This is a genomic window from Empedobacter sp. UBA6305, assembly GCF_002440405.1.
Classification (GTDB): domain Bacteria; phylum Bacteroidota; class Bacteroidia; order Flavobacteriales; family Weeksellaceae; genus Empedobacter; species Empedobacter falsenii_B.
In genome coordinates this window covers 1-108212 of sequence record NZ_DJTP01000006.1, presented here as the reverse complement: position 1 = coordinate 108212, position 108212 = coordinate 1, and the positions used below count along the sequence as shown (strand labels likewise).

The following is a 108212-nucleotide window of genomic DNA, read 5'->3' as shown; positions in this document are numbered from 1 at the left end:
GTCAATTCTTACTTTCACTCCAAAAACCCCTTTCGGAATCGGATGGCAAAGATAATACTTATTTAGATTCTCGCAAATTTATTTTTAAATAATTTTTGTCGCTACTAAGTCCTTATGTCAACTACAATACTACTCGTCTTTCGTATTGCGGTTGCAAATATACGGCTGGATTATTCGTTTTTCCAAACATACTTTACTTTTATTTTACATTCTAATCTTAAGTCGCTGGTACAATGGAAAATATTTTTTGTTTTTTTTAGATATGAGAAGTGAGATACAAGGTTTTAAAAGATAAAAGCCCGTTTTTACCGCAGAAAATGATTAGACGTTTTGCTTTTCTTGAACAAAAGAAAAGCAAAATGGATACTTTTGAAGGAACTACTCGGGAGAAATTCTACGAAGTAGAATCTATTTATAAATAAAAAAAGCTCGAATAAATCGAGCTTCATATAATTATTCATTCCATAATATTATACGAGATGTTCCAAAATTGTATTTAATTCTTGTAATTCGACCAAGAAACCATCGTGTCCAAAAATAGAATCAATTTCGATGAATTTTGCATTTGAAATATGATTCGCTATAAATTTTTGCTCACTTGGCGGAAATAATATATCCGAAGATATACCTATAACTATTGTATTGGATGAAATTTGAGCCAATGATTTCTCTAAAGACTCTCTCTTTCGAGCCAAATTTTGTGAATCCATCGCTTTCGAAAGTGTCCAATATGAATGTGCATTAAATCGATTTGCTAATTTTTCACCTTGATATTTTTGATAAGAAGACGCTTTGAAATCGTTGTAAACAGAATCCTTGTCTTTTTGCTTCTGTTCATATATAATATAGGTACGATAAGACAACATCGCAATTGTACGCGCCGCAATCAATCCATTTCTTCCTCCATCCTCAATTTTATCGTTAAAAGTTGAATCGGCTTCGATAGCCAAACGCTGCGATTCGTTGAACGCAATTCCCCATGGAGAATGTACCGCATTTGTCGCCAACAAAACCAAATTATCCACTTTAACTTGATCAAGTAACGTAAATTCTAACGCTTGTTGACCACCGAGTGAACCACCTATTAATAAATGAATAGTTGAAATTCCTAAATGATCTGCCAACAATTGGTGCGCATTTGCCATATCTTTTATCGTAATTGTAGGAAAATCTCGATAATAAGGCGAATTTGTTTCAGGATTTGTAGACAACGGATTTGTCGTTCCATAATTAGAACCAATCACATTGGCGCAAATAATAAAATGATCTTTTGGATTGAATAATTCATTTTCTCCAAAAAGACCAGCCCACCAATCAAAAACATCCGAGTTTGCCGTTAAAGCATGACAAACCCAGATGATATTATTTTTTTCGGGATTCAACGTTCCCGCTGTATGATAAGCAATGGTTAAATTTTCGAGAATTTGACCATTTTCTAATTGAAATGGCTTTGTATAATTATATTGATAAAAATTCACTGAATTAATTTATAGCTAATAATACTTTGTTTACTTAATTTTATCAAAAGCTCGCTGAAGATCATTTTTGATATCATCAATATATTCAATTCCGACAGAAAGACGCAATAAACCAGGAAAAACTCCAGCAGATTTTTGTTCATCATCGCTCAGTTGTTGATGAGTTGTTGCAGAAGGATGAATAATTAACGATTTTGCATCGCCAACATTTGCCAAATGACTAATCAATTCTAAACTATCAATAAATTGATTCGCTTTGTCTGCATCACCTTTAATTTGGAATGATAAAACAGCTCCGAAACCATTTTTCAAATATTTTTTTGCCAAATGATGACTTGGAGAAGTAATTAATCCAGGATAATTCACTTTTTCAACTTGCGGATGAAGTTCTAACCAACGCGCAATTTCTAACGTATTGTCCAAATGTTTCTGAACTCTTAACGACAACGTCTCTAAACCTTGTAACAATAAAAAAGAATTGAACGGTGAAATTGCTGGACCAAAATCGCGCAAACCTTCGACGCGGGCACGAATAATAAACTGAATATTACCAAAAGGACCATTCACTCCAAAAACATCGGAAAAAACTAAACCATGATAACCTTCTGATGGTTCAGAAAATTGTGGAAATCTACCATTACCCCAATTATAATTTCCACCATCCACGATAACTCCACCGATAGAAGTTCCGTGTCCACCGATCCATTTTGTTGCAGATTCTACGACAACGTTTGCTCCATGCTCTAAAGGTTTGAAAATATAACCGCCCACACCAAACGTATTATCCACAATAAATGGAATGTTATATTTTTGTGCAATTGCAGCGATTGCTTCAAAATCTGGAACATTAAAACTCGGATTTCCTATCGTTTCTGCATAAATCGCTTTTGTATTTTCATCAATTAATGATTCAATTTTTGCTGGATCTGCATCTTCAGCAAAGCGAACATCAACACCTAAACGCTTAAAACCAACTTTGAATTGATTATATGTTCCGCCATAAAGATTAGAAGCCGAAACAAAATTATCTCCTGATTCTAAAATATTATTTAAAGCAATAAATTGTGCCGCTTGTCCCGATGAAACAGCTAATGCCGCAACACCACCTTCCAGCGCAGCAATACGTTTTTCGAAAACGTCAGTTGTTGGATTCTGAATTCTTGTGTAAATATTACCAAATTCTTTCAAAGCAAATAAATTTGCTCCGTGTTCGGCATCATTAAATACATAAGAAGATGTTTGATAAATTGGAACAGCGCGAGAGCCTGTTGATGGGTCTACTTCTTGACCTGCGTGTACTTGTAAAGTATCGAAATGTAATTGTTTTTCTGTTGACATAATAAAATTGTTTTGAATGTGACTACGATTAATAAATAGTAGGGTAGGTTAGTTAGCTAAAATTAGCAGCTGCACATTCGAATTTTACTATTGATACAATTATAGATGCTCTGAAGCAGGACGCCGTGTCCAAAAGAATGTTTTTTAGAATTGTACTTCATCTTTAAAAAAATTATTCATTTCTAACTACACTTTGTAGTTTTATATTTTATGTGAAATTAGAATAATTTTCTAAATAATAAAATTTATAATTAGTTTTTAGAAAATAAATCTATTAAATTGATTTAAAAAGAATATTCATGCCAAAAAGTTAAAAATATTTCTTTCGAAATCTATAAAAAGGATTTAAACAGAATAAAATTTGAAGTAAAAAAGAGAATATTAAGTAGAAAACATAAAAAAAGGAGATCAAAATTGATCTCCTTTTAAGTTTTATGATAAAAAAGTAATTAGTTTGCTAAAACGATTACTTTATTATTGCTCATTTCAATTGTTCCTCCTTTGATATCTAACAATAATGTAGATTCGTTTGATGGAGAAGTGTAAACTTTGCCAGATTGATTATCGAAATCTTCGAAAGTTTTTGTGTGAACTTTAATTTTAATTGTTCCTTCACCTAAAGTTGCAACGATAGGAGCGTGGTTATTTAATAACTGAAATTCACCATCTTTACCTGGTAAAGTAACAGCATCTACTTCTGCATCGAAAACTACGAATTCTGGCGTAATAATTTGTAAGTGCATAATCCTATTGTTTTTAAAAAAAAGAGTACTTAGCAACTTTCAAAAAGAAAAGAAACGTAAGCACTCTTTATATGGTTAAATTATATTATTTAGCTTCTGCTAACATTTTTTCTCCAGCTTCAATCGCTTCTTCGATTGTACCACGTAAGTTGAATGCAGCCTCAGGATATTGGTCAACTTCACCATCTAAGATCATGTTGAATCCTTTGATTGTATCTTTGATATCTACTAAAACACCTGGGATACCTGTAAACTGTTCTGCAACGTGGAATGGTTGAGATAAGAAACGTTGGATACGACGTGCACGGTGTACAACTAACTTATCCTCTTCTGATAACTCTTCCATACCTAAAATCGCGATGATATCTTGTAAAGCATTGTAACGTTGTAAGATTTCTTTTACACGTTGTGCTGTTTCGTAATGTTCTTTACCAATAATTGCTGGTGATAAGATACGAGATGTAGAGTTCAATGGATCTACCGCTGGGTAAATACCTAATGAAGCAATTTTACGATCTAATACCGTTGTAGCATCTAAGTGCGCGAAAGTCGTAGCTGGCGCAGGGTCAGTTAAATCATCGGCAGGTACATATACCGCTTGTACAGAAGTAATAGATCCGTTTTTAGTAGATGTAATACGCTCTTGCATAGCACCCATTTCAGTTGCTAATGTTGGCTGATAACCTACGGCTGATGGCATACGTCCTAATAAGGCAGAAACCTCAGAACCTGCTTGTGTAAAACGGAAGATATTATCTACGAAGAATAATACGTCACGTCCTTGACCTTGTCCATCTCCATCACGGAAATATTCAGCTAATGTTAAACCTGTTAAAGCAACACGAGCACGTGCACCTGGAGGTTCATTCATTTGTCCGAAAACGAAAGCTGCTTTAGACTCTTTCATGTTTTCACTGTTTACTTTAGATAAATCCCAAGATCCACCTTCCATAGAGTGCATGAAATCTTCACCGTAATTAATTAATCCAGCTTCAATCATCTCACGCATTAAGTCATTACCTTCACGAGTACGCTCACCAACACCAGCGAATACAGATAAACCTCCGTGTCCTTTTGCGATGTTGTTCATCAACTCCTGAATTAATACTGTTTTACCTACTCCGGCACCACCAAATAAACCAATTTTACCACCTTTTACGTATGGCTCTACTAAGTCAATTACTTTAATACCTGTAAATAAAACTTCTGCAGATGTTGATAATTCTTCGAATTTTGGAGCTGGACGGTGAATAGGTAAACCATTTTCTTTGTCTAAATTCCCTAAACCATCAATAGCATCTCCAACTACATTAAATACACGTCCTTTGATGTTTTCTCCGATAGGAACCATAATTGGTTTTCCTAAAGCGATAACTTCTTGACCTCTTTGTAAACCATCAGAACTATCCATTGCGATACAACGTACAGTATCTTCACCGATGTGTTGCTCAACTTCAAGAATTAATGTTTCTTTTCCTTGACGAGGAACCTCTAATGCATCATAAATATTTGGAAGGCCTTCTGCGTTATCAAAAATAACGTCAATTACAGGTCCAATAACCTGTGCAATCTTACCTTTCTTTTGATTTGCCATTATATGAAATGATTTAGTTTATTTTATTTGGGTGCAAAGGTAAGTTAAAAACATTGTATAATTTATATACTTTTTAAGATTTTTGTCATAATATTTTGATTAGTAATCAGAATATTACAATCAAAGGAAATTAAAAATAGATTTGAAGTTCGATTTGAAAGCCTTAATTTTGTGCAAAATCATTTTTAGTGAACGTTTATCAATCCTTAGAAGAAATCAAACCAATCAAACGTCCTGTCCTTACTTTGGGCATGTTTGATGGTGTGCACATTGGACACCAATCTATTCTAAAACAACTCAATACAATTGCAAAAGAAATTGATGGAAAAAGTGTTTTGATTACTTTTAATCCACATCCTCGAATGGTTTTACAACCAAATTGTGATCTTAAATTTTTGAACACTTTAGAGGAAAAAGAAAATGTTTTGCGTCAATTTGGGTTAGAACATTTGATTATTCAAGCGTTTACAACAGATTTTTCGCAAGTAACTTCTGTCGAATTTGTCAAGAATTTATTGGTTGATAAAATTAATATTGATACGCTAGTGATTGGCTACGATCATCATTTCGGGAAAAATAGAGAAGGAAATTTTGAACAATTACAAGTTCTTTCGAAAAAATATGGTTTCAATTTGATTCAATTGCAAGCTGTCGAAGAAAATGATGTGGCGGTGAGTTCTACAAAAATTAGAAATGCACTTATCGAAGGAAATATCGCGTATGCGAATAAAGCGTTGAACTATCAATATCCGCTTTCTGGAGAAGTTGTTCATGGTGACAAAATTGGTCGTACACTTGGTTTTCCTACCGCTAATTTACAAGTTGATCCCAATAAATTAATTCCAAAAGATGGCGTTTATGCGGTTGATGTTTTTGTGGATGATCAGAAATATTTAGGTTTATTAAGCATCGGATTTAGAGAAACGGTTACCAATTCTCGTGAACATCGAGTAGAAGTGAATATTTTGGATTTTGATCGAGATATTTATGGAGAAACAATTCGCCTTGAATTTTTAGGACATTTGCGAGATGAAAAGAAATTTGATTCGTTAGATGATTTAATCATCGCGATGAATCAAGACAAAGAAAATGCAATAAATTTATATGGAAATAATTAAAAAAAGGTTCGCTAAAAGCGAACCTTTTTTTAATCTCTATTTATTATAATATTTAAATATTTCTTTTTTATTTTTTTCCAAAACTCCCAAAAGCGTCGCATCAACCTTTGGTTCGTTTGTTATTAAAACAATCTTATCATTTACTTTCTCAAATGTAATGACAAGATTATTCGTTGTACTTTCAAACGAAATTTTATCTTTTAATTTCTTTTGTAATTTAAAATTAGTACGTAAAATATCCGATTTTACTGTAAACTTTAAAGGTTTATAAACAATTGCAGATTTGTCAATTACAGATTTTTTTGGCGAAACTTCCATCACCGAAGCTGTTTCTAACGAAGCATTTGCAGCACGTGTTTCTGCAACAACCGTCATTTTCATCACATCAGAAGTATCTTTTAGCTTAGCATTTTGTCTGCTTACACCATTTGCAACTACAATACCAGAAGCTTTTCCAGCTAACTTATCCGAAATAACTGAATCTTTTATAGAACCCAAATTCTGATTACTTGTTTTAGCATATTGTCTTTCTTTTTCTATTGAATCTAAAACCTTAGAACGAGCTTCCATCGCTTGCGGTGCTGATAAAGTAACTGGAGCATTCGATGCAGAAGCATTAGATAATTGAGGAAAATATCCTTCGTCAGCAATTACACTAGCAGAATGTCCTTCAATTACTTTATAAACAGGCTGTTTTGTAACTTTATCATTCTTTACTATTTCTAGAGGTTTTTCCAAATCTTTATCTTTCGATTCCAAAACCACTATTTCTTCTTGTTCAGCAGGCGATTGCTCGATAACTGGGACATTTGTTTTGACAATTTCAAGTGAATTTTCTCTATTTTCAGTATTAATATTCTCGATAAAAAGCACAAAGTAAGGAATCGCAATCAACGCGAAAACGGCAGCAGAAAACCATACACTCGAAACAAATTCGCGAATAGGTTTCTTCTTCTTTTCCTCCTTCTGCAAACCAGATTCAATACGTTTCCACACCAAATCACTCGGCTTTTCGCCGACTGTTTCGCTACTTCTTGATCGAAATAAATCTTCTATTGGATCGTTTGTGTTCACGATAAATTTGATTTTATATTTTCATTCTTACTTAACATATCCTTCAATTTCGTCTTCGCTAAATTAAGTTGCGATTTAGATGTTCCTTCTGTAATGCCCAAACTTTCGGCAATTTCTTTGTGCTTATATCCCTCAATAACGTAAAGGGTAAACACGAGACGACAGCCTTCGGGTAGATAATCGAGGAGTTTCATCACATCATCTTCTTCGATTTGTTGCGAAGCTTCTTGATTAGATGAAATAGAAGAGGAGTAATCGTCTACATTAAGGTGAAAAATTTTATTTTTCCGCAACTCCATCAAACATTCATTAATCATAATTCTTCGCATCCATCCTTCAAAACTTCCTTCGAACGAATAATTTTCAAGATTCTGAAAAATCTTCAAAAAACCTTTTACCAACGCATCTTCCGCTTGTTGTATATCGGTAAAATAACGTTTACAAACCGCAAAAAATCGCGCATCATATTTTTCGTAAAGCAGCCGCTGTGCTTTCGAATCATTGTTGATACAAGCTTTTATGAGTTGTTTTTCGTCCAAAATACTTTTTCTTTCTCAGTGTTTAGATGCGAAAATTACGCTTATGGTTGCTTTGATAGCGTAAAATATTTGTTAAAGTTCTGAAAACTTATTCATTAAACATAAAAAAGTCGCTACAAGAGCGACTTTATATAAGTTTTTAATTGAAAATATTATCCAACTAAATTGTGTTTTACTAGATATTCTGCAATTTGAACCGCATTTGTAGCTGCTCCTTTGCGTAAATTATCCGCAACAATCCAACAATTTAATGCATTTGGTTGAGATAAATCACGACGAATACGACCTACAAAAACATCGTCTTTCCCTTCTGAATAGAAAGCCATTGGATAAGTATTTGTGTCTGGATTATCTTGTACTGTTACACCTTCCTGTTCTGCTAATAATTTGCGAACTTCGGCTAAATCAAAATCATTCTCAAATTCAATATTCACCGACTCCGAATGTCCTCCTTGCACAGGAACACGAACCGCAGTAGCTGTAATATTCATTTCATCCACACGCATAATTTTACGAGGCTCACGAGTCAATTTCAATTCTTCTTTTGTATAACCTGTTTCTTCATCAAACACATCACAATGAGGCAATGCATTTTTGAAAATTTGGTATGGATAAACTTTCGCTACATCACGTCCTTCAATTTCTCCATTCAATTGCTCCACAGCATCTTTACCTGTTCCCGTAACTGATTGATAAGTAGAAACAACTACACGTTTAATTCCGTATTTTTTGTGTAAAGGATTAAGAACCATTACCAATTGAATCGTTGAACAGTTAGGATTTGCGATAATTTTATCATTTGTTGTTAAAATATCTGCATTGATTTCTGGTACAATCAACGGACGATCTGGATCCATTCTCCAAGCCGATGAATTGTCAATTACAGTTGTTCCGACTTCTGCAAACTTAGGCGCCCACTGTTTGGAAGTTTCTCCACCTGCTGAAAAGATTGCGATATCAGCTCGCATTTCTACAGCATCCTGCATTGATACAATTTTGTATTCTTTTCCTTTGTATTCAATAGTTTTTCCTATTGATCTTTCTGATGCTACTGGTATAATTTCAGTGATTGGAAAATTTCTTTCTTCCAAAACTTGGAGCATAACTCTGCCGACCATTCCGGTAGCGCCTACGACTGCTATTCTCATTTGTTTATTAAATAATATATTAAAAAATTTCGAATTGCTAATTTACAGATTATTTTGATACATTTTTCTCTATTTCATAGGTTTAGCAATCAATTTGATATGATATATTTTATGTTATGATGTTAATTCAGGTTTTTAAACTTTTCCTCGAATTAAAATTTATAAAACTCTTTTTTATAAGAATTTTGAACACAAAAAAAGTGGAACAAATTGCTCCACTTTTTAAAATATTTTTGAAATAACCTTCAAATTTAGTCTTAAGCAAACTCGTTGTAAGCTGCTTTTAAATTTTCTGCGATAGCTGCTGCAGAGTGTCCTTCGATGTGGTGACGCTCTAACATATGTACTAATTCACCATCTTTGAATAAAGCAACAGCTGGAGAACTTGGAGGAAATGGAGCAAAAAACTCACGTGCTTTTGCTACAGCATCTTTATCAAATCCTGCGAAAACTGTTGTTAAATGTGTAGGAACTTTATCATTATCTAATGACATTACAACTCCTGGTCTTGCAGCACCTGCAGCACAACCACAAACACTATTTACCATTACCAAAGTTGTTCCTTCTTGTTTGATTGCTGCTTCTACTTGTTCTGGAGTAGTTAAATCTTCAAAACCATTAGAAGTCAACTGAGCCTTCATCGGCATTACTATTTCTGCTGGATACATATTGTTCTTTTTTTGTTTTAAATAAAAATAAATTATTTTCAAAGTTACATAATTCTAAAACTTTTTAGAATACTTACTTTTGCAGTTACAAATTTACGTAGAATTTAGCAATATGAAATTGACTTTTGGTAAGAATGAGAAACTTAAAAGCAGAAAAGCATTCGATGAATTGTTTTCTGATGGAAAAACATTTGTTTCTCATCCGATTAGATTTGTCTACAAAATCAAACCGAAAGCGGATTACAATATAAGAGTAGGAGTAAGTGTTGGAAAGAAAAAATTCAAACACGCGGTTGATCGAAATTTATTGAAACGTCGTGCTAAAGAAGCTTACAGATTGAATAAATTGTTACTTGAACCTAATGAAAATTATTCGGTTGATTTGGTGATGATTTATACTTCTACAAAACATCAACCTTTTGAGGTGATAGAACAATCTGTCAAAACTTTATTAGAAAAATTAAACGAAGCGATACAAACAAAAAAAGATTAATCCTAGGATTAATCTTTTTCATTTATTATAAGTTGTAAAACTGTTTATTTCTTAAGATTTGCTTGCAATCTGAAAAAACTAAAGTATACAGATACTAAAATTAATCCACAAACTGATGCTCCAATTCCTAAAACGCTACGAAAGTTTTCTTCAGCCATAAAACCAGCTTTATAATCCATCTCATATAGGTTGTAACCTAAACCTATCAACAAAACGATTGTCGCGATATAAATATATGTTTTCATTAGATAATGAATTTTTAAATTTTAATTTCATTCATAAACAATGCACCGATATTTGACGTAAATAATTTGATTGCGATTGACAATAAAATTACTCCAAATACTTTTTTCAGTACCGATAAAACGCCAGGTCCCATCCATTTTTCGAGTTTTCCTGCGAATTTCAGCACCAAATATACGATTAACATATTTAATATAATCGCTATCACAATGTTAATATCTGCAAACTGCGAACGAAGCGAAAGTACAGTTGTCAACGATCCCGCACCCGCAACTAACGGAAACGCAATAGGAACGATGGATGCAGAGTTAGATTCGACTCCTTTCTGGATCTCAATTCCTAAAATCATTTCAATAGCGATGATAAAAATCACAAATGCACCAGCCACAGCAAATGACTGAACATCAACACCAACTAATTTCAAAATTTTTGTTCCGAAAAACAAAAACGAAATCATCATAATTCCTGCTGCAATCGAGGCTTTTTCGGACTGAATATGTCCAACTTTGCTCCGAATTCCTACAATAATTGGAATACTTCCTAAAATATCGATAACTGCAAAAAGTACGGCGAAAGTTGTTCCGATTTGATTGAAAGAGAATTTCTGAAAAAATGATATTATATTTTCCATTCGTATTTAGTTATAATTAATTGGTTGATGCAAAAATAGAAGTTTTTATGAACAATTTTTCATAAAAAAGCAATAAATCAATTCTTAATCCAACCAATTCTTAAAATCTGCCACTTTTTCGCGACTCACAATCATATCTTGTTCATTGTAAGTATTCAAAATTATTTTTAATCTTGAATTAGAATACATTGTAATTTCTTTAATCGAATCGATTTGGATGATTTGACTACGATTAATTCTAAAAAACTTTTTCGGGTCGATTTGTTCTTCCACTTTATCCAACGAAAAATCTACCAAATAATTTCGGTTTTCTTTTGTATGAATATACGTTGCTTTGTTTTCGCTAAAAAAACATTCGATATTATCGATTTCTATAATTTTGATTGATGTTCCTATTTTAATCGAAAAACGTTCTTTAAATTTTTCTGTTTGATTATTCGAAAAAAGACTTTTCAATTCATTTAGATTGAAACTTGAAGATGCTTGCTGAAATTGTCTTTCAAATTTTTCAATAGCAAACTTCAATTCCTCTTCATCAACAGGTTTCAACAAATAATCAACCGAGTTTAGTTTAAACGCTTTCAATACATATTCGTCATAAGCAGTCGTAAAAATAATCGCAGACGAAACATCTACTTGATTAAAAATCTCAAATGATAACCCATCTGATAACTGAATATCCAGAAAAATTAAATCAGGATTTGGATTCGTTTTCAACCACGCTACACTTTCTTCTACAGAGTGCAACATTTCGTGTATTTGATAACCCAATTTTTCTACACGTCGCTTTAATAAACGCGCTGCAGGCTTTTCATCTTCTATAATTAGTATTTTCATAGTTTTTTTTAAGTTAATTCACGAATCGGTTTTCTTTCAAAAATTTTGTTCCAAACAAATAATAAAGCAAGTATAATGACAAAAATGATCAATGTTGCAAGATTTGTCTTAGCCATTAAAGCGTGAATTGTAGCTGGAACGATAATCGATTTTGTTCGAATTGTTGAAAAAGTTAATACAAAAGAAAAAACAATGCACAATAACATAAAAATTCCAAAACCTCCAAACTGATCGAAATCTTTAAAAATAAATAAGTGCCAAACTGCCCAAAATATTCCCGTTATAATGCTTTTTATTATCCAAAATATATTGCCTAAAGCATCATTCAAATAACCTCGCCACGTATATTCTTCCATAATATCATAAAGCAACGTAACAGAAATAAAAATCGCTGCCCACAAATGTTTATTAATTCCGTAATCGTTATTTATCCCATAAATTGAATAACCAACGAGTAATATAAATGGAAAAATCAATGTTTTGAAACCTTCTTTTCCTAGAAGAGAGACTTCTTTTTTAACTTTAGAGAATTTATAGAAAAGTAAACTAATTAGAAAAATAATCAACCCATGATTCATATTCCAAGGCAGTTGAAAATCGACTAAACCTCCAAAAATCAATTGTAAAAAATTAGGACATTTACGAATCAGAAAAGTTCCGATTAATATCAATCCATAAAAAATAATTATTCTAACCCAATTTGTTTGCTTTATTTGATTTATAAAATTCATTTATTGCCACTTTTTATTTTGCTCTTTTTCCAAGATTTCTTTGGCTTTATTCTCTTCCCAACCAGAACCATACGCAAAAACTTTTACAGCATTTAGTGCAACGCCCAATCCCCAACCTAAAACTGGCCAATAAAACCACCAATGTCCATTATTTGTAACTAAATTCAGAATAAAAAAGAATAAACTCATTACAACATAAGTTCCTAAATGCGCATAAAACTTTTTCAATTCTTTTGCACGCTCTATTGCACGTAAATAAGCTTGTTGTTCGTCAAAATTTTGTGTATTCATAGTTGTATTTTTTTGTGTTAATATGGGAAGTTCTACACGAAATAGTTGTTCATTTTTTTCGATGTTCACTTCTCGGTTAGAAATTAATTGATAACGATTAATAATATTTTTCAGCCCAATTCCTGTCGAATCTTTAATGGTTTCTTTTGGTTGGAAAGAATTTTCAATTATCAAATAATTATCTTTTTTATAAATTTTAATTTTCAAAGGTTTTTGATCAGATACAATATTGTGTTTGATTGTATTTTCTAATAAAATCTGCAAAGAAAGTGGCACAATAAATTCGGTTTCAGAGAAAGTTATTTGTTCAATTTCGAAATCGATGCTATTTTCAAATCTTAATTTTAGAAGGTTGACATAGGTTTTTGCAAAATTTATTTCTTCTTGAATCGACACAACTTCTTTGTCTTTTTGTTCTAAAACATATCGATAAATCTTAGAAAGCGATGTTGTAAAATCTATCGCATTATCTGGATTTTCTTCAATCAAACCAGTTAAAACATTCAAACTATTGAATAAAAAATGTGGGTCTAATTGACTTTTTAAGGTTTCGAATTGTGCAGTTGCTGTTTCTGCTTTTGTTGATTCGATAACAATTTTACGTTCTAATTTATTTTTCTTTCGATCGATAATAAAGAATAAAAACAAAAAGAAAACCGTGATAACTGCAACTAAAAGATAATTGATCGATTGATCGTAAAAAATATATTTCTGCAAAAGGAGATTCGCAAACTCCACGAATACATAATACAATACCAACGTATAAATAATAGAACGTAAAAAATACTTTCTTAAAACTTTTTCTGGTTTAGGCGAATCTGGTACATCTATTCTATATTCATTAAAAATGCTTGTATTCACAAAAGATGCTGCAACACTGAACGAAAAATATCCGATAAAATATTTGATAGCTTCTGGATGAAAAAATTGATTGAATGATACATTTGGAGATGTAAAAAATATCACGCTATAAATCAAAACATTGATTACAAATAGAATCAAAATATTACGAACAATTAACTTTTTGTCAGAAACAATAATTCCTTCTAAGAATTTTAAAAAGACCAACCCTAAAGCAACAAATTTTAGAAAGTTTCCTGTTAACAAGCCTACTTCTACACCTAAATCAAAATTTGAATTATTTTGAAAATTAATTGTACTAAAATCAAATACATATACTAAAATTGCAAATGAAAATACAAATGAAAATAATCTCAAATATCCTTTATAATACTTATCCATATCAAGCAATCAAATTAATTAACCAAAAAATAATTTCGTGAATAAATTGTGCAACTAAAGCTATCATTATAGTACGTTTTTACATTCGTTATTCAACAAGGCTTCGGCACGATTTTTTCCCCATATCGGTTCATTATTTTTTGGCTTTTCAGCATTAAATAAAGCTAAAGATTTTTTTACATTTTTACAATCTTGTGTAATATCCATTCCTCTATATTTTGCAGCATTGATATTAAACTCAGCCAAACCTAAAACAGAACGCGGATTAGTTGGATTTAACATCAACGATTTTTGATAGATTTGTACTACTTCTGGATAATAAATTGCTCCATTTTGCATTGGATTCTGCACAATTTCTGCTGTTAAATACAAGGCTTTCAAATTGAGAATTTCTACATTTAATGGATTATTTCTGACTAAATCATCGATTTGAGTTTTTACATTCAAAAGAATTTTTTCATTTTTAGTAATATCTTTTGATTCGAACGTTTTCAAAACTTCAGAAAAAGTCAAGTAATATTTTGGTAACCATTCATTTGGATAATCATTTATTAATTGCTTAAAATTAGCTTCAGAAGAATGATTTCCTTTGTTCCATTCCGTTAAAGTTTTATTCATATCTGATTCAAAATTCTTTTGTGCAAAAGTTGATACAGTGAATAAAATTGCGATTGTTAAGAAAATTGTTTTCATCATTTGTGTTTTTTTATTTGTTGAGTCAAAGTTCTTACAAACACTTTTCGTTTGAAATTATATGTTACCGAATTGTCAATTTTTGAGGATGAGTTGTAAGAGCAAAAATAAAAGGGACAACTCAAAACTGAGATTGTCCCTTTTACTATCTAAAAAACTTGAAATTTATTTTCGTAATAATTCTTCGGAAATATTTTGCGTAGCTTCGAAAACTTCTTCTAAATTTTGATGCAAACCACCAAAGGCATATTTAGCTTGTCGTGCGTTGTTCAGCAACAATTTCCATTGTTCTACGGCTAATTCACTCACACCATTTTCAATCAATTTATTTGCAATCACCTCGTCAGAAAAATGAGCTAAATCTGTATTCGTTTTTAATAGCGCGGCATTACACAAAATATTTTCTTGTAATTGATAAAAATCTTTTTGGTCTTCAACGTTTATTTTTTGCTTCAATTCATCTAATTCAGCAGAAATTTGACTCGAATTTATCGTTGGTTTTTCAACCAAAGTAAACTTTTGGGTTTCTGTTTTTGGTTGGTATGATTCAAAATTATTTTGCTCGTTAAGAGGTTTTATTTTTGGTTCAATTTTTTGTTTTTGTGTCGGGTTATTTTTCTTTCTCATCAAAAATAAACTTCCAGCACTCAATGCAATTACACCACCAGTTAACCACAACCAACCGCTTTTTCCTTCTTTCACATCGTTCGTCATTTCTTCTATTTTATCAGAAATTGTCGAATCTGGTGAATTAGAAGCCACAGCCGTTGCAGAAGAAGTTTTAGAACCTGAAACAGACAAATTAATCGAATCTGATTTCAAGGTTACATATTTCTCTTTAACAGGATCGAAATAACAAAATTCTACAGGCGAAATCGTATATTCTCCTCCAAAATTTGGGACAAGAACTGTTTGCTCAGCAACTTTTCCTTTCATTCCTGTATCATAGGTTTTATATGCATCGCGTTTTTTCGGTGCGAATTTTTCTAAATTTTTTGGCGTCGTAATTTCAGGTAAATTAATCGTATTAAAGTTTCCTGTTCCAATAATTTCAACATCAAAATTTACACTTTCATTGGTTGCAACTTCTTTTTTATCAACCGAAGCGTTCATTTTAAATTGACCAACTGCACCGCTAAAATTCTTTGGCTTTCCTTCTTCTGGAAGTGCTTTTGCATTAATCACAACTGGATTACTACGCACTTCTACAGGCTCCGCTCCATACGTTGTTGGCAACACCACATCTACCGAAAACGGATCGATTTCTATCTTTCCTGGTTTTTGAGGAAAAACATAATAACGTGCAATTTCTTCGGAGAAATATTGTTTTCCTCCAACAATTTCTTGCTTGATATTTTCGGGAGAGCTTTTTACAATTTTTGGGCTTAATCCGTCTAAATTTCCTTGACGAAAGTTTTGTTTACGATTAAGATAAGATAAATCTTTTACGTATAATTTTACTGATAAACCAACTTGTTCGTTCACATAAGGATTCGTTTTCGAAACTTTACTTTGTAGAAAAACAGGCTGCGAAGTATTACTTCTAAAATTGTTGTGCGTCAACCCCGTTCCTTTCACTACAACATCGACAGGTTTCGATGTATAGGTTTTTCCATTAATCACAATTTTAGCAGCTCCAATTCGATATTTACCTTCTTTTTCAGCAACAAAAGCAAGGATAATTCCTTCTTCTATCACTCCTTTTCCATTCACATAAGAAACATTTTGCGAGCGTTGTTCACCTACAATTTGTAATCCATTATGTGGAGGATATTTCATTGGTTGATCAATCGAATAACTATCTGTATTAGATTCGATAAAAAAGCCCACGCTAAATGCTTCTCCTAAACTGACCTGTGTTTTATCTGCATCAGATTTAAAAGAAATTTGTTGTGCTAACGCTGTGATAGACGTTAAGGCAAACACTAAAAAGCTATTTAAAACGCTTGTCGTTGTCATTACCAATCCTTAGATGTTGTTGTTCGTTGTTTTTCTGCTTTTTGTTGAATAATTTTTCGTTGGGTTTTGGCTTCCTGATTTTGCAATGCTTTTAGCAAACCGTCTCCCAAATTATTCTTTGCATTATCTTGTTCTTTTCCGTCTCCATTATTTCCTTGTTTGATTTCTGGAGATTGATTATTTCCTTGTCCTTTATTGTTTCCATTTTCACCACCAGCTTTCGGGTTTCCTCCTTGATTTTGCTGTTTCTGCTGATCAGATTGTTGTTGTTGAGATTGATTCTGATTCTGATTTTGCTTTTGGTTATTTTGGTTTTGTTGATTCTGTTTATTTTGCTGCTGTTGTTGTTTTTGCTGATTATTTTGATCTTGTTTGTTTTGATCTTTATTATCCTTATTATTTTGATCTTTTTGTTTCTCACGTTCTTTTTCTAACATTTTTTTTGCTAATGCATAGTTGTAACGTGTTGCATCATCTTTTGGATCATTTCGTAAGGCTTGTTTGTAATTATCAACAGCATTTTGATAATCTTTTTCCTGCATAAAAGCATTTCCTAAATTGTGATAAGCCAAATGTTTATCATTATTCGTTTTAGATACTTCAGCAGAACGTTTGTAATGCGCTATACTTTCTTTGTAACGTTTTTGTTGAAATAAAGCATTTCCTAAATTGTAATTTGCTTTGACAGAAGTTGGATCTTCCATGGTAGCTTTCTTGTAGGCAACTTCTGCATTATCAAATTTTCCTTTTTGATAATACTCGTTTCCTTCAATAATGTAGCTTTTCGCTTTCGATTGACTATAACCAAAAACGGATAAAAGCATTATTCCTAAAAATCCTATTTGTTTTAAAAAGTACATCATTTTACCATACAAACTTACTATTTCTTTTTGTTAAAAATCTTATATTCAGATGTTAATAATTCCACAAAAAGTAAACAAACCGCAACCGCTAAAAACCACTGATAAATATGATTCATATCTCTTGTTGTAGAGTTAGCAATTTCGTTTTTATCTAATCGGGCTTTATACATTGATAATGCGGATAATGCATCTTGCGTATTATCCAAATGAATGTAAGTTCCGTTTGTATCTTGTGCCAATTTGCGAAGATTTTTATCTTCTAATTTTGTAATAACTATAGAACCTGTTTCGTCCTTTTTATAGTCTTCGGCGTAGCCATTGTAATACATCGGAATTGGAGCTCCTTTATCTGTTCCAACACCAACTGATACAATATGAATTCCGTTATCTTTTGCTATTTTAGAAGCTTGATTAACTGTATTTTCGTTGTCTTCTCCATCCGAAATTAGTACAATTAATTTACTTGTATTCGCCGATCCTTTGAATGTTTTTGCAGCTTCCTGAATCGCATTTAAGTAATTTGTCCCTTGGCTCGAAATTAACTCAGTATTAACATTTTGCAAATAACTTTCGATTGCAGCATAATCATTTGTCAATGGAGAAATCGTGTAAGCATTCGCTGCAAACGCAACCAAAGAAGCTCTATCTCCTCCTAATTGATGTAATGTTTCTGTAATTAATTTTGTTGCTTTTTCTAATCGCGAAGGAGCAACATCTTGTGCATTCATCGAACTTGATAAATCTAACAAGAAAACCATATCAATTCCTTCGCGCTTTACTTGCACATCTCGTTCACCATAAAGTGGATCCATCAATGCAATTACCATTAAAAATAAAGCCACACAAAATGCAATGATTTTGAAACCATAACGCTTTGAAGAAGTGATTGGAAAAACAAATGGAAACAGTTCTTTATCTGCAAATGTTTTCTTTACACGTTCGCGCCATTGAAATACTGTTATCGATAGAAAAATAACGACAAACAATAAAATCATCAACCAAATATTATGTAATTCTCCCCACTGCATTAGATTAATTCTTTAAAAACGGTTCTTCGTAAAATGGCTTCTAATACCAAAATAATGAATGCAGGCAATAAGAATCGTGCAAACAATTCGGTATAATTATAATATTTGACTTCGTTAATCTCTGTTTTTTCAAGTTTATCAATTTCGTTATAAATGTTTTTCAAACTTTCATTGTTTGTTGCACGGAAATATAAACCTCCAGTTTTATCTGCAACTTCTTCTAACAGTTTTTCGTCAATTTGTACAGGACGCATCTCAAAAACGTAATCACCTAACATATCGTAACCAACAGGCATAGGCGCCATTCCGTTTGTTCCAATACCAATTGTATATACTTTTATCCCTTTCTCTGCTGCAATATCAGCGGCTTGTCTCGGTGAAACATACATCAAATCTCCAGAAGGATTTACACTTTCAACACCATCTGTAATCAAAATAACTACTTTAGATTTTGCTTTACTATTTTTAAGATGATTAACAGCTGTTGCCAAACCAACTCCAATTGCTGTTCCATCAGCTAAACTACCAGAATGTAACATTTCGATTTCTTGTATCAAAACATCACGATCTGTTGTTAATGGAACACGTGTCAAAGCTTCTCCAGAATATTCGACCAAACCAACTCTGTCCGTTTTTCTTCCAAGTGAAAAGTCTTTTGCAACTTCTTTTAACGCTGTTAAACGATCTGGTTTCAAATCGCGCGCTAACATACTCAATGACGTATCTACAGTCAATAAAATATCAACTCCTTCGTCCGATTTTACTTTTGTCGTAACATCTACATAACGTGGACGAGCTAAAGCAACAATGCACAAAACCATTGCGATAATTCGCATCAAAAATAAAAGTGGTTTGTACGTCGCTAACGAACTTTTTGCACCTCCAAATGCTTTGAGCGAAGGTAATTTTAAGGATGCTTTTTTCTGGCTCGTTTTGCGAATTTCTCTGAAAATAAAGAAAGGCAAAGCAAGCAATAAGAGTAAGATCCAAGGATTTTGAAACTCAAAATTTAGCATTCCTAATTGTTATTAAACTGTTTATATTTTTCTCCCGTCACTTGATCTTTTTTCAAATCTTCGTTCTCCGGAATTTCTAATGGTTTTACACGATCTACAAATTCATCTACCCAATTTCGGTGCGAAATATTTGTTGGTTCATCAAATTCTTGTTTTGCGAATTTTACCAAATCAGCATCGAACAAAAATTGTTTAAATTTCTGCACATCTTCTGGTAAAACATCTGGTTTTGTCGCAACATATTTTACCAAATCATCCGACAAAATTTCTAATGCCGAAAAGTTATAAATACGTCCTAAATATCGTCTTACAATAAATGATAATTGCGTGTAATATTCTTTTTGTTCACCACGTTTCAAATATTTCTTAGCATCCAAGGCTTTCAGACTTGCTTTCGCTTCGTCATAAGGCGTTTTGTACGAATCTTTGCCAGATAATTTCGATTTTGCGCGAACATATAATACAACCAAAACAATTCCGATAATAAATAAAATCAACGCAATAATGCCGTACAACCAATATTTATTCCAATAATCTCCAATAGAATATTCTTCTTCCATTACAGGTTTTATCGGGAAAATTGCATTTTTCGTTGTATCAACTGCAATATCTTGAATATCAATTTCAAGTTGTTTTGTTGTTAAATCTTTTCCATTTTTCTGAATGATAAATGACGGAATATTAAATTTACCTGCATCATATCCAGTCAATTCTAAATGTTGAACAATTTCAGATTTTCCATCCGTTTTTACAGTGTCAATTTTTTGACCTAAAACTTCGATGTGATGATTAATTGAATCTGAAATCGTAGGAAAAACAACTTTATCTCCTTCTTTGTAATCAATTTTCACTTCATATTGGATTGGCTCGCCAATTTTGATTGTCGTGCGATCTAATTTTGGCGTAATTTCTTGCGCAAACGAAAATTGAAGGATAAAAAAACTTACTAAAAGCAATAAATTCTTCATTAGGCTTTATGACTTTTAAAGTAGTTTAACAATGGGCGAACATAATCTTCGTCGGTACGAATACTGATTGCGCCTGAATGATTTTTTTTGAAAATAGATTGATAACGTTGATCTAAATCGCGATAATATTGCGCATATTGTTGACGCAATTTCTTCGATGAAGTATCAATCAAGCGGATTTCACCTGTTTCGTTATCTTGCACATGAACCAAACCTACATCTGGAAAAGATTGTTCTTTTTCATCATAAACTCTAATTCCAGTCACATCATGTTTTTTTGCCACGATTCGCAATGCTTTTTCATAATCAGACGAATCAATAAAATCTGAAAGAATAAAAACATTTGATTTTCGGCGAACCAAATTCATAAATGTTTCCAAAGTCTCTGCTAAATCAGTTTTCTTACTTTTTGGCTCATACGAAACAATTTCTCTCACCAAACGCAACACATGTTGTTTTCCTTTTTTGGGTGGAATAAATTTCTCCACTTGATCCGAATATAATATCAAACCAACTTTATCATTATAGGTAATTGCCGAAAAAGCCAATGTAGCGCTCAATTCAGCAATCGTTTCCATTTTAATTTGTTTTCGTGTTCCAAAGTTTTCAGAATTCGAAACATCAACCAATAAAAACATGGTTAATTCTCGTTCTTCTTCAAAAACTTTTACATAAGGTTCGCTATATCGAGCCGTTTTATTCCAATCGATATTACGAACGTCATCACCGTATTGATAAGGACGAATTTCACTAAAAATCATACCTCTTCCTTTGAATGAACTGTGATATTCACCCATAAAAAGGTTGCTCGCTTTACGCTTGCTTTTTAGCTCAATACGTTTTACACGTTTGATGATTTCTTTTGCATCCAAAGTTTAAATGATTTTGAATAGTGGTTTAAGGAACTGGAACAACATTAAGAATATTGTCTATAATTTCTTCTGGCGTAACATTTTCTGCTTCTGCTTCGTAGCTAATTCCGATACGGTGACGCAACACATCTTTTGCCATTGCACGTACATCGTCTGGAATAACATAAGCGCGTTTGCGTAAAAATGCATACACTTTTGAAGCTTGTGCCAAATTGATCGATCCACGAGGCGAAGAACCAAACGAAATCATTGGAACCAATTTTTCTAATCCAACTTTTTCTGGAAAACGAGTCGCGAAAATAATATCCAAAATATATTTTTCAATTTTTTCGTCCATATAAACTTGTTTCACCATTTCGCGCGCATCCAACAATTCTTGAATAGAGATTACTTTCTCAATTTTTGGAAAAGATTGATTAATCGAATTTCTTAAAATCAAACGTTCTGCTTCAAATTCTGGATAAGTAATGACCGTTTTCAACATAAAACGGTCAACTTGTGCTTCTGGCAAAGGATAAGTTCCTTCTTGTTCCACCGGATTTTGAGTCGCCAAAACCAAGAAAGGTTTTTGTAACAGATACGTTTCGTCACCAATTGTTACTTGACGCTCTTGCATTGCTTCTAACAAGGCAGATTGTACTTTTGCAGGCGAACGGTTAATCTCATCAGCTAAAACAAAATTGGCGAATATTGGTCCTTTTTTGATTCTAAAATCGTTTTCTTTTACATTATAAATAAGTGTCCCCACAACATCGGCAGGTAACAAATCTGGTGTAAATTGTATACGAGAAAAAGATCCATCAACAGCATCAGATAATGTTTTAATAGCTAATGTTTTTGCTAATCCAGGAACACCTTCTAATAAAACGTGTCCATTTCCAAGTAATCCGATTAATAGACTTTCAATCATTTTTTCTTGTCCAATAATCGCTTTATTTATTTCCGATGTCAACCTTGCAATGCTTTCGCTTTTTGCTTCTATTTGTTGGTTTAGTTGTTGTATATCCAAAATTTCGTTGAAATTAATGTTTATATTATTGATTCAAATTTCCTCTAAAATTAACAAATACAATTGATTTAGAAATTAAAACTTTCATACAATATTGTTAAACTTTGTTAAGACAAAAGTAGTGTACCAAACGTTTTGATTATTATTTTCAGTAAAATTTTTCCAAGACTTACAAACTATTTATAAACAATAAACGTTTCTAAATAATATTTCTTTAAATGATTATACAATAACTATTTAAAGAATATTTATATTTTGCTGAAATTTATTAAAACTATTATGAAAAACTATTTATTATTAATCATTATTGTACTCGGTTCAAACATTTATGCTCAAAAAGAGAAAGTAAAATCTGGTACTGTCGATTTCTTAAAAGGACAATCTAAAATGAAAGTTATTTTTGACTATTCAAATCTAAAAATTAATGCAGATAGCATTACAGAAGCAGAATATGTTCAAAAAAAGATTGTTGATCTAAATGGCAAAAATGCTGGAAATGGAGATATTTGGAATGATAAATGGACTGGTGCAAAAGAGTCTATCTGGGAACCAAAATTTATGGAGTTATTAACTAAATATGGTGCAAAATCTACTGGAATTTCATTCTCTGAAAACGCTACAGATGCTCCTTACACAATGATTGTTAAAGTTGATTGGATTTATCCAGGTTGGGATGCATTTGTAATGAAACAAGCTGCAAAAGTATCTACAACTATTACTATTGTTGATTCTAATAATTTTGAAGATAAAAAATTTGTTGTCAATTATAAAGAAGCTCCAGGAACTCAATTCGGTAATAATTATAGTGATGAATCGAGAATTGGAGAAGGGTTTGCAAAAACTGCTAAAACTTTTTCTAAAATGTTAGAGAAAAAAATAAAATAATCTTTCAAAAAAAATACATCAAAATCCATTCTTTATCGAATGGATTTTTTTATTCAATAAATTTGACAACTTTGTTAAAAAATTTAATAAATCCTTGATTTCACCGATACTTAACACTCGTTTACCTCAATATTTTTGACGTCTTTTTTTTGTGTTGCAACTTTGTTTCAAGAAAAATGAAAAGAAAATAATTCTAACATTTAGTTGTAAACAAAAACATAGATTATGAAAAAAGCATTTTTATTAGCAAGTATAATGATGGTTATGGCAGTTTCTGCTCAACAAAGACCACAACAAGGTGAACGATCTGGAAATAGAAAAGAGCAAAGAGAACGCCCATCTGTAGATCAACAATTAAAAAAATTTGATCAATATAATTTGAGTTCTACTCAAAAGAAAAAAGTAAAATCGTTGTTAGAAAGTAGAGATTCTGACATGAAAAAAGAATTTGCGAACAGAGACAAAAATTCTACTCAAAAAGGAAAAAGAGGTTCTCGACCAGAAAAAGGTACAAACGATTTTGATATTAAATTAGAGAAAATTTTAGACAAAAATCAGTTCAATCAATACAAACAAGATCGTGAAAAACGTATGAAATCTGATAAATTTAGTATGCACAAAAAACGTGATGCAAAAGGAAATAGACATTCTTCTAAATGTGCATAAAATCATAAAAAATAGGGTTAACCTACAAATTTTGATGGTTAACCTCTATTAATTTAAATTTTGAAAGAATATTTTAAAATTTGTATGAGTTTTAAAATTATTATTGAATAGCACAATGTGTTATTTTATTTCATAAGTAAGTTTTTTTAAAGTAGTTTTTAAAATTCATTTTCATTCAATTATCAAGTGAAAAGCGAGCCGATTTAGCTCGCTTTTCTTTTTTTATTCTTCTGGCATTGCTTGCCATTTTTTATAAAGATTAATGATGAAATAAAAACTTATTAAATATAAAATTGGATTGATGTAAAGAAAAATTTCTGCAAATTCTTGTAACAGCAATAATTCTTTATTTGTTTGTCTAAACTCATAAATATTCATATGTTTATTTGCTTCATATAACATTTCTTCACGCAAATCTGTGTAAAAACTAAGCATCACAATTCCAATAAAAATATTGGTCGCAACAAACCAATTAAGATTAACACCTGTCAAAACTTTATATTTTTTGGAACGTAAGCCAATTAGTGTAGTCACTATAAATGCAATGTAAAAAACAAATAAAATAATATAAGGTGTGAATTGTGTATAACCAATACTTGCATCGATAGAAATTCCGAAAACGCTTCCTAAAATTGCCAAAATTCCTGCGCCAATCAATGAAATTAACCAAACTTTGAACGAACTAAATCTGAATGTAATAATAAGAACGGTAATAACTAAAGCGATTAGTAAATAGTACTGAATATGTTCTAACCAAGTGGAACTATATTTCGAAAACTCAATATTTTCATACACTTTGTTTAAACTATCTTGGTGGATATAATCATTCAGTTTTTTATCTACAGTTTGATAAGGATCAATATAATTCAATTTATGATCAATGAAATAATACGGATATTGAGGCAAATAATCAATCCACTTTTTATGTTTGAACTGATACCCAATTTCTTGCTTTTTTAATAAATCGGTATAATTATTCAATAAATTTTCAATTACTTTTCGATCATTTTTTTGCAACAAAGCAATCCATTGTCCATCATAAAATTGATGATTTAAAGTAGAATCTTTCGGATTGTTAAAAGCCAAAACACTATAATTATACAAACTTGCTAAGTTGTAATAAACATCTGGTTTTCCACCAGAATTTAATGTTACTGCAGCAGAATCGACAACAGCATAAGTTGAATCTACAGCTACTGTAGTAGGATAGTCCATTTCTTCTTGAAATGAATCTGTAGATGAATTATTCTTTTTAAGAGGTTGATACGTTTGATTAAAATTAATTTTAGAATAACTAAATCGATCCGGAAAATAATCTCTTAATAAGGTTTCAAATTCAGGATTTCTGAAATACGGATCCAAAAAAGCATCATATGAGTATGTTGGATTTTTTCTTAAATATTCTCTCTTATTTTTTTCATATAATTCTCTTGTTTCTTTTTCCGAAACCAACGAATCAAAAGCTGGAACAGGCAAATTTCTCGAATAATTATCGTACCCAAAATTTGGTTGCAACGTAAAACCTTGCGCTCTATTGATAATATCGATATCTTTCAAATATTGCTCTTCAGTTATATAATTTGAAACACGAAATTTAAGACCAGTTTTGAACGAATTTGGTACATAAAACATCAAAAATATAATGAAGAAAACGGCCAAAAATTCTTTGAATAAATAATTTCTTGAGGTTGGATAATTTGATTTGAAACGATTATTTTTTATATAGAAATACAACCAAATAACGCCGATAATGTCACCAATTAATAGGTAATAAATTGCAATTCCTGAGTTGAAAAACACTTCATAAAGTCCAGTTACTTGCAGTTGAGATTTTTTAGTAAAAAACAAAAAACCATTGATAAATGCAATCAAGTTGAAAACTAAAACCGTCAACAAAATCCAAATAAATTTCAGATTCCAAATCAATGGATATTTGGTAATTAAAGTTTGATTTATTTTTTTGAACATAGTTGGTTGGTTTTAATTGACAAAAAAGCGACGACTTGATTTCGAAATATCTCGAATATATTTTACTTTCAATAATGATTTTCCGATTTCAGACAAAATCATATTCATTGAAATTTCATCATCAAAATATGCGATATATGATCCTCCATTGAATTTTATCTGTTTAATTTCGATGTTAGATAAAGCTGTTAATAACTCTTCTTTGGTATTTTCAACATCAATTTCAACAATCGTAAAATCACCTTCCAAATCATTTGTATCTCCTTGTATTTTAAGCTTTCCTTGCTCTAAAAAGAGAACTTCTGTCGATACTTTTTCAACTTCGTACAATTGTTGAGAACTCAAAATAACACCAAAAGGATTTCGGATTGATTGTGATAAAAATTTCAAATCTTCAAGAATAATTTGTTGTGCCAAAATATCTAAATTAGCCAAAGGCTCATCTAACAACAATACTTTTGGACGACGCAATAACGTTCGCGCGAGCTCGAATCGCATTTTATAACCAGACGACAATTGTCGCCATTGCAAATCCTTGTAAGGCCAAAGCCCCAAACGCGCCAACATAACATTCGCTAATAACCTATTTTCTTCGTTGTAAATATCATAACATGTCAAGGTAAATTGCAGATTTTCCATCAACGTACCATATAAAACTTCGATTCGTTGCGGCACATAAACTAATTTTGTTTTCAGCTCAAAACTAAACGGTTTTGCTTTAGAAAAATGATAAATTATTTCGCCAGAAGTTGGTTTCAATTCACCACAAATTAAACGTAATAAAGTCGTTTTTCCATTTCCATTCTCTCCAACTAATCCAACAACTTCTCGTGATTTCAAATCAAAAGTAATGGGATGGAGTTTAAAATTTCGACGATGATAAGCTTTTTCAACATTGTTGGTTGATATCAATGTTTCTTCTTTCTGAAAGGGAGGAGGAGAAGCTTGTTTTAACTTTTCCACCAATTGTAAAGCCTGCGTTATTTTATTTTCGTTCGTAGAATTTTCGGTGTAATAAAGATCCGAATAGGAGATAATCTCTTTGTAAAAAGATTTCTCACCCAAATCCAACACGCAATCAATTAATCGGCGATAGCCCAAATCAAGATCATTGTGCTGCAAATGATTTTCTACTTCGTTTAGTCGTTGGTTAAATTCATTCATAGATTGATTATTAAATCATTACGAATATAACAATCCTTTTCTATAAATAAAATGGCTAATTGTAGGGAGATTTCAGTTTCAACAATTTTTGATAAACTTTCTTAATTACTTTTTAATTCATTATTTATCAAGTTTTTATAATTAACAATTTTAACTTTATTAAATCAATTTAGTTCTAAAATCATCATTATTCACAAGTTTTAATAAAGTCTATTCATAACTTTTTAATTCATTTATATTTAATAGTTTACTATTAACAATTTGAGTAATTAATCAAGCTATAAACATTCTTTTTATAACTCAGTTGAAAAGTAGTTAATTTATTAAATAACAAGTGATTACTATTAACAATTTTAGAATCATTGAGATTCCTCCTAACGTTGGAATGGCAGAAAATTTGATGCTAAAAAAAAATGTCATTCTGAACGAAACGACAGCAAAGTGAAGAACCTAATCATTAAGATGAGAAGTTGAAATAAATTCAGCTTAACAATTAAGACAAAAAAAGTCGAGCAAATGCTCGACTTAATTTTTTACTATTTTAAGTATTTTTTTCCTTTTCTTATTTTAAAATCGCAGCAACTCCTGGTAATTCTTTACCTTCCAACGATTCTAACATTGCGCCACCTCCTGTAGAAACGTAGCTTACTTTGTCGTCGTAACCAAATTGTTTTACGAAAGCAACAGAATCTCCACCACCAACAAGCGAGAAAGCGCCGTTTGCCGTAGCTTCAGCAATTGCATTACCTAAAGCAATAGTTCCTTTTGCAAAATTTGACATTTCAAAAACACCTAAAGGACCATTCCAAAGAATTGTTTTCGAATTGTTAATTACATCTGCAAAAACTTTTGACGATTCTTCACCAACATCCATTCCCATCCATCCATCAGGAATTTGATCCGAAGGAACTGTTTGTGTATTTGCATCATTACTGAAATTATCAGCAATTACATTGTCAACCGGTAAATAAACTTTTACATTATGTTTTTCACATTCAGCCAAAATTTCTTTCGCTAAATCTAATTTATCATCTTCTACCAACGAATTTCCAATTTTTCCTCCATTTGCTTTCACAAATGTATACGTCATTCCACCACCAATAATCAAGTTATCAATAACTGGTAAAATATTGTTGATAATCGTAATTTTAGAAGACACTTTAGCTCCTCCAAGTACCGCTGTTACAGGTTTTTCACCATCATCTAACACTTTGTTAATAGCTGTTAATTCTTGTTCCATTAACAAACCAAAACATTTATTTCCCGGGAAAAATTCAGCAATAATTGCAGTCGAAGCATGTGCGCGGTGTGCTGTTCCGAAAGCGTCATTCACATAAATATCTCCAAATTGAGCCAATGATTTTGCAAAGTCTTTATCTCCAGCTTCTTCCTCATTATGGAAACGAACATTCTCCAATAATAAAACTTGGCCTGGTTTTAGATTACTTACTTTTTGTTTCGCATCATCGCCAATAACATCATTCGCAACGATCACATCAACGCCAAGAATTTCTGAAACTTTTGATGCAATATGTTTTAATGAATATTTATCATTGAATTCGCCTTTAGGACGTCCCAAATGACTCATTAATACAACAGCGCCACCATCTTTCAATATTTTGTCGATCGTTGGTTTTGCAGCTCTAATACGTGTATCATCTGTCACATTTAAATTTTCGTCTTGCGGAACATTGAAGTCAACACGAATCAATGCTTTCTTGTTTTCGAAATTGTAGTCGTTGATTGTTTTCATATTTTGATTTGAAATTTTGAACTACACAAAAGTAATCAAACTTTCATTTTGAGACTTAAAATCATTCAATACAATTTTCAACTATTAACAATTCATAATAATATATATAGTTTAATTAATTTTTAAATTTTAAAAAAAGAAAAAAATGTTACTATTATTAGCACTGTTAATATGTGGATAACTAAAGTGAGATAAATTTTATTTAATAGCAATTAACAAGCTATTATTTGTAATTTTGTTTTGTAATGAAAGAGTTAGATATTCTATCAACAATTTATCATTTTGGTTGATAAACAACTTTTGTTAGCAAGATGTTTTGTGAAAACTATTCATAACGATGTGTAAATCTTTTATGCCAAAATGAAAAGTTTTACTTGACTTGTATTGATTTATTTCTAATTGATTTTTTGAATCAGATTTCCAAATTTTTCTCTCGAAAAGTTATTAGTTTTATTCAATCATCTTTTAACAAGTTGTTACTTTTACTTAACATTTGATTTACAATTATTTAAACAAAAACAACAAAAACACCTGTTAATTAAATGAAAATTGCAATCGGAGCGGACCATGCTGGGTTCGATTATAAGGAAAAATTAGTACCCTTTTTAACAAGTCAAGGATATGAGGTTGAGGATTTTGGAACGTTCTCAACAGCGAGTGTTGATTACCCTGATTTTGCACACCCAACGGCACAAGCTGTAGAAGATGGAAAAGCAGATTTCGGAATTTTGATTTGTGGTAGTGCGCAAGGCGTTACAATGACTGCAAATAAACACCAAGGAATTCGTGCTGCATTATGTTGGATGATGGATATTGCCAAGTTAGCTCGTCAACACAATAATGCAAATGTGTTAACTTTACCTGCACGCTTTATTGCGTATGAATATGCAGAAGAAATTGTGAATACATTTTTAGCAACAGAATTTGAAGGTGGTCGTCACCAAGGACGCGTAGATAAAATTGCTTGTTCATACAACGGATAATTTTATACATCTATTATAAGATATAAAATCGGTCAATTCGTTAGAGTTTACCGATTTTTATTTTAAAAATTAAATTTAAAACTATTATAAAGTTTAAATAGTTAACTATAAACAATATTTTATATTTAAAATTAAATATTTTTAAACCAATTTAAGTCAATAGTATATTTATTGATTTTAGCTGTTCTACTTTTACATCAGTTAAAAAAACAAATCATTTAAAGATTAAAAAGATGAGCAGAGCATTATTACGTAGAGAACAAGCAATCTCTTTTGTAAAAGAAGAATTTTCGAAAGGATTACAAAAAGAATTAAACATTATTCCAGTTTCTGGACCATTGGTAGTTTTGGATGGAACAGGTATTAATGATGATTTGAATAGTATCGAAAGACCTGTAAAATTCCCTATAAAATCTTTGAATGATAAAAATGCGGTAGTTGTACATTCTTTGGCAAAATGGAAACGTATTCGTTTGAAAGAATTAGAAATTGAGCCAGGCGAAGGAATTATAACAGATATGCGCGCTTTGCGTCCAGACGAAGATTATTCGCCAATTCACTCTATTTATGTGGATCAATGGGATTGGGAAAAAGTAATTGTGCCGCAAGATCGCCAATTGGATTATCTTTTTTCGACAGTAAAATCGATTTATGAAGTTATTAAAAAAACGGAGCAAAATGTAGAAGCAAAATATCCACAATTGAAAGCTGTTTTACCAGAACAAATTACATTTATTTCGTCTGAAGATTTATTACAGAAATATCCAACTCTTACGCCGAAAGAAAGAGAAAATGCAATTTGTAAAGAATTTGGAGCTGTTTTTATTTACGGAATTGGAGGAGAATTGAGTAATGGAGAATTACACGATGCACGTGCTGCTGATTATGACGATTGGAGTACAGAAAACAGTGCTGGTTTTAGAGGTCTTAATGGTGATATTTTAGTTTGGAACCCTGTTTTAGAATCTGCTTTCGAGTTATCCTCGATGGGAATTCGTGTAGATAAAGAAGCTTTGACCAAACAATTAGAAATTAGAGATTTTTCGGATCGTAAAAATTTATTATTTCACTCGATGTTGTTAGATGATCAGTTAACAGAATCAATTGGAGGTGGAATTGGACAATCTCGTATGTGTATGTTTATGTTGAAATCTCGACATATTGGCGAAGTACAAGCGAGTATTTGGGACGGAAAAGTAAAAGAAAAATTAAAAGAAGAAAGCATCGAATTATTATAAATGAAAAAGCAGTTTCAAAGTCTTGAAACTGCTATTTTTGTATTTTATATAGAAATTAACAATGTTTATAACTGTTGATAAAGGTTGTTAATTTATTTTAATTCAGTAACTTAATAAGTGTAATAATTGTTGATTAAGAAATTCTTTCATTTTTCTTCACAATAAAACTATCATAGAATTTTTTGAAACCATGATGATTAATCAAATAGAAATATTTAGGAAATAATCTATTCAATTCGTATTGAATTTGTCTTGGAAATTTAGACTTTCTTAAACTGCGATCAATCTGAATTTGCGTTTCTACTGGAGCTGGTTTAACAAGCGATGGAAGAAGATTATATATTCTTAAGTCAAATTCCCAAGCATGCTGTAAATCACAATCAATAGGACGTTGAATTGTAGGAAGTGGCGTTTTAATTTTATTCAAAAATTTTTCGGCGGCCTTTCTTGTCCAAATGGCTGAAATTGTTGTGATTGGAATACTCGTTCCACAAGCACCAATAATGTATTTATTATTCACATCAGCAATTTTTATATGTTTTCTTTTTCCGTTAAATAGCTTCAAAACATCCCATTTATGCTTGTTAGAAAGTTCTTCATAATTAGAAAGAGCATGTTCTACAGCAGATTTAAAATCATCAACCAAAATTGCATCATCTTCTATAACCAAAGCAAAATCATTTTCAGAAGCCAAAAAAGTTTTTAGCGTTTTCACATGACTCAAATAACAACCAATTTCTCCAGGAACTAAATCGCGGTCATATTTATTTTTTATTTTATAGGTTGACGAATCCAAAGTTTTGGCATCCACAGCAGAAATTCTTTCGTAAGTAATCTCACATTTTTCGAATTCTTTTTGCATCAATTCAAGCCGATCCGTAGCTCTATCAAGGTTAATCAAGTAAGTTTGATATAATGGTTTAGTTTTCATTCAATTAATTATCAATGCAAAAATAGCTTTTTTGGCTCAATTTTCGCAATAAATCAAAACGTTACAAGTAATCTTATCCTTTCCGTAACATAGAATTGGCTGTAAATTGTTATTTTAGAAAAAGGATATATTACCTTTGCAGTGGTTATGTTGTTTATTAACATCTTATCAATAGTTATTAAAAATAATTTGATAATCAAATAAATAAGATGTTTATTTATTAACTATTTTAAAATAAATCTCGAAAAAAAGAAAGAAGAGATTTGACAGAAAACAAATTATGCCAAGAAGAAATTTTAAAAATACAAAGGCGAAAAAAGACAAAAACATAACAAAGTTTACGAAGTCTATCATCGAAGTTTTATTTCAAAATCCGAATAAACCTTTAAATTATAAACAAATTGCAGCAGCTTTAAACCTAACAAATCGAATTGATACAGAATTATTGATTAAGAATTTGAATGTTTTATTAGCTGACAAAAAGATTTCTGAAGTAGAAAGAGGAAAATATAAAATCAATGCAACCAATGATTATATGGTTGGGATTGCGGATTTGACTTCTTCGGGAAGCGCTTATATTATGATTGATGGTCTTGAACAAGATGTCTTTGTACAAAAAGGGAAAACGCGAAATGCTTTAATGGGCGATACGGTTCGCGTATATGTTTATCCAAAAAAACATGCCAATCAATCGAGAGCAGAAGGAGAAATTGTAGAAATTATCGAGCGTAATAAAACTGAATTTACAGGAATTTTCGAGTTAGGAAAGAATGGAAATTTTGGTTTTGTAACGATGCAAAATGGTAACCACGATTTCTTTATTCCGAAAGAGAAAATTAAAAATGCTCAACCAGGAGAAAAAGTTGTGGTTCGATTAACAAACTGGCCAGAAGGATCTAATTCACCATTTGGTGAAATCACGCAAGTTTTGGGTAGTCCAGACGATACGGATGTAGAAATTCATGCAATTTTGTTAGAATACGATTTGCCAGCTCAATTTCCAGAGGAAGTTGAAGAAGAAGCAAATCAGTTGGATACTTCGATAGATGAAGCCGAGGCAGCTCGTCGTAGAGATATGCGAAATGTAACGACATTTACAATCGACCCGAAAGATGCAAAAGATTTTGATGATGCTTTATCAATACGAAAATTGGAGAACGGAAACTGGGAAATTGGTGTTCACATTGCCGATGTTACGCATTATGTTCGTCCAGGTTCGTTGATCGAGCAAGAAGCATACAAGCGTGCAACTTCTGTTTATTTGGTGGATAGAGTAGTGCCAATGTTGCCAGAAGTATTGTCGAATGTTGCATGTTCTTTGCGTCCAAACGAAGATAAATATACGTTTTCGGGTGTATTCGAAATGGATGATAATGCGAAGATTGTAAAAACATGGTTTGGTCGTACAGTAACGCATTCTGACAGACGTTTTACATACGAGGAAGCACAAGAAATTATTGAAGGGAAAGATGGCGATTTTAAAGATGAAATCCTGACTTTAGATCGCTTAGCAAAAACAATGCGTGGAAAACGTATGAAATATGGAGCGGTTAATTTTGATAAAGTTGAAGTAAAATTCGATTTAGATCAAGCGCATAATCCACAAGGAATTTTCTTCAAAATTTCGAAAGATTCGAATAAATTGATTGAAGAATTCATGTTGTTATGTAACAAAAAAGTTTCAGAATTCATCAGTTTAGATAAACATGGAAAAGAGAATGCGAACACTTATATTTATCGTGTTCACGATGATCCGAATCCAGATAAATTATTAGACTTAAAGAATTTTATTCGCCAATTTGGGTATGAATTAGAGATTGGAGATCGTAAAACAACTATCAATTCTATGAATAAGTTGTTAGCAGAAGTGAAAGGAAAACCAGAAGAAAATATGGTTGAAACTTTGGCAATGCGAACAATGGCGAAAGCAAAATATACAACAGAGAATATAGGACATTACGGTTTAGCGTTCGATTATTACACGCATTTTACATCGCCGATTCGTCGTTATCCAGATATGATTGCGCACCGTTTGTTGCAAGATTATTTAGATGGTAAAAAATCTCCTGCAGCGGCTGTTTACGAAGATAAAGCAAAACATTGTTCATCTCGCGAAAAAATTGCTGCAGAAGCAGAGCGAGAGTCAATAAAATATATGCAAGTAAAATACATGGAGCAATTTGTTGGCGAAACTTTTGATGCTTTTATTACAGGTGTACAAGATTATGGAATCTTTGTTGAAATTCCAGAAACGCGTTGCGAAGGTTTGATTCGTTCTCGTGCTATGAAAGGTGATCATTTTGTTTTTGACGAAAAAAATCATGCTTTAATAGGTAAACGCACACGTGTTAAATATCAGTTAGGAAGTCCGGTTAGAATCAAAGTTTTAAATGCTGATTTAATCAAGAAGCAATTAGATTTTGAATTAGTTGATGCTTAAGTTTCATATTTTAGACTTATCTTGCAGACCTTAATTATGTTATGGAAATAATATTTTCGGCCATACTAATAGGTTTTTTATTAAGTACAATTCTTATTGGACCTGTATTTTTCTTACTTATTGAAACCAGTTTGCGTAGAAGTTGGAAAACAGCTGTAGTCCTAGATTTAGGGGTTATTGCAGCTGATATTTTGTGTATTGCAGCAGCCTATTATGGAAGTAAAGATTTTACAGATTATGTGACCAATCATCCAAAGTTTTACCGCATTTATATCATTGCAGGTTTCTTTGTATTGATTTACGGAATTTTCATGTATTTCTCTAAACCAAAGCTACATATAGAAGGCGAAGCGGGATTTGTAAGCAACAATTATTTGAGAACGTTTATCAATGGATTTATTATGAATTTGTTGAATATAGGTGTCATTGTTTTTTGGTTTGTAATTGTCTCTTCAATTATGATTCAATATCCAAATCCAAGCGATTTTATGCTGTATATGGGCGTTGTTTTGACGACCTATTTTGTAATAGATTTGGGTAAAATATTTTTGGCAGGGAAGCTACAGAAACGTTTTACCGATCAAAAAGTATTTATGGTGCGAAAAGGAGTTGGTATTTGTCTTTTAGTCTTTGGATTAATCATTATCTTAAAAGGTTTCGGATTCTTTAAAGAAATCGATCAAAAAATAGAGAATCAGCTCATTAATCAAGAACAAACAAGTTAGAAATATAAACTCCCATCAAATTTTTTGATGGGAGTTTTTTTATTTCTACTTTATAAAAATAATCTAATTGATTATTGATATCATGAAAAATAAAATAAATAATTAAGTACAAAATAAGGTTGATAATGATGTAATAAAATATGTATTTTAGCATTAATTACAATTCATAAAACCTGTTTTTTTTATTTCTTCTATCAATTTATCAGGATTAGAAACTCTGAAAATTATTTTTGAATCATATTTAGGATTTTTATGAAGAATTTTAATTCCTTTTTCAAAAAAATCGTTAGATGGAATTATATCTATAATATCTTTTTTTAAAAGGATTATTTTAAAGAAAAACAAATAATTTATTATTAACTTATCTTCATAAATATTTATTTGAGCAAGTAAACTTGACATTCTAATAGAGCCTATTATAAGACCTCCCGATTTTGTATAAAGATTGTTCATATTTTTTTAGGTTAAATTATTGATATTGTGAGAGTGAAGTTTTGAATAAATAATTTTACAGTTAGGAATGCTCTGAAAGGCATATTTTATCGTTTTAAACTGCATATCCAAAGCAGACAAATCTTACTTCAATAACGACTTCCCAGAATCCTTATAATTCCATGTTTTTACTTTCATCAAATCAGCAATTGTAGAGGCAATTTGATTGAGATAAGTTTGTTTCTGTTTGAATTTTTTAGGATTAATCCCATTTCCAATCATCAAAATAAAACCTTCGTCTGATCCAGGAATTTCATCATAATGTTCTGGCCATTGTCTTCCATTTCCACGTCCGTGATCAGTTGTTACAATAATAGTTGTTTGATCTTTATAGAATGGATCGCTTTGTACATAATTCCATAATTCCTCAATCATTCTATCATTGCGATTTATTGAAGTAATATATTGATCGTAATCTTCATCATGTCCGTAATCATCAGCTTCTCCATAACCAATAAAAAGTAATTTTGGCTTTTGATTTTTCATCGCTTCTAACGCAAATTCGTGCGTAAAAATATCAAATCTAGTTGCCCACCATTGTTTTGGTGTTTCTAATTGAAAACGTTCGATAAGCAATTCTCGTTCAGATTTGTTTTGATTAAAACTATCTTGATATCCAGCATTTACAAACAATTTAGAACGTTCTTGATTGAAAATATTTGTATACATTCTCCAGCTTCCAAAAGCCATTACCTTATTGTTTAAATTCTTTTGTTGATTTGCAATTTCAAAAACTGAAACATTAGGATTCGGAATATCTTTGTTATTTTTAATTCGCTCATCATCAGCTTTTCCTGTAATAATTTCGTTGTATCCAGGATAAGACCATAATCTTTTGTTGGTCAAATTAACAAAGTTTTGTTCATCACGATTTCCTAAAATAACTCCTTTGTCTTTAATCGTTTTCCACGTAAATGGCATCAATAATTCGCGACGTTTTATAGAATCTTCTGTCCAATATTTTTCATTAGTTTGAACAATAAGTGAGTTGTATTTTTTATCATTTAAAATTGATTTTTCAACTCCTCGGAAAACTTCTTTCCAACGAACACCATCCAGCGTAACCAAAATAACTTTCGGTTCTTGAGCAAATAAAAAATTTGAGAATAAGGCAAGAATAAGAAATGTATACTTCATGTGATTATAATTTCTTATAAAAATAGGAAAAGCATCGATATGATGCTTTTAAAAGTATTATTTTTCTAATTTATCGACGATTTGTTCATAAATATCTTCGGCACTCAAATTTTGAAAATAATCATAATTTTGAAACTTTTTTGGATCTTTTCCAAAGATAGAAGTTGGACGAATTTTCATCGTTTCGTCTTGTATCACATCATTCATAGATTGACCATAACCTAAAAATCCAGCAAATGGATGCGTTCCACCCCAAATAGAAATTGTGCGTGTTCCCATCAACGAAGCTAAATGCATGTTTGCGCTATCCATAGAAATCATTACTTCTAATTTAGCAATTGCTTGTAATTCTTCTTCAAAAGAGATTGTTCCAGCTAAAGATTTGATGTTAGGATTAAAACTTTCCCACGTTTTTAATTCATCAATTTCAATTTTTCCACCGCCAAATAAATAAATTTTGTACCCATTTTCAGCTAATTTCTTCGCAACGATTTTCATCTTTTCGATGGGATACATTTTACTTGTAAAGGCTGCAAAAGGCGCAATTCCAATTGATTTAGATTCTTTAATCGATTTTGGTTCGATTTTATGCTTTAAATTGACGTTAAAACTAAATTGACGCAAAACATCAGCATAGCGCTCAGTTGTTAATTTTAATTGCTTAAAAACGCGATTTTTTTGATTGACTAAAGCTTTTTTCTCCTCACGACCTTTATCTAAAGTAGCCGTTTCTGTTCCGTTAAGTTTGAATAGAGTTGTAATGACTTTTGATCGGATTACGTTGTGAAAATCAGCTACATAATCAAAATTATATTGTTTTAATTCTTTGTATAATTTGAACAAGCTAAAAAAGCTTTTGTAGTCTTTGTTCAAATCAACCGAAATAAATTTGATTTGAGGAAATTGCTTGAAAATATTTCCCATAAAAGGGCGCGAAGCAACATAAACTTCGATGTTAGGATTTTGTTCAATAAACTCTTGTAAAACAGGAGCAATCATTGTAACATCCCCCAAAGCAGAAAAACGTAAAACTAATAGTTTTTTATGATTCGTTTTCTCCATTATTCCTATTGTTAATTTCTTTTGCAACCATTTTCATTTGCTTTTCAAATTCTTGCTTAGATGCTTCAAAATATTGATCAGAATTTTCGGCATGTTTTGCAATTTTACGCAACGATTTTCGGTCACTTTTTATGAAAATTTCTCCAATTTTAGACGCTTCTTCAGGTGAAAAACCATATTTTATAAGGATTTGTCTACCAACGTAAACAGATGAGAAAAAGTTTTCTCGATAAACTTCGTCTATACCATCTTTCAAATAATTATACGCATAACTACGATTTTTTGCACGAACAATAATTTCTAAATTCGGAAAGTTTTTACGAACAATATAAACTAATTTTTGATTAATTTCTGGCGGATCCAAAGCAGCTACAAAATATTTTGCATGTTCAGCACCAGCCGATTTTAGTAAGTTAACATTTGTTGCATCGCCATAAAAAACATTAAAACCCTGCTTGCGCATTTTCTCTACACGCTCACTATCATTATCCAAAACAATCGATTTTATTCCAGTGCTTTTCAAGACACGACTAATTGTGTTTCCAAAATCACCAAAACCAGCAATAATTATTTCACCTTCTGCTGAATGTGGATTTATTTTATCGTTTTCAATGATTGTTTTTACTTTTGTTTTTACACCAAAATATTTTAGAATTAATTTTTCATTTAAGACTAAAAGTAATGGTGTTATTACCATTGTTATCGCAGTTGTAGCTAACATCAAATCGTACCATTCTTTGTTTAGAATATCTAAATTTCGAGTCAAAGATAAGATAACGAAAGCAAACTCTCCGACTTGTGATAAAAGCAAAATGAACAACCATTTCTGATCAAAATCAAATTTATGTTTGATTCCAATAAACCATAAAACCAATGATTTTATTAACATTATTCCAAATGTTAATCCAAGAATCATAAAAGGTTTATCTGCAATTAATTTGAAGTTAATGGTTGATCCAACAGCAATAAAAAAGATTCCTAATAATAATGATTTGAATGGCTCAATGTCACTTTCTAATTGATGTTTATATTCGTTATTCGCCAAAACAACACCAGCAATAAATGCTCCCAAGGCAGGAGAAATTCCAACTTTTTGCATCAAAATTGAAACTCCAATGACTAAAAGTAGGGCAGAAGCGGTGTAAATTTCTCGAACTTGTAATTGTCCAACATACTTAAAATAAGGTGTAATAATGTATTTTGCAATCACATAAATAAATGTAATTGCACCAACAATAACCAAGGTTTTCATGAACGCTGGTCCACCAACTAACAAACTTTTAGAATCATCTCCAATGGACTGAATCAAAGAATCTCCAACTAAAAGTGGAATAATTGCTAAGATTGGAATCACCATAATATCTTGAAACAATAAAACTGAAAAAGTTGATTTACCTATGTTTGTTTTGGTCAACCCTTTTTCGCTAAGTGTTTGCATAATAATGGCTGTTGAAGACATGGTTATTGCAAAAGCTATAGAAACAGCCAAAGAAAAATCCATTTTCAAGGCAAACATTCCGACTAAAGTTGTAATAATTATCGTCCCCAAAACTTGCATTCCACCAAGGTTGATGATTTTATTTTTCATCTTCCAGAATTCCTTTGGATCAAGTTCTAATCCGACCAAAAAAAGCATCATAACTACACCAAATTCTGTGGCGTGCATAATGTCTGTTCCGTCATTGCCAACAAATTTTAGCACATAAGGTCCAATTAAAACTCCGGCAATTAAATATCCCAAAACCGAACCCATTCCTAATTTTTTGGAAATAGGAACGCAGATTACAGCGGAAAATAGAAAAATAAATGCTTGGCCTAAAAAGTCGTTCATTATTTTATAAGGTTGATTAGATGATGTGTCTAACTATTATTTTGTTTTGATTGAAATGCAATCGCATAAAATTTGAATTGTTTTATCATCGCTAATAATCCGTTTGCACGAGTTGGTGATAAAAATTCTGATAAACCAATTTCGTTGATAAAATCTGTATCCGATTCTAAAATATCTTTTGGCGTTTGATGATTATACATTCTCACCAATAATGCGGCAATTCCTTTTGGTAAAATAGCATTAGAATCAGCTTTAAATTCGATTGTATTACCATCCAATTCTGCATCTAACCAAACAGAAGATTGACAACCTTTTATGATTTTATCATCTGTTTTTGCTTCTTCAGGCAAAGTATTTAAGCTTTTTCCTAACTCGATCAAATATTCGTAGCGTTGTTCCCAATCGTCAAAAAATGAGAATTCATCTACTATTTCGTTTTGAATTTCTTTAATTTTCATATGACAAAGTTAGAAAGTTTTTGATAGTTTTTCCTCAAAAAAAGACGTTAAATAGCTTGATTCTTTTAGATTTCTTATTTTTGTGTTTTGATAAATTTCAATTCCCAAAAAATGAAGTACACTTTCATTGTTAATCCTAATTCTGGAAACGCAAAACACGATATTTCGCTCGATTTTTTACAATCAAAATTTGATTCTTCAGACGAAATCGTTTTGAAAGAAACCGTTTATCAATTTCATGCAAAAGAATTGGTGAAGGAGGCGATTGCAGAAAATTCAGATGTTATTGTTGCGTGCGGTGGTGATGGGACAATCAATGAAGTGGCGAGTGCTTTGGTGAAAAAAAATATTCCGTTGGGAATAATTCCTGCCGGATCTGGAAATGGTTTGGCTACAAATCTTAATATTCCGAAAGATATTAACAAGGCAATCGAAATTATCAAAAACCATATTGTTCATACGATTGATGTTGGTAGAGTAGAGGATAACTATTTTTTTAGCAATTTAGGTTTTGGGATTGACGCAGAAGTTATCAAAACATATGAAGAAAATCAAAAACGTACGATTACTGGTTATGTTGATGCATCTGTGAAAACGTTGTTGAATTATAAATCTAAATTGTTTCGCCTTTATATTGATGATGTAATTATTGAAAAAAATTTTTATTATCTATTCTGCTCTAATTCTAACATTGCTGGTTATGGAATCTCTTTTACACCGAAAGCTGATTTGTCTGATGGAGAATTGGATTTATTGATGATTGAAGATTTAGATGTTTTCGAACAATTTTATTTTTCGGTATTGGTTTTAGCCAAGAAAATTGATTTATTAGACAAAGCAAAGTATCGAAAAGTGAAAAAATTCAAGATTGAAAGTTTAGATAATAATCCGATTACGTATCAACTTGATGGAGAGATTCATAATACCGATTCACTTCAAGTAAAAGTTAAGGTCATACCAAATGGTTTAAAAATCATTTTTTAAACTTCAATTATTATTTAATTAACAATATAAATCATACATTTTCAATAAATTAAAATGTTATTAACTGAGTTGTAAACGATTTGTTTGTAACCATTTTTATCTTCAATTTTATAATAATACTTGCATTCGTTGTAACTTTGAATAAAATTTTTGCAATGAATAAGCCTTATAAAATTTTAGCAATCGATTCTAATCATGAATGTTTGAATAATGGACTTCGCGAAGCTGGTTTTATTGTTGATGAAGATTACAATTCACCCAAAGAGATCATCGAACAAAAGATTAATGAATATGATGGAATGATTGTAAGGAGTAGATTTCCAATTGATAAAGATTTTTTAGCAAAAGCAACGAATTTAAAGTTTATCGGTAGAGTAGGGGCAGGCTTGGAGAATATTGACGAAGAGTTTGCAGCTGATCATAACATTGTTTTATTCAATTCTCCCGAAGGAAACCGAGATTCTGTTGGTGAACATGCGATTGGTATGTTGTTGATGTTGATGCATCATTTGCGCAGAGCTGATAACGAAGTTCGTAATGGAATTTGGAAACGTGAAGAAAATCGTGGTGATGAATTGAAGGGAAAAACGGTTGGAATTATTGGTTATGGAAATATGGGAAATGCTTTTGCGAGACGTTTGCAGGGTTTTGAAGTTAATGTGATTTGTTATGATATTTTGCCAAATAAAGGAAATGAATTTGCGAAGCAAGTTTCGTTAGAAGAAATTTTTGAACAAGCTGATGTTGTAAGTTTACATACGCCGCAAACACCAGAAACGATGCAAATGATTAATGCAGAATTTATTTCTAACTTTAAAAAAACATTTTATTTTGTGAATACAGCGCGTGGTAAATCTGTTGTGACAAAAGATTTGGTTGAAGCAATGAAAACAGGAAAAATTTTAGGAGTAGCTTTAGATGTTTTAGAATTTGAAAAATCGAGTTTTGAGAAATTAGTTGCATCTGATTTACCAGAAGAATTTCAGTATTTAATCCAAGCGGATAATGTTGTTTTGGCGCCACATATTGCAGGTTGGACGCATCAAAGTAAAGTGAAATTAGCAGAGTTTATTCGTGATAAAATAATTGATTGGAAGAATAATCAGTAATGATTAATTGATATAAACTAAAAAGGTTCCGAAACTTCGGAACCTTTTTTCATTTTGTAAGTTTTTTGTAAACTTTATACAAAATAACTGCTACTATAATAACAAGAACGATTTGGAGTAGAATCCAAAGTATAACATTAAATGTTGATTCGCCTGAAATTGATAGCATATATATGTCTCATGTGTTAACTGAATGCTAAAATATAAATTATTTTTAACATTTTGTTAATAATTTAAAAAAAGTTTTATTCATCTTCTAGGTGTGTTAATTGATAACTTATCACATGTCAATAGATAAGTTTTTTTTGCACCCTAAATTTGTATAAAAATAAATTACTATGAATTACCAAATATTTAAATCAGAATCAAGAGGTGGAGGAAATCATGGGTGGTTAGACTCTAAACATTCTTACAGTTTTGCAAATTATTACGATCCAGCTCGTATTCATTTTGGAGCTTTGCGTGTCGTAAATGATGATATAATTACCGGAGGAATGGGATTTGGAAAACATCCTCATGATAATATGGAGATTATTACAATTCCTACAAAAGGAGGAATTTCTCACGAAGATTCAATGGGAACTGGTTCTGTAATTGAGTCTGGGGATGTACAAGTAATGAGCGCTGGTACGGGAGTTTTTCATAGTGAAATGAATGCTTATGAAAACCAAGAAGGACATTTTTTTCAGATTTGGATTATTCCAAATAAAATGAATGTTGAGCCTCGTTATCAACAAATTTCTGTTCGTGAAGTAGCAAAAGAAAATGAATTATATCAAGTTCTTTCTCCAAATGCAGATGATCAAGGAGTTTGGATTCATCAAGATGCATGGATTTTTTTAGGAAATTATACAGAAGATAAACAAGAAACATACAAAGTACAAAAAGAAGGAAATGGTGTTTTCTTTATGGTTGTGGAAGGAGAAGTTGAATTTGATGGAAACAAATTAGGACGAAGAGATGTCATCGAGATTAAAGATACAAACGAGTTTTCGTTTAATGTAGCAAAAGATTCTCGCTTGATGTTAATCGAAGTTCCTATGGATATTTAGAATTTTTTTCAAGTTTTAGTTGTTTTATATATAGAGCAGATTTCAGAAATGGAATTTGCTTTTTTTTTGTTAAAAAAATACCATTATCAACACAAGTATTTAGTATATTTACTGCTTATAAAACTTTAACTCAAAACGTATTAATCTATACTATATGAAACGTTTATTCATCATTGCTTCTTTCGCTTTAATGATTATCAGTTGTAAAAATGATAACATTGAAATTGATTCTACATCTGCGCAAACTTTTAGTGAAACGGTAGACAAAATTTCGAAGGCTTTGCCTGTTATGCAACAAGATAAATTTAAGGAAGCTTTACAGATTATTTTCGAGTATAACACAAGTCAATCAATGGATAATGAATCGCGTTGGGGAATTGTGCGTACGTTGTTAGATGGAAAAACAGTAGATGAGGTTTTTGATATTGCTGAAAAAGTCGCGTTACAAAATAAATTTACATGGAATAGAAATCAAGTTCCTTTGGTGAATGGAATTCCAAAATCAGGTGCAATTGAAACTGTAGAAACGCCTGCTGAACCGACTTCTAATGTACAACGTTTCGATTTTAGTTTAAAACAAGATGATAGTGGAATCTCAATTTCTCCTTTTTTCTACAATGCGCAAGGAGAGGAAATTCAGTTGGATAAAGCTGTAACGGCAACGATAGAAGTGTTTAATTCAGGTAGTATTGTGTACACATTTCGTTCTACAATTGATCCAAATTCAATGGATGATTTGTACAGAAAAAATACAATTAATATTAAATATTCGTCATTAGATGCTTCTAAAATTAAGAGTGATCGATTAGATATTTTGGTTCGAATTCCGAATTCTGAACGATATTTAACGAATCGTAAAGCGGTAAAAGTTCCGTTGAATTTAGTTGGTGCTGCTGAGGTTGTAGATTCTCTTTTGGTTGAAAGTACGCCTGCACATGTAAGTAAAGAAGCTGGAATGGTAAAATCTCTTTCGAATCGTTTTATGACAAATTTATCAAAGAAAAATTATTCTGGTGCTTTTGCGTTGACAAGAAGTGGTGAATGGAATACTTTCCAAAAATTTTCTTCTGATGAATCAATTAAGAATTTAGAGCAAGCAACAATTAATGATGCAAAAGTGTTAGATGCAGACGAAAAAGTTGCATTAGTTGAAGTGAATGCAAATTTAAAAGACCAATATTCTAAGACATATCAAGTGACTTTAGAAAAGATTAATAATAAATGGTTTGTGGTTAATTTTAAATAATCGTAAACGTATTAAACATAAAAAAAGCGTTCAAAATCTGAACGCTTTTCTTGTTTTATATTGAAATGAATTATTGTCCGTTTGCTTCTTTAGCAGCGTCCGCTTTCATTTTTGCGTTTGCAGTAATTGCAATCTCTACACGACGGTTTTGAGCACGTCCTTCTGCAGTTGTATTATCAGCAATTGGTTCCTCTAAACCTTTTCCTTTCGATGTTAAACGAGAAGAAGCAATACCTTTAGAAACTAAATAATCTTTTACAGACTGTGCGCGTTTTTGAGATAATGGTAAGTTATAATTTTGAGAACCTACGTTATCAGTATGGCCAACAATTAATAAATCTGTATCAGGATATTCGTTGAAAACTTCTACTAATTTATCTAAGTTAGATTTAGCAACAGCAGTTAAAGAAGCTTTGTTATAATCAAAAGTAACTTTAGAGTTTTCATCTAAAATTAAGTTAATCCCTTCTTCAGTTCTTACGACTTCTGCACCTGGTAAAACTTGCTCAATTTTTTGCGCTTGTTTATCCATATTGTTACCAATAACACCACCAGCAGCTCCACCTACAGCAGCTCCAATTACAGCACCTAAAGCAGTGTTACCACCTTTACCGATATTATTACCTAAGATTCCTCCAATAACACCACCAGCAACAGCACCAATACCAGCACCTTTTTGTGTATTGTTTGCATTTTGTACAGCTGTACAAGAAGACATAATAAATGATCCTCCTAATACAATTGCAGCTATTTTAGTATTTATTTTTTTCATAATTTCTAAGTTTTTTAAATTGTTGATTAACGTACGAAGTTATAAATCACTTGTGCAATTTTTCCATTTGCATTGATATCTTGTACCAATTTCATCGAATTTGCATCAACATAATCTACACGCATTTTATATCCTGCTGTATTTTGTTTCGCTTTGATTCCTGTAACATCTTTGAAGATAAAGTAAGTTGTAGAACCATCTTGTTGTAAATCCCAAATAATATTTGTTGTTCCTGAAGGGCAATCTCCGCCAGCGTTATTAAATGTATATGTTCCTTTTTTGTTGTTTTGAACTAAGTTCCATGTAGAACCTTCATAACATTCTGGGTTTGCTGTGTCAAAAACTTTCGCAACTGCATCAGTAACTTTTACATTACCTTGTACCTCGTTTGTTGTTAAACCTTGGTAGTCTACATTTGTCAAAGTCCATGCACCTCTCACTTCTTTACCTGTTTGTATTTCTTGTTTTGCAACGGTTGTAGATGCACAAGAAGTTAAAAATGCTGAAGCGCATATCCCAAATAATAAAATACTTTTTTTCATAGCTATTTATTTTATCTATTATTAATCTTAAAAAACGGCTTCTATAAATTAGATTTAATAAAGTTTTAGAAAAAAAACGACTTCTAATACATCTGATTAGATAATCATTCTTTAAAAACGCTTATTTTAATTTTCAGCTTTAATAATATAGATTAAAGAAGAATATTGACCTGTTTTTTTAGCTTGAGTATTAGACTTCAAACCAATTCTAAGTGCATTGATAAAACCTAACTTATTACCTTTATATTTTTCAGATAGTAGACTCACATAAAATGAATCTAATTTCATCGGGTGGATAGATTCAATTTTCATACCAAAGTTGCTAAATAACTTTCGCATGCTGGTTTCTGTGAAATGCCATAAATGACGAGGTACATCATAAGCTGCCCAATGTTCACCATAATATTTAGCATCATACGATTGGTGGTTTGGAACAGCTATTACTAAGATACCACTTTTTGTTAAATGTTTCTTTAGTTCTGTAATTATTTCTTTAAGATTAGGAATGTGTTCTAAAACATGCCACAAGGTAATCACATCATACTTTTCTGTATTCTGTTCTAATTCTGTAGAAGTAACTTTTTCGATTCCTACTTTTGATTGAGCAATTCGTCTTGCCGAATCATTTGGCTCCATTCCCAAAACATCGTAACCATTTTTTTGTAGATGCTCTAAAAAATCTCCAACGCCGCAACCATAATCTAGAATCTTTTTACCATTGCCAATTTTATTAATCAATTCTAATTTATTATTTAGATTGATTGATTTTGCCATTTGATAAAAACGTTCGAAAATAGATTTCTTTCCATCGGTATGGGAAATGTAATTTTTACTTTCGTAATACTTTCCCAAATTTTCGATAGGTTGGGGGAGAGTATACAAAACTTCAGTTTCTGAATCTTCGTAAATTTCGAACTTTTCTTTTGTTAAAAAATAATCTTTTAAATCTAATTTCTTAATACCAGAAAATCCTTCTTTTGAAGGATTTTCTTGAGATGTTTCACGTGGAACATTTTCCATATTATCTTCCCATGTAAATTAATAATACACTAATATCTGCTGGTGATACACCACTAATTCTTGATGCTTGTGCTACCGTTGCAGGTTTTATTTTTGTTAATTTTTGACGAGCTTCTATCGACATCGAACCAAAGACATGATAATCGATGTCAGCCGGAATTTTTAGATTTTCCAAACGATGCAATTTATCTGCATTCTGTTGTTCTTTCTTAATATAACCTTTGTATTTGATCTGAATTTCTGTTTGTTCTAATTCTTCTTGATCGTATTCATTTGTTTCAATAAATTCTTTTACACGATCTAATTTCGTAAAATCAGAAAGTTTTAACTCAGGACGAGAAATAACCGAAATCATTTTGTTTGGTTGTTTCAAAGGTGTTCCTTCGCGCTCTTCAATTACATCATTTATTTCTTGTGGCTTGATGGAATTTTCTTCGAAATAATTAACAAGTTTTTCAGCTTTGTCAAATTTTTCTTCCATTCTTCTCAAACGATCTTCTGAAGCTAAACCAAGTTCAAAACTTTTTCTTGTCAAACGTTCATCCGCATTATCTTGTCTCAATAAGATACGATATTCTGCACGAGACGTAAACATACGATAAGGTTCTTCTGTACCTTTTGTAATCAAATCGTCGATTAAAACTCCTATATAAGCTTCGTTACGATTTAAGATAAATGGATCTTTTCCTTGAATTTTTAACACAGCATTTATACCCGCCATCAAACCTTGAGAAGCAGCTTCTTCATAACCTGTTGTTCCGTTAATTTGACCAGCGCAATATAAGTTATCAATTAACTTAGTTTCTAGCGTATGTTTTAACTGTGTTGGTGGAAAATAATCGTATTCGATGGCGTAACCTGGACGTAAAATTTTTGCATTTTCAAAACCAGGAACAGAACGTAAAGCTCTTGCTTGAATATCATCTGGCAAAGATGTTGAGAATCCATTTATGTAGAATTCCATCGTGTGCCAACCTTCCGGTTCAGCAAAAATCTGATGACGATCTTTGTCTGCAAAACGATTAATTTTATCTTCGATAGATGGACAATATCTTGGTCCTGTCGATTTAATTGTTCCGTTAAACATTGGAGAACGATCAAAGCCTTCACGCAATAAATCATGAACTTCTTGATTGGTATAAGTAATCCAACAAGAACGTTGTTTCGTTAATTTTTGTGTATTTGTATATGAGAATTTTGAAGGATTTTCATCACCTGGTTGCTCAACCATTTTCGTATAATCGATAGAACGACCATCTACACGTGGAGGAGTTCCTGTTTTCATTCGTCCAGCTTCGAAACCTAAATCAACTAATTGTTCCGTAATTCCGAAAGCAGCAGATTCTCCCATGCGTCCACCTCCAAATTGTTTTTCTCCAATATGAATTAAACCATTCAAAAAAGTACCATTTGTAAGTACAACAGACTTAGAACGAATTTTCATTCCCATGGCTGTAATTACTCCGCAAACTTTACCATTTTCGATGATTAAATTTTTTACCATATCTTGAAAGAAGTCAACATTCTCTGTTCTCTCTAAAGATAAACGCCATTCTTCTGCAAAACGCATACGGTCTGATTGCGCACGTGGCGACCACATCGCTGGACCTTTTGATTGATTCAACATTTTGAATTGAATCGCAGTTTTGTCGGTAATAATACCTGAGTATCCGCCTAAAGCGTCAATCTCGCGAACAATTTGCCCTTTCGCAATTCCACCCATAGCAGGATTACAAGACATTTGTCCGATTGTTTGTAAGTTCATTGTAACAAGAAGCGTTTTTGCTCCTAAATTGGCTGCTGCCGCTGTTGCTTCTGCACCTGCGTGACCACCACCAACTACAATTACATCATATTCTGATTGAAATATCATTTGATTTGTAAACTTATTTTTCTTGTTAAAATAATAAATGTTCCACGTGGAACATTATTGATTTAGATAGCTACTAAACGTTTCTAAATATTGATTTTCTTTAGCAGTCATTAATTCTTTGTCATCTGGTTCTTTGTCCATATAACCAGCAAAATGTAATATCCCATGGATAACAACGCGAGCTAATTCGTTTTCAAAAGAAATATTATTTTGCTCAGCATTATCTTTGATTCGTTCGACGCTAATAAAAATATCACCCATCAATTTATCTTCAATAGAATTATCGAAACCAATAACATCTGTGTAATAATCGTGTTCTAAATATTGTCGATTAATTTGAAGTAAGTATTCATCATCACAGAAAATATAGTTTAAATCTTCTATTGTTTTCCTTTCATTCTTCATACTCTCTACGATCCAATCTATCCAAGTTTGAGCATCTTTTAGCTCAAAATCTGTTTCGTAAAATAATTCTATCATTGTTCTAAAACCAGTAACCTAAACTTAAATTAAATAATCCTTTTTTTGTGTAAGGCGAATAACTCCAAATAAAATTTAAAGGACCTAATGGACTATCGTAGCCATAGGTAATGCCGTACCCAAGATATTTGTAATCTGTTAAACTCAATTGCTCAAATCTATCTGTGATATTTGCTATATTCATAAATAGACTTGTGTAATGATTTTTCAAAATTCGAGCTTGAATATGAGAGCCAAAAAGCAATTGATTGTCGCCAATTGCAGAGCCAAAGGGAAGCCCATAAAACTTAGTGTAATTGAAAAAATCTTGTTCAACATAACCTCCGATATAAAACTTCTGAGGCATTGTTACATTATCGTTGAAAAAGGTTCCAAAGTTAGCAGTAAATCTGTAACTTAGGAAATTATTTAACGGAAAATTTGCCTCTAAACTTGATTCTAACAAATAGTTATTTTCAAACCCAGTTACATTAGAATCAAATAAATACTTGAAACTTCCATCAAATTTTAAACCACTACGCGCAAAATTTGCATTATTTCGATTATCTGCTTTGATATATCCATACGCTTTCCAATAATAACCTTCGGATTTTGCTGGAAATTCCTCATTAGAAGCAATAAAATTATTCGTGAAAACTTTTGTGTATTGATGCTCTAATCCAACGCCAATAGCAAATTTTTCTTTGATAGTCGATTGAATGTAGATTTGATTGATGTATTCTCTAAAGTTATAATTTACTTTTTTGTAGATATTATCCTGGCCAAAGAAGTTTCTTAGATCAATTTCTTTATCAAAATAATGTGAAAAAGAGTTGAAGCCGATACTTGGAAGATATCCATTATCAATGAAAAAATTGATGTTATATCGCGCATAATCACCAACCACAACATCAGCAGAAAGCACCGAGTTTTTGACAAATAAATTCTTTGAAGTGAAGTTTAAAATTAATCCTGTTTTGAATAAATCATCGTAATGTAATCCAAATCGGATTGATTGTTTGGTCTTATTTTCTTGAACTTTTAACGTCAATAAATTCTCTTCATCGTTAAGTTCTGAGATTTTATACGTGATATTATTAAAGTTTCCGGAAGCATACAATTTCGAAATTCCAGCTTTTAAATCATCATATTTTATAATTTCAGGTGTACGAATGCCTAGCTTACCTTCGATATAATTTGTGTTGAAATTCTTCAATCCTTCAACTTCAATTTCTTTCACCAAAACATAATCATCAAGTTTAATTTCGTTTCGAGTTTTGTTTGAAGCATGCTGTTTTTTTGCAATTTCTTTGAGTTGATCATATACTTTTTCAGAAGCAATAAGTCCACGATTGTAAATAGAATCTACTTCGTCAAAACTTGTAACTGCATATTCTTTTAACTCTGGTTTAATCAATAAATCGACTAATTTCTTTTGTTCATCCGTTTTTTTAACGATACTCATCGTCATAATTTGACTCAAAATATCAATAGCAGAATTTAGATCATCACGTTTTTGTAAACCATCACCTAATTCTACACCGATAATAATATCAGCACCCATATCTTTCACTTCTTTCACGGGGAAATTGTTGACAACACCGCCATCAACATATATTTTACCATCAATTGTGACAGGATCTAACATGGTTGGATAAGCGCCCGAAGCCAAAATAACGCGAGGTAAAAATCCTGAACGAAAGACTTTTTCTTCTCCAGTTTCGAGATCAGTTCCAATACAAACAAAAGGCGTTGGAAGTTTATTGAAATCATCAATATCATGAACTGGACGCAATAAATAGGTCAATAAATCAAGCGGACCTTGACCTTTTGAAATGGCATTTGGAATCGTTAATTTGAACTTATCAAAAGGTAATTCTAAGATGTATTTTTCTTTGTATGCTTTCTCGAAAAAAGGAATCTCTGCACGATCTTTATTTTGCGTAATCAATGAAGAAATATCCAATTGATGCATGATTTTCTCGAGTTCGTCAGGTGTATATCCAGCGGCATATAATCCACCGATAATCGCGCCCATACTTGTTCCTCCGATGTAATCAATTTTGATTCCCGCTTCTTCAATCTTCTTCAAAGCGCCAACATGTGCATAGCCTTTTGCGCCACCACCACTCAATACAACACCCACTTTTAGACGCGTTGAATCATTCTTTGTTTCTTGTGCAAAGGTCATGGTTGAAATAATGAAAATGAAAGCAAAAAGACTGCGCATAAATTGATCTAAATTGAGGAATAAAGATAGCAATTTTGAATCTAAGTTGTAGAATTGTTTAACTATTCTACATTATTTTCATAACAACTTAAATAATATGAAAACTTTGAAAAGTTGGGAGAAAAAGCTTTATTTAGTTTTAGAAAAGGCTTTAGTTTTTCTATTTGTGAAACAGAAAGTGGATATGAATCATAAATTTCTGTTGGATAATCATCCTCATTTAAGATAAAATCATTTAAATAAAAAAGAATCTGTTCAGATGTTATTTCTAATTCGAATTCATTGTTCAGAGAATCGTCAGAATTATTATACTCTTCAATTAATCTAATTATTTTATCCATTTATTTTTTTTAAAATTACAAAAAAAGAGCTACTATTCAGTAACTCTTTTCAATAAATTATTCTTTGTAATAAACGCGTTTTATACGTTGGGAAACCGAAGTTAAGACTTCATAAGGAATTGTTCCTAACCATTCGGTAACGTTAGCTAAAGTTGGCGAGTTTCCAAAAATAGTCACTTCGTCACCTTCTTTACATGGAATATCGGTAACATCAACCATCATCATATCCATACAAATGGTTCCGGTAATTGTAGCCAAATGCCCGTTGATACCTACTTTTCCTTTTCCATAACCAAGTGAACGACGAATTCCGTCTGCATAACCAACAGGCAAGGTTGCAATTTTGGTATGACGCTCCGCTGTAAAACGACGACCATAGCTTACAGTTTCGCCTTTTTCAATCTCTGAAATCTGAGAAATTACCGTTTTGAAACGCACAACAGGTTTCAAATATTTCTCCATAAAATCGGTATATTCAGAGTAGCCATACATTCCGATTCCTAAACGAACCATGTCATATTGATGTTCTCCATACGCTACAATTCCAGGAGAATTTAACGCATGTTTGATTGGTTTTATGTTTAAAGCAGTTGTAATTGCCGCATAACTATTATCAAAACGTTCTAATTGATATTTCGCATATTCTTCTTCCTCTGGCATATCTGCAGTTGCTAAATGCGTGAAAATTGAGCGAACATAAACATGTGAATTATCTTTTAGAATTGCAATTAATTCTTCGAAATCATCTTCGTGAAAACCAAGACGATTCATACCTGTTTCCATTTTTAGGTGAATTGGATAAGGTGAAGAAATTTGTTTTTCTTGTAGTTTCTGAATGAATAATTTCAAAACACGTAAACTATAGATCTCTGGTTCCAATTGATAATCGATAACAGTAGAGTAACTACTTTGTTCCGGGTTCATGACGATAATTGGAATGGTAATTCCAGCTTCGCGCAATTCTTTTCCTTCATCTGCAATCGCAACGCCTAAGAAATCGACACCGTTATTTTGTAAGGTATTTGCTACCTCAAAACTTCCTGTTCCATAACTATTCGCTTTTACCATGCACATCAATTTTGTGGTAGGTTTTAGCAATGAGCGGTACACATTTATATTTTCGATCAGGTGTTGCAAATTAATTTCAAGAACAGAATCGTTGGAACGTGTTTCTAATTCACTCGAAATTTTTTCTAATTTGAACGGACGAGCGCCTTTTAATAAAATAGCTTCGTTGTCGACGTTTTGATGACGGAACTGCTCTAAGAATTCTTCAGTCGAATTGAATGAACGAACATAGGATTCAAATAAATGTTTGAACTGAGAAATTTTTTCTCCAATTAAAACTATCTCATCAAAATGATAAGGGTTGACTAAATTGGCTGCTTGTTGATATAAATCGTGGTCAGATAAGTTACTTTGTAAAATATCCGTCAACACCAACGATTTTTTGTCGCGTGGTTGTTGATTTAACACATTTAGACCAATTTTTAATGAATTTAGATCAGAATTGAATGTATCATTAATTAAAATTGAATGATTAATCGCTTCTTTAATTTCCAAACGCATTTCGATTGGTAGAAGTTGACTAAATTCGTTTTTAAGTTGTTTATAATCAATATTTAAACTGATTAAAGTCGTTAAGCAAATTAAACTATTTTTAATCGAAGCATCATCGATAAAAGGAATCGAATAGGTGAATTCTTCTTGATTATGTAAAATAGAAATTTGTGTATTAGTCTGATTACTTTGTATTTGCTTGATTTGTACAGTGGCAGAATTGGAGTAACCATAAGTGTATTTATCTATTTGTGCTAAATGAGCGTTTTCAAGAATAGCTTGATGTACTTTTTCATTCTCGATATTGAAAACTAATTTATCAACATGAGAAAATAGTTTCAGTTTTTCCTGAATCAATTCATCTTGATTTTTGAAATTCTCTAAATGCGCTTCTCCGATTTTTGTCAACACACCAATTGTAGGTTGAATAATTTCTTCGAGATTTTGCATTTCATTTGGCATCGAAATTCCAGCTTCGAAAATACCCAAATCGTTTTTCTCTTCCATTTGCAAAACAGAAAGTGCTGCTCCGAATTGAGAATTGTAACTTTTTGGACTACGAACAATCGAGAATTTTTTCCATAACAATTGATTCAACCACTCTTTGACAATCGTTTTTCCATTGGAACCGGTAATTCCGATCACAGGAAAATGAAATTGTTTGCGATGAATTTTTGCCCAATTTTGCAAAGCAAGTAGCGGATTTTCAACCTCGATAAAATTTGTATGAGGCAAATTTGTCAACGCTTTTTCTACGACAAAATTTCGAATTCCTCTTTGATAAGCATCTTGCAAAAACAAATGTCCGTCTTTTTGGTTTCCGTGAAAAGCAAAGAAAATTCCGTGAATTGGATTGACAATCATGCGCGAATCAAAGAAAATTTGACTGATGATTTCGTCTCCATTTCCAATCAAAGTACCGTTGATGATACTTGCAATTTGATTTAGATTATAAGTTTTCAACTTTATGTTTGTTATGTTCTTCCCAGAAAGCAACTCGGCTTAATGGTTCATATTCTAGTACTTCGCCAAGTTCTACAAGACGATCACTGTCAATTTTTCGGTGCGAATAATTGGCTAAATTTCCTGTACGAACGCAGATTGCATGCACTTTTGTTACATACTCGGCAGTCGCCATTAAATTGGGCATTGGACCAAAAGGACGACCTTTGAAATCCATGTCCAAACCAGCTACAATAACGCGTTTGCCTTCGTTTGCCAATTGATTGGCTACGTCTACAATTCCTTCATCAAAAAATTGTGCTTCATCAATCCCTACCACATCGCAATCATCAGCCAATAATAAAATTGCTGAAGAATACTCAACTGGCGTTGATGTAATAGAATTTTGATTGTGTGAAACGACTTCGCGGTCCGCATAACGCGTATCTATCGTAGGTTTGAAGATTTCGACACGTTGTTTGGCAAATTCGGCACGTTTTAGACGGCGTATAAGTTCTTCGGTTTTACCAGAAAACATTGAGCCACAGATGACTTCTATCCATCCACTTTTTTTGTTATGATTAAAGGTATTTTCGAGGAACATAGTTCAAATAATTTAGATTAAAATATGAGAACAAATTTACGGAATAAATTAGTTGAATGAAGTAAAAAATTAAATGAAGATAGAGATATAAGAAAAGTTAAATAAATGCGTTCTAAACTTTAATGTTATAACAACAACACTTATTTATTTTATGGAAACTCAACAAGAAAATAATAATCAAGAAATTGATTTGGTTTTTTTAGCGAAGAAAATTAAAGGTTTTTTTCTATCAATAGGTTTTTTAATCCTACGATTAATCAACTTTATTATTCGAAACAAAATAATAGTAATTATCTTGTTCATTTTAGGTATATCTCTTGGGGTTTATTTTGATAAAAAATCAAAAAATAATTTTAAAACAGAAGTTGTTGTTGTTCCAAATTTTGATAGCGTCGATTTACTTTATTCAGAAGTAGAAAATTTTAAATCGAACTTAAATTCGAACAAATCTAAATATGACTTTTTGAATGATGTTGTAGATTTAAGAATAGAATCTATAGAAAATATAAATAGTATTCTTACAGATAAGGATAATTTGGAAATTTTTAAAGTATTAACATCAAATGGACAAGATTTATCTAAAATTTTGAAAAATGAAGAGTTTAAAAAGAATTATAAATATCATTTAATCACGTTGAAAACAAATTCATCGGTGAATTCTCAAAAAATCATTGATTTTTTATTAAATATTATTAATTCTAAACCATATTATAAACAAAGGTCTGCTTTCGCAATTAAAAATCAAACTAATGCTAAACAACAAGCAGAAAAGAGTATTGAACAAATTAATAAGATTCTAGAAAATTTAGGAAATGGAAGTGTTTCTGTTGTTGGTAAAGATTTGAATATTAATAGTTATGATCAATTATCTAATGTAATTGAGATGAAAGATTATTATATGAAAAAATTAGTTGATATTAATACTAAGTTAATTGAGTATAAATCTACTATTTATCCTGTTAATACATCTTTTAACAATAAAATACACCAAAAGATATATGAAAAAATGGTAGTTATTTTACCACTTTTTTTGATTGGTTTCTACTTGTTTTTGTCTTATATCAAATATTTGTATGCGAAGTACAATAATCTATACCAAAAGACAAAAATTACAAATGCTTGAAAAGAGCAAAAATATTATCAAAAACAAGGAAATTAAACAAGGTTTAATCACACTTTTTTTAAGAGGAATTGGTGTATTGACGTTATTTGGTTTTACTATTTTTTTTAATCGAAATTTTGATTCTTCTGTGGTGGGCGATTACGAGTTTACTCGTATGTTTTTACTCGTATCAGGAAGTATTTGTTTGTTCGGCACAGATATCTCTATTTTATATTTCGCAGGAAGATTGAAAAGCGAAGAAAGATTTTATGAACTAAAAAAATTGTATTATAAAATATCAATTCTAAGTTTTCTTTTTTGTTTAATAATAGGACTTATTTTTTTTATTTTTTTTGATTCAACTTTTATTAATTCTTTTTTTGGTTCGGAAAACTCATATAAAATAACATCTTATAGTATATTGTTTTTATTTTTTAATGTTTGGACTCTTTTTAATACGGAGGTTTTGAGAGCTCTTGACCAAATTGTTTGGTCTGAATTATTTCGAAATACATTCAAGTTCTTTCCTGTTATCTTTGGCGCAATCATTTTATATGGAAGTGAAAAAGAGGAAAGTATTGTCTTTTATTATATTTTAGGTTTTGTAATTCTAGGTCTTATTACTTCAGTTTTTGTATTAGTCCTTTTGAGTAAAATTCCGAAATCAAAACATAATTATTCATCAATAACTTATCGCGAAATAATAGATTATTCTTTGCCAATGGGAATAAGTAGCTTTGCAGTTTATTTATTTTCTACAATTGATATTATTATTTTGAGAAACTATTTTTCGAGTTCAGATGTGGCTTTATACGCTTTGGGAATAAAAATAATGGCAATTTTGAGTATGGTAATTTTAAGCATCAATGTTAATCTTTCGCCACAGATAGCTGAACTTTATTTGAAGAATGAGTTAGACGAGTTAAAGAAGGTTTTAAGACATTCGAGTCGATTTATTTTTCTGTTAAGTGTAACAATAGGCTTAATAATTATTTTATTTTCTGATTACATTTTACCAATATTTGGAGCAGAATATATTGCAGCGAAAACAGCTTTATTAATTCTTGTTATTGGACAAATTTTAATTTCAAGTTTAGGAAGTTCGGCTGCTTACTTGAATATGACAGGAAGACCAAAAGTTTTTCGTAGTTTTCTATTGATTGCTTTGCTAATTAATCTTTCCTTGAATTTAATTTTGATTCCTAAATTTGGAATAATAGGAGCGTCTATAACGTATGTTTTAACAATTCTTTTTTGGAACTTATGTGCTGTTATATATATTTACCAAAAGGATAAAATAAAAATTTATATCAATTGAAATGAGAGTTACTCTACAAAAAAATAAGTTAACATTTATACTTCTTTTTTTATTGTCAATTCTTATCGCATTGATAGGAGAGAAAGTATTGCCACAGAAGTTCTTTATAGATGCTAATACAATTGTTTTTGATTATTATAATGAAGCAGGTTTCAAAGGAAGTTATCCGCTTACAATGTCTTTTTATAAATATACTCAGTTAGGTAAATTACCTTTTAATGTAGTAGGTGTTTTTCAGTTGTTTTTTTATTATATTATTTTATTCAAAATAGGTGTACCAAAGGATTTTCATATCCTTACTATAAAAAATATAATTGTTTACTTAGCTTTTTTGATGATAGGAATTTTTATCTCAATGCCTTCAAAAGAGTTTATTACATTTCTATTTATTTCACAAATTGTTTTCTTATTTCAATCTAAAAAAATAGGGTTTGATTTATCACTTTTATATTCTTTTTTAATATTAATAATATTTGGAATATTCTTCAGGTCTTATTTTGCATTAATACCTGTTATATCTATTTTATTATACTTTATTTCGAAAATAAAGTATACAAACAGGACATTCGGAATAATAATAATAAGTGTATTAGTAATAATTCTATTTTCAGCGTTACATTATTTAGCAAAGGGAGAATTTTTTTCTGATTTAGCAAGAAATTCTGTAAATGAAGTTAGACAAGGCTCTGAAGATGCAAACTCTATGATAATTCCTCCATTAGAACCTACAGGATTATTAGCAGAGTTAGTGAATACTTTTTATAGTTTTTTATCAGTTAATTTCCCAATTGTAGAATATAAGCATTTATTATCACCTCGAATTTTTCTATTTATTATTTGGCAGATTTTATTTACAATAATTTTTATAGTTCGTTTTTCGTGGGCCATAAAAGATCCGATAAAGAATAATAGAATATTATGGATATTTTATTTTCTGTTTTCTTATCTAGCAATCCAAAGTGTTTTTGAGCCAGATTTAGGTTCAGCAGTTAGACACAAAATTGGAATTTTACCATTGTTTTATTACGTTTTCTACTATGATAGTTTCTCTAAAAAAGTATAATCAAATTAATCAGTTATTGATCATACTAATTGCATGTACAATTGTTTTTAGGAGTATTTGTACACCTATTATTATACTTTTTTTAGTGTTTAATTTACTTCATTATAAGTTTATCATTATTGAAAAAAAACATTTTAAAGATATTCTAATCATAAGTTCTCCGTTATTAATTAGTTTACTGTTTTTTTTCAATAATGATACAATTTCAGGAGGATTCAAATCTGTAGAAAAATTATTGACATTAATTATTTTTCCAATTTTTGTTTTAACGAATAAAAACTTGAATATCAATTTTATTCTAAATCAATATAGGATCTGGTTTCTCGTTATATTATTAGGGTTTTTAGTCAGATTTGTTTTAATTTTTCCTGAGAAAATAACGAAATATATTAATGGAATTGATTTGATAGAAATTGGTTATCAATTTGCAATTTCATTAGGCTCGCATGCACCATTACTTAATTTACAGGTTGGATTTTTGAGTGTAGTTCATTTTTATTTTTTGATTCAATCAATTGTAAATAAACAATTTTATAGAATGTTTTTTAACATCATTCTATTTTTCCTTTCCTTTTGTTTAGTCCTAATTGTCAATACTCGTGTCACGTTATTAGCTGTTATTATTTGCGTTGTTATTATTTTGGTAAGAGAACTTATTTCTATATTTTCATTAAAGAAAACAATGATTGGTTTATTCGCAGGGTTAATGATAACTACCACAATAATAGGAGGTTTTGTTAAACTTAATCCTTATATGTACGAGAAATACTCTTCGGTTACTTTTATACATATGGATAAAGTTGGAAAGCTAGATGAAATTAAAAATCCAGAAATTGTAGTGTTTAATGCTTTGGTGACAAGAGTCTCTATTTGGAAAGCATCTGTAGAAGTCGCAAAAGAAAATTTACCTTTTGGAACAGGAGCAGAGATGGGTAAAAAAGAACTTTTTGATTATTATAAAAAGACAAATCAACATTTCTTAGCTAAGTACGAATTTCCAGTTCATAATCAATTCTTAGATTTCTCAATAAAATTTGGAGTTATAGGCTTTATAGTTTGTTGTATTTATATATTTTTTCCGTTTTATAAAAGCATAGATTTACTTAATTTCAAATCACTATTTATTTGTTTTGGAACGTTGTTCTTTATTTCGAATTTAACGGATGATTTTTTAATTCGATTTGATGGAATTGTTTTTAGCGGATTATTTTATTCATTGTTTAGTAGTATTTCAACCTTTAAAAAATAATAAATGAAAAAAGCTATAATTATTGATTGGCTTGATAAATACGGAGGTGCAGAAAGAGTAATCGCAAAGCTTAATCAAATTTTTCTTTTTGACGAAGTGTATACTTTGACTAATATTATGAAAAAGGAGGAGTTTTTGGAAATTTTTCCTCAAAAAAACATACAGGTTCACGATACTTTTCTTAGAATTTTAAAAAATAAATTTAGATTTCTTTACTTCATTTTCTTTTGGGTAATAAACCGAATGAAAGTTTCTCCAGAAGTTGATTATTTTATTTCTTCTTCTCATTCTATAGCGAAAGGCGTTACAAAATCTCGAAAAGACCAAATTCATATAAGTTATTTTCAGGCGAGAAATTCAAATTATATCTGGGACGAAATAGACCTATACTTTGGTAAAAGTAAATATCTATTCTATCCATTATTATTAATTCTTAGAAAAATTGATATTAAACAAGCTCAGAAACCTGATTATATAATTTCTAACTCTAAGTTTGTTCAACAATGGGTAAAAAAAACATATAATAGAGAGTCTATTGTAATTTATCCACCCGTTAATTTCGAAAATTTTGAACTTGTAAAACATAAGTCAGATTATTACGTTATTGTAGGTAGAATGGCTTCAATAAAAAGATTTGATGTTGTTATAAAAGCATTTAATCAAAACAAAAAGAAGTTAATAGTTATTGGAGATGGAGAAAAGTTAGATGACCTAGTAAGGCTATCGACCTCAGATAATATCCATTTTTTTGGTTTTTTAGAGTCGAAGTTAGTAGGCGAATATATCTGTAAGGCAAAAGCTTTTATACAAGTTGGTATAGAGGGGTTTGGAATAGCTCCATTAGAAGCGCAAGCTTGTGGTACACCAGTTATTGCTTTTGCGAAAGGAGGTGTTGTGGAAACTGTAATAGATAAACAAACAGGTGTTTTTTTTGATGAACAAACTGAAGAAAGTTTAAATTTTGCAATAAATGAGTTCGAAGAACTTCAATTTGATCAGACTTTAATAAGGAATCATGCATTAAGTTTTTCTCATGAAGTTTTCGAGAAAAAAATGAGAGATTTCGTAGAATCAAAAATAAAAAAAGTATAACGTAAATTTTATAATGGGTAATCTTAATAAATTTAATTTTTCAATAAAAATAGGATTCTATATTTTAGATGCATTGATTATTTTTTTTGGTTTACTTCTTTTTATTTGTAATCAATATCAATATTTTTATCATACTAAGTTAGCTAGACGTCCTTATTTTTCTGAATTACTCGACGCTCATTACAAAGCAATTTTACTATTATTACTCGCTTGGTTTGTTATTTCAGATTATGTAAAACTTTATTCTATAAAAAGAGTCAATTTTCTTAGAGAAATTCTTCGAAAAATAGTGTTGCAAACATTTTTCTTTTCTTTGATTATTTTTACAATTTCTGGAATAAAAAAAGAGGAACTATTAGCGAATCAGTTAATTGTTTCTTTTGTTGTCATTTTATTTGTTTATCTAATCTTTACTCGATTACTAGTATTTTTTGTTAGTCGCTATAATTTTCAAAAGGGGAATGATGTAAAGAATGTTATTGTTTTGGGAGATAATAGTAATACACCACGTTTTAAATCGATTATAGAGAATAGAAAACATTATGGCTATAGAATTATCAAAACAAATAATATTATTGATAATGATTCACTAGAAGCAGTTTTATTATCAAATAAAGTTAAAGAAATATTTATATCTCAATTAGGATTACCTATATCATTACAGGAGCAAAGTATTGTTAACTTTTGCGAAGATCATCATGTAAAAGTGAGTTATATACCTTACTCGTTGAACACAGAATTAGTAAGTTTAGATGTTGTATACATTGATACTTTACCAATTTTTAGATTTAAAAAATTTCCTTTAGAAAAAACGGAAAATAAATTAATCAAATCATTATTTGATGTTATCATTTCTTTTTTTGTTTTAATTTTTATTATGAGTTGGTTGTTTCCGATAATTGCAATTTTAATTAGGTTAGATTCGAAAGGGCCAATATTTTTTAAACAAAAGAGAAGAGGAATCAATGGAGTAGAGTTTGACTGTTATAAATTTAGAACAATGCGTAATGATGGAACAAATTCCATTAAAGCTACAGTAGTTAACGATAATAGAATTACAAAAATTGGAAAGTTTCTTCGTAAAGCAAGTTTAGATGAATTGCCGCAATTTTTTAATGTACTGAACGGAGATATGTCTATTGTAGGTCCACGGCCACACATGATATCACAAGATATACATTACAGTGAAATTATAAGAAAATATAATCTTAGAAATTATGTCAAACCAGGTATTACAGGTTTAGCACAAGTAAAAGGTTATCGTGGAGCTATAGATTGTGATAAAGATATGGAAGATCGTATACGAACGGATATCTTTTACGTACGTAATTGGTCACTTCTTTTAGATTTACAGATTATTTATCAAACGATAGGTTTAATAATAAAAGGAGATAAAAATGCTATATAAAAGATAAAAAAACCTCTTATAAAATTTATAAGAGGTTTCTCGAATTAATTCGAAAATATATTTTATACAATATAAGATAAATTATCTTTCGTATCTTTTTTCATTTTCGGTTCCAAAGCTAGCGATTTTATATAACCACCATCCCATCAATGCGCATCCGATGAATGTAAATAACCATCCAAAGATAACACCAATTGGAGATAATAAGTTTTCAAAAGTCCATTTGAAAATATCACCAATCGCAAAAAATAAATCAGTTATAACTCCCATATTCTAGTTTATTGCTTAATTTGCATCAAAGTTAATAAAATGTTGGTTAATCTACTTGACAAAAGGAATTTTTTTATACAGATTTTTATCATTGTGTTGTTTACGTTACTTGGAGTTACTAATTTTAACAGTATTGATCTGAGTAATTTAGAAAAATTAGGCGTAATCCTAACGTTTTTAACTATAGCTTTAGTTGGATATACTGATAATACAAATGATTTAATTAGCAGATCTTCTTATCCGACTTTCATTTATATTTTATGGATAATGCCTTTTGTAACTGGTTTATCCGATTATCGCATTGCTGGTAGTTTGTTACTTGTTACTTATGTTACGATTAAATTACTCTATTTTGAGTCCGAAAAAAATGATACATATAACGCTTTTGATATTGGCGTTTTTATAAGTTTTGCAATTTTATTAAGTCCACCACTTATTTTTTTAGGAATTGTAGTTTTTACTTACTTCTTGACTTTAAGAGTGGTAGAGCCAAAAATTCCTATTCTTGGTTTTTTAGGATTTCTTTTGCCAATATTAATCGTTGCTCAAGTTAGTTTTCTGCTCGATTATTACTTTATGTTCGATTTTTATAAAGAACAATTAATGTTTACAATGGTACATTTCGAATGGAAACAATTGTTTTTAGTTCCAATTGCAATTATTCTAATTTATTCAATTATCAATCATTTCAAGAATGTGAATAAATTGACAGCACAAAAGAAACGTATCTTTTTGTTGATGCATTTTATGTTTGGAACAATGCTGATTACGTATATTCTTTACGGAGGAAATAACGATGCTTATCTTGCCTTCTTAGGTTTTAGCATTATGTTAATGTTAACAAGATATTTTAGCGAAAGCAAACCCAAAATAGAATGGCTAAAAGAGGCATTTCTTTGGGTTTTTATGATTTGCTTGCTAATTTATAATTTTTATGATAGAATCCCGAGATTCTTCTCCTTGATTACGGAGGTAAGTTTTTAATTCGAATTCTTTTCCATCAAAAACACCATAAGTAAAGTAGTTAATCCAATCGCCAAGATTGATGTGACGTGCTTTGCCTATAGCAATTTCCATTGGTAAATGTCGATGTCCGTAAACTAGATAATCGAAGTATTTTCGATGCAATTGCTTGCGGCTATACATGATTAACCATTCGTTGTCAACGCCTAAGAAATTAACATCTTCGTCACCCGAAATCATTTTGTTTTTTCGTGAAGCTGTAATTCCTAACCACATTGCCAAATCGGGATGAAGTAGATAAAAAAGAAATTGACAAACTTTGTTCGTAAAGACCTTTTTCATGCGTTTGTAGCCTTTATCTCCAGGACCTTTTCCATCGCCATGAACGATAAAAAATTCTTTTCCATTGATGATAAAATCCTGCTTATCTCGGAAAACAATCGCATTGATTTGTTCTTCCAAATAATCTTTCATCCATAAATCATGGTTTCCAACAAAGAAATAAATAGGAATTCCACGATCAGAAATTTCGGCTAATTTTCCTAAAACACGTACAAATCCTTTCGGAACAACGTGTTTATATTCGAACCAAAAATCGAACAAATCGCCAATCAAAAATAAAACACCACAATCGTCTTTTATTTCGTCAAGCCATTTTACAAACAATTTTTCGCGCACCAAACTATCTTTTTCATTCGGAGCACCAAAGTGATGATCCGAAGAAAAATAGGCTTTTTTACCAGCTTCTAACTGAATGTTTATTGGTTGTCCTCCGCTAACCATTCTGCATAAGAATTTTCAGTTTCGTGTAATTTCAAAGCAACCAAATCGATATTCGTTGGTAAAAGAGGTTTGATTTTATCCACAATCCACAAAATCATGTTTTCAGCAGATGGTTGATAATCAGTAAAAACAACATTGTGTCCTTCTGCTAATAATTTTTCTCCTAATGTTTTGTGAGGAGAATTTTCGTTCAATAAAATGGCGTGATCAAAAAGATTAACAATTTCTTTGTTCACAATTTTTTTCAAATCTCCAAAATCCATCACCATTCCAAGTTTCACATCGTTGGTGTCCTCAGAAGGCGTTCCTTTCACAGTTACAAATAATTTGTACGAATGTCCATGTATATTTTTACACTTTCCGTCATAACCATGCAAAGCATGTGCAGTTTCGAACGTAAAAGCTTTTGTAAGTCGAATGATTTTCATTAAATTTAGTACTAAACTTTAATTTGCAAAGGTAATGGAAATCAAAACAATCGTAAATTCTTTGGTTGATTTATTTTTTCCGATGCGTTGTTTGGATTGCCAAGACGTCATTCAAGCTTCGCAATTTCTGTGTGTTTCGTGTTCAACAAAACTCGTTTTCACACATTTTAATTTCGATCAAAATAATCGAGCTTATGATAAATTGAGAAATTTTTGCGAAGTTGAAAACGCTTTTTCTTTGTTAGAATTTAAACATCATAACACCACGCAAGCTATTTTACATGAAATGAAATATAGAAATCGCCCAGAAATTGGAATTGATTTAGCGCAGATGATTAAGTTTGATTTGAGTCATTATGACGGAATTATTCCGATTCCATTGCATTCAAAACGATTGAAAACAAGAGGCTACAATCAAGTAGAAAATTTTGCACGAACGTTGGCAGAAATCAACCAGATAAATTATTTTTCGGATGGATTAATCCGAACTAAATACAATTCATCTCAAGTAAATGAAGACAAAAAACACCGATTGGATAACTTGAAAGATGCGTTTGAAATCAATCCAAATCTTAAACCTGGACATTATATTTTGATTGATGATGTCTTAACAACTGGTGCAACAATTGCATCGGCAATAAAAAAGTTTAATCTTTCAGAAAATTTTAAGATAAGTGTAATTACCATTGCTTGTGCTTAATAACAAGCTTTTTCTTAACTTGCGCCCATGAATAAGACGACACGTTTTTCGCTTTTGATGTTAACCATTTTGACGGTTATTTCTTGTGCAAGACAAGGTTCACCAACGGGAGGACCTAAAGATGAAACTCCGCCAGTTTTCCTAAAAGCTGATCCAGATACATTGGCTACGAATGTAGATCTTAATTTGCAAGAGGCTACAATCAACTTTGATGAGTACATTCTTCTGAAAGAATACAGCAAAAATGTGGTTGTTTCGCCATCGTTTCAGATTCCCCCAATTGTGACGCCGCAAGCTTTAGCGAAGAAATATATTTCGATTAAATTTCAAGAACCCTTGTTACCAAATACGACGTATAGTTTCAATTTTGGAGATGCGATTCAAGATTTTAACGAAAATAATAAGTTATCAAACTTTCAATATGTTTTTTCGACAGGTAGTTTTATCGATTCGTTGAAGGTAACAGGTCGTGTAAATTCGTCTTATGATTTCAAATTACCAGAAAAGATATTGGTCGGGCTATATAAAGTAGATAGTACATACAAAGACAGTATCATTCTGCAAAAGAAACCATATTACATTGCGAGAGCCAATGATAAAGGAGAATATCAATTAAATTATTTGGCTTCGGGTAAGTATAAATTAATTGCTTTCGAGGATAAGGTAGAAAATGTGATGTACGATTATGGGAAAGAGCGTTTGGCTTTTCATAACGAACCAATTGAGTTGAATGCAAATCAACAAATCAACTTGAATTTATTCAATCAAAAACCAGCTTATCGTAAACCTGAAGCGAGTTTTAAACAAGAAGGTTTAATTGTTTTTAAAACGACAGGAGCAACGGATGATGTTACGATAACACCGGTAGGAAAAGAATTTAAAACGGCTTATATTCAGAAGTTTCCAAAACAAGATTCGATTAATTTTTGGTTCAATCCAAAGGTGGATACAATTGTAGGAAGAAGTGCAAAATTGAATTTCAAGGTTCAACATAAAGATCAAATAGATGAAATAAGTGCATTATATTCAAAATCGAATACAGAACGAAAATTAGAATTTAAAGCATTAAATGATCAAAAATTAGCACCAAATAAACCATTTAAAATTCAGGCAAATGCACCAATAAAATCATTGGATTTATCTAAAATTTATGTATTTAAGGATACAATTTCAATTCCATTTAAAGTTTCGATTGATACAGTGAATGCTCAGAATTTGAATTTTGCTTTTGATAAAAATTTAGATGAAAAATTTGAAGTTAATATCTATCCAAATGCGTTGACAGATGTGTTAGGAGAGAAGAATGATACGCTTGCTTATCCTATAAAAATGGGAACGCGTGGCGATTTCGGACATTTAAAATTAACGCTTCAAAATACTCCAAGCAAACCATTTATCCTACAATTTCTAAAAACAGATAAAGATTATACAGTTTTGGAAGAGTTATATAATCCAGCAAATAAAAACTATTTCGAATTCAATTTTATTGAACCAGGAGAATATTTGTTCCGTTTATTGGTTGATGAAAACGAAAATGGAAAATGGGATACAGGTGATTATTTATCAGGTAAACAGCCCGAACCAATTTATTTGTATCCAGAGCCAATCAAAATTAGAGCGATGTGGGATGCGACCGAAACATGGGTTTTAGGTGAGGCAAATCAACCGGTTTCTTTACCAAATGATGACAAAGATTCGGACAAAAATAGAATACGTCGAGGAGAGTTGAAAGAAGGCGAGGAGCGCCAAAATCCACGAACAACAAATAAGAAATCAGAGGAATAGTTCTCTGATTTTTTTTTAATTCTAACTTTCTGGTGCTAAATATATAAAAGGAGAAATAGGAATATTTCTTAAAATAGAATAAACCAAAAGGAAGATTAAGAAATTTCGCGCAAAACTTGCAGGGAGATGTAATTTGCCTGACATTGATTTGCCTAAAAAAATATTTCCAACAATAGCATAATAGAATTGTACACAAATATAAAGTGCAAAAGGCAAAATAAGATTGTAACGTAAGGATTGTAAAAGATGTCCGTGAACAAGCAAGGAAAAAGCGCGCTGACCACCACAGCCAGGACACCATAATCCTGTTATTTCATGAAACATACATTTGATAGAAAACGGACTTTGGTTGCTGTAATAACTATAAAAATAGACAATTACCAAAATGGGTAAAAGCGTTGCTAGTCCATAAACCAAAATCCGTTTTATCATATGATTAATTTCCGTTAGAGCTTTCTAAAATACTTTTATATTGCTCCATATAAGCATCCATACCTCCTGTAATTAACATCACAACATTAATAATAACACCGATTACGCCTAAACCAATTGCAACGTAAGCTAATAATTTAGAATTTTTTGCTGCTTGTTCAGCACCTGTATAATCACCAATATTGTGTTTTGTATTCACTTGATTTGCAAAAACAATTGCAATAATACCCACAATAGTACCGATGCAACAAGGAGAACAAAGCCCTAAAACAGTACCGATGATGGCCAAGACAAGGTTGTTTTCTGGTTTCGGTTTGATTTCTTCAAAAGAAGATTGTTGTGGTTGATTAAAATCTTGAGTAGATTGGTTAGAATAATCCATAATAATGTTTTTTAGTTTCGAATAAAAATAGAAAAAATAATGTATAAATCAAGTGTTTATAAAATATTTAATATTCTATTGAAATAACATACGATACAAATCTTCAACTTTAGAAATTCTAACGATTCGAATTCCAAAATCTGTATCTTTTATTTTATTGTATTTTGAAACAAAAATTGCATCAAAACCTAATTTTTCAGCTTCGGTAATACGTTGTTCAACACGATTTACAGCTCTTATTTCTCCACTCAAACCAACTTCTCCTGCAAAACAACAATTATCTGGAACAGCAGAATCTTCGCTTGATGAAAGAATTGCTGCAATAACAGCCAAATCAATTGCAGGATCATCCACTCGAATTCCGCCTGTAATATTCAAGAAAACATCTTTCATATTCAATCGGAAACCTGCACGTTTTTCTAAAACTGCCAACAACATATTCAATCGTTTGGCATCAAAACCAGTCGCCGTACGTTGTGGAGTTCCATAAACTGCCGTTGAAACCAAAGCTTGAATTTCAATCAACATCGGGCGAACACCTTCCAAAGTCGCTGCTATTGCATTTCCGCTCAATAATTCATCTTTCTTTGTAATTAACACTTCAGATGGATTTGTGACCTCTCTCAAACCAGCGCCTTGCATTTCGTAAATTCCAATTTCGGCAGTTGAGCCAAAACGGTTTTTATTTGCGCGTAAAATTCGGTAAATATGGTTGCGATCGCCTTCAAATTGTAATACAACATCTACCATATGTTCCAAAATTTTTGGTCCAGCAATTACACCTTCTTTCGTAATATGACCAATTAAAATAATCGGTGTATTAGTTTCTTTCGCATATTGAATCAACTCAAAAGTTGTTTCTCGAATTTGAGAAATACTTCCTGGAGACGATTCTACATAAGTGGTTTGAAGAGTTTGAACAGAATCAACAACAATCAGTTGAGGTTGAATTTCTTTTGCGTGCGCAAATATTTTTTGAGTATTGGTTTCAGGTAAAATAAAACATTGATCCGATTCAATTCCAATTCGTTCAGCACGAAGTTTTACTTGCGAAACTGATTCTTCTCCAGATACATATAAGATTTTAATCGTATCTAACTTTAAGGCAACTTGCAACATCAATGTCGATTTTCCAACACCAGGTTCTCCACCAACTAAAATCACTGATCCAGGAACAATTCCACCACCTAAAACTCGGTCTAATTCTTGGTTTTTTGTCGAAATTCTTATTTCTCCTAATGGATTTATTTCTCGGATATTCAGTGCAAAAGTTTTCTCTTTTTTATCCGATTTATCTTTCCACGATTTTTTTTCGTCGCCTTTGTCTACAATTTCTTCAACAATGGTATTCCATTCGCCACAACTTTTGCATTGTCCCATCCATTGCGAGGTTTGCGTGCCACAGTTTTGGCAGAAATATGTAGTTTTTGTTTTAGCCATAGCTTCAAATTTAGACAAAAATAATCTTTTATCGCGACAAGATATGGAGTTATAAGTGTGAAAAATTTTAATACAATAATCAAAAAACGTTAACAATAATTTACTTTTTTAACAAATTATCAACTTTAGATAAAGTTGAGTTAAATATTGATTTTCAATCATTTTCTCGATTATTTTTAATCATGTTTTAAAATGCCAATGAAAATAACTTTACTTCTTAGCTTTTTTTATATTTTTTGTATTTCTGCCTATGCACAATCGACTTTAATTTCGGGAAAAATTATGTTAGATAATGCGGATGAAATCGTTAATCTAGATGATTTTGTAATCGAAAATTTAACATCAAATGCACGAACAAAATCAAATGAAAAAGGTCTTTTTTCGATTCTAGTTCAGCCAAATGATGTTTTACTTTTCAAACAAATTGGAATTGAAGAACGTCAACTTAAAATTTCCGAATCAATGATTAGAAAAGGTTTTATAGAAGTTCATCTAAATGTTGAAGTGATAGAACTATCTGAAACGAAAATTAAACCACTAAAAAAGAATTGGAAAGAAAATATTAGCAAAGACGAAACGCAAAGTGAAAAAATCAACAAAAGTTTAGGCATTAATGAAGAGTTTAGAAATGATATGATAAAATACGCTAAGACAGTTGATTATCTTCGGGTATTTGGTGTCGCGATTCGGTACGAGAATGTTATGGCTTTATTAGATCAAGTCTCAGATAAGGATGTACAACGATATAAATATTTCCTGAAAAAGAAAAACCTTGATAAATACGATCAAATCATTCAACTTAAAGATTATTTTACCGAATATTATTTTGAGCATGATTTGAAAATTCCGAAAGGAAATATTCTTGATTTTATTCATTATTGCTTTGTTGAGTTTAAGTTAGAACCACTTTTAAAAGCAAATAATTACGATCAAATTACTTTGATTTTCGAAGAACAAGCACCAAATTATCTTTCTACTATCAACCAAAAAACAATCGAACATGAGTAAATTTTTATTCTTTTTATTAATCATTTCATCAAGTTGCCTTCAAGCACAAAGCACTTTAATCACAGGAAAAATTATTGTGGATGATGCAGAAGAAGTTATTGATTTGGAAGGAACTTCGATTGAAAATTTAACGACTAAAGTTAGAACCAAAGCAAATAATGTTGGCTTATTTTCGATAAATGTGAATTTGAATGATGAATTGTTAATAAAACATACGGGAATCGAAGAAAGAAAATTGAAAGTTTCGGAAACTATGATTACGAAAGGTTTTGTGACGATTCATGTTAATATTGAAGTGATAGAATTGAAAGAAGCGAATATCTCGAAATTGGATAAAAATTCGCTCAAAAATTTGGGAAAAGAAAAATCATTTCAAGAAAAATTGAATGATGAAGCAGGTTTTACTTCTCTAGAATTTAAAGCGGAACTGAATCTTAAACATGATGAGGAAAGAGTAAATAGAATAATAAAACAAGTTGGAGGAGTTAATTTGCTTGGGTTGATAAATGTGTTTAAAAGTCCAAAAAAGCGAATGAAAAATCCAGTTCCGATAAAAGTTGTGAAAGAAGATCAATTGTCGGCGTTGCATAAATTTTTTACGACCTATTATTTTGTGAATGATTTGAAAATTCCTGAAGGAAAAATAAATGAGTTTTTGGATTATTGTTATTCAAATTTTGATTTTCCGAAATTGTTGCGAGATAATAATTTTGATGAAATTCTTTTTATAATTGAGGAACAAGCGCCAATTTATTTAGCAAAAATGAAGAAAGATGAGTAGAATAAAATACATTATATTATTGAATTTGTTGAGCGTTTTTACATTTGCGCAGACGACTTTGATTACCGGAAAAGTGGTGATTGATGATGGAATTGCTGGGCAAGATGTGGTGGACAATATTTTGGTGACAAATGAATCGACGAATGCGAAAGCGTTTACAAATGCGAGTGGAATGTTTTCGATTAAGGCGTCTGTTGGAGATGAATTGATTTTTACGCACGATTTTTATATCGAACGAAAAATCAAAATTACATCGGATATTTTAGCAAAAGGAATGCTGACGATTCACTTGAATATTGAAACAATTGAACTTGCTGAAGCGAGAATTAATACGTTAGACAAAAACTTTAAGAACAATATCAAGCTCAAATATGACCAAGTTGATGAAATGTACAAACAGTTGAATTTGGGAATTGATCCTAATTTGCGTTTTAGAAAAATTGATCCTAATGCTACATCAAATATTGGAGGCTTTGGATTATTGAATCCTGCGGCATGGATTACTGCAATTTCAGGTCAACGGAAGCGAGAAAAAAGACAGTATGAATATTTCAAAAAAGAAGATAGAATAAAAGATTTAGAGAATTATTTCACCTCAAATTATTTCATCGAAACATTGAATATTCCCGAAAATAAAGTCACTGATTATGTGCGTTATTGCTATGCGAATTTTGAATTAGAGAAACTCGTAAAAGAAAATAAATACGATAAGATTACAGAAATTTTAGAAGAACAAGCGCCTAAATATTTGGAAATGATAAAGAAATAAAATGTATATTTAATGAAACTTATTAGCTATGGAATTACTTTTTGTATTGTTTGTCAATCTTATTTTCTTTTTTGTTATGAAAATAAGTTATAAAATAAATCCTTGGGAAATCAATAAAATGGTAAAGCTTTGGAATCGTAGTTTTGGAGGTATGAGATTATTGTGTAGAATCTCGTCGAATTCGTGCGATTTTGTAAATAGCAATCAATCCAAAACTAATCATCGATACAACTTGAGCTATATAAAGAATTAACCCAAAATAATCGCCAATTGCTCGTCCTTCGTGCTGATCTCCGCCTTTTGCTAAATAAACGGCCGAAAATGCAATCGACATAATATACGGATAAGCCAAACCGCCTGAAACAGGCAAAATCATTCCCAAAGATCCTGCAATCAATAGAAATAAACCTTCTGGTATACTAAAATTTTTGGTGTCTGGAAAAGCAAAGAAAACAAGGAAAGTCATTAGGAAATAACAAATCCAAAGTGCGAAAGAATAAAAAATGAATAAGCCTCTTTTTTCTAATTTCGAGATTGATTTTATACCTTCCCAAAGTCCAAATAGAAAGGTTTTGATTTTTTCAAAAAACTTTAATTGACTAATTTTTTTCCAGAAAATAGCGATTAATCCAATTCCTAAAACAAGAACTCCAATTGTGATGTAGTATTTTAAGAAAGAAGGTTCAGCTGTTGGTTGATGTACTTTTTCTTTGTTTCCTAATTCTACAAATTTGATGAATGTTTCATAATTGAAAATAAGTGTTAAACCGAAAAATAATCCCAAAAATAAAACGTCAATTACACGCTCTAAAACTACTGTTCCGAAAGATTTCTCAAACGGCACTTTTTCCATTTTATAGAAACTTGTTGCACGAGCCACTTCACCACTTCGAGGAATGGTCAAATTCATAAAATATGCAAATGCAATAGCCCAAAAACCAGATGAGGTTTGTGTGTTGTAGCCCATTGGCTTTAGAAGAAGATTCCAACGAGCGGCGCGTATCCAATATGTGAGAATACTGATTGCCATAGATGCAAAAATCCAAAAATAATTGGTTTGTTTTAAAACTTTTGCAACTCGTTCGAAATCAATTTGCTTCACTGTTACCACGACAAAAAAAACGGCTAACAATGAAGCAATGATTAAGAAGAGCGATTGTTTGATCTTACTCTTCATATAAATTATTGAAAATTAATTTCTTAATCTAAACGATTGTTCTCGTTAGGGAAAACAATTGTTGGTTCGTATGTTTTGGCTTCCTCAAACTCCATCATCGCATACGTAATGATGATAACTGTGTCACCAACTTGTACTTTACGCGCTGCAGGTCCATTCAGACAGATTTCGCCACTTCCACGTTTACCTTTTATAATATAAGTTTCAAATCGTTCGCCATTCTCTTGTACCACGATTTGTACTTTCTGACCCACAACCATATTGGCAGCATCTATCAAATCTTCGTCGATTGTAATACTTCCGATGTAGTTTAATTTTGCGTCTGTTACCTTAACTCTATGTATCTTAGAGTGAAAAACTTCTACCATCATAATCTTGCAAAGTTACACTGAACTTATAAATTTCAAAACCTGTTTCAATATTTTTCTATTGATTTGAGAAATTTATTATATTTAATTAAAACTGAATATTATCGATTAAACGTACATCACCTGCATAGGCAACGACAAATCCACGAATATTATAGGCCTCAGAAAAATGTTCGATAGACAACAAGGTTTCTTCATCTGTGATTTCAAAATATTCTAATTCGAAAGGTGAATTTTTGAATTCATTTTCGACGAAAGCTTTTACTTCAGCAACATCTTTTCCTTCATTTTTTAGCGTTACAGCTTGCGATAAAATTGAATAAATTTGAGGGGCATCCGAAGTTTGTTGCGTTGATAAACGTGCATTTCTTGAACTAAATGCTAAACCAGAATCTGCTCTATGAATTGGCATTGGAACAATTTCGACATCTAAATTTTCTTGTTTTACCATTTCTTGAATGATACGAATTTGCTGAAAATCTTTCTCTCCAAAATATGCTCTTGTTGGTTGAACTGCTTTGAATAATTTGCAAACAATTGTGGCAACTCCATCAAAATGTCCAGGGCGAGAAGCGCCTTCCATCACTTGGTCTATTGTGCCAAAATCGTAATGTTTTGCACCTTCATTTGCATCATATAAATCCTCAACAGTAGGCATATAGACAAAATCACATCCATTTTTCATTAACAATTCTTTATCATTTTCCTCAGTTCGAGGATATTTTGCTAAATCTTCTGGATTATTAAATTGTGTCGGATTGACAAAAATGCTGACGATTGTGTAGTCGTTTTGAGCTTTAGAAGCTTTGACTAAAGACATGTGACCTTCGTGTAAAGCGCCCATTGTAGGGATAAAGCCAATGGTTTTGTTTTGGTTTTTTAACTCGACGATTGCGGGAGTTAATTTTTCCTTTTCGTTAAATATAACCATAACATTGATTTGTTAAAAAAAAACTAATATCTCGCAAAGCTACTATAAGCAAACAATATATCAACATTTTTTTGTAAATTTGTGCCTTATTATTCATTAGGAAAAGAGAGTAGAAATTATGGAAGGAAAGCGCATATTGTATGTAACAACAGAAATGGTACCTTACTTTCCTGAAAATCCGATGTCTTCACAAGCATTAGATTTGCCAAAAATCATGCAAAGTAGTGGCGCAGATGTAAGAATCTTTATGCCAAGATTTGGAGCAATTAACGAAAGAAGACACCAATTACACGAAGTAATACGACTTTCAGGTATGAACATGATTATTAATGATTTGGATCAACCATTAATCATTAAAGTCGCTTCTGTTCCAGGAGAAAGACTACAAGTGTATTTTATCGATAACGAGGAATATTTCAAACGTAAAGAAGTTTATGGAGAAGATAATGGATTATTTTCTGATAACGACGAGCGTTCTATTTTCTTCGCAAAAGGAGTTTTAGAGACAGTAAAAAAATTGAACTGGAAACCAGATGTTGTTCACGTAATGGGTTGGATGTCTAGTTTAGTACCATTGTATCTAAAAAAATATTATTCTGACGATCCTTTCTTTCAAGATGCGAAAGTTGTTGTTTCTTTATTTGACAACGGATTTGAAGGAGAATTAGATAACGAATTAGTTAAAAAATTAGCTTTTGATAAGGTAGAAGCTGATGTACAAACATATTTAGAAAAACCTACACATTTGGGTATGATTCAAGCTTCTTTACAATATGCTGATGCAGTTGCGAAAGGAGAAGAGATGATTCCAGAAGATGTGAAAAACTATATCAACCAACAAAATATTCCTCTATTAGACTATTGTTCTAAAGAGCAAGCAAAAGAAGTTTACAACAACTTCTATCTTGAGGAAGTAATGAACTCTAATTAAAATCTGTTTAGATTAATGAAAAAATTTTTGAATGTCCTTTCTGTGTCTGTTGCAATGATGATTGGAATGGGAGCAATTGTTTCGTGTGAGAATGAAACACTAGGATTAGATAACAATGTGATTGGAGGTGAGGCAGAAGGAAATGTAAAATCCTTGGATGTTATTGCTTTTAATGCCAATTTTGACACGCTTCGTACAGATAAGTTTGTACTTCAAAATGGAGCTTTTGGTGTGTACAATGAGCCAATTTTTGGTTCTACATCTTCTAAGTTTTATACACAAATTAGACCTTCGTCTATTGGAGATCAAGATTTTGGAACAGAACCTAAAGTAGATTCTGTGAATTTGGTAATTCCAGTTTATTACAGCACTACTAAAGATCCAATTTCTAAAGATACGATCAATCTTTCTAAACCAGGAGAGAAACCAAAAGATACAGATACAATCCAAATTACAACAAAGTATGCAGTAGACTCTTTGTATGGGAATAAGGATTTAACAATGACGTTGAAAATTAAAGATATTAATACAGTTTTATATAAAGACACAAAATATTTTTCAACATTAAGTGGACTTGAATCTCCAATTTCTGTTAATTCAAGAGTAATCGGAAAAGCAACAATTGGAAAAACAGTAACAGGAAAAGTTGTTAAACAAAAAACGGGAACTTCTAATATTTCTGAGGTTGTTCCTGGTTACAAAGTTTCTTTAGATCCAGATTATTTTGACGAAAAAATTATTAAAAATGCTAAAACAGGATTACTTTCTGATCACGCAACATTTATTCGTGAAAATATCAAAGGTTTAGAGTTTTCTGTAGAAGAATCAAATGGATTTATTGTCAATTTTAATCCAAATAAAATTGACTTGAATATGTATTATTCTAAAAAGAATCCAACTGAAAAAAAAGATACTGATACTGATTATAAAGAACGTGTAAGTGTTACTTATGCTTTTGATATGACAAATCAGTGGAATTCTGGTACTGCAAATAATGCTAATATTATTGCTTCTCAAATCGTAAATAATACAATAGGTTCTACTTATTCTACAATCAAGCCTGATGAAGTGAATGGTGATGCAAGATTGTATTTAAGCGGAATGAGTGGGAATTATGCAAAATTAAGAATCAATCAAACGCAATTAGATGAATTAAAATCTGAGATGACAAAAAGTAATATTGTGATTCTTGGAGCAAAATTAAAATTCTATATTGATGGTTCAACTAGTTTTCCAAAACCGCCTTATTTAGTAGCTTGGAATAACTACAAAAAAGATGATAAAGTTATAAATGAATTGTATGCAGACGTTTTAGAATTCTATAATTCATACCCTACATCAGTTCACTTTAATCCTATTGTAAAAGGAGATACGGATTATTATACAATTGATATCACGAAACATCTAAAAAGCATGTTAGAGAAAGGAAATGAGTTTAAAGATCAAACGATGTTTATTACAATAGGTAATTTTATAACATCTGTTAGCGATGCAACTACGATTAATAGTACAAATCCTTATCAAAATGATAGAGCTTATAATCCATACAGAATTGTTTTACATGGAAATAATTCGGAAGTAGCGGATAAAAAGCTGAAATTATTGGTATATTACTCTCAAAAATAGGGCGTATTATATTTAACGAATTTAACTAAAATACTATAAAATATTATGTGTGGAATTGTAGGATATATTGGACATCGCGAAGCGTACCCAATTATTATTAATGGACTAAAAAGACTAGAATATCGTGGATATGATAGTGCAGGTTTAGTTCTTTCTACTGGTACCGATTTTGAATTGGTAAAAACAAAAGGAAAAGTTTCAGATTTAGAAGATAAATCAGCAAATTTAGATAAAACACCTCATTTAGGAATTGGGCATACACGTTGGGCAACACATGGTGTTCCAAATGATGTAAACTCTCATCCTCATATGTCTAATAATGGACGTTTGGTATTGGTTCATAACGGAATTATCGAAAATTATGAATCAATCAAACAATTACTAAAAGACAAAGGGTACGTTTTTCATAGTGATACGGATACAGAAGTTTTAGTAAACTTTATTCAATTATTTCAAGAAGAACAGAACTTAAATTTAACTGATGCAGTTCGTTTAGCTTTGAATGAAGTGATTGGAGCATATGCGATTGCAGTTTTAGACAAAGAAGAAGCAAATACAATTGTCGTAGGACGTTTAGGTTCTCCATTGGCAATTGGTATTGGAGAAAACGAATTTTTTGTAGCTTCTGATGCTTCTCCGTTTATTGAGTTTACAAAAGATGCGGTTTATTTAGAAGATGGTGATATGGCAACAATTACTTTAGACAAAGAAGTAGATGTACGTACAATCCAAAATAACGAAGCAGTTTCTTTAGATGTTCAAGAGTTACAATTAAATATTGAAGCGATTGAAAAAGGTGGTTACGAGCATTTCATGTTAAAAGAAATCAACGAACAACCTCGTTCTATTCGTGATACAATGCGTGGACGTTTATTAGTAGACGAAGGCATTATTAAAATGGCTGGTATTTGGGATCATCAAGAAAAATTCTTGAATGCAAAACGTATCATCATTGTTGCTTGTGGAACTTCTTACCATGCAGGTTTGGTTGCAGAATACATGATCGAAGATTTCGCTCGTATTCCTGTAGAAGTAGAATATGCATCTGAGTTCCGTTACCGCAATCCAATCATCAATAAACACGATGTCGTGATTGCAATTTCTCAATCTGGAGAAACAGCAGATACATTGGCAGCACTTAAATTAGCAAAAGAAAATGGTGCATTTATCTTTGGAATCAACAATGTTGTAGGTTCTTCTATTGCTCGTATTACAGATGCTGGTGCTTATACACATGCAGGACCAGAAATTGGTGTTGCATCAACAAAAGCATTTACAGCTCAGTTAACAATTTTAGCGTTGATTGCTTTAAAATTAGGTAAACAAAATGGTGAATTATCAACAGAGAAATTCAACTTATTAACACGCGAGTTAGAACGTATCCCAGAATTAGTTCAACAAATTTTAGACAACTGTGAAGGTGTAATTGATCAAATTGCTGATAAATACAAAGATAACAGAAATGCAATTTATTTAGGACGTGGATACAACTATCCATCAGCTTTAGAAGGTGCATTAAAATTAAAAGAGATTTCATATATCCACGCAGAGGGTTATCCAGCGGCAGAAATGAAGCACGGACCAATTGCATTATTGGACGAAAATATGCCTGTTATTGTTATTGCAACGAAAAAAGGTTATTACGAAAAAGTAGTTTCTAACATTCAAGAAATTAAATCTCGTAGCGCTAAAGTAATTGCAATTGTTAATGATGGTGATGAGCAAGTAACTGCTATGGCAGATGATTACGTAGTAATCCCAGAAACAGCAGAAGAATTCTCTCCAATCTTAACAGCTATTCCATTACAATTATTATCGTACTGGATTGCCGTTAAATTAGGTAAGAATGTAGATCAGCCTCGTAACTTGGCAAAATCTGTTACTGTAGAGTAAAAATTATTACAGAGATAATATATTTAAGGGATGATGTTTTAAAATCATCCCTTTTTCATTTTATAAGTTTAAATTAATTATTAATTTCACCAAAAATAACATCATGTTTACAGGAATCGTAGAAGGAGTAGGAAAGCTTATAAAAGCAGAGAAAGAGCAATCTAATTTACATTTATGGATTGAAGCTGATTTTTGTGATGAATTAAAAATTGATCAAAGTGTTGCTCACAATGGAGTGTGTTTAACAGTTGTTGATTTCAAATATGGTCTTTACAAAGTCACTGCTATAGAGGAAACCTTACAAAAAACAAATTTTAACACTTTAAAAGAAGGTGATTTGATCAATTTAGAACGATGTTTGCAGTTCAATGGTCGTATCGATGGTCATATTGTTCAAGGACATGTTGATCAAACTGGAAAAATTGTTTCGATAGAAAACCAAAATGGTAGCTTTTTTGTTACAGTAGAATATGATGAAGCATCGTCTGGAAATGTTACAGTAGAAAAAGGTTCGATTTGTCTTAACGGAATTAGTTTAACAGTTGTTGACAGTAAAGTAGGGCAGTTTTCGGTTGCAATTATTCCATATACTTGGGAGTTTACAAACCTTAATCAAGTGAAAGTTGGCGATACAATGAATTTAGAATTTGATATCTTAGGAAAATACGTCAAAAGATTATTCCAAAAATAAAAATGATTAGAAAAAAAAATAACCTATCGCTACCCGTTCGTATTATCATTTATATGGTAACGATTTTGTTATTTACAGCAGGTGCTATCTTGCTGATTACTGCCAATCATTTCAATCAACAAACTAAACAATATCACGAAGATATTCTCAAACGAAAAGTTAGAGCGGTAGAGTCTGCGATAGATTACGAAATGGATAATTATCCTGGAATTGCAACCAAAGATAATATTCATGACATTTTAGAAGATGGTTTTCTTCGCATCGGTGATATCAATAAAACCGATATTGTAATTTATGATTTGCGTGGTAATAAAATTTTAACCACACAGCCAGTTTCAACGACTTATGATGTTTTACCTCAGAAAATATTAGACCAACTACAAAAATCAAATGATTTTATTGTAACGAATAAAGATACAGCCGACGACAATAATGTTTATTCGTCTTATAGTAATATCAAAAATTATTACAACGAAAATATTGCTGTTCTCTGTCTACCTTATCAATCTAACCAAGATTTTTTACAACAAGACATGTTTACATTAATTGGTAGTTATGGATTGGCTTTTGGAGTTATTCTTTTGTTTGGAACATTTGCGGTCTATTTTGTTACTAAACGTACGCTTAATAAACTTTGGTCGTTTGCAGATCGGATTCGAGAAACAGAAGTTATTGTAAACAATATGCCTATTCGTTATGATGGTAACGATGAAATAAAGGTTCTGGTAGATTCTTATAATGATATGTTGAACCGATTGCGGGAACAATCAGATTTATTAGCTAAGCAAGAGCGTGAAGAAGCATGGCGAGATTTTGCGAAACAAGTTGCGCATGAAGTCAAGAATCCATTAACACCAATGCGATTAATGCTACAGAATTATATGCGAAAATTTGATGTAAATGATCCAAATCTTGAAGAAAAGACGATGCGAACAACTAATATTTTATTGCAACAAATTGATACCATCTCTGCGATTGCTGAAGCTTTTTCAGATTTTGCTAAAATGCCTTCTCGTAAAGATGCAAAAATTGATGTGGTAGACGTCATAAAAAATGCGCTATATGTTTTTCCATTGGAGTTTATCGAATTTAATTATTCGCCTAACATCATCATGATGACTTTTGATAAACAATATTTGAATCGAATTATCACCAATATTACAAAGAATGCGTTTCAATCTATTCCGAAATCTCGTATAGCGAAAGTTAAAGTAGATGTGTTTTTAGTGGATGGTTTTTTGCATATAACCATTCAAGATAACGGGAATGGAATTCCTGTCGAATCACAAGATTCTATTTTTGTTCCAAAGTTTACAACAAAGAATAGTGGAATGGGAATTGGTTTGCCAATGGTGAAAAAAATTATTGACGATTATGATGGAACAATTCGTTTCGAAACTGAAATTTCTGTTGGTACAACATTCTACATTTTGATTCCTTGCAATGAATAGAAAACCGTTTCGATTCAAACAATTCGAAATTTTTCAAGACAAAACCGCAATGAAAGTAGGCACAGATGGTGTTTTACTTGGTGCTTGGACTGTTTTAAAAAATGGAAATACTATTTTAGATATTGGTACAGGAACTGGATTAATTTCGTTGATGTTAGCGCAACGTTTTCCTCATTCGATGATTGATGCAATAGAAATTGATAACGCTGCTTTTTTACAAGCAAAAGAGAATTTCAATAATGCACCTTTTTCAGATCGATTAACCATTTTTAATTCATCGCTTCAAGATTATTCAACCAATAAAAAATATGATTTGATTGTCAGTAATCCACCTTTTTTTGTGGTGAATGATACGGTTGATTTTGACGCGCGTAAACAAGCACGCCAGCAAGAAACATTGACTTTCGAAGAATTAATAAAAAAAACTGCTGAATTACTACATAAAGACGGATTAGCGAGTTTTATAATTCCATACGATCAAATGGATGGTTTTTGTACGATAGCTGCTCAAAATGCTTTAAAACTATCTCGTGTCGTTTATATAAAAGGGAATTCGACAACGTTAACAAAACGTGTGTTATTAGAATTTAGTTTTCATGAAAAAGAAGTAGAAGAAAAAGAATTAATTATCGAAGTCGATCGTCATCAGTACACAGAAGATTATATTCAGTTGACAAAGGATTTTTACTTGAAAATGTAATTTTCATCAAAGATGAAAAACGATGAGTAAACTACTGATTTTGATGTCAAATAGAAAATTGTATTTCTATGCATCTATGTAAAGATTTATTCAACATTTAAAAACATAAAAAAACCGAGCAATTTGCTCGGTTTTATATTTATTTCTGATTTTCAAAATGAGTTAAAAACTTAATCTTAACCTCAATCTTATCCTTAAATCGTTGGTCCACCAGCTAATAAATCAGCCGTTGCAAACTCTTCAAATTTCTTGAAGTTCGCTTTGAATTTATCTGCTAATTCTTTCGCATTTACTTCGTAAGCTGCTGTAGAATCAAAAGAAGTAGCTGGACTTAATTTTTCTGAAGCAACACCTTCGATTGCAACTGGAACTTCAAATCCGAAATAAGGATCTTTTTTGAATTCTACGTTGTCTAAATCTCCATTTAAAGCTGCATTGATAACGGCGCGAGTGTCTTTTAAAGACATACGCTCTTTTTTACCATTCCAACCTGTATTGATTAACCAAACATTTACACCAGTTTTCTCAACTTTATCGCTCAACATTTCAGCATATTTTGTTGGATGTAATGGCATAAATGGTGCACCAAAACATGTAGAAAATGTAGTTTGAGGCTCTGTAACACCAGCTTCTGTACCAGCCACTTTAGATGTATATCCAGAGATAAACAAGTAAGCCGCTTGATCTGGGTTTAATTTTGCAATTGGAGGGAAAACTCCGTAAGCATCAAACGATAAGAAGAAAATATTTTTAGGATTTTTTCCTACAGATGGAACTGCAATATTTTCGATATAATCAATTGGATAAGAAACACGTGTATTTTCTGTGATAGATGTATCTGTAAAATCAACCTCGTTAGTACCTGGAATTAATTTACAGTTTTCTAATAAAGCTCCATCTTTGATCGCTGCAAAAATTTCTGGTTCACCTTCTGGAGATAAGTTGATAACTTTTGCGTAACAACCACCTTCAAAATTGAAAACTGTATTGTCTTCTGTCCATCCGTGTTCATCATCACCAATTAAACGTCTGTTTTTGTCTGCCGATAAAGTTGTTTTTCCTGTACCAGATAATCCAAAGAACATTGCTGTATCTCCGTTTTCACCTGAGTTAGCAGAACAGTGCATTGGTAAAGTATTTCTAAATACGGGCATGATGAAGTTCAAGGCAGAAAAAATACCTTTTTTCATTTCTCCTGTATAACCAGTTCCTCCGTTTAAAACGATTTTACGTTTAAAATTTAAGATAGAGAAATTGTGTTGTCTTGTACCATCTTCGTCTGCATCTGCAACAAAAGTTGGTGCATTGATAATTGTCCATTCAGCATCACCAAAGTTTTTTAATTCTTCTTCTGTTGGACGGATAAACATGTTATAGATAAATAAATTAGCTGCAGGAGTTTCTGTAATTGCTCTAATTTTTGTTTTGTATGCATCGTCAGCACAAGCAAAAGCATCACGTACATAAATTTCGCGGTTGCTTAAATGCTCAACAACTTTATCGTATAAAGCGTCAAATTTATCAGAATCGAAAGGAATATTGATGTTTCCATCCCACCAAACGTTTTCTGCAGTGATTTCGTCTTTAACAATAAAACGATCTTTAGGAGAACGTCCTGTAAATTCTCCGGTTAACATATTTACTGCTCCAGAAGATGTAATTTCTCCTTGTCCTAGCTCTACCATTTTCTCCGTAAGCTCTTCAGGAGATAATTGATAGTTAATTTTGGAATTTTTTATTCCGTAAGATGCCAATTCTATGCTCATTTTTGTGATTTTTAAAGTATTTTTAAAATTTTAAAGGTAAAAACTTTGTACAAAGTTACAATAAAAAGAAGCGTGAAAAATTTGACTTATGTCATTCACTTAAACGTTTTCGTGCATGTTTATTCACCATATATTTCCAAGTTCTTATGCGTGCATATAAAAAAAAGCTTGTATTTAATATAAGTTTTATATTTTTGCACTAGTTTACAACAATTAAAATTAGAAAATTATGTCTGACATTACATCAAGAGTGAAAGCGATTATCGTAGATAAATTAGGAGTTGACGAAAGCGAAGTTACGCTAGAAGCAAGTTTCACTAACGATTTAGGAGCTGATTCATTAGACACAGTAGAATTAATCATGGAATTCGAAAAAGAATTTGATATCCAAATTCCAGACGATCAAGCAGAAAAAATTTCAACTGTAGGTCAAGCTGTAACATACATCGAAGACTTAAACAAGTAATAGTTCCTATTTTATGGAATTAAAAAGAGTAGTAGTAACAGGTTTAGGCGCGCTAACACCAATCGGAAATACATACCAAGAATACTGGAATGGATTAGTGAATGGTGTAAGTGGCGCTGCGCCTATTACGCTTTTTGACGCAACTCTTTTTAAGACACAATTTGCTTGTGAGATCAAAAACTTCAATATCGAAGATCATTTTGATCGTAAAGAGGCAAGAAAAATTGACCGTTGTGCCCAATTGGGAATTATTGCAGCTAGAGAGGCAATAAAACACAGTGGAATCTTAGAAGATGCAAATGTAAACAAAGAGCGTATCGGCGTTATATGGGGATCTGGTATCGGTGGAATTAAAACTTTTGAAGAAGAAGTTTCAAATTACTCTACAGGAAATGGAACACCTCGTTTCAATCCTTTCTTTATCCCTAAGATGATTGCAGATATCACGCCTGGTCATATTTCAATGGAATTTGGTCTTATGGGACCTAATTATACAACTGTTTCGGCATGTGCCTCTTCAACAAATGCAATTATTGACGCTTATATGTTATTAAGACTTGGAAAAGCAGAAGCAATTGTAACAGGAGGTTCAGAAGCTGCGATTACAGCATCAAGTATTGGAGGTTTCAATGCATTACATGCGTTATCTACACGAAACGATGATCCACAAACTGCTTCTCGTCCATTCGACAAAGACCGTGACGGTTTTGTAATGGGAGAGGGAGCTGGATGTATTGTTTTAGAAGAGTACGAACATGCAATTGCACGTGGAGCTACAATTTATGCTGAATTAGTAGGAACAGGAATTACAGCAGATGCTCACCATATTACAGCTCCACATCCCGAAGGATTAGGCGCATTAAATGTGATGAGAGAGGCTTTATTAGATGCCAATATCAGCGTAGAAGACGTGGATCATATCAATATGCACGGAACATCTACACCATTAGGTGATATTGCAGAATCTAAAGCAATTCAAAAATTATTTGGAGAACATGCTTATAATATTCAAATCAATTCAACAAAATCTATGACTGGTCACTTATTAGGTGGTGCAGGGATTATTGAAGCGATTTCGGCTATTGGAGCAATCAATAACAGTATCGTTCCACCAACAATTAATCATTTTACGGATGATGAAAATCTTGATCCTAAAATCGATTATACATTTAACAAAGCAAAAGAGAAAAATGTAGATTATGCATTGAGTAATACTTTTGGTTTCGGTGGTCACAATGCTTGTGTGATATTTAAGAAGTATAAGTAATGTCTTTCTTAAAAAAATTATTTTCTTTTAAAAATCATCGTGATGATTCAAATTCATCTGATCCTTTTTTGAAATTTTTGAAGTCGATTTTGGGTTATACTCCTCGCAATGTTGAGGTTTTTAAAGAAGCATTTACCCACAGATCTGCACAGAAAAAAGATGAAAATGGAAACAGTATAAACTTTGAAAGATTAGAGTTTTTAGGAGATGCATTACTTGGTGCTTCTGCAGCAATGTACTTATACTACAAAGCGCCCGATCAACAAGAAGGTTATTTGACAAAAATGCGCTCTAAAATTGTTTCGCGTAAACAATTGAATGCCGTTTCCAAACAACTTGGCTTGTTAGATTATTTGGATCCAATGAACAATCACAACAATTTGGGTGAAGACGTAAATGGTGATATGTTGGAGGCGTTGGTTGGTGCAATTTATGTTGATGGAGGTATAGCTGCAGTACAAAAATTTATTCAAGTCAAAATTATTGACCCTTATGCGGATTTAGATCGTTTGGAGCACACGATTACAAGTCACAAATCGTTGATTTTGGAATGGAGTCAAAAAACGAGAAATACGATAAGATTCAATACATTTGAGGAGCAAAACGCAGAAGATTTGCAGGTTTTTGTGTCAGTAATCCGTCTCAATGATAAAGTCATCTCGAAAGGGAGAGGAACTTCTAAAAAGAAAGCCGAAGAAAGCGCAGCAAAACGCGCGTACTATTCGTTACAAAAGAAAATAGAAAAAGTTTAGAAACATGGCAGAATTACTCTTATATGATGATTGGATAGATTTTCATCTCATAGGCGTAAATTCTAGTTTTAACACTTCTACACAATTTATTTTCCATCTCAACTCTACTTTTGATACGCGTTTTGAGCGTATTCAGGATTTGGATATTTGGTTAGATGAGCATACTTATTTTTTCGAAACCTATCAATGGTTAGATGAAGCAAATAAAATAGATTATCATATCATTAAAAATATTCCAAATCAATCCGATTTTAAAAAAAATGAAGTAGATTTATCAAATCTTTTCAAAGAGAGCGTTATTCTTGTGCCAAATTACAAGGATTGCAACTATGTAGTAAAAATCTCTGGTTGGGAAGATGAACTACAATATCTTCAACTACCATTTGTAGAAAAAGATTTTATAAAAACGATCAAAAAAATAGATATCGATTTGATTAGCAATGCAGATCAATTGGTTTTCTAACAAAATATTGTGCATAAAAAAAGGGAAAAATTATGATTTACGATAGACAATATCTTAAAAAGACAAAAATTGTCGCGACTTTAGGTCCGGCAACAGAAAGTCCAGAGATTTTATTAGAAATGATGAGAAAAGGAACAGATGTGTTCCGTATCAACTTTTCGCACGCAGATTATGCGGATGTGAAACGTAAGATTGAAACAATTCATCAATTAAATAACGATCATGGCTACAATACAGCAATTTTAGCGGATTTACAAGGTCCTAAATTGCGTATTGGAAAAATGGAACACGAAGATTTCGTAATCAATCCAGGAGAAATTTTAACTTTCACAAACGAAGATGTTGTAGGAACGAAAGAAAAAGTTTTTATGACGTACAAAAAGTTTGCGCAAGATGTGCAAGTGGGAGAAAATATCTTAATTGATGACGGAAAATTAATCTTCAAAGTAATCGAGACAAACGGAACAGATACTGTAAAAGCAGAAACGATTCAAGGAGGTCCATTACGTTCTAAAAAAGGAGTTAACTTACCAAATACCAATATTTCTTTACCTGCTCTAACAGAAAAAGATAAAGAAGATGCAAAATTCGCTATCGAAAATCGTGTCGATTGGTTTGCATTATCTTTTGTACGTTCTGGACAAGATGTAAAAGATTTATCAGAATTTATCAAAGAACATGGAACAGTAAAAATTCCAATTATCTCTAAAATTGAAAAACCTGAAGCATTAGAAAATATCGATGATATTTTAGAATTTTCGGATGGATTAATGGTTGCTCGTGGAGATTTAGGAGTTGAGGTTCCGTTTGAAATCGTTCCAAAAGCGCAAAAACAATTAATTGACAAAGCGAAATTAGCGCGTAAACCAGTTATTGTTGCAACACAAATGATGGAGACAATGATTTCTAGTTTGACACCAACTCGTGCGGAAGTTTCTGATGTTGCAAATGCAGTTTTTGATGGTGCGGATGCAGTAATGTTATCTGGAGAAACTTCTGTAGGACAATATCCTGTACAAGTTATCGAGAAAATGACAAAAATTCTTCAAACTGTTGAAGATGATGATCACGTACATGTACCAGAACACAAACCAAAGATCAAAAACGAACGTTTCGTAACTGATATGGTTTGTTATAATGCAGCTAAAATGGCAGAAGATACAGGAGCGAAAGCAATTGCAACGTTGACGTATTCTGGTTATACCGCTTTCCAAATTTCTTCTCATCGTCCAAATTCATTTATTTTGGTTTTCAATCCAAGTAAACGAATCAACCGTATGTTGAATTTGTTATGGGGTGTAAAATCAATCAATTACGATCCTCGCGATACATCTACGGATCAAACGGTTACAGAGGTCAATATCTTAGCGAAAAATGCGGGTTATGTAGAATATGGTGATTATATCATCAATCTGAATGCAATGCCAGCATTTGAGAAAGGAATTACCAATACACTACGTATTTCGATGATTTAATAAAATCAATACCAATACTTTAAAGCGTTCATTTTTGAACGCTTTTTTTGTGTTTAAAATAAAAATCATAATAGAATGCTATGATATAGTAGTTTTTAATAACTTTACAAGTTCGAATTAGAAGAATTTATGTGTATTTATAATGTGATCTTATCTGGTGGTGTTGGGAGTAGACTTTGGCCACTTTCACGAAAAAGTCATCCCAAACAATATTTACCTTTGTTTAATGGGCAATCTTTATTTGAGTTAACGATTCAGAGAAATCGTCCAATTGCTGATAAATTAATGGTGATTGGGAATAAAGATAATGACCATTTAAGTCAAGAAGTGCTTGATAAAATGAATGTTGAATACACAAAAATTGTAGAGGCTGTTCCACGTAATACTGCAGCGGCAATTGCATTTGCAGCTTTAGCAGTTGAGGATGATGATATTCTAATTGTGACACCTTCTGATCATTTGATTGAAGATATGGAAGCCTATCAAGAAGCGATGAATAGAGCAATCGAATTAGCACAAAATGACTATATTGTCACATTTGGAGTGCATCCAACTCGTCCAGAAACAGGGTATGGCTATATCGAACACAAAGAAGACACTGTGTTATCGTTTCGCGAAAAGCCCAATCATATTACGGCGCAAGATTTTATCGAGCAAGGGAATTTTTTGTGGAACAGTGGAATGTTTTGTTTCAAAGCACGTGTTTTATTGAAAGAACTAAAGAAATTTGAGAAAGAAATTTACGAAGCGTCTAAAATTGCTTGGTCTGAAAATATCAACGGAGAGTTGAACGAAGAACTTTCAATGAATATTCCATCAAATAGTATCGATTATGCTGTAATGGAACGAAGCAAGAAGATAAAAGTAGTTCCAGCAAAATTTGTTTGGAATGATTTAGGTTCTTTCGAATCCTTGTATGATTATTTTGTGATGAACGGACATTATGTCGATCGTAATGGAAACATGGTGATTGGAACAGATGTTTATACTTCTTTTGTCGGTTTGCAAAACACTATTTTTGTGAATACCCCAACCGCGAATTTAATTCTACAAAAAGAATATTCGCAGGAAGTAAAGAATGTTTATACGCATTTAGAAAAAAGAAATTCTGAATTAATTTAAATACCTAGCACTCGATTTGAGTGCTTTTTTTATGTCATAAAAGCTTACAATTAATTCAATATAAATCCCTAAATTTGTCGCTCCAACAATAGTATTATAAAATGACAACGGGAATTACATTCGGTATATTTGACTTGCTTCATGCAGGTCATGTGATGATGCTCGAAGAAGCTAAAAGACAATGCGACTACTTAATTGTAGGGCTTAATACAGATCCTGCAAGTGTAGACCCTTCAAAAAATAGTCCTACGCAATCCATCGTAGAGCGTTATATTCAATTAGAAGGTTGTCGTTATGTCGACGAAATTATTCCTTACGAAACCGAACAAGATTTGTTTGATATGTTAAGTGCTTTACCAGTAAATATTAGAATTATAGGGGAAGAATACCGAAATATCGACTTTACGGGAAAACAATATTGTTTAGATAATCATATTCAAATTTACTACAACAAGCGTACACATCGCTTCTCTAGTTCAGGATTAAGAAAAGTAGTTGCGACTTCTGAAAAGGAGAAATAATGAAAACAGTATTCATAACTGGTGTAGCTGGTTTCATAGGTTACCATTTAGCTGAAAAATTAATCGAAAAAAACATCAAAGTTGTTGGAATTGATAGTATTAACGATTATTACACTATTCAGTTAAAATATGATCGATTAAAAGAATTAGGAATCAATCAAGAATTTGCTTCAAATTTTGATCAGAAAGTTCTTTCTTCTAAACACGAAGAAAAGATGATTTTCTATCGAATGAATTTAGAAGACAAAGAGTCATTAGCTCAACTTTTTAAAGAATATTCTTTTGATGCGGTTGTTAATATGGCAGCTCAGGCTGGTGTTCGTTATAGTATCGAAAATCCTGATGCCTATGGACAAAGTAATTTGGTTGGTTTTCTAAATATTTTAGAATGTTGCCGAAATTATAACGTCAAAAAATTATTGTACGCAAGTAGTTCAAGTATTTATGGAAACTCTTCAGATGTTCCTTTTTCAACAAATCAAAATGTTGATCATCCTATTAGTTTATACGCTGCAACCAAAAAAGCAAACGAGCTAATGGCGCATGCGTATAGCCATTTGTACGATTTCCAAACGATAGGTTTGCGCTTTTTCACTGTTTATGGACCTTGGGGACGACCAGATATGGCAATGTTTTTGTTTACAGATGCTATATTGAATCATCAACCTTTAAAAGTTTTTAATCACGGCGATTTATCACGCGATTTCACATATATTGATGATATTATTCAAGGAATTGACAAAATTCTTGAAGATAAAAATACAAACGAAAAATACCAATTATACAATATTGGGAATAGTAAACCTGTTCAATTAATGGATTTTATCAAAGAAGTTGAGCATTCAACAGGTGAAAAAGCTATTTTAGAAATGTATCCGATGCAAGCAGGAGATGTCAATCAAACATGGGCGGATGTCCAAGATTTGAAAGATAAATTTGGTTATAATCCTAATTATCCTGTTGACAAAGGAGTGTATAACTTTGTACAATGGTACAGAAAATATTATAATAAATGAATCAACAACATAAAATAGCAGTTATCGGTTTAGGTTACGTAGGTTTACCTTTGGCTCGATTATTTGCAACAAAATACCCTGTTGTTGGGTTTGATATCAATCAGAAACGTATTGCAGAATTAAATAGTGGAATTGATTCAACTTTAGAAGTTGAAAATAATGTTCTACAAAATGTTTTAGTTAAACAAAACCCTTTTAATTCACATTCTGAGCTTGTCGAAGGATCTCAAATGGACACTGAGCGTAGTCGAAGTGCAGGATTGTTTTGCTCTTCAAATACAGAAGATATTAGAGATGCTACAATTTTTATTGTAACCGTTCCAACTCCTGTAGATAAGAATAATCGACCTGATTTAACACCGCTTAAAAAGTCTTCAGAAACAGTAGGTAAAGTTTTAAAACCAAATGATATTGTTATTTACGAATCAACGGTTTATCCAGGTGTTACAGAAGAAGAATGTATTCCTGTATTGGAACATTCTTCGGGATTGAAGTTTAACCAAGATTTTTATGCGGGATATTCACCAGAGCGAATTAATCCAGGCGATAAAAAACACACGGTTGAGAAAATTTTAAAAGTAACCTCAGGTTCAACTCCAGAAATTGGAAAAATTGTTGATGATTTATATAAATCAGTAATTGTTGCTGGGACTCATTTAGCACCTACAATCAAGGTTGCAGAAGCATCAAAAGTGATCGAAAATTCGCAGCGTGATATCAATATTGCATTTATCAATGAATTATCGAAGATTTTTTCGCTAATGGATATTGATACAAACGATGTTTTAGAAGCTGCTGGAACAAAATGGAATTTTTTACCATTTAAACCAGGTTTAGTTGGAGGACATTGTATTGGCGTTGATCCATTTTATTTGGCTCAAAAAGCACAAGAAATTGGTTATTATTCTGAATTAATTTTAGCAGCAAGGAGATTAAATGACTCGATGGGAGCTTTTGTAGCTTCGCAAGTTGTTAAATTGTTAATAAATAACGATATCAAAGTTAAAGGCGCGAAAGTTCTAAATTTAGGAATTACCTTTAAAGAAAATTGCCCTGATATTCGTAATTCGAAAGCAATTGATGTAATTAATGCATTAGAAGAATATGGAATAGAGGTGACAACTTTAGACCCTTGGGCTAACCCAGATGAGGTGATGCACGAATATGGAATAAAATGTCATTCTGAGTTTGTCGAAGAATCTAAATTTGACGCCATTATTTTGACAGTATCACACAATGAGTTTTTAAATCTTCAGTTAACGGATTATTTAAAAGAAAATGGAGTGATTTATGATGTAAAAGGGGCTTTGCCTAAAGAAGAAGTTGATAAACGACTATAATGAAAGCGACAGAAACGAAATTAAAAGGTTGTTTTATTTTAGAACCTACAGTTTTTGAAGATTCGAGAGGATATTTCTTCGAATCATATAATGAAAACAAAATGGAAGAAATTTTGGGTTATAAACCAACTTTTGTTCAAGATAATCAATCTCGTTCTTCATATGGCGTAGTTCGCGGATTACATATGCAAGCAGGAGAGCATTCGCAAGCAAAATTGGTTCGTGTTGTAGAAGGAGCGGTGATAGATGTTGCAGTTGATGTTCGTCCAGGTTCTGAAACCTATGGACAGTCAGTTGCAGTTGAATTATCGGCAGATAATAAAAAACAATTGTTTATTCCGAGAGGATTTTTACATGGCTTTTCTGTAATATCTGATTCAGCAACTTTTTTCTATAAATGTGATAATGGATACAATAAAGCTTCAGAGGACGGAGTAAATCCTTTAGATCAAGAATTGAATATTGATTGGCAAATCCCTTCGGATAAAATGATTATCTCTGATAAAGATCAAGAAGCACAATCGTTTCAGAAATTTAAAACAAAATAACTAAACTAAAATACTATAAATTGAAAGGAATAATTTTAGCAGGAGGCTCAGGAACACGATTACATCCCTTAACATTGGCAGTAAGCAAGCAATTGATGCCGGTGTATGACAAACCCATGATTTATTATCCTTTGTCAACATTGATGTTGGCTGGGATTAATGAGATTTTAATTATTTCTACACCTCATGATTTACCTCATTTTGAGAAGTTATTAGGTGATGGATCACAGATCGGATGTAAATTTTCGTACAAAGAACAACCAAGTCCAGATGGGTTGGCACAAGCTTTTATATTAGGAGAAGAATTTATTGGCGATGATAAAGTAGCATTGATATTAGGTGATAATATTTTCTATGCTTCAGGAATGTCAAAATTATTACAAGATTCTGCAGATCCAAATGGTGGCGTAGTTTTTGCTTATCAAGTGAGCGATCCTGAACGATATGGTGTAGTTGAGTTTAATGAGAAGAATGAAGTCGTATCAATAGAAGAAAAACCTAAAGAACCAAAATCTAACTATGCCGTTCCAGGATTGTATTTTTATGATAATGATGTGGTTGAAATTGCAAAAAATATAAAACCTTCTCCGCGTGGAGAATTAGAAATTACAGATATTAATGCAGAATATTTGAAAAGAGGAAAACTGAAAGTAGGTGTTTTCGATCGTGGTACAGCTTGGTTAGATACTGGAACAATCAATTCATTGATGCAAGCTGGTCAATTTGTTCAAGTGATCGAAGAACGTCAAGGAATGAAAATTGGTGCCATAGAAGAAGTGGCGTATCGCATGGGGTACATTACAAAAGAAGAATTAATGAATATTGCAGAACCACTGAAAAAAAGTGGGTATGGAGAGTATTTGATGAAAGTTTGTAAGTAATAAATGGGTTTAAAAGCTAAAATAAATAGTATTATAATGCTTGCTAAGAATAATAAAGAAATAATTGAAAACTATTTTTTTATGACCATTTTACAAGTGTTGAATTCTTTTTTCTATCTATTAATATATCCTTTTTTAATTAGAACATTAGGCCTAGAAAGTTATGGTTTGTTTGTATTTGCAACATCTATAACTACTTATTTTGTATTTTTGGTCAATTTTGGGTTTGATCTACCTGCAACAAAAGCGATTGCATTAAATGTTGATGATAAAAAATCATTGCAAAAAACACTTTCTTGTGTCTTAACAGCTAAGTTTTATTTATTTATTTTAGCAAGTGTAGTTTTGATGTTTTTATGTTTTCTCATTCCATTATTTAGAAATAATTATCAATTGTTATTAATTTGTTTTACGCAGATTATTTCATTTATAATTTTTCCACAATGGTATTTTCAGGCAATTCAAAAAATGAAAATAGTAACCTATATACAGTTAGGGTTAAAACTTTTATCTCTGCCTGCTATTTTTCTTATAATTAAGAATGCTGATGATTTAAATATTTACGCTTTAATTGTTTCGTTAAGTAGTATTTTAGGTGGAGTAATCGCATATTTAATCATTACATTTAAACAGCATTTAAAAGTTACATTTGTAAATTATAGAGAGCTTAAAGTTTGGTTTAAAGATGCTCTACCCTTTTTTTTAAGCACATCGGCAAGTGTTTTTAAAGAACAAAGTATCGTAATTATCATAGGTTCCTTTTTTGGAATGAAAGATGTAGCAATTTATGATTTAGCCAGTAAAATAATCATTGTACCTCGAACCATTTTTATGAGTATTAATGGAGCAATATTTCCAAAATTAATCAATAATATTGATAAAGATAAAATTAAAAAATTGATTAATCTAGAAACACTTATTTCTTTAAGTGTCATTGTTTTTATTGGGTTATTTGGAAAGTGGATTGTACAATTTATGGGAGGGATAGATATGTTATTAGCTTATCCGTTATCAATTTTATTAAGTGTTACTGTAATGACTTGGCTAGTTGTTGGAGCATATATTAGTTTTGTTTTTATTCCTAACAATAAATATTTTTTGGTTACCAAAAACCAATTAATAGCTTTAGTTAGCTTTGCTTTATATACAACTATTGGTTTATTGTTATATCAAAATATTTTAGTTTTTGGTGCTACAATGGCTTTATCTGGAATAACTGAAATAATCTATTGTATATATGTTACTAAAAGAAATAAATTATTATGAAACCAAAAGTCTCTATATTAGTTCCAATATACGGCGTAGAAAAATTTATAGTACTAACAAAAGGAGATAAAAAGGAATGGAGTAATTATTCATCTAATGTAATTTCTATACCAAATCCTCAAACTTTTGATGCTTTTGACGAAGTTTCTACATTACAATCTAAAGTAGCAATTGCTGTTGGTAGATTTGAACCTCAAAAACAGTTCGATCATCTTATAAACTTGTGGAAAGATGTTGTAAAAAGTTATCCCGATTGGATTTTAAAGCTGAAAGGATCTGGTAGCGAAAAGCAAAACTATTTAGATTTAATCTCAAAATATCATTTACAAAACAATGTGATCATTGAAGACGCCTCTCATGATATGATTAATTTTTACAAAACCGCATCAATTTATCTGATGGCATCTACATTTGAAGGGTTTTCTCTAGTAATGTTGGAAGCATTGGAACTTGGTTTGCCTATAGTTGCTTATGATTGTAAATACGGACCTTCAGAATTAGTAGAAAATAAAAAAACAGGGTTCTTAGTTGCTTTGAATGATAAAACAACATACTTAAATAATATCTTAAAGCTTATTGAAAATGAGGATTTACGAATAGAGATGGGGATAAATGCAAAGTTGAAAGCTAAAAATTACCAATTGGAGAAGATAATGAATAAGTGGGATGTATTGTTTAAAAGCTTAAAAAATGATTAAGAAAATTTATTTAATACAGGCCCATCAATATCCACATCAGTTATTGAGAATGATAAATAGTTTACAAGATACTGATGTAGTATTTTATATTCATATTGATATCAAATCTGATCTTAATTTGTTTACTTCAGTTATTAAAAGTGATAATGTATTTTTTATTAAAGATAGGGTAGATTGTATTTGGGGAGATTTTTCTCAGGTTAAAGCTACATTGAACTTATTAAAAAACACTTTCGATGGTAAGTATAATAATAAAGTATTAGGAACCTACGAATGGATAAAGGATTTAGAATATATCAAGTTTGTTAATAATATAAAAGAAGCTAAGGTCGCATTCAATCAACTTACTACACTTACTAATTACACAGTTTACGACAACGAATTATTAAAAGGTAAATTTGCACCATTAGTTGAACAATTAAAAAATTAGGGTTTATGAATATTTTTAAATACTTTAAACGAAAAAAAGCCCCAATTAAATATTTATCTGATACAAAGTATAATGAAAAACCATTTTCTATCATCAGCAATAATTGTTGGGGTGCTGAAATTTATAAGGACTTAGATAAGCCATTTAATACACCATTTATTGGACTTTATTTTTATGCGCCAGATTACATAAAACTATTAGAGAATTTCAATTATTATTTAGATCTGCCCTTGAAGTTTAGTAAAAAGTCCAAATGGAGAGAGAATGTTCATTATCCTATTGGACTTTTAGGTGATATCGAAGTCCATTTTATGCATTATCAAAGTGAAGAGGAAGCATTGGATAAGTGGAATAGAAGAACTCAACGATTACTTTCAGAAAACAGTGATAATTTTTTCTTTAAGATTGATGATCGAGATGGTTGTACAGAAGAAATCATTCATAAGTTTCATCAACTTCCTTATAAAAATAAAATTTCATTTTCTATTCACGAATTCGACAATGAAAATCATATTAAGATATATGAATCTGAAAATGGAAAAACAGTGCAAGATGGAATATTATTGTATAATATTACTAATAAATATGTTGATCTTATCCATTGGTTGAATGATAATGAAATTAAAAAAGTATAGATGACTGAAAATCCGCTAATATCTGTTATTGTCCCTATTTACAAGGTCGAGGAGTATCTGCAAGAATGTGTAGATTCAATCATTCAACAAACTTACCCGAATTTAGAGATTATTTTGGTCGATGACGGCTCTCCCGATCGTTGTGGCGAAATTTGCGATGCTTATGCAAAGCAGGATGCTCGTATTTTAGTAATTCGCAAAGAAAATGGAGGATTATCAGATGCAAGAAACGCCGGTTTAGATATATCAAAAGGAGAATATATAGCTTTTGTAGATAGTGATGATTTGGTACATCCACAGTTTATAGAAATTCTTCACAAAAATATTGGTGATGCTGATATGATTTTCTGTGATTTATTGAAATTTAGTGATGAGAGTGAATTAAATATTGCTGGTGTTGAAGGGGACGTTAAAGAATTTGACCAAATTTTTATGCTTGAACACATTACTGATTTTAGAAATCCACTAGTAATAGTAGCTTGGAATAAATTATATAAAAAGAAACTATGGGAAAGTGTTAGATATCCAAAGGGTAGGATTCATGAAGATGAATTTGTAATCCATGAACTATTAGATAAATGTAAAAAAGTAAACTTCATTGATAGTAAATTGTATTATTATAGACAGCGAGAAGGAAGTATTATGAATGATAAAAATAAGTTTTTATTGAGTAAAAATCATTTAATTGATGCTAAAAAAAATAGGAAAGACTTTTTTGAAAATAAAGGACTTGATCAGGTAGCTATTTTAATTGATAAAGAAATTCAAAATACTTATTTAGAGGTTTTGAAAAATATGAATTACAAACAGCTTCCCAATGAATATACTACATATTTAAGTGAGAATTTTAATAAATTTTCAATAAAGCAAAAGATAAAATATTTCATCTATAAATTTGGATTACATGGAAAATAAGATAGAACTAAGTATTATAATTCCAGTTTATAATGTAGAAAAATATATAGTAAATTGCTTAAAATCAATATATTCAAATAGAGGGCATAACTTGATTTTTGAGGTAATTCTTATAAATGACGGTTCAACAGATAATTCTTTAAAACATATACACGATTTTATTAATGAATTTAATTATAAAAATCTGAAATTAATTTCTCAAGAAAATAGAGGGGCTAGTGAGGCAAGAAATAAAGGGTTAGATAATTCTAAAGGAGAAAATATTTGGTTTATAGATGCAGATGATTACATAGAAAAAGATTCATTATCTACAATAGAGAATCATCTAGAATCGCCAGATTCTGATTATATCTTAAAATTTAATTATAATGTGATAAATAATGAAAAAATAATAAAAAATAGGTATAATCATTTAAGAGAAATTCCTTTATATTTTGAAGGTTATGAGTTTGTATTAAGACATAACCCATCATTTTTATGGACTACAATTTTAAAAAGTAGTATTATAGAACAATATAATTTACGGTTTATAAAAGGAATAAAAAATATTGAGGATTTAGAATTTAATACGCGTTATTTTTATTATTACAATAAAGTAAAGCAGATAGATAAAGTTCTTTATAATTATGTGGATAATGGAAACTCTACTTCAAGATTTATTTCAGACAGTCATCTTTTAAAGTTAGCTAATGATAGTTATATAGTTCACAAAAGTCTTAAAGAATTTTCACGTAATTTAGATGGTAATCGATTGAAAATAATTAGAACGGTTGTAAATCAATCAGTTATTGGTTTTTTTTACAGTATGTTTATACGGCCATATAAATTTAAGACAGTAAGTGTTTTTTATAACAAATATTTCGAGGAGGGTTTTTTACCAATTGATAATTTTGAAAATATGAATTTTAGAATGAAACTTTTTGGTAGATTTTTAAATTCTAAACTTTTTAAGTTTTATTTTTCTGTATTTAAAAGAAAATAAATTATGGAAGAGATTATTTACAAAAATTTATCATTAGGTCTTTTGGTCGTAGTAATATTGTTTTCTTTATTATTAATATGTGAAGATATATTTAAGAATAAAGTTTATTATAAATTCGAATGGATTTTAGTAATTATTTTCGGGATGATATATGCTTTATACTTCACTTATAGACCTATTCTAAAATACTCAGATACTGAAGTTTATATTAATCAATACAGAAATGAGATTTCTAGCCTACGTTCTGTCTTTAGTCAATCCAAAGATTTCTTTTTTTATTTGTATTCATTTCTTTCAAAAAAAATTTTTAATAATGATAGATTTTACTTTTTCTCAATTGTAGTATTGTTTTTAGGTCCTTTATTGTTATTTATAAAAAAAGTAAATTTAAGGCATCCTTTTATTTTTTTCGCTTTTTTTGTGATGTCTTTTTTCTTTGAAAGCTTAGGCGGAAACATTATTAGGCAAGGAATTGGACTAAGTTGTTTTTTAATTGGTACAGCTTTTTTTGAAACTGAAAGGAAAAAAGCGTTCTTACTTTTTACTATAGGATGTTTATTTCATATTTCTGTTATCATTCCTGTTCTTTTTTTTATAATAGCTGTATTTTATAGAAATTTAAATTTTTATATTTTTATTTATTTATTAACATCCATTATTGCAATTGCCAATTTAAATATTGTTGACTTTTTTAAGGAAATTCCTCTTTTAGGAAGTGTTTTTAGCGAAAGAGCAATTGGAAATGGAGATGGTGCTATAATTTATAAAATAGGTTTTAGACCAGATTTTTATTTATTTAATACTTTATTTATGGTGATATTTTGGCAAGTTTCTCGAAAGATTAATTTTAAATCTCTTGATGATTATGAAACTAATCTTTCCTATTTTTTTACTTACATTTTGTTGTCTTCATTTTTCTTTTTAATGTTTAGTCAGGTATATAGTGACAGATATGGAGTAATGAGTTGGATAATTATTCCTGTATTAATAATTCCTTTTTTAAAATCATTTAGAAGAAAAGTAGGAATATGGAATATTACTACATTATTTTTATTAACTGCATTAATCTCTCTTTTTTTTAAACTAAGATAAATTTGTGATATTAATATAATTTTTTAGTCCAGCAAAATACAGTAACAATAGCTTTGATTTAAAATGAAACTAACAATTTTTACCCCTACCTACAATAGAGCTTTATTATTAACAAGACTTTATAAAAGTTTAAAAAAACAATCTGACAAAAGATTTGAATGGGTTATTGTTGATGATGGTTCAATAGATAACACACAAGAACTTGTGCAATCATTTAAAAAAGAGGATAATATAGAAATTAATTATTTTAAACAAGCGAATGCAGGAAAACATATTGCAATTAATACGGGAGTTAATTTAGCAAAGGGGGAATTGTTTTTTATTGTAGATAGCGATGATTATTTAATTGATGAAGCTGTCGGAATAATTTTAAAAGATTATCAAAACTTCAAAACAATAGGAGATGATGTGGCTGGTATTTCCTACCGAAGAGGATATTCTATTGAAAAACCTATTGGATCACTCAATTTCACAAAGGTGGTTACAGAAAACGTTTTCGATTTCAGACTAAAAAGAAAAGTTATGGGAGACATGGCAGAGGTTGTGAGTACAGATGTCTTAAAAAAGTACCCTTTTCCTAAAATCAGTGATGAAAGATTTTTGACAGAAGGATTAATTTGGAACCGTATTGGTTTAAAGTATAAAATGATTTGGAAGCCTGAAATTATTTACATTGGAGAATACCAAGAAGGAGGACTTACTGATAAAAATTTCGAAATTCGTAAACAATCTCCAGAAGGTGCGCTACTTTTTTATAAAGAAATGCAAAATATGCCTATTTCCTTTGTTCAAAGAATAAGAGCAAATATTAATTATTGGAGGTTTGCTAGATATTCTAAAAGATCATTTTTTAGAAAATTTAAAGATGTGAATTTTATATATTCTGTTTTTGGTATTCCTTTAAGTTTAATTTTTTTATTGAAAGATAAATAATGAGAATCTTGCAAATTATAGATAGCTTAGCTATAGGTGGTGCCGAAAAGTTAATTGTAGAGACTGTTCCACTTTTAGTTGCAAAAGGGAATCAGGTTGATGTGGTCTTATTAAATGGAGAAAAAACGCATTTATATAAAGAATTAGAAGCATTAAATTGTTGTACCATTTTTACATTGGGGACATCTTACTATAACCCAATTTATATTTTAAAATTAATACCTTTTTTTTATAAGTATGATGTTGTTCATGTGCATTTATTTCCTGCCCAATATTTTGCCGCTATTGCTCGTTTGTTTTGTTTTAAAAAAGTAAAATTATTTTTTACGGAACATAATACATCGAATCGACGTTTGGAGAATAAGAAGTTTCGATTAATAGAAAAGTTAATTTATGCGTGCTATGATAACGTAATTTGTATTACAGAAGAGGTTAAATCTGTGTTAAAAGAAAAACTGAATTTAAGCAATAATAAACTTTTAGTCATTGAAAATGGAGTGAATTTGAATAATGTAAATACGAGTATTAAATACAATCGTGAATTATTCAATTATTCAGTAAATGATAAGATTTTAATCATGGTTGCTGGTTTTAGAGAACAAAAAGATCAAGATTCTGTTATTAAAGCTTTAAAATTATTACCCGAGGATTATAAGTTACTATTAATAGGTGATGGGGCTAGACGACCAATTTTAGAAGATCTAGTTGAAACATTACAGTTACAAGATCGGGTAACATTTTTAGGAATACGTAATGACGTGTATGCGCTGATGAAAATGTGTGACATTGCTATATTAAGTTCTCATTGGGAAGGTTTTGGATTGGTAGCTGTAGAAGCTATGGCAAGTGGAATTCCTTTAATTGCATCTGACGTAAATGGTTTAGCACAAGTGGTAGATGGTGGAGGTCTACTTTTTGAACCAAGCAATGTAGAGGATTTAATTTCTAAAATCTTAAAATTAAATGATCCATTTTTATATCAACAGACAATAAACAATTGTTTAGAAAAATCTAAAAAATATGATATTAATTTAATGGTTGATGAATTAATAAATCTTTATGATGAAAACTAAAATTATTCGTACTTCTACTGTACCTATTTCATTAAACATTCTTTTAAAAGGTCAACTTAAATTTTTAAATCAAACATTTCATATAATAGGTGTCTCCTCTGCAGGTAAAGATTTAATAGAAATACAAAATAGAGAAGGTATTCCAACTCATTCGGTAGAGATGAAAAGAGGAATTAGTCCTATTAAAGACTTTGTTTCTTTAATTAAGCTTTTTATTGTTTTTAAGAATGAAAAACCAGCCGTAGTTCATTCAATTACACCTAAAGCAGGTTTGTTGACGATGCTAGCTGGAAAATTAGCAGGTGTGCCTATACGAATGCATACGTTTACAGGACTAATTTTTCCTACGCGTACAGGTGCTATGCAAAAGTTGTTAATTAAAATGGATCAATTATTATGTTTGTCAGCAACCCATATTTATCCAGAAGGTAATGGAGTAAAGAATGATTTGATTTCTTATAAAATTACGTCTAAACCTCTTAAAGTGATTGCAAATGGAAATGTGAACGGTATTGATTTGGATTTTTTTTCTAAAGAACATTTTTCAACAGAACAGTTGCTTGACTTGAAAGAAGAATTAGGTATTCAACCCAATGATTTTGTGTTTGTTTTTGTAGGACGATTAGTGGGAGATAAAGGAATTAATGAGCTGGTGGCAGCTTTTAAGGAACTAGAAACTAGAAATCAGGAATCTAGCACTCTAGTCTCTAATCCCAACCCCCTAGTCTCTAGTCCCCAGTCTCTAGTCCCTAGTCCCCAGTCTCCAGTCCCTAGTAAAGTTCCTAAACTCTTATTAGTAGGTCCATTAGAAACAGAACTTGATCCTTTAAAGGAGGAAACGTTAAAAGAAATAGAGCTAAATAAAAATATCATTTCGGTTGGTTTTCAAAAAGATGTTCGTCCTTATTTCGCAATTTCGAATGCGTTAGTATTTCCAAGTTATCGTGAAGGATTCCCGAATGTAGTAATGCAGGCAGGAGCAATGGAATTACCAAGTATTGTAAGCAATATTAATGGGTGTAACGAAATTATAGTTGAAGGAGAAAATGGTACGATTATTCCTGTAAAAAATGCAGAAGCAATTACAGTAGCTATGCAAAAGTTGATGGAAGATAAAGACTATTACTTAAGTTTAAAGAATAATGCTCGCCCAATGATACAATCACGTTATGAACAATCACTTGTATGGAACGCCTTGTTAGATGAATATAATATGTTGATTAAAAAACTGGATATCAAGAATTAGATATTAGAAACTAGAAATCAGTGATCAGAAACTAGACTTTCTAATCTCTAGTTCCTAGTCCCTAAAATAAAAGATATGAAAACGCATAAGGACTTAGATGTTTGGAAAAAATCAGTCGATTTTGTTACTGATTTATACAAGGTAACTCAAGATTTTCCTAAAGGAGAACTTTATGGCTTGACATCACAAATGAGAAGGGCAGCTGTTTCGATTCCAAGTAATATTGCTGAAGGTAGTGCACGTCAAGGAAATAAAGAGTTAGTCCAGTTTTTATATATTGCATTAGGTAGCGTTGTAGAATTAGATACTCAACTTATTATTGCACGAAATTTAATCTATATTAACGAAGAAGAATTTATTCAATTAATATCAAAACTAGAAGAAATAGGAAAAATGTTAAACGGTCTAATTAATTACAGAAAATCAAAGCTTTAGTCCCTAATCTCTAGTCTCTAATCCCTAGTCCCTAATCCCTAAAATTATGTACAAAAACTTTTTTAAAAGACTTTTCGATTTCATCATCGCTTTTGTTGGGTTGATTATTTTATCGCCACTATTTATCGTAGTGATGATTGGCTTGTACTTTGCCAACCAAGGCAAGCCTTTTTTCTTTCAAGCACGTCCTGGACGAAATGAACGAATATTTAAAATCATCAAGTTCAAAACCATGAACGATAAAAAAGATGCACAAGGAAATTTGTTGTCGGATGCCGAACGATTAACACCAATTGGTGCATTTGTTCGTAAAACGTCATTGGATGAAATTCCTCAGTTGATCAATGTCTTAAAAGGCGATATGTCACTAATAGGACCTCGTCCTTTATTGCCACAGTATTTGCCTCTATACAATGAAGAACAGAAGAAACGTCACTTAGTACGACCTGGTATTACGGGTTGGGCTCAAGTCAATGGAAGAAATGCCATTTCGTGGAAAAAGAAATTTGAATTGGATGTATGGTATGTAGAGAATGTATCATTTGCTACAGATGTTAAGGTGTTTTTTAGTACCTTCAAGAAGGTGTTTCGATCGGAAGGAATTTCTCAAGACGGTCAAGCAACCATGGAAGTTTTTAACGGAAAAAATTAGTAAATGAAAATTGTAAAATTATTAACAAAAATAAATGAAACAGGATTAACAACGAATACTCTTGATTTAACAGAGGCATTCGTTAAAAAAGGTCATGATGTTACAGTTTTAATCGGTAGATCGGAACATTATAATGAAGGTTTAAAATATTTAGAGAAAAGATTTGAAAATTCAGGAGCAAATATAATTTGGTTTGATAAAGTTTACAAATCAGGAATGAAAGATAAAATATTATCTACGTTATTTATTTTAAAAAAACTTTTATTTATAAAATCAGATATCATACATGCGCAGTCACCTTATTTATCTTTTATTCCATGGATTTTAGGGAAAAAATTTGTTTCAACTATTCATGTTGCAGATTTACCTAAAAAATTAGAATATAAAAATGCAGATAAAGTTATTGCAATAAGTAAAGAGACATATAATTATGCCATTAATCATTTTAATTATAAACCTTCACAAATAGAAATGGTATATCATGGTGTATCAGAAAGATATTCTATAAGTTCTCCTGATGCTCATATTGATAATTTAAAAACTAAATATAATATTCCTAAGAATAAGATTATTATTGGAATAGTATCTAGTATTGAGAAACGAAAAGGTCATGATATTTTATTAAACTCTATTAAAAGATTAAATGAATTAAATGAAAATATCTTTTTAGTATTTGTTGGGTCCTATAAAAGTTCAGATGAGGAAGGGTGGCTCGAAAATGAAATTAATAATGCAGATTTAGTCGATAAAGTATGTATTGTTCCTTATCAAGATCCAAAACCTTTTTATGACATGATGGATATATTTGTGTTACCTTCAAGGTTGGAAGGATTTGGTTTAGTCGTAATAGAAGCAATGTTATCTAAATGTTGTGTTGTGCGATCAGATACTGAAGGTGCATATGATCAAATTTCTCATGGGGAAACTGGATTTATCTTTAAAAATGAAAATATAGAAGAACTAAAATCTATTTTAGAGCATTTAATTAAAGACGAATCACTACGAAAAAGAGTTGCCTCAAATGGTAAGGAGTTCGCACTTAATAATTTCACCTCTGATATTATGGCTGATAATACTTTAAAAGTTTACCAAAAGGTAATTGATTTAAAATAATGTAATGAATAAAAATATACTTATCACATCGGCTGGACAAAGAGTCTCTTTAGTTAAAGCTTTTCAAACTGAGATTAAGAAACTAAATGAAACCAATAAGGTTTATACAGTAGATCTTAATCCGATTTTAGCTCCAGCTTGTCATGTGTCCGATGGCTATAGAACTGTTAAAAGGGTAACTGATTCAGATTATATTTCTGAATTGATTCAAATTTGTAAAGAATTAGAAATTAAAATAATCGTTCCTACAATTGATACAGAGTTATTGGTTTTAGCAGAAAATAAAGATTTGTTTTTAAAGGAAGGAATAACGCCTATTGTTTCAGCTTTAGATTTTGTAAAAGCATGTCGTGATAAACGGATTATTAATCAGTTTTTTGTCGAAAATAATATTGATATTCCACAAGATTTAGATAAAAACAACCTTACATTTCCCTTATTTATTAAACCGTATGATGGATCTTTAAGTAAAGATACTTTTTTGATTGAAAACGAATCTCAATTAACTGATTATCATTTCGAAAATCCAAAATTGATGTTTATGGAATATATTGATCATGCAAATCATGATGAATATACCGTAGATACGTATTATGATAATGATGGTGATTTAAAGTGTGTCGTTCCTCGTAAACGAATTTTTGTGCGCGCTGGTGAAGTCAACAAAGGAGTTACCCATAAAAATGAAATTGCTGCTTATGTTAAAGAAAGACTTTCTCATATAGAAGGTGCTGTAGGTTGTTTAACTATGCAGTTTTTCTTTAATCCAGATACAAAACGAATTATTGGAATAGAAATTAACCCACGCTTTGGTGGAGGATATCCTTTGAGTTATTTAGCAGGGGCTAATTATCCTAAATATTTGATAGAAGAATACATTTTAGGAAAAACGATTGATTATACTGAAAATTGGGAAAATAATTTATTGATGCTTCGTTATGATGATGAAGTTTTAGTTCGTAATTATGAAGGTTAAATATATCATTTTTGATCTTGATGATACCTTGATGTATGAAATAGATTATCTAAAATCGGCATATAAAGAGATTGCAGCTTTAATAGATAAAGAAAATCATGAGGAATTATACGAATTGATGTTTTCTAAATATCAAAGAGGCGAAAATGTTTTTGATTTCTTGGTGGAAGATTATCCGAAATATTCAATAGAGCAACTTTTAGAACTGTATAGAAATCATTTTCCGAATGTGTCTTTAAACGAAGGGGCGTATGATCTTTTAAAAAAAATAAAATCTAAAGGATATAAATTAGGTTTGATAACAGATGGTAGATCTATATCACAACGAAATAAACTAAAGGCATTAGGGATTGAAGATTTATTTGAAAAAATAATTGTTTCTGAAGAGTTTGGTTCAACAAAGCCAGATGAGCGTAACTTTAAAATATTCCATGAAAATGATATCGATGATTATTTTTATATAGCAGATAATCCTAAAAAAGATTTTGTTAGTCCAAATAAATTGGGCTGGACAAGTATTTGTCTCTTAGATCAAGGAAGTAATATACATCCCCAAAATTTTGATATAGAAGAAGGATATTTACCAAAAATTAAAATAAATAGCTTAAGTGAATTATTAAAATTATAACATATAAAAAGGTTCCAAGTTGGAGCCTTTTTATATATTAACCATCTTGAAAAATTCGTATAATTTCATTTCTCTAGCTTCACAAATTCTTAAAATTGTTTTTAAACTAATATTGTAATTCTCATCTTCTTTAATTAGTCTTACAGTTTTTTCATCAATACCATGTGACGTAGCAAAAGATAAATTACTTTGATCATTTGCTAACCAATTATCTCTTATAAATTCTACTATTTTTCTATTTTTATCTTTCATTTTAACAAATGAAGGAGTTATTTAAAAAAATAATTCGGATTTATATCCGAATATTAAAAATTATTATTATATTTGTTATCAGATAGTTAAAAAAATAAAGTAATTATACTTTGATCTCGCATTAGAAAACTGGTAATTTTTGTAGCAACGAGAAAATAAGTAAATTTGCTCACGACCTAGGCGTGGGCTCTCTTATTGTTGCACGGTATACCAGTACCTCTGATGCTTTAAGATGAGTTCCATGCCTTTCTTGTTTTTGGTCGTTTTCTTCCATCACAATCGCATCGAACTTCATACAATTTACTTGGTTTAATTCCTCTACAAATCAAGTAAAGTACTCTCTCTAAATATGTGTTTCTTATTATAGAAATGCACAGATGGTTATTCGATTCTACTAGTAGATGTTAGATATTAGTATTGAGATTTTAGAATTGTAAAAAGTAGTATGTATTCAGATTAAGGATGAGGTTTTGAGATGAGTTAAGAAATACAAAAAGATGAGGTTTTGAACATAATTACGTGAACAAGAGAATAATTAGTAGTTCTTTATTTATTACTTTTTTGCTTGATCAAAAAGTAATCAAAAGTTATTCATATGATTTATTATTATTTTTAAGGTATTCATGAATGCAAAGCATTACAAGACCGCGATTTTCGACGTTCAATTCTCATCTCACGCACTAAAAAGATTAAATGATTCGCATACGCTCACTAATCTTTTTTACGCTTGTTTCAATGGATTGAAGCTCGTCTGCAAATCGTATGTCAACTCTAAAATTCGTTGTTAAAAAAGGATTTGAATATTAATAAGAAAAAAAACGTAAAACGTTAAGCGTATCACGTAAAACATAACAAAAAACCCCTTTCCTAAAACAAAGTTGGCGCGATGTACAGGAAAAGGAGTGGATTTTAAAACTAATGTTGAATTAAAAAACGATGTAAAATTATGAAAGAGTAAACAGATTCACACTCTATCCCCCGAAGACAACACAAAGAGTATAAATGATCTTCATAAAATGATTAGTGTTAATTTTTTTCATTTATTAATGTAATTTTTAAAACTTGTCAGAGGGGGAATTTTGGGTGTAACTTAAAAAGTAGTGTAAAACAGTATTTATTCATTTTTTATTCATGAGTTATTATTGTTTTCGAATGAATTCATATACCCTTCGGGGAACCTTGATGAAAAAACATTTGAGATTAAGAATTTGAAATTAAAAATTTGAAATTAAAAGGAGAAGCTTTATAAGCTTCGGTATATTACTTTTTTGCTCATAAAAAAGTGATAGAAAGATTATTCTCGTTTTTCAAAACTATATTTCATTCATTTTTTTATTCATGAGATATTATTGTTTTTAAATGAATTCATATGCCCTTCGGGGAATCTTGATAAAAAAAACATTTGAAATTAAAAGGAGAAGCTCCAGTGGAGCTTAGGTATAATGCTTACAAGTCGGTCAATAACGGCTACTCGCTAAATGCTTT

The 108212-nt window shown here is 31.0% G+C and carries 106 protein-coding genes; 56 read left to right on the top strand and 50 right to left on the bottom strand.

What is annotated here, in order from left to right:
* Positions 1–470: 470 nt before the first annotated feature.
* The 4 genes from B3M86_RS01965 to atpD all read right to left on the bottom strand — a co-directional run bounded on the left by B3M86_RS01965 (position 471) and on the right by atpD (position 5153).
* Positions 471–1478, bottom strand: a complete 1008-nt coding sequence (locus B3M86_RS01965) for a homoserine O-acetyltransferase family protein (RefSeq protein WP_038336140.1) — start codon at positions 1476–1478, stop codon at positions 471–473.
* Between the two features lie 30 nt (positions 1479–1508).
* Positions 1509–2816 (bottom strand): O-acetylhomoserine aminocarboxypropyltransferase/cysteine synthase family protein, encoded by a 1308-nt coding sequence (locus tag B3M86_RS01960; protein WP_291047430.1) that lies wholly within the window; start codon positions 2814–2816, stop codon positions 1509–1511.
* A gap of 449 nt (positions 2817–3265) precedes the next feature.
* Positions 3266–3559, bottom strand: coding sequence for a F0F1 ATP synthase subunit epsilon (locus B3M86_RS01955; protein WP_280038257.1), 294 nt, complete (start codon positions 3557–3559; stop codon positions 3266–3268).
* Between the two features lie 85 nt (positions 3560–3644).
* The gene (atpD, locus tag B3M86_RS01950) at positions 3645–5153 is read right to left on the bottom strand and encodes a F0F1 ATP synthase subunit beta (protein ID WP_114998651.1); all 1509 of its coding nucleotides are present in this window, start codon (positions 5151–5153) and stop codon (positions 3645–3647) included.
* Between the two features lie 188 nt (positions 5154–5341).
* On the opposite strand from atpD, the gene B3M86_RS01945 reads away from it, so the two are divergent.
* Positions 5342–6271, top strand: coding sequence for a bifunctional riboflavin kinase/FAD synthetase (locus B3M86_RS01945; RefSeq protein ID WP_286495649.1), 930 nt, complete (start codon positions 5342–5344; stop codon positions 6269–6271).
* A gap of 36 nt (positions 6272–6307) precedes the next feature.
* On the opposite strand, the gene B3M86_RS01940 is transcribed toward B3M86_RS01945, so the two are convergent.
* From B3M86_RS01940 to B3M86_RS01925, 4 genes are all read right to left on the bottom strand, one after another.
* Entirely contained in the window at positions 6308–7345 is a 1038-nt protein-coding gene (locus tag B3M86_RS01940) for a hypothetical protein (RefSeq protein ID WP_291047426.1), read from the bottom strand.
* Complete coding sequence (locus tag B3M86_RS01935; protein ID WP_291047424.1) at positions 7342–7884, bottom strand: RNA polymerase sigma factor; 543 nt, start codon at positions 7882–7884, stop codon at positions 7342–7344. The genes B3M86_RS01940 and B3M86_RS01935 overlap by 4 nt, the downstream gene beginning before the upstream one ends.
* 152 nt (positions 7885–8036) lie before the next feature.
* A complete protein-coding gene (locus B3M86_RS01930; protein ID WP_038336152.1) occupies positions 8037–9032 on the bottom strand; it encodes an aspartate-semialdehyde dehydrogenase in 996 nt (331 codons plus the stop codon).
* 257 nt (positions 9033–9289) lie between these two features.
* Complete coding sequence (locus B3M86_RS01925; protein WP_038336154.1) at positions 9290–9700, bottom strand: BrxA/BrxB family bacilliredoxin; 411 nt, start codon at positions 9698–9700, stop codon at positions 9290–9292.
* 112 nt (positions 9701–9812) lie between these two features.
* On the opposite strand from B3M86_RS01925, the gene rnpA reads away from it, so the two are divergent.
* On the top strand, positions 9813–10193 hold the full coding sequence (rnpA, locus tag B3M86_RS01920; RefSeq protein WP_125350577.1) for a ribonuclease P protein component: 381 nt from the start codon (positions 9813–9815) through the stop codon (positions 10191–10193).
* 44 nt (positions 10194–10237) lie between these two features.
* On the opposite strand, the gene B3M86_RS01915 is transcribed toward rnpA, so the two are convergent.
* From B3M86_RS01915 to B3M86_RS01855, 13 genes are all read right to left on the bottom strand, one after another.
* Positions 10238–10438, bottom strand: coding sequence for a hypothetical protein (locus B3M86_RS01915; RefSeq protein WP_125350576.1), 201 nt, complete (start codon positions 10436–10438; stop codon positions 10238–10240).
* Positions 10439–10452: 14 nt separating this feature from the next.
* Positions 10453–11067, bottom strand: coding sequence for a MarC family protein (locus B3M86_RS01910; protein WP_125350575.1), 615 nt, complete (start codon positions 11065–11067; stop codon positions 10453–10455).
* Between the two features lie 84 nt (positions 11068–11151).
* Positions 11152–11904, bottom strand: coding sequence for a LytR/AlgR family response regulator transcription factor (locus B3M86_RS01905; protein ID WP_219034073.1), 753 nt, complete (start codon positions 11902–11904; stop codon positions 11152–11154).
* 8 nt (positions 11905–11912) lie between these two features.
* On the bottom strand, positions 11913–12635 hold the full coding sequence (locus B3M86_RS01900; RefSeq protein ID WP_260509601.1) for a CPBP family intramembrane glutamic endopeptidase: 723 nt from the start codon (positions 12633–12635) through the stop codon (positions 11913–11915).
* Positions 12636–14168: a histidine kinase gene (locus B3M86_RS01895; RefSeq protein WP_180905517.1), complete on the bottom strand. Its 1533-nt coding sequence runs from the start codon at positions 14166–14168 to the stop codon at positions 12636–12638.
* A 66-nt stretch (positions 14169–14234) separates the two neighbouring features.
* Positions 14235–14861: a hypothetical protein gene (locus B3M86_RS01890; RefSeq protein WP_286495653.1), complete on the bottom strand. Its 627-nt coding sequence runs from the start codon at positions 14859–14861 to the stop codon at positions 14235–14237.
* A 165-nt stretch (positions 14862–15026) separates the two neighbouring features.
* Positions 15027–16820 (bottom strand): BatD family protein, encoded by a 1794-nt coding sequence (locus B3M86_RS01885; protein ID WP_291047418.1) that lies wholly within the window; start codon positions 16818–16820, stop codon positions 15027–15029.
* Entirely contained in the window at positions 16820–17683 is an 864-nt protein-coding gene (locus B3M86_RS01880) for a tetratricopeptide repeat protein (RefSeq protein ID WP_114998633.1), read from the bottom strand. Before B3M86_RS01880 ends, B3M86_RS01885 begins: the two co-directional genes overlap by 1 nt.
* Positions 17684–17700: 17 nt before the next feature.
* A complete protein-coding gene (locus tag B3M86_RS01875; protein WP_125350569.1) occupies positions 17701–18711 on the bottom strand; it encodes a vWA domain-containing protein in 1011 nt (336 codons plus the stop codon).
* Entirely contained in the window at positions 18711–19727 is a 1017-nt protein-coding gene (locus tag B3M86_RS01870; RefSeq protein ID WP_291047415.1) for a vWA domain-containing protein, read from the bottom strand. Before B3M86_RS01870 ends, B3M86_RS01875 begins: the two co-directional genes overlap by 1 nt.
* A gap of 2 nt (positions 19728–19729) precedes the next feature.
* Positions 19730–20695 carry a BatD family protein gene (locus B3M86_RS01865; protein ID WP_291047413.1) on the bottom strand — a complete coding sequence of 322 codons (966 nt, stop codon included), beginning with the start codon at positions 20693–20695 and terminating at the stop codon, positions 19730–19732.
* Complete coding sequence (locus tag B3M86_RS01860) at positions 20695–21567, bottom strand: DUF58 domain-containing protein (RefSeq protein WP_125350567.1); 873 nt, start codon at positions 21565–21567, stop codon at positions 20695–20697. Before B3M86_RS01860 ends, B3M86_RS01865 begins: the two co-directional genes overlap by 1 nt.
* Positions 21568–21592: 25 nt before the next feature.
* Positions 21593–22594: an AAA family ATPase gene (locus tag B3M86_RS01855; protein WP_407932366.1), complete on the bottom strand. Its 1002-nt coding sequence runs from the start codon at positions 22592–22594 to the stop codon at positions 21593–21595.
* A 261-nt stretch (positions 22595–22855) separates the two neighbouring features.
* On the opposite strand from B3M86_RS01855, the gene B3M86_RS01850 reads away from it, so the two are divergent.
* Positions 22856–23461, top strand: coding sequence for a hypothetical protein (locus B3M86_RS01850; protein ID WP_038336180.1), 606 nt, complete (start codon positions 22856–22858; stop codon positions 23459–23461).
* Positions 23462–23686: 225 nt separating this feature from the next.
* Positions 23687–24127, top strand: a complete 441-nt coding sequence (locus tag B3M86_RS01845) for a hypothetical protein (protein ID WP_291076659.1) — start codon at positions 23687–23689, stop codon at positions 24125–24127.
* Between the two features lie 222 nt (positions 24128–24349).
* Here the strand turns inward: B3M86_RS01845 and B3M86_RS01840 are convergent, their stop codons facing one another.
* The 3 genes from B3M86_RS01840 to B3M86_RS01830 all read right to left on the bottom strand — a co-directional run bounded on the left by B3M86_RS01840 (position 24350) and on the right by B3M86_RS01830 (position 29012).
* Positions 24350–26095, bottom strand: coding sequence for a hypothetical protein (locus B3M86_RS01840; protein ID WP_291047407.1), 1746 nt, complete (start codon positions 26093–26095; stop codon positions 24350–24352).
* A 12-nt stretch (positions 26096–26107) separates the two neighbouring features.
* Entirely contained in the window at positions 26108–27259 is a 1152-nt protein-coding gene (locus B3M86_RS01835; protein ID WP_291047405.1) for an ATP-binding cassette domain-containing protein, read from the bottom strand.
* A gap of 562 nt (positions 27260–27821) precedes the next feature.
* Positions 27822–29012: a phosphoglycerate kinase gene (locus B3M86_RS01830; RefSeq protein WP_291047403.1), complete on the bottom strand. Its 1191-nt coding sequence runs from the start codon at positions 29010–29012 to the stop codon at positions 27822–27824.
* Between the two features lie 542 nt (positions 29013–29554).
* Here B3M86_RS01830 and rpiB point away from each other — a divergent pair.
* Together rpiB and asnA are read left to right on the top strand one after the other, a co-directional pair.
* Entirely contained in the window at positions 29555–29995 is a 441-nt protein-coding gene (gene rpiB, locus B3M86_RS01825) for a ribose 5-phosphate isomerase B (protein WP_291047401.1), read from the top strand.
* 233 nt (positions 29996–30228) lie between these two features.
* Positions 30229–31233, top strand: coding sequence for an aspartate--ammonia ligase (asnA, locus tag B3M86_RS01820; protein ID WP_038336194.1), 1005 nt, complete (start codon positions 30229–30231; stop codon positions 31231–31233).
* 133 nt (positions 31234–31366) lie between these two features.
* On the opposite strand, the gene B3M86_RS01815 is transcribed toward asnA, so the two are convergent.
* On the bottom strand, positions 31367–32164 hold the full coding sequence (locus tag B3M86_RS01815; RefSeq protein WP_291047397.1) for a glycosyltransferase family 25 protein: 798 nt from the start codon (positions 32162–32164) through the stop codon (positions 31367–31369).
* A gap of 280 nt (positions 32165–32444) precedes the next feature.
* Here B3M86_RS01815 and rnr point away from each other — a divergent pair, with 280 nt between their 5' ends.
* The gene (rnr, locus tag B3M86_RS01810) at positions 32445–34604 is read left to right on the top strand and encodes a ribonuclease R (protein ID WP_291047395.1); all 2160 of its coding nucleotides are present in this window, start codon (positions 32445–32447) and stop codon (positions 34602–34604) included.
* Positions 34605–34645: 41 nt separating this feature from the next.
* Complete coding sequence (locus tag B3M86_RS01805) at positions 34646–35329, top strand: LysE family translocator (RefSeq protein ID WP_125349109.1); 684 nt, start codon at positions 34646–34648, stop codon at positions 35327–35329.
* Positions 35330–35482: 153 nt separating this feature from the next.
* Here the strand turns inward: B3M86_RS01805 and B3M86_RS01800 are convergent, their stop codons facing one another.
* The 5 genes from B3M86_RS01800 to B3M86_RS01780 form a co-directional block, all read right to left on the bottom strand.
* On the bottom strand, positions 35483–35782 hold the full coding sequence (locus tag B3M86_RS01800; RefSeq protein WP_219034088.1) for a hypothetical protein: 300 nt from the start codon (positions 35780–35782) through the stop codon (positions 35483–35485).
* 123 nt (positions 35783–35905) lie between these two features.
* Positions 35906–36958 (bottom strand): alkaline phosphatase family protein, encoded by a 1053-nt coding sequence (locus tag B3M86_RS01795; protein ID WP_219034089.1) that lies wholly within the window; start codon positions 36956–36958, stop codon positions 35906–35908.
* Between the two features lie 57 nt (positions 36959–37015).
* Positions 37016–38020 carry a glycosyltransferase family 9 protein gene (locus tag B3M86_RS01790; RefSeq protein ID WP_219034136.1) on the bottom strand — a complete coding sequence of 335 codons (1005 nt, stop codon included), beginning with the start codon at positions 38018–38020 and terminating at the stop codon, positions 37016–37018.
* Positions 38001–39851, bottom strand: coding sequence for a monovalent cation:proton antiporter-2 (CPA2) family protein (locus B3M86_RS01785; protein WP_291047390.1), 1851 nt, complete (start codon positions 39849–39851; stop codon positions 38001–38003). Before B3M86_RS01785 ends, B3M86_RS01790 begins: the two co-directional genes overlap by 20 nt.
* Before the next feature lie 29 nt (positions 39852–39880).
* Complete coding sequence (locus B3M86_RS01780; protein WP_125349112.1) at positions 39881–40309, bottom strand: SufE family protein; 429 nt, start codon at positions 40307–40309, stop codon at positions 39881–39883.
* 111 nt (positions 40310–40420) lie between these two features.
* On the opposite strand from B3M86_RS01780, the gene B3M86_RS01775 reads away from it, so the two are divergent.
* From B3M86_RS01775 to B3M86_RS01760, 4 genes are all read left to right on the top strand, one after another.
* Positions 40421–41293: a diacylglycerol/lipid kinase family protein gene (locus tag B3M86_RS01775; RefSeq protein ID WP_291051307.1), complete on the top strand. Its 873-nt coding sequence runs from the start codon at positions 40421–40423 to the stop codon at positions 41291–41293.
* Positions 41294–41448: 155 nt separating this feature from the next.
* Positions 41449–42402 (top strand): 2-hydroxyacid dehydrogenase, encoded by a 954-nt coding sequence (locus B3M86_RS01770; RefSeq protein ID WP_291051310.1) that lies wholly within the window; start codon positions 41449–41451, stop codon positions 42400–42402.
* A gap of 338 nt (positions 42403–42740) precedes the next feature.
* Entirely contained in the window at positions 42741–43454 is a 714-nt protein-coding gene (locus B3M86_RS01765) for a pirin family protein (RefSeq protein WP_114998600.1), read from the top strand.
* Between the two features lie 154 nt (positions 43455–43608).
* Positions 43609–44700, top strand: coding sequence for a hypothetical protein (locus B3M86_RS01760; RefSeq protein WP_291069368.1), 1092 nt, complete (start codon positions 43609–43611; stop codon positions 44698–44700).
* 70 nt (positions 44701–44770) lie between these two features.
* Here the strand turns inward: B3M86_RS01760 and B3M86_RS01755 are convergent, their stop codons facing one another.
* The 9 genes from B3M86_RS01755 to B3M86_RS01715 all read right to left on the bottom strand — a co-directional run bounded on the left by B3M86_RS01755 (position 44771) and on the right by B3M86_RS01715 (position 55043).
* Positions 44771–45472 carry an OmpA family protein gene (locus B3M86_RS01755; RefSeq protein WP_221854015.1) on the bottom strand — a complete coding sequence of 234 codons (702 nt, stop codon included), beginning with the start codon at positions 45470–45472 and terminating at the stop codon, positions 44771–44773.
* A 26-nt stretch (positions 45473–45498) separates the two neighbouring features.
* Positions 45499–46014: a lipocalin family protein gene (locus B3M86_RS01750; protein WP_286495675.1), complete on the bottom strand. Its 516-nt coding sequence runs from the start codon at positions 46012–46014 to the stop codon at positions 45499–45501.
* A 126-nt stretch (positions 46015–46140) separates the two neighbouring features.
* Positions 46141–47034 carry a class I SAM-dependent methyltransferase gene (locus B3M86_RS01745; protein WP_125349119.1) on the bottom strand — a complete coding sequence of 298 codons (894 nt, stop codon included), beginning with the start codon at positions 47032–47034 and terminating at the stop codon, positions 46141–46143.
* 1 nt (position 47035) lies between these two features.
* Positions 47036–48907: a tRNA uridine-5-carboxymethylaminomethyl(34) synthesis enzyme MnmG gene (gene mnmG / locus B3M86_RS01740; RefSeq protein WP_286495677.1), complete on the bottom strand. Its 1872-nt coding sequence runs from the start codon at positions 48905–48907 to the stop codon at positions 47036–47038.
* 54 nt (positions 48908–48961) lie between these two features.
* Positions 48962–49387, bottom strand: coding sequence for an rRNA maturation RNase YbeY (gene ybeY / locus B3M86_RS01735; protein WP_291069366.1), 426 nt, complete (start codon positions 49385–49387; stop codon positions 48962–48964).
* Between the two features lie 4 nt (positions 49388–49391).
* Positions 49392–51596, bottom strand: coding sequence for a patatin-like phospholipase family protein (locus B3M86_RS01730; RefSeq protein ID WP_291078953.1), 2205 nt, complete (start codon positions 51594–51596; stop codon positions 49392–49394).
* A 62-nt stretch (positions 51597–51658) separates the two neighbouring features.
* Positions 51659–51937 (bottom strand): DUF7683 domain-containing protein, encoded by a 279-nt coding sequence (locus tag B3M86_RS01725; RefSeq protein WP_221854021.1) that lies wholly within the window; start codon positions 51935–51937, stop codon positions 51659–51661.
* 57 nt (positions 51938–51994) lie between these two features.
* Positions 51995–54460: a bifunctional UDP-N-acetylmuramoyl-tripeptide:D-alanyl-D-alanine ligase/alanine racemase gene (locus tag B3M86_RS01720; protein WP_291076663.1), complete on the bottom strand. Its 2466-nt coding sequence runs from the start codon at positions 54458–54460 to the stop codon at positions 51995–51997.
* Complete coding sequence (locus B3M86_RS01715) at positions 54447–55043, bottom strand: thymidine kinase (protein WP_038336222.1); 597 nt, start codon at positions 55041–55043, stop codon at positions 54447–54449. The genes B3M86_RS01720 and B3M86_RS01715 overlap by 14 nt, the downstream gene beginning before the upstream one ends.
* 151 nt (positions 55044–55194) lie before the next feature.
* Between B3M86_RS01715 and B3M86_RS01710 the strand changes: the two genes are divergently transcribed.
* From B3M86_RS01710 to B3M86_RS01685, 6 genes are all read left to right on the top strand, one after another.
* The gene (locus tag B3M86_RS01710; protein ID WP_291076665.1) at positions 55195–56166 is read left to right on the top strand and encodes a hypothetical protein; all 972 of its coding nucleotides are present in this window, start codon (positions 55195–55197) and stop codon (positions 56164–56166) included.
* Entirely contained in the window at positions 56117–57463 is a 1347-nt protein-coding gene (locus B3M86_RS01705) for an MATE family efflux transporter (protein ID WP_312068455.1), read from the top strand. The genes B3M86_RS01710 and B3M86_RS01705 overlap by 50 nt, the downstream gene beginning before the upstream one ends.
* Before the next feature lie 70 nt (positions 57464–57533).
* Positions 57534–58526, top strand: coding sequence for a hypothetical protein (locus B3M86_RS01700; protein WP_148097316.1), 993 nt, complete (start codon positions 57534–57536; stop codon positions 58524–58526).
* A gap of 280 nt (positions 58527–58806) precedes the next feature.
* Positions 58807–59775 (top strand): O-antigen ligase family protein, encoded by a 969-nt coding sequence (locus B3M86_RS01695; RefSeq protein WP_291078951.1) that lies wholly within the window; start codon positions 58807–58809, stop codon positions 59773–59775.
* Positions 59776–59778: 3 nt separating this feature from the next.
* Positions 59779–60867: a glycosyltransferase gene (locus B3M86_RS01690; RefSeq protein ID WP_286495683.1), complete on the top strand. Its 1089-nt coding sequence runs from the start codon at positions 59779–59781 to the stop codon at positions 60865–60867.
* A 13-nt stretch (positions 60868–60880) separates the two neighbouring features.
* Positions 60881–62275 carry an exopolysaccharide biosynthesis polyprenyl glycosylphosphotransferase gene (locus B3M86_RS01685; protein ID WP_291076669.1) on the top strand — a complete coding sequence of 465 codons (1395 nt, stop codon included), beginning with the start codon at positions 60881–60883 and terminating at the stop codon, positions 62273–62275.
* An 81-nt stretch (positions 62276–62356) separates the two neighbouring features.
* Here the strand turns inward: B3M86_RS01685 and B3M86_RS01680 are convergent, their stop codons facing one another.
* Positions 62357–62545, bottom strand: coding sequence for a hypothetical protein (locus B3M86_RS01680; RefSeq protein ID WP_125349128.1), 189 nt, complete (start codon positions 62543–62545; stop codon positions 62357–62359).
* Positions 62546–62584: 39 nt separating this feature from the next.
* On the opposite strand from B3M86_RS01680, the gene B3M86_RS01675 reads away from it, so the two are divergent.
* Complete coding sequence (locus B3M86_RS01675) at positions 62585–63529, top strand: DUF6427 family protein (protein ID WP_286495685.1); 945 nt, start codon at positions 62585–62587, stop codon at positions 63527–63529.
* Here B3M86_RS01675 and B3M86_RS01670 read toward each other — a convergent pair.
* Complete coding sequence (locus tag B3M86_RS01670; RefSeq protein WP_291076671.1) at positions 63464–64291, bottom strand: UDP-2,3-diacylglucosamine diphosphatase; 828 nt, start codon at positions 64289–64291, stop codon at positions 63464–63466. The two genes, B3M86_RS01675 and B3M86_RS01670, sit on opposite strands and share 66 nt — an antisense overlap.
* Positions 64267–64719: a 6-carboxytetrahydropterin synthase QueD gene (queD, locus tag B3M86_RS01665; protein WP_180905560.1), complete on the bottom strand. Its 453-nt coding sequence runs from the start codon at positions 64717–64719 to the stop codon at positions 64267–64269. Before queD ends, B3M86_RS01670 begins: the two co-directional genes overlap by 25 nt.
* Before the next feature lie 34 nt (positions 64720–64753).
* Between queD and B3M86_RS01660 the strand changes: the two genes are divergently transcribed.
* Positions 64754–65419, top strand: coding sequence for a ComF family protein (locus B3M86_RS01660; RefSeq protein WP_221854032.1), 666 nt, complete (start codon positions 64754–64756; stop codon positions 65417–65419).
* Between the two features lie 27 nt (positions 65420–65446).
* Complete coding sequence (locus B3M86_RS01655; protein ID WP_291076673.1) at positions 65447–67204, top strand: Ig-like domain-containing protein; 1758 nt, start codon at positions 65447–65449, stop codon at positions 67202–67204.
* 21 nt (positions 67205–67225) lie between these two features.
* Here the strand turns inward: B3M86_RS01655 and B3M86_RS01650 are convergent, their stop codons facing one another.
* The 3 genes from B3M86_RS01650 to radA all read right to left on the bottom strand — a co-directional run bounded on the left by B3M86_RS01650 (position 67226) and on the right by radA (position 69458).
* Complete coding sequence (locus B3M86_RS01650; protein WP_291076675.1) at positions 67226–67636, bottom strand: DUF2752 domain-containing protein; 411 nt, start codon at positions 67634–67636, stop codon at positions 67226–67228.
* Positions 67637–67640: 4 nt separating this feature from the next.
* Positions 67641–68018 (bottom strand): CD225/dispanin family protein, encoded by a 378-nt coding sequence (locus tag B3M86_RS01645; protein WP_114998540.1) that lies wholly within the window; start codon positions 68016–68018, stop codon positions 67641–67643.
* Positions 68019–68093: 75 nt separating this feature from the next.
* Positions 68094–69458 carry a DNA repair protein RadA gene (gene radA, locus B3M86_RS01640; protein ID WP_114998538.1) on the bottom strand — a complete coding sequence of 455 codons (1365 nt, stop codon included), beginning with the start codon at positions 69456–69458 and terminating at the stop codon, positions 68094–68096.
* Positions 69459–69656: 198 nt separating this feature from the next.
* On the opposite strand from radA, the gene B3M86_RS01635 reads away from it, so the two are divergent.
* From B3M86_RS01635 to B3M86_RS01625, 3 genes are read left to right on the top strand one after another with little or no spacing between them, the layout of a single operon-like run.
* Positions 69657–70466 carry a hypothetical protein gene (locus B3M86_RS01635; RefSeq protein ID WP_291076677.1) on the top strand — a complete coding sequence of 270 codons (810 nt, stop codon included), beginning with the start codon at positions 69657–69659 and terminating at the stop codon, positions 70464–70466.
* Positions 70459–71247 (top strand): hypothetical protein, encoded by a 789-nt coding sequence (locus B3M86_RS01630; RefSeq protein WP_291076678.1) that lies wholly within the window; start codon positions 70459–70461, stop codon positions 71245–71247. Before B3M86_RS01635 ends, B3M86_RS01630 begins: the two co-directional genes overlap by 8 nt.
* Positions 71240–72016 carry a hypothetical protein gene (locus B3M86_RS01625; protein ID WP_291076679.1) on the top strand — a complete coding sequence of 259 codons (777 nt, stop codon included), beginning with the start codon at positions 71240–71242 and terminating at the stop codon, positions 72014–72016. The genes B3M86_RS01630 and B3M86_RS01625 overlap by 8 nt, the downstream gene beginning before the upstream one ends.
* Before the next feature lie 157 nt (positions 72017–72173).
* On the opposite strand, the gene B3M86_RS01620 is transcribed toward B3M86_RS01625, so the two are convergent.
* The 3 genes from B3M86_RS01620 to panC form a co-directional block, all read right to left on the bottom strand.
* Entirely contained in the window at positions 72174–73193 is a 1020-nt protein-coding gene (locus tag B3M86_RS01620; RefSeq protein ID WP_291076680.1) for a lysylphosphatidylglycerol synthase transmembrane domain-containing protein, read from the bottom strand.
* A 23-nt stretch (positions 73194–73216) separates the two neighbouring features.
* The gene (gene panD / locus B3M86_RS01615; RefSeq protein WP_038336011.1) at positions 73217–73564 is read right to left on the bottom strand and encodes an aspartate 1-decarboxylase; all 348 of its coding nucleotides are present in this window, start codon (positions 73562–73564) and stop codon (positions 73217–73219) included.
* An 85-nt stretch (positions 73565–73649) separates the two neighbouring features.
* Positions 73650–74492, bottom strand: a complete 843-nt coding sequence (panC, locus tag B3M86_RS01610) for a pantoate--beta-alanine ligase (protein ID WP_280035057.1) — start codon at positions 74490–74492, stop codon at positions 73650–73652.
* 118 nt (positions 74493–74610) lie between these two features.
* Here panC and B3M86_RS01605 point away from each other — a divergent pair, with 118 nt between their 5' ends.
* The 6 genes from B3M86_RS01605 to B3M86_RS01580 all read left to right on the top strand — a co-directional run bounded on the left by B3M86_RS01605 (position 74611) and on the right by B3M86_RS01580 (position 81784).
* Positions 74611–75423, top strand: coding sequence for a glycogen/starch synthase (locus B3M86_RS01605; protein WP_038336009.1), 813 nt, complete (start codon positions 74611–74613; stop codon positions 75421–75423).
* Positions 75424–75438: 15 nt separating this feature from the next.
* Positions 75439–77049, top strand: coding sequence for a DUF4270 family protein (locus B3M86_RS01600; protein ID WP_291076682.1), 1611 nt, complete (start codon positions 75439–75441; stop codon positions 77047–77049).
* Positions 77050–77094: 45 nt separating this feature from the next.
* A complete protein-coding gene (gene glmS / locus B3M86_RS01595; RefSeq protein WP_291076684.1) occupies positions 77095–78942 on the top strand; it encodes a glutamine--fructose-6-phosphate transaminase (isomerizing) in 1848 nt (615 codons plus the stop codon).
* Positions 78943–79045: 103 nt separating this feature from the next.
* Positions 79046–79633: a riboflavin synthase gene (locus B3M86_RS01590; RefSeq protein ID WP_219034121.1), complete on the top strand. Its 588-nt coding sequence runs from the start codon at positions 79046–79048 to the stop codon at positions 79631–79633.
* A gap of 2 nt (positions 79634–79635) precedes the next feature.
* A complete protein-coding gene (locus B3M86_RS01585; protein ID WP_291076687.1) occupies positions 79636–81084 on the top strand; it encodes a sensor histidine kinase in 1449 nt (482 codons plus the stop codon).
* A gap of 49 nt (positions 81085–81133) precedes the next feature.
* Positions 81134–81784, top strand: coding sequence for a tRNA1(Val) (adenine(37)-N6)-methyltransferase (locus B3M86_RS01580; protein WP_291047328.1), 651 nt, complete (start codon positions 81134–81136; stop codon positions 81782–81784).
* A 194-nt stretch (positions 81785–81978) separates the two neighbouring features.
* Here the strand turns inward: B3M86_RS01580 and pckA are convergent, their stop codons facing one another.
* Positions 81979–83550, bottom strand: a complete 1572-nt coding sequence (gene pckA / locus B3M86_RS01575; RefSeq protein ID WP_291076689.1) for a phosphoenolpyruvate carboxykinase (ATP) — start codon at positions 83548–83550, stop codon at positions 81979–81981.
* Positions 83551–83779: 229 nt separating this feature from the next.
* Here pckA and B3M86_RS01570 point away from each other — a divergent pair, with 229 nt between their 5' ends.
* The 26 genes from B3M86_RS01570 (at position 83780) to B3M86_RS01445 (ending at position 106475) form a co-directional block, all read left to right on the top strand.
* On the top strand, positions 83780–84016 hold the full coding sequence (locus B3M86_RS01570) for an acyl carrier protein (RefSeq protein WP_038336002.1): 237 nt from the start codon (positions 83780–83782) through the stop codon (positions 84014–84016).
* Between the two features lie 13 nt (positions 84017–84029).
* Positions 84030–85283 carry a beta-ketoacyl-ACP synthase II gene (fabF, locus tag B3M86_RS01565; protein ID WP_291076690.1) on the top strand — a complete coding sequence of 418 codons (1254 nt, stop codon included), beginning with the start codon at positions 84030–84032 and terminating at the stop codon, positions 85281–85283.
* Positions 85283–86035, top strand: coding sequence for a ribonuclease III (rnc, locus tag B3M86_RS01560; protein WP_219034125.1), 753 nt, complete (start codon positions 85283–85285; stop codon positions 86033–86035). The genes fabF and rnc overlap by 1 nt, the downstream gene beginning before the upstream one ends.
* Before the next feature lie 4 nt (positions 86036–86039).
* Entirely contained in the window at positions 86040–86498 is a 459-nt protein-coding gene (locus tag B3M86_RS01555; protein WP_125349149.1) for an IPExxxVDY family protein, read from the top strand.
* 32 nt (positions 86499–86530) lie between these two features.
* Positions 86531–87973, top strand: a complete 1443-nt coding sequence (gene pyk, locus B3M86_RS01550; RefSeq protein WP_291076691.1) for a pyruvate kinase — start codon at positions 86531–86533, stop codon at positions 87971–87973.
* Positions 87974–88102: 129 nt separating this feature from the next.
* A complete protein-coding gene (locus B3M86_RS01545) occupies positions 88103–89095 on the top strand; it encodes a mannose-1-phosphate guanylyltransferase (protein ID WP_280035073.1) in 993 nt (330 codons plus the stop codon).
* Between the two features lie 101 nt (positions 89096–89196).
* The gene (locus tag B3M86_RS01540) at positions 89197–89616 is read left to right on the top strand and encodes an adenylyltransferase/cytidyltransferase family protein (protein WP_291059886.1); all 420 of its coding nucleotides are present in this window, start codon (positions 89197–89199) and stop codon (positions 89614–89616) included.
* Positions 89616–90632, top strand: a complete 1017-nt coding sequence (locus tag B3M86_RS01535) for an NAD-dependent epimerase/dehydratase family protein (protein ID WP_291076692.1) — start codon at positions 89616–89618, stop codon at positions 90630–90632. The genes B3M86_RS01540 and B3M86_RS01535 overlap by 1 nt, the downstream gene beginning before the upstream one ends.
* Positions 90629–91972 (top strand): nucleotide sugar dehydrogenase, encoded by a 1344-nt coding sequence (locus tag B3M86_RS01530; protein WP_291076694.1) that lies wholly within the window; start codon positions 90629–90631, stop codon positions 91970–91972. Before B3M86_RS01535 ends, B3M86_RS01530 begins: the two co-directional genes overlap by 4 nt.
* On the top strand, positions 91972–92520 hold the full coding sequence (rfbC, locus tag B3M86_RS01525) for a dTDP-4-dehydrorhamnose 3,5-epimerase (protein ID WP_291076696.1): 549 nt from the start codon (positions 91972–91974) through the stop codon (positions 92518–92520). Before B3M86_RS01530 ends, rfbC begins: the two co-directional genes overlap by 1 nt.
* Before the next feature lie 20 nt (positions 92521–92540).
* Positions 92541–93401: a glucose-1-phosphate thymidylyltransferase RfbA gene (gene rfbA, locus B3M86_RS01520; RefSeq protein WP_291076698.1), complete on the top strand. Its 861-nt coding sequence runs from the start codon at positions 92541–92543 to the stop codon at positions 93399–93401.
* Between the two features lie 3 nt (positions 93402–93404).
* Positions 93405–94667: an oligosaccharide flippase family protein gene (locus B3M86_RS01515; RefSeq protein ID WP_280045906.1), complete on the top strand. Its 1263-nt coding sequence runs from the start codon at positions 93405–93407 to the stop codon at positions 94665–94667.
* On the top strand, positions 94664–95365 hold the full coding sequence (locus B3M86_RS01510) for a glycosyltransferase (protein ID WP_280045905.1): 702 nt from the start codon (positions 94664–94666) through the stop codon (positions 95363–95365). The genes B3M86_RS01515 and B3M86_RS01510 overlap by 4 nt, the downstream gene beginning before the upstream one ends.
* Positions 95358–95795: a beta-1,6-N-acetylglucosaminyltransferase gene (locus B3M86_RS01505; protein ID WP_280045904.1), complete on the top strand. Its 438-nt coding sequence runs from the start codon at positions 95358–95360 to the stop codon at positions 95793–95795. The genes B3M86_RS01510 and B3M86_RS01505 overlap by 8 nt, the downstream gene beginning before the upstream one ends.
* A gap of 5 nt (positions 95796–95800) precedes the next feature.
* On the top strand, positions 95801–96430 hold the full coding sequence (locus B3M86_RS01500) for a DUF1919 domain-containing protein (RefSeq protein ID WP_280045903.1): 630 nt from the start codon (positions 95801–95803) through the stop codon (positions 96428–96430).
* Positions 96431–97345 (top strand): glycosyltransferase family 2 protein, encoded by a 915-nt coding sequence (locus B3M86_RS01495; RefSeq protein WP_280045902.1) that lies wholly within the window; start codon positions 96431–96433, stop codon positions 97343–97345.
* On the top strand, positions 97335–98327 hold the full coding sequence (locus tag B3M86_RS01490) for a glycosyltransferase family 2 protein (RefSeq protein WP_280045901.1): 993 nt from the start codon (positions 97335–97337) through the stop codon (positions 98325–98327). The genes B3M86_RS01495 and B3M86_RS01490 overlap by 11 nt, the downstream gene beginning before the upstream one ends.
* Before the next feature lie 3 nt (positions 98328–98330).
* Positions 98331–99419 carry an EpsG family protein gene (locus B3M86_RS01485; protein ID WP_280045900.1) on the top strand — a complete coding sequence of 363 codons (1089 nt, stop codon included), beginning with the start codon at positions 98331–98333 and terminating at the stop codon, positions 99417–99419.
* A 63-nt stretch (positions 99420–99482) separates the two neighbouring features.
* Positions 99483–100352 carry a glycosyltransferase family 2 protein gene (locus B3M86_RS01480; protein WP_280045899.1) on the top strand — a complete coding sequence of 290 codons (870 nt, stop codon included), beginning with the start codon at positions 99483–99485 and terminating at the stop codon, positions 100350–100352.
* 8 nt (positions 100353–100360) lie between these two features.
* Positions 100361–101425 carry a glycosyltransferase family 4 protein gene (locus B3M86_RS01475; RefSeq protein ID WP_280045898.1) on the top strand — a complete coding sequence of 355 codons (1065 nt, stop codon included), beginning with the start codon at positions 100361–100363 and terminating at the stop codon, positions 101423–101425.
* The gene (locus B3M86_RS01470; protein ID WP_291069319.1) at positions 101415–102671 is read left to right on the top strand and encodes a glycosyltransferase family 4 protein; all 1257 of its coding nucleotides are present in this window, start codon (positions 101415–101417) and stop codon (positions 102669–102671) included. The genes B3M86_RS01475 and B3M86_RS01470 overlap by 11 nt, the downstream gene beginning before the upstream one ends.
* A 75-nt stretch (positions 102672–102746) precedes the next feature.
* A complete protein-coding gene (locus B3M86_RS01465; RefSeq protein ID WP_291069317.1) occupies positions 102747–103106 on the top strand; it encodes a four helix bundle protein in 360 nt (119 codons plus the stop codon).
* 46 nt (positions 103107–103152) lie between these two features.
* Complete coding sequence (locus tag B3M86_RS01460) at positions 103153–103758, top strand: sugar transferase (protein WP_280045895.1); 606 nt, start codon at positions 103153–103155, stop codon at positions 103756–103758.
* A gap of 3 nt (positions 103759–103761) precedes the next feature.
* Positions 103762–104871 carry a glycosyltransferase family 4 protein gene (locus B3M86_RS01455; protein WP_291076701.1) on the top strand — a complete coding sequence of 370 codons (1110 nt, stop codon included), beginning with the start codon at positions 103762–103764 and terminating at the stop codon, positions 104869–104871.
* 4 nt (positions 104872–104875) lie between these two features.
* A complete protein-coding gene (locus B3M86_RS01450) occupies positions 104876–105847 on the top strand; it encodes an ATP-grasp domain-containing protein (RefSeq protein WP_291076703.1) in 972 nt (323 codons plus the stop codon).
* Positions 105837–106475 carry an HAD family hydrolase gene (locus B3M86_RS01445; RefSeq protein ID WP_291076704.1) on the top strand — a complete coding sequence of 213 codons (639 nt, stop codon included), beginning with the start codon at positions 105837–105839 and terminating at the stop codon, positions 106473–106475. The genes B3M86_RS01450 and B3M86_RS01445 overlap by 11 nt, the downstream gene beginning before the upstream one ends.
* Positions 106476–106505: 30 nt before the next feature.
* Here B3M86_RS01445 and B3M86_RS01440 read toward each other — a convergent pair whose 3' ends face one another.
* Positions 106506–106727, bottom strand: coding sequence for a hypothetical protein (locus B3M86_RS01440; RefSeq protein WP_180905597.1), 222 nt, complete (start codon positions 106725–106727; stop codon positions 106506–106508).
* Between the last annotated feature and the right edge of the window lie 1485 nt (positions 106728–108212).

What these genes read in the sequence shown, in the direction of transcription:
- B3M86_RS01540 (WP_291059886.1), top strand. Translation starts at nt 89,197, where the DNA reads ATGACAACGGGAATTACATTCGGTATATTTGACTTGCTTCATGCAGGT.
- B3M86_RS01605 (WP_038336009.1), top strand. Translation starts at nt 74,611, where the DNA reads ATGGAAGGAAAGCGCATATTGTATGTAACAACAGAAATGGTACCTTAC.
- B3M86_RS01680 (WP_125349128.1), bottom strand. Translation starts at nt 62,545, where the DNA reads ATGGGAGTTATAACTGATTTATTTTTTGCGATTGGTGATATTTTCAAA.
- B3M86_RS01875 (WP_125350569.1), bottom strand. Translation starts at nt 18,711, where the DNA reads ATGCAGTGGGGAGAATTACATAATATTTGGTTGATGATTTTATTGTTT.
- panD (WP_038336011.1), bottom strand. Translation starts at nt 73,564, where the DNA reads ATGATGGTAGAAGTTTTTCACTCTAAGATACATAGAGTTAAGGTAACA.
- B3M86_RS01650 (WP_291076675.1), bottom strand. Translation starts at nt 67,636, where the DNA reads ATGATAAAACGGATTTTGGTTTATGGACTAGCAACGCTTTTACCCATT.
- B3M86_RS01705 (WP_312068455.1), top strand. Translation starts at nt 56,117, where the DNA reads ATGCGAAGTACAATAATCTATACCAAAAGACAAAAATTACAAATGCTT.
- B3M86_RS01790 (WP_219034136.1), bottom strand. Translation starts at nt 38,020, where the DNA reads ATGGAGAAAACGAATCATAAAAAACTATTAGTTTTACGTTTTTCTGCT.
- B3M86_RS01780 (WP_125349112.1), bottom strand. Translation starts at nt 40,309, where the DNA reads ATGAAAATTAAAGAAATTCAAAACGAAATAGTAGATGAATTCTCATTT.
- B3M86_RS01545 (WP_280035073.1), top strand. Translation starts at nt 88,103, where the DNA reads ATGTGTATTTATAATGTGATCTTATCTGGTGGTGTTGGGAGTAGACTT.
- B3M86_RS01670 (WP_291076671.1), bottom strand. Translation starts at nt 64,291, where the DNA reads ATGGTTAGCGGAGGACAACCAATAAACATTCAGTTAGAAGCTGGTAAA.
- B3M86_RS01555 (WP_125349149.1), top strand. Translation starts at nt 86,040, where the DNA reads ATGGCAGAATTACTCTTATATGATGATTGGATAGATTTTCATCTCATA.
- B3M86_RS01865 (WP_291047413.1), bottom strand. Translation starts at nt 20,695, where the DNA reads ATGAAGAATTTATTGCTTTTAGTAAGTTTTTTTATCCTTCAATTTTCG.
- B3M86_RS01795 (WP_219034089.1), bottom strand. Translation starts at nt 36,958, where the DNA reads ATGAAGTATACATTTCTTATTCTTGCCTTATTCTCAAATTTTTTATTT.
- B3M86_RS01585 (WP_291076687.1), top strand. Translation starts at nt 79,636, where the DNA reads ATGATTAGAAAAAAAAATAACCTATCGCTACCCGTTCGTATTATCATT.
- B3M86_RS01830 (WP_291047403.1), bottom strand. Translation starts at nt 29,012, where the DNA reads ATGAAAACAATCAACGACTACAATTTCGAAAACAAGAAAGCATTGATT.
- mnmG (WP_286495677.1), bottom strand. Translation starts at nt 48,907, where the DNA reads ATGATATTTCAATCAGAATATGATGTAATTGTAGTTGGTGGTGGTCAC.
- B3M86_RS01915 (WP_125350576.1), bottom strand. Translation starts at nt 10,438, where the DNA reads ATGAAAACATATATTTATATCGCGACAATCGTTTTGTTGATAGGTTTA.
- asnA (WP_038336194.1), top strand. Translation starts at nt 30,229, where the DNA reads ATGAGCAGAGCATTATTACGTAGAGAACAAGCAATCTCTTTTGTAAAA.
- B3M86_RS01645 (WP_114998540.1), bottom strand. Translation starts at nt 68,018, where the DNA reads ATGGATTATTCTAACCAATCTACTCAAGATTTTAATCAACCACAACAA.
- B3M86_RS01600 (WP_291076682.1), top strand. Translation starts at nt 75,439, where the DNA reads ATGAAAAAATTTTTGAATGTCCTTTCTGTGTCTGTTGCAATGATGATT.
- B3M86_RS01715 (WP_038336222.1), bottom strand. Translation starts at nt 55,043, where the DNA reads ATGTTCCTCGAAAATACCTTTAATCATAACAAAAAAAGTGGATGGATA.
- B3M86_RS01755 (WP_221854015.1), bottom strand. Translation starts at nt 45,472, where the DNA reads ATGAAAAAAATAAATACTAAAATAGCTGCAATTGTATTAGGAGGATCA.
- B3M86_RS01900 (WP_260509601.1), bottom strand. Translation starts at nt 12,635, where the DNA reads ATGAATTTTATAAATCAAATAAAGCAAACAAATTGGGTTAGAATAATT.
- B3M86_RS01760 (WP_291069368.1), top strand. Translation starts at nt 43,609, where the DNA reads ATGAAACGTTTATTCATCATTGCTTCTTTCGCTTTAATGATTATCAGT.
- B3M86_RS01455 (WP_291076701.1), top strand. Translation starts at nt 103,762, where the DNA reads ATGAAAATTGTAAAATTATTAACAAAAATAAATGAAACAGGATTAACA.
- B3M86_RS01445 (WP_291076704.1), top strand. Translation starts at nt 105,837, where the DNA reads ATGAAGGTTAAATATATCATTTTTGATCTTGATGATACCTTGATGTAT.
- B3M86_RS01750 (WP_286495675.1), bottom strand. Translation starts at nt 46,014, where the DNA reads ATGAAAAAAAGTATTTTATTATTTGGGATATGCGCTTCAGCATTTTTA.
- B3M86_RS01870 (WP_291047415.1), bottom strand. Translation starts at nt 19,727, where the DNA reads ATGCTAAATTTTGAGTTTCAAAATCCTTGGATCTTACTCTTATTGCTT.
- B3M86_RS01515 (WP_280045906.1), top strand. Translation starts at nt 93,405, where the DNA reads ATGGGTTTAAAAGCTAAAATAAATAGTATTATAATGCTTGCTAAGAAT.
- pckA (WP_291076689.1), bottom strand. Translation starts at nt 83,550, where the DNA reads ATGAGCATAGAATTGGCATCTTACGGAATAAAAAATTCCAAAATTAAC.
- B3M86_RS01470 (WP_291069319.1), top strand. Translation starts at nt 101,415, where the DNA reads ATGAAAACTAAAATTATTCGTACTTCTACTGTACCTATTTCATTAAAC.
- B3M86_RS01510 (WP_280045905.1), top strand. Translation starts at nt 94,664, where the DNA reads ATGAAACCAAAAGTCTCTATATTAGTTCCAATATACGGCGTAGAAAAA.
- B3M86_RS01710 (WP_291076665.1), top strand. Translation starts at nt 55,195, where the DNA reads ATGGAAACTCAACAAGAAAATAATAATCAAGAAATTGATTTGGTTTTT.
- B3M86_RS01465 (WP_291069317.1), top strand. Translation starts at nt 102,747, where the DNA reads ATGAAAACGCATAAGGACTTAGATGTTTGGAAAAAATCAGTCGATTTT.
- B3M86_RS01660 (WP_221854032.1), top strand. Translation starts at nt 64,754, where the DNA reads ATGGAAATCAAAACAATCGTAAATTCTTTGGTTGATTTATTTTTTCCG.
- B3M86_RS01765 (WP_114998600.1), top strand. Translation starts at nt 42,741, where the DNA reads ATGAATTACCAAATATTTAAATCAGAATCAAGAGGTGGAGGAAATCAT.
- B3M86_RS01770 (WP_291051310.1), top strand. Translation starts at nt 41,449, where the DNA reads ATGAATAAGCCTTATAAAATTTTAGCAATCGATTCTAATCATGAATGT.
- B3M86_RS01905 (WP_219034073.1), bottom strand. Translation starts at nt 11,904, where the DNA reads ATGAAAATACTAATTATAGAAGATGAAAAGCCTGCAGCGCGTTTATTA.
- atpD (WP_114998651.1), bottom strand. Translation starts at nt 5,153, where the DNA reads ATGGCAAATCAAAAGAAAGGTAAGATTGCACAGGTTATTGGACCTGTA.
- B3M86_RS01785 (WP_291047390.1), bottom strand. Translation starts at nt 39,851, where the DNA reads ATGAACGACTTTTTAGGCCAAGCATTTATTTTTCTATTTTCCGCTGTA.
- B3M86_RS01570 (WP_038336002.1), top strand. Translation starts at nt 83,780, where the DNA reads ATGTCTGACATTACATCAAGAGTGAAAGCGATTATCGTAGATAAATTA.
- B3M86_RS01500 (WP_280045903.1), top strand. Translation starts at nt 95,801, where the DNA reads ATGAATATTTTTAAATACTTTAAACGAAAAAAAGCCCCAATTAAATAT.
- B3M86_RS01775 (WP_291051307.1), top strand. Translation starts at nt 40,421, where the DNA reads ATGAAGTACACTTTCATTGTTAATCCTAATTCTGGAAACGCAAAACAC.
- B3M86_RS01630 (WP_291076678.1), top strand. Translation starts at nt 70,459, where the DNA reads ATGAGTAAATTTTTATTCTTTTTATTAATCATTTCATCAAGTTGCCTT.
- B3M86_RS01590 (WP_219034121.1), top strand. Translation starts at nt 79,046, where the DNA reads ATGTTTACAGGAATCGTAGAAGGAGTAGGAAAGCTTATAAAAGCAGAG.
- B3M86_RS01805 (WP_125349109.1), top strand. Translation starts at nt 34,646, where the DNA reads ATGGAAATAATATTTTCGGCCATACTAATAGGTTTTTTATTAAGTACA.
- B3M86_RS01955 (WP_280038257.1), bottom strand. Translation starts at nt 3,559, where the DNA reads ATGCACTTACAAATTATTACGCCAGAATTCGTAGTTTTCGATGCAGAA.
- rfbC (WP_291076696.1), top strand. Translation starts at nt 91,972, where the DNA reads ATGAAAGCGACAGAAACGAAATTAAAAGGTTGTTTTATTTTAGAACCT.
- B3M86_RS01925 (WP_038336154.1), bottom strand. Translation starts at nt 9,700, where the DNA reads ATGTATCCAGCAGAAATAGTAATGCCGATGAAGGCTCAGTTGACTTCT.
- B3M86_RS01480 (WP_280045899.1), top strand. Translation starts at nt 99,483, where the DNA reads ATGAAACTAACAATTTTTACCCCTACCTACAATAGAGCTTTATTATTA.
- rnpA (WP_125350577.1), top strand. Translation starts at nt 9,813, where the DNA reads ATGAAATTGACTTTTGGTAAGAATGAGAAACTTAAAAGCAGAAAAGCA.
- B3M86_RS01440 (WP_180905597.1), bottom strand. Translation starts at nt 106,727, where the DNA reads ATGAAAGATAAAAATAGAAAAATAGTAGAATTTATAAGAGATAATTGG.
- fabF (WP_291076690.1), top strand. Translation starts at nt 84,030, where the DNA reads ATGGAATTAAAAAGAGTAGTAGTAACAGGTTTAGGCGCGCTAACACCA.
- B3M86_RS01675 (WP_286495685.1), top strand. Translation starts at nt 62,585, where the DNA reads ATGTTGGTTAATCTACTTGACAAAAGGAATTTTTTTATACAGATTTTT.
- rnc (WP_219034125.1), top strand. Translation starts at nt 85,283, where the DNA reads ATGTCTTTCTTAAAAAAATTATTTTCTTTTAAAAATCATCGTGATGAT.
- B3M86_RS01850 (WP_038336180.1), top strand. Translation starts at nt 22,856, where the DNA reads ATGAAAAACTATTTATTATTAATCATTATTGTACTCGGTTCAAACATT.
- B3M86_RS01460 (WP_280045895.1), top strand. Translation starts at nt 103,153, where the DNA reads ATGTACAAAAACTTTTTTAAAAGACTTTTCGATTTCATCATCGCTTTT.
- B3M86_RS01895 (WP_180905517.1), bottom strand. Translation starts at nt 14,168, where the DNA reads ATGGATAAGTATTATAAAGGATATTTGAGATTATTTTCATTTGTATTT.
- queD (WP_180905560.1), bottom strand. Translation starts at nt 64,719, where the DNA reads ATGAAAATCATTCGACTTACAAAAGCTTTTACGTTCGAAACTGCACAT.
- B3M86_RS01505 (WP_280045904.1), top strand. Translation starts at nt 95,358, where the DNA reads ATGATTAAGAAAATTTATTTAATACAGGCCCATCAATATCCACATCAG.
- B3M86_RS01530 (WP_291076694.1), top strand. Translation starts at nt 90,629, where the DNA reads ATGAATCAACAACATAAAATAGCAGTTATCGGTTTAGGTTACGTAGGT.
- panC (WP_280035057.1), bottom strand. Translation starts at nt 74,492, where the DNA reads ATGGTTATATTTAACGAAAAGGAAAAATTAACTCCCGCAATCGTCGAG.
- B3M86_RS01880 (WP_114998633.1), bottom strand. Translation starts at nt 17,683, where the DNA reads ATGATGTACTTTTTAAAACAAATAGGATTTTTAGGAATAATGCTTTTA.
- B3M86_RS01450 (WP_291076703.1), top strand. Translation starts at nt 104,876, where the DNA reads ATGAATAAAAATATACTTATCACATCGGCTGGACAAAGAGTCTCTTTA.
- B3M86_RS01655 (WP_291076673.1), top strand. Translation starts at nt 65,447, where the DNA reads ATGAATAAGACGACACGTTTTTCGCTTTTGATGTTAACCATTTTGACG.
- pyk (WP_291076691.1), top strand. Translation starts at nt 86,531, where the DNA reads ATGATTTACGATAGACAATATCTTAAAAAGACAAAAATTGTCGCGACT.
- B3M86_RS01690 (WP_286495683.1), top strand. Translation starts at nt 59,779, where the DNA reads ATGAAAAAAGCTATAATTATTGATTGGCTTGATAAATACGGAGGTGCA.
- rpiB (WP_291047401.1), top strand. Translation starts at nt 29,555, where the DNA reads ATGAAAATTGCAATCGGAGCGGACCATGCTGGGTTCGATTATAAGGAA.
- rnr (WP_291047395.1), top strand. Translation starts at nt 32,445, where the DNA reads ATGCCAAGAAGAAATTTTAAAAATACAAAGGCGAAAAAAGACAAAAAC.
- B3M86_RS01835 (WP_291047405.1), bottom strand. Translation starts at nt 27,259, where the DNA reads ATGAATGAATTTAACCAACGACTAAACGAAGTAGAAAATCATTTGCAG.
- B3M86_RS01620 (WP_291076680.1), bottom strand. Translation starts at nt 73,193, where the DNA reads ATGAAGAGTAAGATCAAACAATCGCTCTTCTTAATCATTGCTTCATTG.
- B3M86_RS01930 (WP_038336152.1), bottom strand. Translation starts at nt 9,032, where the DNA reads ATGAGAATAGCAGTCGTAGGCGCTACCGGAATGGTCGGCAGAGTTATG.
- B3M86_RS01725 (WP_221854021.1), bottom strand. Translation starts at nt 51,937, where the DNA reads ATGGATAAAATAATTAGATTAATTGAAGAGTATAATAATTCTGACGAT.
- B3M86_RS01910 (WP_125350575.1), bottom strand. Translation starts at nt 11,067, where the DNA reads ATGGAAAATATAATATCATTTTTTCAGAAATTCTCTTTCAATCAAATC.
- B3M86_RS01580 (WP_291047328.1), top strand. Translation starts at nt 81,134, where the DNA reads ATGAAAGTAGGCACAGATGGTGTTTTACTTGGTGCTTGGACTGTTTTA.
- B3M86_RS01890 (WP_286495653.1), bottom strand. Translation starts at nt 14,861, where the DNA reads ATGAAAACAATTTTCTTAACAATCGCAATTTTATTCACTGTATCAACT.
- B3M86_RS01840 (WP_291047407.1), bottom strand. Translation starts at nt 26,095, where the DNA reads ATGTTCAAAAAAATAAATCAAACTTTAATTACCAAATATCCATTGATT.
- radA (WP_114998538.1), bottom strand. Translation starts at nt 69,458, where the DNA reads ATGGCTAAAACAAAAACTACATATTTCTGCCAAAACTGTGGCACGCAA.
- B3M86_RS01535 (WP_291076692.1), top strand. Translation starts at nt 89,616, where the DNA reads ATGAAAACAGTATTCATAACTGGTGTAGCTGGTTTCATAGGTTACCAT.
- B3M86_RS01625 (WP_291076679.1), top strand. Translation starts at nt 71,240, where the DNA reads ATGAGTAGAATAAAATACATTATATTATTGAATTTGTTGAGCGTTTTT.
- B3M86_RS01960 (WP_291047430.1), bottom strand. Translation starts at nt 2,816, where the DNA reads ATGTCAACAGAAAAACAATTACATTTCGATACTTTACAAGTACACGCA.
- B3M86_RS01745 (WP_125349119.1), bottom strand. Translation starts at nt 47,034, where the DNA reads ATGGAAAATGTTCCACGTGAAACATCTCAAGAAAATCCTTCAAAAGAA.
- B3M86_RS01635 (WP_291076677.1), top strand. Translation starts at nt 69,657, where the DNA reads ATGAAAATAACTTTACTTCTTAGCTTTTTTTATATTTTTTGTATTTCT.
- B3M86_RS01730 (WP_291078953.1), bottom strand. Translation starts at nt 51,596, where the DNA reads ATGCGCAGTCTTTTTGCTTTCATTTTCATTATTTCAACCATGACCTTT.
- B3M86_RS01885 (WP_291047418.1), bottom strand. Translation starts at nt 16,820, where the DNA reads ATGACAACGACAAGCGTTTTAAATAGCTTTTTAGTGTTTGCCTTAACG.
- glmS (WP_291076684.1), top strand. Translation starts at nt 77,095, where the DNA reads ATGTGTGGAATTGTAGGATATATTGGACATCGCGAAGCGTACCCAATT.
- B3M86_RS01845 (WP_291076659.1), top strand. Translation starts at nt 23,687, where the DNA reads ATGAAAAAAGCATTTTTATTAGCAAGTATAATGATGGTTATGGCAGTT.
- ybeY (WP_291069366.1), bottom strand. Translation starts at nt 49,387, where the DNA reads ATGATAGAATTATTTTACGAAACAGATTTTGAGCTAAAAGATGCTCAA.
- B3M86_RS01485 (WP_280045900.1), top strand. Translation starts at nt 98,331, where the DNA reads ATGGAAGAGATTATTTACAAAAATTTATCATTAGGTCTTTTGGTCGTA.
- B3M86_RS01815 (WP_291047397.1), bottom strand. Translation starts at nt 32,164, where the DNA reads ATGAAAACTAAACCATTATATCAAACTTACTTGATTAACCTTGATAGA.
- B3M86_RS01490 (WP_280045901.1), top strand. Translation starts at nt 97,335, where the DNA reads ATGGAAAATAAGATAGAACTAAGTATTATAATTCCAGTTTATAATGTA.
- B3M86_RS01685 (WP_291076669.1), top strand. Translation starts at nt 60,881, where the DNA reads ATGGGTAATCTTAATAAATTTAATTTTTCAATAAAAATAGGATTCTAT.
- B3M86_RS01495 (WP_280045902.1), top strand. Translation starts at nt 96,431, where the DNA reads ATGACTGAAAATCCGCTAATATCTGTTATTGTCCCTATTTACAAGGTC.
- B3M86_RS01800 (WP_219034088.1), bottom strand. Translation starts at nt 35,782, where the DNA reads ATGAACAATCTTTATACAAAATCGGGAGGTCTTATAATAGGCTCTATT.